The sequence below is a fragment of the Myxococcales bacterium genome (genome assembly GCA_016717005.1).
GTDB lineage: Bacteria > Myxococcota_A > Polyangia > Haliangiales > Haliangiaceae > UBA2376.
Genome location: JADJUF010000037.1, coordinates 920,115 through 1,035,457, shown reverse-complemented (window position 1 = coordinate 1,035,457; position 115,343 = coordinate 920,115). Strand labels below are relative to the sequence as shown.

At 73.5% G+C, this 115,343-nt stretch carries 90 protein-coding genes and 4 pseudogenes (2 of these 94 cut by a window edge); 43 read left to right on the top strand and 51 right to left on the bottom strand.

The features are described from left to right. The 5 genes from hisB to IPL61_28120 all read left to right on the top strand — a co-directional run. On the top strand, positions 1-114 hold the final stretch of the coding sequence (hisB, locus tag IPL61_28140) for an imidazoleglycerol-phosphate dehydratase HisB (protein MBK9035089.1). Its footprint begins 492 nt before the window's first position; only the last 114 of its 606 coding nucleotides appear in the window; the start codon falls outside the window, past its left edge; it ends in the stop codon at positions 112-114. Further along, positions 111-719 (top strand): imidazole glycerol phosphate synthase subunit HisH, encoded by a 609-nt coding sequence (gene hisH / locus IPL61_28135; GenBank protein MBK9035088.1) that lies wholly within the window; start codon positions 111-113, stop codon positions 717-719. The genes hisB and hisH overlap by 4 nt, the downstream gene beginning before the upstream one ends. Before the next feature lie 531 nt (positions 720-1,250). Beyond that, entirely contained in the window at positions 1,251-1,973 is a 723-nt protein-coding gene (gene hisA / locus IPL61_28130) for a 1-(5-phosphoribosyl)-5-[(5-phosphoribosylamino)methylideneamino]imidazole-4-carboxamide isomerase (protein ID MBK9035087.1), read from the top strand. Beyond that, complete coding sequence (hisF, locus tag IPL61_28125) at positions 1,973-2,734, top strand: imidazole glycerol phosphate synthase subunit HisF (protein ID MBK9035086.1); 762 nt, start codon at positions 1,973-1,975, stop codon at positions 2,732-2,734. The genes hisA and hisF overlap by 1 nt, the downstream gene beginning before the upstream one ends. 126 nt (positions 2,735-2,860) lie before the next feature. After that, entirely contained in the window at positions 2,861-3,868 is a 1,008-nt protein-coding gene (locus IPL61_28120) for a pirin family protein (GenBank protein ID MBK9035085.1), read from the top strand. 298 nt (positions 3,869-4,166) lie between these two features. On the opposite strand, the gene IPL61_28115 is transcribed toward IPL61_28120, so the two are convergent. After that, positions 4,167-4,754, bottom strand: coding sequence for a hypothetical protein (locus tag IPL61_28115; GenBank protein MBK9035084.1), 588 nt, complete (start codon positions 4,752-4,754; stop codon positions 4,167-4,169). A 109-nt stretch (positions 4,755-4,863) separates the two neighbouring features. Between IPL61_28115 and IPL61_28110 the strand changes: the two genes are divergently transcribed. From IPL61_28110 to IPL61_28100, 3 genes and pseudogenes are all read left to right on the top strand, one after another. After that, positions 4,864-5,532 (top strand): bifunctional phosphoribosyl-AMP cyclohydrolase/phosphoribosyl-ATP diphosphatase HisIE, encoded by a 669-nt coding sequence (locus IPL61_28110; protein ID MBK9035083.1) that lies wholly within the window; start codon positions 4,864-4,866, stop codon positions 5,530-5,532. Positions 5,533-5,606: 74 nt separating this feature from the next. Beyond that, positions 5,607-5,771, top strand: a pseudogene (locus IPL61_28105) (DEAD/DEAH box helicase). A gap of 1,363 nt (positions 5,772-7,134) precedes the next feature. After that, entirely contained in the window at positions 7,135-7,521 is a 387-nt protein-coding gene (locus IPL61_28100; protein ID MBK9035082.1) for a hypothetical protein, read from the top strand. Between the two features lie 296 nt (positions 7,522-7,817). On the opposite strand, the pseudogene IPL61_28095 reads toward IPL61_28100, so the two are convergent. Further along, positions 7,818-8,479: pseudogene (locus IPL61_28095) on the bottom strand (fumarylacetoacetate hydrolase family protein). Between the two features lie 113 nt (positions 8,480-8,592). On the opposite strand from IPL61_28095, the gene IPL61_28090 reads away from it, so the two are divergent. Beyond that, positions 8,593-10,917: an FHA domain-containing protein gene (locus IPL61_28090; GenBank protein MBK9035081.1), complete on the top strand. Its 2,325-nt coding sequence runs from the start codon at positions 8,593-8,595 to the stop codon at positions 10,915-10,917. 88 nt (positions 10,918-11,005) lie between these two features. Here IPL61_28090 and IPL61_28085 read toward each other — a convergent pair whose 3' ends face one another. Next, positions 11,006-11,377: a response regulator gene (locus tag IPL61_28085; GenBank protein ID MBK9035080.1), complete on the bottom strand. Its 372-nt coding sequence runs from the start codon at positions 11,375-11,377 to the stop codon at positions 11,006-11,008. Positions 11,378-11,474: 97 nt separating this feature from the next. Between IPL61_28085 and IPL61_28080 the strand changes: the two genes are divergently transcribed. From IPL61_28080 to IPL61_28060, 5 genes are read left to right on the top strand one after another with little or no spacing between them, the layout of a single operon-like run. Continuing rightward, positions 11,475-12,422: a flippase-like domain-containing protein gene (locus tag IPL61_28080; GenBank protein ID MBK9035079.1), complete on the top strand. Its 948-nt coding sequence runs from the start codon at positions 11,475-11,477 to the stop codon at positions 12,420-12,422. Between the two features lie 17 nt (positions 12,423-12,439). Further along, positions 12,440-13,312, top strand: coding sequence for a M48 family metallopeptidase (locus tag IPL61_28075; protein ID MBK9035078.1), 873 nt, complete (start codon positions 12,440-12,442; stop codon positions 13,310-13,312). A 23-nt stretch (positions 13,313-13,335) separates the two neighbouring features. Then, positions 13,336-15,102 (top strand): dynamin family protein, encoded by a 1,767-nt coding sequence (locus IPL61_28070; protein MBK9035077.1) that lies wholly within the window; start codon positions 13,336-13,338, stop codon positions 15,100-15,102. Further along, positions 15,102-17,918 (top strand): dynamin family protein, encoded by a 2,817-nt coding sequence (locus IPL61_28065; GenBank protein ID MBK9035076.1) that lies wholly within the window; start codon positions 15,102-15,104, stop codon positions 17,916-17,918. Before IPL61_28070 ends, IPL61_28065 begins: the two co-directional genes overlap by 1 nt. Continuing rightward, a complete protein-coding gene (locus tag IPL61_28060; protein ID MBK9035075.1) occupies positions 17,915-18,619 on the top strand; it encodes a hypothetical protein in 705 nt (234 codons plus the stop codon). Before IPL61_28065 ends, IPL61_28060 begins: the two co-directional genes overlap by 4 nt. A gap of 287 nt (positions 18,620-18,906) precedes the next feature. On the opposite strand, the gene IPL61_28055 is transcribed toward IPL61_28060, so the two are convergent. The 11 genes and pseudogenes from IPL61_28055 to IPL61_28005 all read right to left on the bottom strand — a co-directional run bounded on the left by IPL61_28055 (position 18,907) and on the right by IPL61_28005 (position 28,075). After that, on the bottom strand, positions 18,907-20,208 hold the full coding sequence (locus IPL61_28055; GenBank protein ID MBK9035074.1) for a monooxygenase: 1,302 nt from the start codon (positions 20,206-20,208) through the stop codon (positions 18,907-18,909). A gap of 30 nt (positions 20,209-20,238) precedes the next feature. Continuing rightward, on the bottom strand, positions 20,239-21,348 hold the full coding sequence (locus tag IPL61_28050) for a hypothetical protein (GenBank protein ID MBK9035073.1): 1,110 nt from the start codon (positions 21,346-21,348) through the stop codon (positions 20,239-20,241). Between the two features lie 4 nt (positions 21,349-21,352). Further along, a complete protein-coding gene (locus IPL61_28045) occupies positions 21,353-21,955 on the bottom strand; it encodes an RNA polymerase sigma factor (GenBank protein ID MBK9035072.1) in 603 nt (200 codons plus the stop codon). Positions 21,956-22,095: 140 nt separating this feature from the next. Beyond that, the gene (gene mutM / locus IPL61_28040; GenBank protein ID MBK9035071.1) at positions 22,096-22,932 is read right to left on the bottom strand and encodes a bifunctional DNA-formamidopyrimidine glycosylase/DNA-(apurinic or apyrimidinic site) lyase; all 837 of its coding nucleotides are present in this window, start codon (positions 22,930-22,932) and stop codon (positions 22,096-22,098) included. Between the two features lie 15 nt (positions 22,933-22,947). Then, positions 22,948-23,847, bottom strand: a complete 900-nt coding sequence (gene rsmA, locus IPL61_28035) for a ribosomal RNA small subunit methyltransferase A (GenBank protein MBK9035070.1) — start codon at positions 23,845-23,847, stop codon at positions 22,948-22,950. Then, complete coding sequence (tsaD, locus tag IPL61_28030) at positions 23,834-24,862, bottom strand: tRNA (adenosine(37)-N6)-threonylcarbamoyltransferase complex transferase subunit TsaD (GenBank protein ID MBK9035069.1); 1,029 nt, start codon at positions 24,860-24,862, stop codon at positions 23,834-23,836. Before tsaD ends, rsmA begins: the two co-directional genes overlap by 14 nt. Then, positions 24,859-25,044 (bottom strand): hypothetical protein, encoded by a 186-nt coding sequence (locus tag IPL61_28025; protein ID MBK9035068.1) that lies wholly within the window; start codon positions 25,042-25,044, stop codon positions 24,859-24,861. Before IPL61_28025 ends, tsaD begins: the two co-directional genes overlap by 4 nt. Further along, positions 25,044-25,229 carry a hypothetical protein gene (locus tag IPL61_28020; protein ID MBK9035067.1) on the bottom strand — a complete coding sequence of 62 codons (186 nt, stop codon included), beginning with the start codon at positions 25,227-25,229 and terminating at the stop codon, positions 25,044-25,046. The genes IPL61_28025 and IPL61_28020 overlap by 1 nt, the downstream gene beginning before the upstream one ends. Then, positions 25,229-25,414 carry a hypothetical protein gene (locus tag IPL61_28015; GenBank protein ID MBK9035066.1) on the bottom strand — a complete coding sequence of 62 codons (186 nt, stop codon included), beginning with the start codon at positions 25,412-25,414 and terminating at the stop codon, positions 25,229-25,231. The genes IPL61_28020 and IPL61_28015 overlap by 1 nt, the downstream gene beginning before the upstream one ends. Next, positions 25,414-27,036, bottom strand: coding sequence for a tetratricopeptide repeat protein (locus IPL61_28010; protein MBK9035065.1), 1,623 nt, complete (start codon positions 27,034-27,036; stop codon positions 25,414-25,416). Before IPL61_28010 ends, IPL61_28015 begins: the two co-directional genes overlap by 1 nt. Before the next feature lie 757 nt (positions 27,037-27,793). Continuing rightward, positions 27,794-28,075, bottom strand: a pseudogene (locus IPL61_28005) (DUF4388 domain-containing protein). 499 nt (positions 28,076-28,574) lie between these two features. Here IPL61_28005 and IPL61_28000 point away from each other — a divergent pair. Together IPL61_28000 and rsmG are read left to right on the top strand one after the other, a co-directional pair. Beyond that, complete coding sequence (locus IPL61_28000; GenBank protein ID MBK9035064.1) at positions 28,575-29,723, top strand: DUF2088 domain-containing protein; 1,149 nt, start codon at positions 28,575-28,577, stop codon at positions 29,721-29,723. Continuing rightward, positions 29,710-30,294 carry a 16S rRNA (guanine(527)-N(7))-methyltransferase RsmG gene (gene rsmG, locus IPL61_27995; protein ID MBK9035063.1) on the top strand — a complete coding sequence of 195 codons (585 nt, stop codon included), beginning with the start codon at positions 29,710-29,712 and terminating at the stop codon, positions 30,292-30,294. Before IPL61_28000 ends, rsmG begins: the two co-directional genes overlap by 14 nt. Positions 30,295-30,966: 672 nt before the next feature. Here rsmG and bioD read toward each other — a convergent pair. The 10 genes from bioD to rpmH all read right to left on the bottom strand — a co-directional run bounded on the left by bioD (position 30,967) and on the right by rpmH (position 41,515). Then, positions 30,967-31,623, bottom strand: a complete 657-nt coding sequence (bioD, locus tag IPL61_27990) for a dethiobiotin synthase (GenBank protein ID MBK9035062.1) — start codon at positions 31,621-31,623, stop codon at positions 30,967-30,969. Then, positions 31,620-32,966: an adenosylmethionine--8-amino-7-oxononanoate transaminase gene (bioA, locus tag IPL61_27985; protein ID MBK9035061.1), complete on the bottom strand. Its 1,347-nt coding sequence runs from the start codon at positions 32,964-32,966 to the stop codon at positions 31,620-31,622. Before bioA ends, bioD begins: the two co-directional genes overlap by 4 nt. A gap of 1,157 nt (positions 32,967-34,123) precedes the next feature. Then, the gene (locus IPL61_27980; protein ID MBK9035060.1) at positions 34,124-35,257 is read right to left on the bottom strand and encodes an 8-amino-7-oxononanoate synthase; all 1,134 of its coding nucleotides are present in this window, start codon (positions 35,255-35,257) and stop codon (positions 34,124-34,126) included. A 23-nt stretch (positions 35,258-35,280) separates the two neighbouring features. Further along, the gene (locus tag IPL61_27975) at positions 35,281-36,684 is read right to left on the bottom strand and encodes a cellulase family glycosylhydrolase (protein ID MBK9035059.1); all 1,404 of its coding nucleotides are present in this window, start codon (positions 36,682-36,684) and stop codon (positions 35,281-35,283) included. 210 nt (positions 36,685-36,894) lie between these two features. Continuing rightward, a complete protein-coding gene (locus IPL61_27970) occupies positions 36,895-38,229 on the bottom strand; it encodes a 50S ribosome-binding GTPase (GenBank protein MBK9035058.1) in 1,335 nt (444 codons plus the stop codon). A 1-nt stretch (position 38,230) separates the two neighbouring features. After that, entirely contained in the window at positions 38,231-38,716 is a 486-nt protein-coding gene (locus IPL61_27965) for a KH domain-containing protein (protein MBK9035057.1), read from the bottom strand. A 57-nt stretch (positions 38,717-38,773) separates the two neighbouring features. Then, complete coding sequence (gene yidC / locus IPL61_27960; GenBank protein ID MBK9035056.1) at positions 38,774-40,708, bottom strand: membrane protein insertase YidC; 1,935 nt, start codon at positions 40,706-40,708, stop codon at positions 38,774-38,776. Further along, positions 40,708-40,989 carry a membrane protein insertion efficiency factor YidD gene (gene yidD, locus IPL61_27955; protein ID MBK9035055.1) on the bottom strand — a complete coding sequence of 94 codons (282 nt, stop codon included), beginning with the start codon at positions 40,987-40,989 and terminating at the stop codon, positions 40,708-40,710. Before yidD ends, yidC begins: the two co-directional genes overlap by 1 nt. After that, positions 40,986-41,354 carry a ribonuclease P protein component gene (rnpA, locus tag IPL61_27950; GenBank protein ID MBK9035054.1) on the bottom strand — a complete coding sequence of 123 codons (369 nt, stop codon included), beginning with the start codon at positions 41,352-41,354 and terminating at the stop codon, positions 40,986-40,988. Before rnpA ends, yidD begins: the two co-directional genes overlap by 4 nt. Before the next feature lie 8 nt (positions 41,355-41,362). Next, positions 41,363-41,515 (bottom strand): 50S ribosomal protein L34, encoded by a 153-nt coding sequence (gene rpmH / locus IPL61_27945; GenBank protein ID MBK9035053.1) that lies wholly within the window; start codon positions 41,513-41,515, stop codon positions 41,363-41,365. A gap of 581 nt (positions 41,516-42,096) precedes the next feature. Between rpmH and dnaA the strand changes: the two genes are divergently transcribed. From dnaA to IPL61_27905, 8 genes are all read left to right on the top strand, one after another. After that, a complete protein-coding gene (gene dnaA / locus IPL61_27940) occupies positions 42,097-43,461 on the top strand; it encodes a chromosomal replication initiator protein DnaA (GenBank protein MBK9035052.1) in 1,365 nt (454 codons plus the stop codon). Positions 43,462-43,756: 295 nt separating this feature from the next. Beyond that, positions 43,757-44,875, top strand: a complete 1,119-nt coding sequence (dnaN, locus tag IPL61_27935) for a DNA polymerase III subunit beta (GenBank protein MBK9035051.1) — start codon at positions 43,757-43,759, stop codon at positions 44,873-44,875. Between the two features lie 738 nt (positions 44,876-45,613). Further along, positions 45,614-46,696, top strand: coding sequence for a DNA replication/repair protein RecF (locus IPL61_27930; GenBank protein MBK9035050.1), 1,083 nt, complete (start codon positions 45,614-45,616; stop codon positions 46,694-46,696). Between the two features lie 100 nt (positions 46,697-46,796). Then, a complete protein-coding gene (gyrB, locus tag IPL61_27925) occupies positions 46,797-49,358 on the top strand; it encodes a DNA topoisomerase (ATP-hydrolyzing) subunit B (protein MBK9035049.1) in 2,562 nt (853 codons plus the stop codon). 563 nt (positions 49,359-49,921) lie between these two features. Next, complete coding sequence (locus tag IPL61_27920) at positions 49,922-50,923, top strand: ketoacyl-ACP synthase III (protein MBK9035048.1); 1,002 nt, start codon at positions 49,922-49,924, stop codon at positions 50,921-50,923. Between the two features lie 689 nt (positions 50,924-51,612). Then, entirely contained in the window at positions 51,613-52,821 is a 1,209-nt protein-coding gene (locus IPL61_27915; GenBank protein ID MBK9035047.1) for a sel1 repeat family protein, read from the top strand. 706 nt (positions 52,822-53,527) lie between these two features. After that, positions 53,528-54,391: a hypothetical protein gene (locus IPL61_27910; protein ID MBK9035046.1), complete on the top strand. Its 864-nt coding sequence runs from the start codon at positions 53,528-53,530 to the stop codon at positions 54,389-54,391. A gap of 826 nt (positions 54,392-55,217) precedes the next feature. After that, positions 55,218-55,631 carry an acyl-CoA thioesterase gene (locus IPL61_27905; protein ID MBK9035045.1) on the top strand — a complete coding sequence of 138 codons (414 nt, stop codon included), beginning with the start codon at positions 55,218-55,220 and terminating at the stop codon, positions 55,629-55,631. Positions 55,632-55,757: 126 nt separating this feature from the next. Here IPL61_27905 and IPL61_27900 read toward each other — a convergent pair whose 3' ends face one another. The 3 genes from IPL61_27900 to argH are packed head-to-tail and all read right to left on the bottom strand — an operon-like array spanning position 55,758 to position 59,160. Next, a complete protein-coding gene (locus IPL61_27900; protein ID MBK9035044.1) occupies positions 55,758-56,474 on the bottom strand; it encodes a TlyA family RNA methyltransferase in 717 nt (238 codons plus the stop codon). A gap of 26 nt (positions 56,475-56,500) precedes the next feature. Beyond that, on the bottom strand, positions 56,501-57,772 hold the full coding sequence (lysA, locus tag IPL61_27895) for a diaminopimelate decarboxylase (protein MBK9035043.1): 1,272 nt from the start codon (positions 57,770-57,772) through the stop codon (positions 56,501-56,503). Continuing rightward, positions 57,769-59,160, bottom strand: a complete 1,392-nt coding sequence (argH, locus tag IPL61_27890; GenBank protein MBK9035042.1) for an argininosuccinate lyase — start codon at positions 59,158-59,160, stop codon at positions 57,769-57,771. Before argH ends, lysA begins: the two co-directional genes overlap by 4 nt. A 43-nt stretch (positions 59,161-59,203) precedes the next feature. Here argH and IPL61_27885 point away from each other — a divergent pair, with 43 nt between their 5' ends. Next, entirely contained in the window at positions 59,204-59,875 is a 672-nt protein-coding gene (locus IPL61_27885; GenBank protein ID MBK9035041.1) for a dienelactone hydrolase family protein, read from the top strand. 167 nt (positions 59,876-60,042) lie between these two features. Then, a complete protein-coding gene (locus IPL61_27880; protein ID MBK9035040.1) occupies positions 60,043-61,497 on the top strand; it encodes a DASS family sodium-coupled anion symporter in 1,455 nt (484 codons plus the stop codon). Positions 61,498-62,046: 549 nt separating this feature from the next. Here the strand turns inward: IPL61_27880 and IPL61_27875 are convergent. From IPL61_27875 to IPL61_27865, 3 genes are all read right to left on the bottom strand, one after another. Then, positions 62,047-62,547 carry a CarD family transcriptional regulator gene (locus IPL61_27875; GenBank protein ID MBK9035039.1) on the bottom strand — a complete coding sequence of 167 codons (501 nt, stop codon included), beginning with the start codon at positions 62,545-62,547 and terminating at the stop codon, positions 62,047-62,049. 110 nt (positions 62,548-62,657) lie between these two features. Further along, positions 62,658-64,169: a leucyl aminopeptidase gene (locus tag IPL61_27870; GenBank protein MBK9035038.1), complete on the bottom strand. Its 1,512-nt coding sequence runs from the start codon at positions 64,167-64,169 to the stop codon at positions 62,658-62,660. Between the two features lie 762 nt (positions 64,170-64,931). Continuing rightward, positions 64,932-65,783, bottom strand: a complete 852-nt coding sequence (locus IPL61_27865) for a DUF72 domain-containing protein (protein ID MBK9035037.1) — start codon at positions 65,781-65,783, stop codon at positions 64,932-64,934. Between the two features lie 103 nt (positions 65,784-65,886). Here IPL61_27865 and fsa point away from each other — a divergent pair, with 103 nt between their 5' ends. The 4 genes from fsa to IPL61_27845 are packed head-to-tail and all read left to right on the top strand — an operon-like array spanning position 65,887 to position 68,138. Continuing rightward, a complete protein-coding gene (fsa, locus tag IPL61_27860) occupies positions 65,887-66,531 on the top strand; it encodes a fructose-6-phosphate aldolase (GenBank protein ID MBK9035036.1) in 645 nt (214 codons plus the stop codon). Positions 66,532-66,541: 10 nt separating this feature from the next. Continuing rightward, the gene (locus IPL61_27855; GenBank protein ID MBK9035035.1) at positions 66,542-67,051 is read left to right on the top strand and encodes a hypothetical protein; all 510 of its coding nucleotides are present in this window, start codon (positions 66,542-66,544) and stop codon (positions 67,049-67,051) included. Continuing rightward, positions 67,048-67,494, top strand: a complete 447-nt coding sequence (locus IPL61_27850) for an NUDIX domain-containing protein (GenBank protein ID MBK9035034.1) — start codon at positions 67,048-67,050, stop codon at positions 67,492-67,494. Before IPL61_27855 ends, IPL61_27850 begins: the two co-directional genes overlap by 4 nt. A gap of 20 nt (positions 67,495-67,514) precedes the next feature. Continuing rightward, positions 67,515-68,138, top strand: a complete 624-nt coding sequence (locus tag IPL61_27845) for a hypothetical protein (protein MBK9035033.1) — start codon at positions 67,515-67,517, stop codon at positions 68,136-68,138. 200 nt (positions 68,139-68,338) lie between these two features. On the opposite strand, the gene IPL61_27840 is transcribed toward IPL61_27845, so the two are convergent. Next, the gene (locus IPL61_27840) at positions 68,339-69,214 is read right to left on the bottom strand and encodes an NAD(P)H-binding protein (GenBank protein ID MBK9035032.1); all 876 of its coding nucleotides are present in this window, start codon (positions 69,212-69,214) and stop codon (positions 68,339-68,341) included. A gap of 348 nt (positions 69,215-69,562) precedes the next feature. Here IPL61_27840 and IPL61_27835 point away from each other — a divergent pair, with 348 nt between their 5' ends. The 5 genes from IPL61_27835 (at position 69,563) to IPL61_27815 (ending at position 73,839) form a co-directional block, all read left to right on the top strand. Continuing rightward, the gene (locus tag IPL61_27835) at positions 69,563-70,012 is read left to right on the top strand and encodes a hypothetical protein (protein MBK9035031.1); all 450 of its coding nucleotides are present in this window, start codon (positions 69,563-69,565) and stop codon (positions 70,010-70,012) included. Between the two features lie 137 nt (positions 70,013-70,149). Beyond that, positions 70,150-70,674, top strand: a complete 525-nt coding sequence (locus IPL61_27830; protein ID MBK9035030.1) for a hypothetical protein — start codon at positions 70,150-70,152, stop codon at positions 70,672-70,674. A 42-nt stretch (positions 70,675-70,716) separates the two neighbouring features. Continuing rightward, positions 70,717-71,250: a hypothetical protein gene (locus IPL61_27825; GenBank protein MBK9035029.1), complete on the top strand. Its 534-nt coding sequence runs from the start codon at positions 70,717-70,719 to the stop codon at positions 71,248-71,250. Positions 71,251-71,367: 117 nt separating this feature from the next. Further along, complete coding sequence (locus IPL61_27820; GenBank protein MBK9035028.1) at positions 71,368-71,913, top strand: hypothetical protein; 546 nt, start codon at positions 71,368-71,370, stop codon at positions 71,911-71,913. Positions 71,914-71,979: 66 nt separating this feature from the next. After that, a complete protein-coding gene (locus IPL61_27815; GenBank protein MBK9035027.1) occupies positions 71,980-73,839 on the top strand; it encodes a M2 family metallopeptidase in 1,860 nt (619 codons plus the stop codon). Positions 73,840-74,033: 194 nt separating this feature from the next. On the opposite strand, the gene IPL61_27810 is transcribed toward IPL61_27815, so the two are convergent. The 6 genes from IPL61_27810 to IPL61_27785 all read right to left on the bottom strand — a co-directional run bounded on the left by IPL61_27810 (position 74,034) and on the right by IPL61_27785 (position 82,485). Then, positions 74,034-75,575: a TolC family protein gene (locus IPL61_27810; protein MBK9035026.1), complete on the bottom strand. Its 1,542-nt coding sequence runs from the start codon at positions 75,573-75,575 to the stop codon at positions 74,034-74,036. After that, positions 75,572-76,636 (bottom strand): efflux RND transporter periplasmic adaptor subunit, encoded by a 1,065-nt coding sequence (locus tag IPL61_27805; GenBank protein ID MBK9035025.1) that lies wholly within the window; start codon positions 76,634-76,636, stop codon positions 75,572-75,574. The genes IPL61_27810 and IPL61_27805 overlap by 4 nt, the downstream gene beginning before the upstream one ends. Positions 76,637-76,664: 28 nt before the next feature. Then, a complete protein-coding gene (locus IPL61_27800; GenBank protein MBK9035024.1) occupies positions 76,665-77,393 on the bottom strand; it encodes an ABC transporter ATP-binding protein in 729 nt (242 codons plus the stop codon). Positions 77,394-77,592: 199 nt separating this feature from the next. Continuing rightward, complete coding sequence (locus tag IPL61_27795; GenBank protein ID MBK9035023.1) at positions 77,593-78,732, bottom strand: ABC transporter permease; 1,140 nt, start codon at positions 78,730-78,732, stop codon at positions 77,593-77,595. 562 nt (positions 78,733-79,294) lie between these two features. Next, positions 79,295-81,121, bottom strand: a complete 1,827-nt coding sequence (locus IPL61_27790) for a hypothetical protein (GenBank protein ID MBK9035022.1) — start codon at positions 81,119-81,121, stop codon at positions 79,295-79,297. Then, positions 81,118-82,485 (bottom strand): sigma-54-dependent Fis family transcriptional regulator, encoded by a 1,368-nt coding sequence (locus IPL61_27785; protein MBK9035021.1) that lies wholly within the window; start codon positions 82,483-82,485, stop codon positions 81,118-81,120. Before IPL61_27785 ends, IPL61_27790 begins: the two co-directional genes overlap by 4 nt. 256 nt (positions 82,486-82,741) lie before the next feature. Here IPL61_27785 and IPL61_27780 point away from each other — a divergent pair, with 256 nt between their 5' ends. Then, positions 82,742-84,022 (top strand): hypothetical protein, encoded by a 1,281-nt coding sequence (locus IPL61_27780; GenBank protein ID MBK9035020.1) that lies wholly within the window; start codon positions 82,742-82,744, stop codon positions 84,020-84,022. 104 nt (positions 84,023-84,126) lie between these two features. On the opposite strand, the gene arsH is transcribed toward IPL61_27780, so the two are convergent. From arsH to IPL61_27750, 6 genes are all read right to left on the bottom strand, one after another. Next, positions 84,127-84,846, bottom strand: a complete 720-nt coding sequence (gene arsH / locus IPL61_27775) for an arsenical resistance protein ArsH (GenBank protein ID MBK9035019.1) — start codon at positions 84,844-84,846, stop codon at positions 84,127-84,129. A gap of 184 nt (positions 84,847-85,030) precedes the next feature. Beyond that, positions 85,031-85,378 (bottom strand): hypothetical protein, encoded by a 348-nt coding sequence (locus IPL61_27770; protein MBK9035018.1) that lies wholly within the window; start codon positions 85,376-85,378, stop codon positions 85,031-85,033. A gap of 306 nt (positions 85,379-85,684) precedes the next feature. Beyond that, positions 85,685-86,971, bottom strand: a complete 1,287-nt coding sequence (locus tag IPL61_27765; GenBank protein ID MBK9035017.1) for a tyrosine--tRNA ligase — start codon at positions 86,969-86,971, stop codon at positions 85,685-85,687. A 241-nt stretch (positions 86,972-87,212) separates the two neighbouring features. Beyond that, entirely contained in the window at positions 87,213-89,150 is a 1,938-nt protein-coding gene (locus tag IPL61_27760; protein ID MBK9035016.1) for a hypothetical protein, read from the bottom strand. Further along, entirely contained in the window at positions 89,147-91,267 is a 2,121-nt protein-coding gene (locus IPL61_27755; protein ID MBK9035015.1) for an ATP-binding protein, read from the bottom strand. The genes IPL61_27760 and IPL61_27755 overlap by 4 nt, the downstream gene beginning before the upstream one ends. A gap of 7 nt (positions 91,268-91,274) precedes the next feature. Beyond that, a complete protein-coding gene (locus IPL61_27750) occupies positions 91,275-92,369 on the bottom strand; it encodes a hypothetical protein (protein ID MBK9035014.1) in 1,095 nt (364 codons plus the stop codon). Between IPL61_27750 and IPL61_27745 the strand changes: the two genes are divergently transcribed. Genes IPL61_27745 through IPL61_27730 form a run of 4 tightly spaced genes read left to right on the top strand, consistent with a single transcriptional unit; the run spans position 92,338 to position 100,450 of the window. Continuing rightward, complete coding sequence (locus IPL61_27745; GenBank protein MBK9035013.1) at positions 92,338-93,609, top strand: hypothetical protein; 1,272 nt, start codon at positions 92,338-92,340, stop codon at positions 93,607-93,609. The two genes, IPL61_27750 and IPL61_27745, sit on opposite strands and share 32 nt — an antisense overlap. 11 nt (positions 93,610-93,620) lie before the next feature. Then, entirely contained in the window at positions 93,621-98,357 is a 4,737-nt protein-coding gene (locus tag IPL61_27740) for a hypothetical protein (GenBank protein MBK9035012.1), read from the top strand. 19 nt (positions 98,358-98,376) lie between these two features. Continuing rightward, the gene (locus IPL61_27735) at positions 98,377-98,715 is read left to right on the top strand and encodes a hypothetical protein (protein MBK9035011.1); all 339 of its coding nucleotides are present in this window, start codon (positions 98,377-98,379) and stop codon (positions 98,713-98,715) included. Positions 98,716-98,746: 31 nt separating this feature from the next. Continuing rightward, complete coding sequence (locus IPL61_27730; protein MBK9035010.1) at positions 98,747-100,450, top strand: hypothetical protein; 1,704 nt, start codon at positions 98,747-98,749, stop codon at positions 100,448-100,450. A gap of 27 nt (positions 100,451-100,477) precedes the next feature. On the opposite strand, the gene IPL61_27725 is transcribed toward IPL61_27730, so the two are convergent. Then, a complete protein-coding gene (locus IPL61_27725) occupies positions 100,478-101,833 on the bottom strand; it encodes a hypothetical protein (GenBank protein MBK9035009.1) in 1,356 nt (451 codons plus the stop codon). 213 nt (positions 101,834-102,046) lie between these two features. After that, positions 102,047-103,933 carry an adenylate/guanylate cyclase domain-containing protein gene (locus IPL61_27720; protein MBK9035008.1) on the bottom strand — a complete coding sequence of 629 codons (1,887 nt, stop codon included), beginning with the start codon at positions 103,931-103,933 and terminating at the stop codon, positions 102,047-102,049. Positions 103,934-104,015: 82 nt separating this feature from the next. On the opposite strand from IPL61_27720, the gene IPL61_27715 reads away from it, so the two are divergent. Further along, positions 104,016-104,429, top strand: coding sequence for a hypothetical protein (locus IPL61_27715; protein ID MBK9035007.1), 414 nt, complete (start codon positions 104,016-104,018; stop codon positions 104,427-104,429). A 133-nt stretch (positions 104,430-104,562) separates the two neighbouring features. Here the strand turns inward: IPL61_27715 and IPL61_27710 are convergent, their stop codons facing one another. After that, on the bottom strand, positions 104,563-104,796 hold the full coding sequence (locus tag IPL61_27710; protein ID MBK9035006.1) for a galactosyldiacylglycerol synthase: 234 nt from the start codon (positions 104,794-104,796) through the stop codon (positions 104,563-104,565). A 99-nt stretch (positions 104,797-104,895) separates the two neighbouring features. On the opposite strand from IPL61_27710, the gene IPL61_27705 reads away from it, so the two are divergent. Then, positions 104,896-105,762, top strand: a complete 867-nt coding sequence (locus IPL61_27705; protein ID MBK9035005.1) for an amidohydrolase — start codon at positions 104,896-104,898, stop codon at positions 105,760-105,762. Between the two features lie 478 nt (positions 105,763-106,240). Here the strand turns inward: IPL61_27705 and IPL61_27700 are convergent, their stop codons facing one another. Next, positions 106,241-106,972, bottom strand: coding sequence for a hypothetical protein (locus IPL61_27700; GenBank protein ID MBK9035004.1), 732 nt, complete (start codon positions 106,970-106,972; stop codon positions 106,241-106,243). Next, on the bottom strand, positions 106,969-110,769 hold the full coding sequence (locus tag IPL61_27695; protein ID MBK9035003.1) for a hypothetical protein: 3,801 nt from the start codon (positions 110,767-110,769) through the stop codon (positions 106,969-106,971). The genes IPL61_27700 and IPL61_27695 overlap by 4 nt, the downstream gene beginning before the upstream one ends. Before the next feature lie 6 nt (positions 110,770-110,775). Between IPL61_27695 and IPL61_27690 the strand changes: the two genes are divergently transcribed. Then, entirely contained in the window at positions 110,776-111,276 is a 501-nt protein-coding gene (locus IPL61_27690; GenBank protein MBK9035002.1) for a hypothetical protein, read from the top strand. 24 nt (positions 111,277-111,300) lie between these two features. Here IPL61_27690 and IPL61_27685 read toward each other — a convergent pair. The 3 genes and pseudogenes from IPL61_27685 to IPL61_27675 all read right to left on the bottom strand — a co-directional run. Further along, a pseudogene (locus IPL61_27685) lies at positions 111,301-111,849 on the bottom strand (DUF4157 domain-containing protein). 371 nt (positions 111,850-112,220) lie between these two features. Beyond that, complete coding sequence (locus IPL61_27680) at positions 112,221-114,908, bottom strand: ERAP1-like C-terminal domain-containing protein (GenBank protein MBK9035001.1); 2,688 nt, start codon at positions 114,906-114,908, stop codon at positions 112,221-112,223. 81 nt (positions 114,909-114,989) lie between these two features. Continuing rightward, on the bottom strand, positions 114,990-115,343 hold the 3' end of the coding sequence (locus IPL61_27675) for a hypothetical protein (protein ID MBK9035000.1). The gene runs 759 nt beyond the window's last position; the window shows 354 of its 1,113 coding nt (coding positions 760-1,113); the start codon falls outside the window, past its right edge — the gene reads right to left on this strand; the stop codon is at positions 114,990-114,992.

The following is a 115,343-nucleotide window of genomic DNA, read 5'->3' as shown; positions in this document are numbered from 1 at the left end:
CACGTGATCGAGTGCGTCTGGAAGGCGCTGGCCAAGGCGCTCGATCAGGCGACGCGGATCGATCCGCGCGCGGGCGGCGCGGTGCCGTCGACCAAGGGGACGCTGACCACGTGATCGCGATCGTCGACGTGTGCGGCGGCAACCTGCGCTCGGTCGCCAAGGCGCTGGCCACGGTCGGCGGCGACGTGGTCGTCACCCGCGATCCCGACGTGGTCGCGGCCGCGACCAAGGTGGTCGTGCCCGGTCAGGGCGCGTTCGCGCCGTTCATGCGCGGCCTGGTCGAGCGCGGCCTCGAGGCGCCGATCCGCACGGCGATCGATCAGGGCGTGCCGTACCTGGGCATCTGCCTGGGGCTGCAGGTGCTGTTCGACGAGAGCGAGGAGCACGGCCCGGTGCGCGGGCTGGCGCTGGTGCCGGGCAAGGTCGTGCGGTTCCGGCCGACCGACCACGCGATCAAGGTGCCGCACATGGGCTGGAACCGGATCGTCCAGCACGCGCCCGATCCGCTGCTGCGCGACCTCGACGCCCAGACCCACTACTACTTCGTGCACTCGTTCTACGCGGTGCCCGACGACCCCGCGCTGGTCGTCTTGTCGAGCGATCACGGCGCGCCGTTCTGCGCGGCGATCCGCGCCGGCAACGTGTTCGCGTGCCAGTTCCACCCCGAGAAGAGCCAGCGCGCCGGGCTCGACCTGCTCGCGGCGTTCGTGGCGTCATGAAGATCATCCCCGCGATCGATGCCAGCGCCGTGTTCGCGCGCCAGGTCCACCCCGAGCAGAGCCAGCGCGCCGGGCTCGACCTGCGCGCGGCGTTCGTGGCGTCATGAAGATCATCCCCGCGATCGATGCCAGCGCCGTGTTCGCGCGCCAGGTCCACCCCGAGCAGAGCCAGCGCGCCGGGCTCGACCTGCGCGCGGCGTTCGTGGCGTCATGAAGATCATCCCCGCGTTCGATGCCGGCAACGTGTGCGCGTGCCAGGTCCACCCCGAGCAGAGCCAGCGCGCCGGGCTCGACCTGCGCGCGGCGTTCGTGGCGTCATGAGGATCATCCCCGCGTTCGATGCCGGCAACGTGTTCGCGTGCCGGGTCCACCCCGAGCGGAGCCAGCGCGCCGGGCTCGACCTGCGCGCGGCGTTCGTGGCGTCATGAGGATCATCCCCGCGTTCGATGCCGGCAACGTGTTCGCGTGCCAGGTCCACCCCGAGAAGAGCCAGCGCGCCGGGCTCGACCTGCGCGCGGCGTTCGGGGCGTCATGAAGATCATCCCCGCGATCGACCTCCTCGGCGGCAAGGCCGTGCGCCTGCGCGAGGGCCGGCGCGACGACGTCACCGTCTACCGCGAGCACCCCGAGGAGCTGGTCGGCGAGCTGGTCGCCGGCGGCGCCGAGCGCATCCACGTGGTCGACCTCGACGGCGCCTTCGACGGCGCCCGCCGCCACGCCGACGTGATCGCGCGGGTGTGCGCGGCCAGCCCGGTGCCGGTGCAGGTCGGCGGCGGCATCCGCGACGCCGCGACCGCGCGCGCGGTGCTCGACGCCGGCGCCGCGGCCGTGGTGCTGGGGACCGCGGCGGTCAAGGCCCCGGCGATGGTGCGCGCGCTGTGCGAGGCGCTGCCAGGCCGGGTCGTCGTCGCGGTCGACGCCAAGGACGGCGTGGTCGCGGTCGAGGGCTGGGTCGAGGCCGCCGACGTGACCGCGGTCGAGCTGGGCCGCCAGGCCGCGGCCTGGGGCGCGGCCGCGCTGCTCTACACCGACGTCGCGCGCGACGGCACCGGCGCCGGCCCCAACGTCGCGGCCACGGCCGCGCTCGCCGCCGCGGTGTCGATCGACGTGATCGCCTCGGGCGGCGTGGCCACGCTCGATCACCTGCGGGCGCTGGCCGCCGCGGGGCTGGGCTCGGTCGTCGTCGGCCGCGCGCTCTACGACGCGCGCTTCACCCTGGCCGAGGCGATCGCCGCCGGCCGCGAGGGCACCTGATGCTGGCGCGCCGGGTCATCCCCTGCCTCGACGTCAAGGACGGCCGCGTCGTCAAGGGCACCGCGTTCGTCGACCTGCGCGACGCCGGCGACCCGGTCGAGCAGGCCCAGCGCTACGACGCCGAGGGCGCCGACGAGATCTGCTTCCTCGACATCTCGGCCTCGCCTGACGGCAAGGCCACGATCGTCGACGTCGTCGAGCGCACCGCCGCGTGCGTGTTCGTGCCGCTGACCGTGGGCGGCGGCGTGCGCGCGGTCGCCGACGTCGAGGCGCTCTTGCTGGCCGGCGCCGACAAGGTCTCGATCAACACCGCGGCGCTGCACACGCCCGGGCTGATCGACGAGGCCGCCGCCCGCTTCGGCGATCAGGCGATCGTGGTCGCGGTCGACGCCAAGCGCCGCGGCGACGGCACCTGGGAGGTCTACAGCCACGGCGGCCGCACGCCGGTCGGCCGGGACGCGCTGGCCTGGTGCCGCGAGGTCGCCGCGCGCGGCGCCGGCGAGATCCTGCTGACCAGCATGGACCAGGACGGCTCGCGCGCCGGCTACGACCTCAAGCTGGTGCGCGCCGTCGTCGACGCGGTGTCGGTGCCGGTGATCGCCTCGGGCGGCGTCGGCACGCTCGCGCACCTGGCCGACGGCCTCGCGGTCGGCGGCGCCGACGCGGTCCTGGCGGCGTCGATCTTCCACTACGGCCACCACACGATCGCTGAGGCCAAGGCCTACCTGGCCAGCCGCTACCTGCCCGTCCGGGTGGTGTGATCGCGGACGCGCGCGCCGCACGCGCTCGGCCCCCGCACCACGCCCCCGCACCACGCCCCCGCCGCGCGCCGCGACAACGCTCCGTTCCACCAGCGCGCCTTGCCGCGTCCCCGGGGCCGACCCACGATGGCGGGCATGCCCGAGTTCGACGTCAAGCCGCTGGGGTTCCCGTGGGTGACCGCGGATCCGTTCCTCTTCTGCGTCCACCACCGCGACGCCTACCCGCGCGGTGACGCGCGCATGGCGCCGGCGACGCCGCTGACCGGGCGCGCGCTCGGCTCCGACTTCAGCGGCCAGGACGGCTGGAGCATGTACCACGGCGAGGTCGTGCCCGGCTTCCCGGCCCACCCGCACCGCGGCTTCGAGACCGTGACGATCGCCCGGCGCGGGTTCATCGATCACTCCGACTCGCTGGGCGCGACCGCGCGCTTCGGCGGCGGCGACGTGCAGTGGCTCACCGCCGGCCGCGGCGTCGTCCACTGCGAGATGTTCCCGCTGCTCGAGCGCGAGCAGGACAACCCGGCCGAGCTGTTCCAGATCTGGCTCAACTTGCCGCGCGCCAGCAAGATGGCGGAGCCGCACTTCACGATGCTGTGGCACGACACGATCCCGCGGCGGACGATCACCGACGGTGCCGGGCGCACCAGCGAGCTGGTGCTCGTGGCCGGCGATCCCGAGTCGCCGCCGCCGCCGCCAGCGTCGTGGGCGGCCGATCCCGCCAGCGGCGTGGCGATCTGGACCCTGGCGATGACGCCGGGCGCCGAGGTGACGCTGCCGGCCGGACCGGCCGGCGCCCGCCGCGCGCTCTACTTCTTCGCCGGCGCCGGCGCCACCGTCGACGGCACCGCGGTGCCGAGCGAGCGCGCGCTGTCGTGGGCGCACGCGCCGGCGGTGACGATCGTCAACGGCGACGCGCCGGCCGAGTTGCTCATGCTGCAGGGCCGCCCGATCGGCGAGCCGGTGGTGCAGTACGGCCCGTTCGTCATGAACTCGGCCCAGGAGATCCACCAGGCCTTCGCTGACTATCGGCGCACGCAGTTCGGCGGCTGGCCGTGGCCGACGCCCGACCCGGTGCACGCCCGCGACGCCGGCCGGTTCGCGCGCCGCCCCGACGGCTCGGTCGAGCGACGGTAGGCACTCGGCCTCAGGCTCTGTCGGGCTTCGGGTCGAACCCAGGCCTGCGCGACGGTGACTCGCGGTGTCCGTGGCGCGCCGTCGCGCTTCGGTGCAGACCGGCGACATGGGGTGAGCGCTGAACCGACGTGGGGTGACCGCTGGACCGGCGACGTCGGGTGACCGCTGGACCGGCGACGTCGGGTGACCGCTGGACCGGCGACGTCGGGTGGACCGGCGACGGGGGTCACAGACAGGCCACCGAATAGCCCGAGGGCCGCGGCACCGTCACGGAGCGGGCCGCGCGAGGCGCCTGGAGTCAGGGCTGGGCCACGGCGCGCAGCACCTCGGCCAGGGCCAGCGCCTCGGCGCGGGTCGCGGTCAGGCGCAGCACGCCCGGCACCACCAGCGCGATCCGGTCACCGGCGGGCACCAGCAAGATGGTGGTGTTGCCGAACGCGACCATGCGCGCGGTCGGTGGCTCGGTCGACGCCGCGACCGGCGACGGCGTCGACGCGCGTGGCATCCGGGGCGCGTCGGGCGGCGTGCTCGCGGCGCGCGCGGCGCTCGTCGCGCTCGCCGGCGGTGCGATCGGCACGACCACCATCGTCGACGCCGCCGGCGCCGGCAAGCGCTGCCGCAGCGGCGGCGGATCCGTACCGACCGCGCGCGCGACCGCGATCGCGAGCAACTCGGGCGGCATCGGCTCGGTCGGCGCACGCGTCATCGCGGGATCGTGGGGCGCGTGGGGCTCGAGCTCGGCGGGCGCCGCGACCCGCGGCTGACGCAAGCTCCCCAGCGCGAGCCCCGGCTCGTCGCCGGGGTCGCGGGCGAGCGGATCCTCATGCTCGAGGCCGTTCGCGGTCGGTGCAGGGCGACCGGGTGGCCGGTACTCGCTCGAGCTCACGTTGCGAACACCATAGCGAGGACCCGCGCGCTTGAGAATCACCCGACACCGGCGATCGCTGTACTCACTGCGAAGTTGACTTCGCAGGCGCGTCCCTCGACAACCGGGCATGCCCTTGCCTGAGCCCGCCTGGGACGACCGTGGCCTCGCCCCCGCCATCGTCCAGGACGCCGATCGCGGCACCGTCCTCATGCTCGCGTGGATGAACCGCGACGCGTGGCGACTCACCGTCGACACCGACCTCGTCCACTTCTGGTCGCGCTCGCGCCAGGCCCTGTGGAAGAAGGGCGAGACCTCGGGCCACGTGCTGCGCGTGGTCGAGCTCCGCGTCGACTGCGACCACGACGCCATCCTCGTGCGCGTCCGTCCCGACGGCCCGACCTGTCACACCGGTACGACCGCTTGCTTCTTTCACACCGCCGCGGCTGATGACGACGGCGCGCCACCCGCGCACGTGGTCGATCGGCTGGCCCAGGTGATCGAGGAGCGCAAGGCCGCGACCGCGACACGGAGCTACACGCGCGCGCTGCTCGACGGCGGCGTCCCGAAGATCCTCGGCAAGATCGCCGAGGAGCACGGCGAGCTCGCCGAGGAGCTGGCGGCGCCGACCCGCGACCCGCACAAGATCGTCCACGAGACCGCCGACCTCTTGTTCCACGTGCTGGTCGGGCTGGCCGCGTGCGACGTCCCGGTCGCCGACGTCTGGCACGAGCTCGGGCGCCGGTTCGGCGTCAGCGGTCACGACGAGAAGGCCGCGCGCGCGCCCAAGGCGACGTGAGCACGGTCCTCGCCCCCGGCGGCAGCCTCGCGGCGGCGATCCCACACTTCGAGGATCGGCCCGAGCAGCGGCGCATGGCGGCGGCGATCGCGACCGCGCTGACCGACGCGCGCCCGCTGCTGGTCGAGGCCGGCACCGGCACCGGCAAGACGCTCGCGTACCTGGTGCCCGCGCTCGAGTCGGGCAAGCGCGTGGTCGTGTCGACCGGGACCCGCGCGCTGCAGGATCAGATCGTGCGCCACGACCTGCCGCTGGTGCGGCAGATCCTCGGGCGCAGCTTCGCGGCCGCGACCGTCAAGGGCGTCAGCAACTACCTGTGCCGGCGCAAGCTCGACGAGCTGCGCCACGATCGTCGCCTCGACGGCCGGCGCTCCGCCGACCTCGACCGCGTGCTGGCGTGGGCGACCGAGACCACCACCGGCGATCGCGCCGAGGTCGACGAGATCGCCGAGGGCGCGCCGGTCTGGGCCGAGGTCACGACCACGCCCGAGGCCCGGCTGGGGCCGCGGTGCCCGTACTTCGAGCGCTGCTTCGTCACCGCCGCGCGCCGCGCCGCGGTCGACGCCGATCTGATCCTCGTCAACCACCACCTGTACTTCGCCGATCTGGCGCTGCGCGCGATCCACCCCGGCGCGCGGGTGCTGCCCGATCACGACGCGGTGGTCTTCGACGAGGCCCACCAGCTCGAGGACGTCGCCACCGAGCACTTCGGGCTGCGGGTCTCGACCGCCCGGGTCGGCGCGCTGGTGCGCGAGGCCCACGCGGTGCTGCGCGGCGATCTGTTCACCGGCGGGCACGACGCGATCCTGGCCGAGGTCGAGCGCACCTCGGCGGCGTTCTTCGCCGACGTGCGCCGCGCGCTGGTGGCGCTGGGCAGCGACGGCGGCCGCGTGCCGCTGCCGGCCGAGCTCCTGGCCGGCGGCGCGCTGCGCGAGGGCTGGTTCGCGCTCGACAGCGCCCTCGAGGATCTGGCCCGAACCTGCGACCTCGAGGCGTTGCCGCCGCCGCCCGACCACGACGACGACGAGCGCGCCGCCGCCCGGCGCGAGCAGGTCAACGCGATCGCGCGCCGGGCCCGGATGACCCGCGACGACCTGGCCGAGCTGGCCGAGCAGCGCCACCGCGCCCACGTCTACTGGGGCGAGACCCGGGCCGGCGCCGCGACCTTGTCGGCCGCGCCGGTGTCGGTCGCCGATCTGGTCCGGCGCCACGTGGTCCAGGGCGGCGCGACCGCGATCTTCACCTCGGCCACGCTCGCGACCTCGACCGGCTTCGCCTACACCCGCCACCGCCTCGGGCTCGGCGTCGACGAGGTCGACGAGCTGGCGGTGGCGTCGCCGTTCGACTACACGCGCCAGGCGCTCCTGTACGTGCCCCACGATCTGCCGCCGCCGAGCGGCGACGGCCTGCCGCCCGAGGTCGCGGTCCGCGCCGCCGAGCTGTGCGCGATCACCGGCGGCCGCGCGTTCCTGCTGTTCACCAGCCACCGCGCGCTCGAGGCGGCCGGCCGGCTGCTCGCCAAGCTGCCGTACCCGCTCCTGCGCCAGGGCGACGGCCCGCGCGCGACGCTCGTCGATCGGTTTCCGCGCCACGCCCGGCGCCGTGCTGCTCGGCACCGGCTCGTTCTGGGAGGGCGTCGACGTGCCCGGCGACGCCCTGTCGCTGGTGGTGATCGACAAGCTGCCGTTCGCGCCCCACACCGATCCGCTGATCGCCGCGCGCGCCGCCGCGGTCGCCGCGCGCGGGGGCGATCCGTTCGCCGAGCTGCAGCTGCCGCAGGCCGCGATCGCGCTCAAGCAGGGTTTCGGCCGACTGATCCGGCGCCGCGACGACCGCGGCATCGTCGCGATCCTCGACCCGCGCGTGGTCGGCCGCGCGTACGGGCGCCACCTGCTCGACGCGCTGCCACCCGGGCTGCCGCGGACCGCGTCGATCGAGCAGGTGCGGCGCTGGTGGCGCGGCGACCCGCCCGGGAGCGCGACCACGTAGGCGACGACCTCCCGCGCCGCGATCGCGACCGCGGCGCCGACGTCCGCGCCTTGCCCGAGCACCCGCGCGGCCGGCACCGCGCCGCGAAGCGCGCCGCGATCGCGACCGCGGCGCCGACGTCCGCGCCTTGCCCGAGCACTCGCGCGGCCGGCACCGCGCGGCGCGCCGCGATCGCGACCGCGGCGCCGACGTCCGCGCCTTGCCCGAGCACCCGCGTGGCCGTCACCGCGCGGCGAAGTGCGCCACGAGCGCGCCGGCGCCGACGTCCGCGCCATGCCCGAGCACCGGCGTGGCCGTCACCGCGCGGCGACCACCGGGTTGCGCAGCACGCCGACGCCCTCGATCTCGACCTCGACGACGTCGCCGACCTCGAGGTTGCCGACGCCGGCCGGCGTGCCGGTCGAGATCAGGTCGCCGGGCTCGAGCGTCATGTGCCGCGACACGAACGCGATCAACGTCGCGACGTCGAAGATCAGGTCCGACGTGCGCGAGTCCTGCCTGACCGCGCCGTTGACGCGGGTGGTGATGCGCAGGTCGCGCGGGTCGAGGCCCGCGACCACGCGCGGCCCGACCGGACAGAACGTGTCGAAGCCCTTGGCCCGGGCCCACTGCCCGTCCTTGGCCTGGAGGTCGCGCACCGTCACGTCGTTGACGCACACGTAGCCGGCGACGCACGCGAGCGCGTCGTCGACCCCGACGTGGCGCGCGCGCGCCGGCCGATGACCACGCCCAGCTCGCCCTCGTAGTCGACCCGAGCGTACCCGGCCGGACGCTCGATCGCCTGGTCCGGAGCGAGCAGCGCCGACGGCGGCTTCAGGAACACCAGCGGCTCGGACGGGATGCCCTTGCCCATCTCGACGGCGTGGGCGCGATAGTTCTGGCCGATGCCGATGATCTTCGACGGCGCGAACCGCCGCGCCTCGACGAGCGCGGCGCCATCGATCCAGGGGAGCTCCATGCCCGATGGGGTACCACGATCGCGTGCCGTCGACGGAGACAGGTAGGCCCAGGTAGGCACGGAAATTCCACCATCGTTGAATCTCGGCGCGCGGCCCCGTAGAATTCCAGACGATGGCACGTGGTCCGAGCTCGTCAGGCCGTGCCCCGGCGCACCTGTCTGTGCTCGCGGGCGGCGCGGGTGCGGGCGGGGGCCTCGACGATCTCGAGGAGGATCGCACCACGATCGAGCCGGCGCCGACCGCGGCCGCCGACGAGGCGCCGACGCCGATCGCCGCCTCGAGCTCGATCGAGGAGCAGTGGGAGGACGGCACCACGGTCGCCGAGCAGTCGACCTCGGGCAAGCGCAGCGCGGTGGTCGAGGAGTCGACCATCGAGGATCAGGCGCGGCCGCTGCCGCCGCTGCACCTGGTGAAGTCGCCGCAGGCGCCCGACCCCGCCGCCGCCGCGAAGCTGGTAGTCGTGGCCGGGCCCGATCAGGGCCGCGTGTTCGACCTGCGCTCGGGCACCGAGGTCCGCATCGGCCGCGCCGTCGACAACGACGTGGTCCTCACCGACATCGCGGTGTCGCGCAAGCACCTGGTGCTGTCGTGGGACGGCGCCGCGTGGGTCGTCCACGACAACGGCTCCGGCAACGGCACGCTGATCAACGATCGGCTCGAGGACGGCCGCTGCCAGCTCCACCACGCCGACCGGGTCGAGATCGGCAACACCGTCTTCCGGTTCGATCACCTACCGAGCGCGCACCAGCCGTCGCTCGCCGGATGGGGCCAGCAGGAGGAGGAGGCCGCGACCGTCGCGGGCAAGCCGCCGGTCCGCGCGTCCCACGTCGCCGCCGCCGCCGTGGTCGAGCCGCCCCGCCACCGGCCAGCGTCGGTGACCGCGCCGGTGCGTGATCGCGCACCGGCGCGCGCGCGCCCCGCCACCACGCCGCCGCCGCCGCCGATGCGCGGCCGCCCCGCCACCACGCCACCGCCGCCGCCACGCATGACCACCGCGGCGGCGGTCGCGCCGCCGCCATCCGCCACGCCGCCGCCGCGGGTGTTGAGCGCGCCGATCCCGGCGACGCTCACCGGCGCGCCCTCGGCCCCAGTGGCGATGCCGATGTCGGGGCCGTACACCGCACCGACGATGTCGCCCGGCGGCGTCTCGGGCCCGCTCGCGGTGCCGTTCTCGGCGGGCATCCGCCCCATGACCACGACCGCGCAGGTCGAGCCGCGGGCGTACCCGTCGATGTCGCCGTTCCTGGCGGCGCCGCCCCGCCGCGGCCGCAACCGCATCTGGATCGCGATGGGCGCCGTCGCGTTGATCTCGACGGTGGCTGCCGGTGCCCTCCTCGGCGGAAACGACCAGCGCGCGACCGGCGGCAGCCCCGGGACCGGCACCGATGCCGCGGTCGCGATCAGCGGCGGCCCCGGCGGGGTCACCCCGAGCCCCGTCGATGTGGCGGCGGGGACCATCGACGTCCGGGCGCCGACGCGCGCCGTCACTCCCGATCTGCCGACCCCCGACGTCGCCCCCGACGTCGCCCCAGACGTCGCCCCAGACGTCGCCCCAGACCGGCCGGCCTCCGACGTCGCCCCCGACGTCACACCCGACCGGCCGTCCCCCGAGGGCTCCCCTGCCCCCGCCGTCACGCCGACGCCCGCACCGCCACCTCCGACGCCCACGGCGACGCAGCCGGTGCGGACGCCGCCGCCCACGCGGGTCACGCCACCCAAGCCCGTCCCACCGAAGCCGACGCGGGTCACGCCACCCAAGCCCGACCGCGCGCGGGTCACCTCGCCGGGGAGCAAGCTCGACATCGACACGCCCACCGCGGCCAAGCCAGCGGCCACCACCAAGGCCTTGGCCGCCGCCGCCAAGAAGGCCGAGGGCCAGTACAAGTCCCGCGACTTCAAGACCGCCGCGGCCACGCTCCGCGAGGCGATCGGTACGTCCACCGACTCGACGGTCAAGGCCCTCAAGGCCCGCGCCAACGACTACGACTCGATCGGCTCGAACCTCAACGCCGCGCTGGCGATGAGCACGTCGCGCTCGACCGAGGCGCTGTCGGCGTACAAGAAGGCGCTGGCGGCCGATCGTCGCGTCGGCAGCGAGCACCAGCAGTTCATGCGCAACAAGATCGCCGAGGTCGCCCCCAAGGCCGCGGCGTCGTACATGGCCAAGCAGAACTACGAGCTGGCCAAGAGCGCCGCCGACGACGCCGTCAACGTCGGCGCCGGCGGCAGCGCGATGATCGAGGGCGTGCGGCGCTCGCTCGAGAGCCGCGCCGGGGAGTTCTACGGCACCGCGCTCAAGCTGCAGAAGAGCAAGCCCGAGGACGCCAAGTCCCTGGCGCGCCGGATCGTCAAGATGGTCCCCAGCTCGAGCCCCTGGTACGCCAAGGCGCTCAAGCTGCTCAGCGCCGCGTCGAGCGGCCGCGACGACGACGAATAGGGGACGGTGTCAACTTTGACAATCTTTCGGTGCGCCGCGCGCCGGGGCCGGCGCGGCCAGGAGTTGACAAGGTTGACACCGTCCCCTCTCAGGCCAGCAGCTCGGCGATCTTGGCCTCGAGCTGGGTGAAGTCGAACGGCTTGTCGAAGTAGGCGTCGGCGCCGTACAGGGGCGACGTCAGCTCGTTCACGTTGGCGCCGATCGCGGTCAGCATGATCACCTTGATCGACTCGGTGACCGGGTCCTGCTTGAGCGCGCGCGCGACCTCCCAGCCGTTCTTGCTGGGCATCATCACGTCGAGGATGATCAGGGCCGGGCGCCGGCGCTTGGCCTCGGCCAGCGCCTCCTTGCCGTCGCTGGCGGTCACGACCTTGTAGCCCCGCGACTCGAGCCGCATCGACAGCATCGTCACGATCTCGGGGTCGTCGTCGACCACGAGCAGGGTCTTGGCGTTCGGCATGGCCCCGACCGTATAGGCGCACGCGCGGCACGGTCAAGCCGGGCGATCGGCCGTCCTCGACGTGGCCTCGCCCGGGCCAGTCCGGTACAACCCGCCGGTGGCCAGCGCGCGCCGGATCGTCACGCTCGTGCTCGCGGTGGCCGCCGTCATCGCCGCGCTGACGCTCGTCGGCGACGTCCGGCAGGTCCGCGATCGCCTCGACGGGTTCGCCTGGGGCACCTTCGGCGCGGCCCTGGCCCTGGCCCTGGGCAACTACGTCCTGCGGTTCCTGCGCTGGCACGGCTACTTGCGCACCCGGGCGCTGGTCGTGCCGGTCGGCACCAGCGCGCTGGTGTTCGTGGCCGGCTTCAGCATGGCCGTCACGCCCGGCAAGCTCGGCGAGCTGATCAAGAGCTACCTCTTGCGCCGGCTCGTGGGCACGCCGATCGCCGCGAGCGCCGCGGTGGTCATCGCCGAGCGCGTCAGCGATCTGATCGCGCTCATGTGCCTGGCCGCGATCGGCGTCGCGCTCTACGGCGTCGCGGTCAAGGTGGTGGTCGCGTGCGGCGCGGTGATCGCGCTCGGGCTGGCGTTCATCCTGTGGCGCGCGCTGGGCGTGTGGTTCATCGAGCTGGTGACCACGCCGAAGCGACTGGCCCGGCTGCGCCCGCGGCTGCTCGAGGTCTACGACGGCCTCGCCGCGCTGGCCCAGCCGCGCGTCCTGGCGTGGTCGACGCTGCTGTCGGTGGCGGCGTGGGCCTGCGAGGGCCTGGGCTTCGCGCTGATCGTCGGCGGCTTCCCGGGCGCGTCGGTCGGCATCGGCCTGGCGCTCCTGATCTACGCCGCGACCACGATCGCCGGCGCGCTCAGCTTCCTGCCCGGCGGCCTCGGGGTCACCGAGGGCGCGATGACCCTGCTCCTGGTCGCCAACGCCACCGGCGTCGATCGCGGCACCGCCACCGCCGCGACGATCCTGACCCGCCTCGCGACCTTGTGGTTCGCCGTCGTGCTGGGCTTGGTGGCGCTGGTGATCGCCCGCCGCCGCGCCGGGCCGGACCCGGCCTGATAGGGCATACTGCCGACATGATCGACTTCGACTTCGCCCGCTACGTCAACGAGCGACGTGGCGAGGTCGTCCACCGCGCCTACACCGGCGCGAGCTACGCGTTCGCCGGCGAGCGCAAGCTCCGGCGGTCGTTCATCGGCGCGCGCCCGGTGACCATGGCGATCGAGGCGACCGCGCGGTTGTGGAACGACCGCGCCCGGGCCGAGCTCCTGGCCGAGGCGGCCAAGGCGTCCGAGAGCGCGCCCCGGATCTGGGCCGCGGCCAAGCGCGCGGCCGCCGGCCTGGGCCTCGACACGCCGTCGGTCTACGTCGCCCCGGTCGGCTGGTCGGCGGCGCTGGCCACGCTCGGCACCGACGAGCAGCCCTACGTGGTCGTCCGCACCGATCTGCCCGCGACCCTGACCGACGACGAGCTGGCCGCGGCCATCGGCCACCAGCTCGGGCACATCCAGAACGGCCACGTCCCGTACGTGACCGCGCTGCACTACGTCAGCCACGCCGCCGCGATGTTCGTGCGCTGGATGGTGCAGCCGGCGACGATGGCGCTGCGGGCCTGGGCCCGGCGCGCCGAGATCACCTGCGATCGGGCCGCGCTCCTGGCGACCCGCGATCTCGAGGCCACGCTGCGGATGATGGTCAAGCTGGCGATGGGCGACGCGGCGGTCGACTTCGACGTGGCCGCGTACCTGCGCGAGCCCCCGGCCACCAAGGGCCTCGGCCGCCTGACCGAGATGTTCCGCGCGCACCCGCTCCTGCCCAAGCGGATCGCGGCGCTGCGGGCGTTCGCCGAGGGCGCGCTCTACGCCCAGCACCGCGGCGCGCCGACCGACGACAAGCCCTCGACCGACGCCATCGACAAGCAGGTCTCCGATCTGCTGAGCCTGTTCTAGCCACCGCACGATCGGCAGGGCCCATGCTCCTCGACCAGCACCAGCACACCAAGCTCGCCGTCCTCACCCGCTACCGCGAGCTCGCGGACGTCGCCGACGCGGTCGGGATGACCACGCTGGCCCGGGACATCCGGGTCAACCGCGTGCCCAAGCTCGAGGGCGAGCGCTTCCACATCGTCGTGCTCGGCGAGTTCAACCACGGCAAGTCGACGTTCGTGAACGCGCTGCTCGGCCTCGACGTGCTGCCCACCGGCATCACGCCGACGACCGCGGCGATCAACCAGGTCCTGTACGCGGACCAGCCGCACGCGCGGGTCGTGCTGAACACCGGCGACGACGTCGACCTGACGCCGTCGGAGATCCGCGAGTGGGTCACCGTGACCGGCGGCCACGCCAGCGAGGTGGCGTACGTCGAGCTCGGCTACCCGTGCGACATCCTCAAGGACAACGTCGTCCTGGTCGACACCCCCGGCGTCAACGACCTCAACGACCAGCGGGCCGAGGTCACGTACGGCTACGTGCCGCGCGCCGACGCGGTGCTGTTCCTGCTCGACGCCGGCCAGGCGCTCAAGGACAGCGAGCGCACGTTCCTGGCCTCGCACATGCTCGACGGCACCCGCGAGCGGCTGATCTTCGTGCTCGGCAAGATGGACCTGCTGAGCGACGACGAGCGCGCCGCGGTCACCGCCTACGTCAAGGACGGCGTCGCCAAGCTGGCGCCGGGGGCGCCGGTGTTCCCGCTGTCGGCGCGGTCGTGGCTGATCCGCAAGGACGACGACAGCGGCATGCCGACGCTGATGGCGCACCTGAAGACGTTCCTGGCCGGCGACCGCGCCCGGATCCTGCTCGACAACGCCGCGGTCGACGCCGCCCGCACCGCCGGCTACCTCGAGCAGAACCTGAACGTGCGCCAGAAGGCGTGGTCGCTGACGATCGAGCAGCTCGAGGAGCGGGTCGCGCTGGTGCGGCAGCAGCTCGACGCGTCGAAGAAGACGCTCGACGAGCTCCACATCCGGATCGAGGCCGACGCCAACGCCATCCAGTCCCACGTCGGCGCCGATCTCGACGCGTTCGCCCAGGGCTTCGTCACGGCGCTGGTGCCGCAGCTCGACGCGGTCGACGCCGACGACATCAAGCGCTACCTGCCGGCGTTCATCGAGGACAAGTTCAAGGAGTGGGCCGAGCTCGAGGGCGCCAAGCTGGCGGCGATGCTCGAGCGCCTGGCCGAGGACGTCATCACGATCACCAACCAGAACGTGGCCGCGGCCTCGGCGGCGCTGGCCGAGCGGCTCGGCCCCGACGACGCCCGGATCGACATCGACGTCGACAGCTTCAAGTACGACGTCGGCGTCTACGCGCTCGGCGCGCTCGGCGGCGTGATGATCTTCGTCAACGTCCTCGCCGGCGGCCTGCTGACCCTGGCGGCGCCGATCCTGGCGATCGTCCTCAAGTCGAAGATCGCCGGCGACATCCGGGCCCAGGCCAAGGAGAAGGTGCCCGGCGCGATCTTCCACGCCGCCACGGCGATGCGGCCGCACTTCGACAAGTGCATCGACGACTTCGCGACCCGGCTGCGCGAGTTCGTCACGACCGCCGGCAACTCGCTCTACAAGGGCATCTCCGAGGTGCTGCAGCGGACGATCAGCGATCGGCGCGAGCACGGCGGCGAGGCCGAGGAGCTGCAGGCCGCGACCGCCGAGCAGATCGCCCAGGTCAGCGCGATGCGCATCGGCCTGGGCGAGCTCCGCACCGATCTGTGGAAGCTGCCGCCCGGCGCGAACGACGACTGATGGCGGGGCCGGCCGACACGCTGCGCTCGCTGTGGTCGCGGGTCGCCCGCAAGGCCGGGGATACCGTCGACGAGCTGTTCCTCGACAGCTACCGCGACCAGCTCGACGCCGCCCGGGACCTGGCGCTGGCCGGCGATCACGCCGGCGCCGCCGAGCTGCTCGAGGCGCTCCTGGCCGATCGGCCGGATCACGCCGGCGCGCTGCTGGCGCTGGGCGAGCTCGAGCTGGTGCGCGGCAAGGACGACCGGGCCGCGGCCGCGTTCGCCAAGGCGCTGACGGTCCGGACCGGCGACGCCCAAGCGCTGATCGGCCACGGCCGGGCGCTGGTCGGGCTGGGCCAGCTGGCCGACGCGACCCTGCTGCTCGGGCGCGGCGTCGACGCCGCCGGCGGCGATCGGGCGCTGCTCGCGGCGGCCTACCTCGCGCTGGGCCAGGCCTGGCGCGGGCTCGGCGAGCCCGACAAGGCCGTCCGCGATCTGCGCAAGGCGGTGGCCGAGGCCCCCGACGATCCGCTGGCGCGGGCGCTGCTCGGCGAGGTGCTCTTGGCCGATCCGCGGACCTCGGCCGACGAGGCCCGCGTGCACCTCGAGCGGGCCAGCGCGCACGACCCGGCGCCGGCGCCGGCGCTCCTGGCCCTGGGGCGCCTGGCGCTCGCCGATCACCGCGCCATCGACGCCGCGCGGCTGTTCGAGCGCGCGGTCGACGCGGCGCTGGCCGGCCACGGGGCGGAGGCCCGGCGCCAGCTCGGCGCGGCGCGGCTGGGCCTCGGCGACGCCGCGCTCGCCGCCCGCGACTTCGCGGGCGCGCACCACCGCTACCTCGAGGCGCTCGAGCTCGAGCCGCGCCGACCCGAGATCCACGCGCGCCTGGCCGCGCTGGCCGTGGCCATGGGCGACACCCACGCCGCGCTGACCGCGTACGAGCGCGCGCTGGCGCTGGGCGCCGACGCGACGACCCTCGCGGCCGCCGTGACCGCGGCCCACGTCGGCGGCGATCACGAGCGCGCGGTCCGGTGGGCCAACGATCTGCTGACGCAGCGCCCCGACGCACCGATCGCGCTGGCGGCCCGGGCCGAGGACCTGCGCGCGCGCGGCGACGCCGGGTCCGCCCGGGCGCTCCTGGTCGGCGCCCCGCGCGACGTCGAGCTAGCGCTGGTCGAGTGTCGCGCCGCCGCCGATCAAGGCGATCACGACGGCGCCGTCGCCGCCGCCCGCGCCGCGCTCGAGCTGGCGCCGGCCTCGGGCCGGGCGCGCGCCGCGCTGGCCGAGGTCCTGGCCCGCCGCCTGGCGGTGCCCGACGACGACGACATCGGCCGCCTCGCCGACGCGCTGGCCCGGGCCCTGGCGGTGCGGGCCGACCTGGCCGGGCACGTCGCCGCGGTGGCGCGGGCGATGGCCGAGCTCGAGCAGCCGCTGCTGGTCACGGTGATGGGCGAGTTCTCGAGCGGCAAGTCGTCGTTCGTCAACGCGTTCATCGGCGACGAGGTCGCGGCCACCGGCATCACGCCGACGACCGCGACGATCAACGTCGTCAAGTACGGCCACGAGCGCGGCGGCCGGATCGTCGCCGCCGACGGCAGCGCCCGGTCGCTCGCGTGGGACGAGCTGCACGCGGCCCTGCGCGACCTGTCCGACGACGACGCCCGCACGATCGACCGGGTCGAGATCGCGCTGCCGCTCGACGCGCTGGCCAAGGTCCACATCATCGACACGCCCGGCCTCAACTCGATCTTGCCCGAGCACGAGGCCACCGCCCGCGCGTTCATCGCGCGCGCCGACGCGGTGGTCTGGGTGTTCACCGCCGGTCAGGGCGGCAAGGCCAGCGAGCGCAAGGCGCTCGACGCGATCCGGGCCGAGGGCAAGCGCGTGCTCGGCGTGCTCAACAAGCGCGACCAGCTCGGCGCCGACGACATCCGCGAGGTCGTCACGTACGTCGCCGACCAGCTCGGCGACCGGGTCGAGCACATCGTGCCGTTCTCGGCCCGCGCGGCGCTGGCGTGGAAGCGCGCCGGCGGCGACGACGACGGCGGCTGGGGCGCGCTCGCGACCGCGCTCGAGGAGCGGTTCTTCGCCCAGGCCCGCGCGATCAAGCGCGGCGCGGTGGCCCGGCGCCTGCTCGCCACGATCGCCACCGCCCAGGCCACGCTCGCGGCCACCCGCGCCGAGGCCACCGCCCGGGCCGACGGCGAGCGCGCGGCCCGCGACCGGGTCGCCGCCGCCGCCGCGGGCTGGACCGAGGCGGTCGTCGCGCGCGCCCGCCGGGCCCTCGCCACCGCCGTCAGCGAGCTCTACCGCCGCGCCGCGCACGAGGTCATCGAGCTGGTGCGCCCGCGCCAGCTGCCGTTCGGCAGCCACAGCGCGACGACCGCCGATCGCGACTACCTGGTCGGCCTGCTGGCCGACGGCTACGAGGCCATGCTGCGCGCCGCCGCCGCCGAGGTCGCCGCCGAGCTGCGCGCGACCATCACGGACGCGGCCGAGCTCGACCGCGCGATCGCGACCGCGACCGCGCCGCTGGCCTACGCCCGCGCCTACGTCGCCGGGTTCCTCGCCGGCGGCGCCGTCGACGGCTTCTTCAAGCACGACCTGCCCAAGCTCGCGCTCGAGCCCGACACCGTCCACCACGCGCTGTTCCGGGCCGCGCCCGATCTCGAGATGCTGGTCGGCGAGCCGCTGGCGCGGGCCGGCCAGCGCGCGCTCGCCGACGCCGGTCGCGCGATCGATCGCGCCGCCGCCCGCAACGATCTCGACGCCTACGAGCTCGAGGTCGGGCTCGAGCTGGCGCTCGCGACCCTGGCCGCGCGGCTGGCGCCGTGAGCCGGGCCCCGCGCCGCGCCGCTGGCGCCGCGAGCCGCGACGGTCAGCTCGGCCTGCCCGGCGTCGGCGCCACGATCCGCGGCGCGCTGACGCTCGGCCTCGATGAGGCCGGCCGCGGGCCGATCCTGGGCCCGATGGTGGTCGCCGCGGTCGCCCTCGACGCCAGCGCCGCCCGCGCGCTGACCCGGGCCGGCGTGTGCGACTCGAAGCAGCTCGCCGGCAAGGGCGCGATCGAGCGTCGGGCCGCGCTGGCCGCGCTGGTGCGCGCGCGCGCGCCGTACGTCGCGGTGGCGGTGGTCGAGGCCGATGAGATCGACGCCCGGGTCGAGCGGGGTGAGCTCAACCTGCTCGAGCGCGAGCGCGCGGTGGTGCTGATCGACGGCGCGCCGACCTGCGCGCGCATCATCGCCGATGGCGCCAAGATGTTCACGCCGCTGCGCGACCAGTACCCGCACCTGCGCGCGTTCGATCGCGGCGAGGGCCGTCACGCCGCGGTCGCGGCCGCGTCGATCGTCGCCAAGGACGAGCGCGACCGCCGGTTCGCCGCGATCGCCGCGCGCTACCTCGCCGAGTTCGGCGAGCTCGCCGGCGGCGGCTACCTCAACCCGCCGACCCGCGCCTTCCTCGACGCGCACCAGCGGCGCTACGGCCGGCTCCCGGCCGAGGCCCGGCGCACGTGGACCCGCGGTCAGCCGGCGTGAGCACCCGCCCGATCGATCCGCCGCCACCCACCGCGACCCACGCGGGCGCCGCGACCGCGACCGCGGCGAGCGACCGGCGCTGCGTCGCCCGCCGCGCGCAGCCCGACCCGCTGACCGCGCGCGCCCCGCGCTGACCACGTCCTCCTCGCGCCCGCGCTCCGACGACGAGGCCGCGCCGCCGGCCGGCGCGCGCGGTACGAGCGATGGCGCGCGGCATCGCGCGGCCACCTGGGCGCGCCGACCGACGCGCCTCAGGACGCGCCCGGTCGGGCGCGGTCAGCCCGCGATCACAGCGGCGTGATGTAGAAGACGCCGAGGCACATCTCGTCGGTCGTGCCCTCGCCCCAGTAGACGTCGGTGGGCGTGCGCGGCTGGCCGCCGACCATCGGCTGGTTGGCGACGGTGTTGTCCCAGTGGCACTCGACCCGGAGCTTGTCGCCGCGATTGAACGTGATCGGCGTGCGCAGGCCGTAGCTGCCCTGCCAGTGGAAGTTCCAGTCGTCGATCTGCGCCAGGCACTGCTCGACGCCCGCGCCGGTGATCGCGCTGGCCTTGATGCGCGTGCCGAGCGTGTGCATGTGCAGGCCGGCCGAGTAGATCTGAAACGGGCCGCCGGTCGCGAGCGTCGCGTCGAACTCGAACGCGTGCATCACGTCGGCCTCGTTGGGCGGGATGTGCATGAGCTGGGTGTCGAGCCACTGCGGGTTGGCCCACGGCTGGATCGTCGCGACCTTGGCGACGGCGTCGTCGAGCTTGAACTCGATCTGGGTCTGATCCGGCTCGGGCCCGGCCTGGAGCACGTTGTAGTGCACCTGCAGGATGATCGCCGAGCCCGGCGCGACCGCGAGGCCGGTGCCGGCCGGCACGTCGCTGCCGAGGCTGCCCGGCGCCCACGCGCCGAGCCAGGTCCGCGACGGCCCGCCGGTGCCGCCGAAGCACTGATAGCCGGCGCCGGGATCGGCCGCGTCGAGCGCCTCGTACTCGGCGACCTGGTTCGGCTGGGCGTGGAACGCGATCACGTGGTGCACGACCTTGGGGTTGCCGGGCGTCGCGCGGAAGCCGGTCACGTACGTGGTCGTGGTCTCGGGCCACGGGATGACGAAGCAGCGGTACTCGTCGGGGTTCTCGGTCGTGGTCTGCGGCGTGTAGGGCGCGGCCATGCGCAGCGTCTGATCGACGCGGGTCAGCCGGAGCTCCTCGGTCACGAGCGGCGCGCCGGGGTGCGCGGGATCGCCGGCCTGGTAGCCGCCGGCGGCCCACGCCTGGAAGGTCGCGATCTGCGCGTCGGTCAGCGAGCGATCGCCGAAGTACTGGTTGCAGTCGGGGTTGACCGGCCACGGCGGCATGGTCTTGGCCACGACGTTCTCGAGGACGACGCCGCCCTTCTCGGTGACCTCGTCGATGGTCTCGAGCGTGAACGGCGCGATCCCGCCGGTGGCGTGACAGCCGAGGCACTTGGCGTCGATGATCGGCTTGACGTCCTGGAAGTACGTCGCGCCGGTCGCGGCGTCAGGCGATCCGGGGCGGTCGTCCCCGCCGCAGGCTGCGACCGAGAGCACCGCGAGGGTCAGGGCATGGCGAGCGCGCATCGGCCCATTGTCGCGGCTCTTGAACCAAAGTCAATTAGCTTTGGCGGCGGCGAGACAGCGCGCGATGTCGGGGTCGCGCGCGAACACATCGCGGTGATAGGTCGGATCCAGCGCCCGCACCTTGTCCGACACCGCGCGCGCCGACGTGCAGTCGCCCCGACGGGCAGCCTGCTGCGCGGCACGCAGGAGCTCAGCCCGCGCGGGCCCCGAGGTCTGCGTGTTGACCGCACCGCCGCGCGGCGCGGTGGTCGCATCTGGCCGCGGTGGCGGCGGCGGGGCCGATGGCTTCTGCTCGCTCACCGGCGGCGGCGACGGTGCCTGGACCGGCGGCTTGCTCCCGGTCACCGCTTGCACCGGCGGCTTGCTCCCGGTCACCGGCGGCGACGGTGCCTGGACCGGCGGCTCGCGCCCCGTCACCATCGGTGGCGCGGCCTCGTCGGCCGCGATCTGCATGCGGTCGTCGACGTCGCGATCGGCGTTGAATGACGCGCCGCGCCCGGCGGCGGACGCGGGCCCAGCGGCGGGCGCCCCGGCGGTGGGCGCGGGCCGAGGCCGAGGGCGAGGCGTGGTCGGCGCAGCCGCGGCCTGCTTGTCGGCGGTCGCCACCTCCGCCCCGACGTTCGGGTCGGCCGCCGGCGCGACCGCGGTGACCGCTTCGGGCTCGCCTTCGTCGGTCGGCGGCGGCGCGCCTGACCGCGCGCGCTCGGCGAGCTGCGGCACGGGCGCCGCTGGATGCGTGACCTCGCTGGTGCCGCGGCGGTACATGACGCCGGCGGCGCCGACGACCACGACCAGCGCCGCCGCACCGGCCAGGGCCGGGTGCACCATGACCGGCTGCATCCACGCCGCCAGGCGCTGCCACCAGCGCCGGCGCGGCGCCGGCGCGTGCTGCCGGGCCGCGGCCATCAGGAGCGCGTCGATCCGCGGCGACGGCTCCTCGTCGAAGCCGCTGGCGCGCGCCGCGCCGATCAGGTCGCGCAGCGACGACCACTCGCCCGGCGGCTCGGCGTCGTCGTCGGCCTCGCGGTACAGCGCCGACAGCGCGGCGCCCTCCTCAGGTGACAGCTCAGGTGACAGCTCGGGTGACAGCGCGGCGCCTTCCTCGGGCGACCGCTCGGGTGACCGCTCGTCCGCCATCACGGCCTCACGGCGCGACCTTCGCGAGGTCCTTGTACTCGTCGAGCTCGAGCCGCAGCTTCTCGAGCGCGTACCGCATCCGGCTCTTCACGGTGTTCTCGGGGACGCCGACGACGTCGGCGATCTGCTTGAACGGCATGTCGAGGAACTCGCGCATGAGGAAGACCTCGCGCTGCTCGTCGCCCAGGGTCGCGATGGCGTGCTGCAGCTTGGCGTGCAGCTGCTTGTTGACGGTCTTGCGGTCGGACGGCATCTCGTTTCCGGCGACGACGTCGAGCAGGGTGCCGCTGTCCTCGTCGGCGGCCAGCGGCGCGTCGAGCGAGGCGTGCTTGCGGTGCTTGCGTCGTCTGGTTTGATCAACGCACAGGTTCCGCGCAATGGTGTAAAGCCACGTCGTGAACTTGGCCTGCCGCTTGTAAGCCTCGGCGCCCTTGATGACGCGCATGAAGGTCTCTTGCAGCAGATCCTCGGCGGTCTCCTTGTCGCCGACGTAGCGCAGGATGAAGTTGTAGACCGGCTTGCGGTGGCGACCGAGGAGCACCTCGAACGCGCGCACCTCGCCCGCCTGGTAGCGCACCATCAAGTCTTCGTCGGGCTCGGCCGTCAGCATGGTGCGGTTTGAATGAGCAACGGAATCGCGCGGTTGCCCGGGCAGAGAGAGCCTGACACTACCGCAACGCTCGCCGGGGGGGCAAACCCCCTTGGCAACGAGGCGGTGGGCGCCGGCTTACGCATCTGATCAGTAGACCCCTACCGGGCCTGACACGTTGGACAAGCGTAGGTCGCACGCCCCGCCTGGACCGACTTCCGGATGGGGGTCCGACAGCGCGGGCACGGCTCGCCCGCGCGGCCGTAGACCAGCAAGTACTCGCCGTTGTCGCCGGGCACCCCGTCGGCGCCGATGAAGTCGCGCAGGGTCGTGCCGCCGTTGTCGATCGCGAACTCGAGCACGTCCTTGATCGCGATGCCCAGCGCGTCGGCGTCGGCCGCGGTCAGCGCGCCGGCCGGCCGGGTCGGCGCGATCCGCGCCAGCCACAGCGCTTCGGACGCGTAGATGTTGCCGACGCCCGCCAGCACGCGCTGATCGAGGATGAAGGTCTTGACCGGGGTCGTGCGCCCGAGCGCCGCCTGGGCGAGGTGCTCGAGCGGCAGCCCCTCGGCGATCGGGTCGGGGCCCAGCACCGCCAGCGACGGGTGCTCGCGCTCGCGCCCGCGCTCGACCACCTCGACCAGACCGAACCGCCGCGGGTCGACGAACCGGAGATCGCGGCCGTCGGTCAGCTCGAACACGACGTGGGTGTGCGGCGCCCACGGGGTCGCGCGCTTGGTGGTCGTCAGGTTGCCGCTCATGCCGAGGTGCACCAGCACCGCGTGGCGACCGTCGAGCTCGATCAGCAGGTACTTGCCCAGCCGCCGCACGTCGGTGATGCGCCGGCCGTGGGTCGCGCGCCGCAGCGCCGCCAGCGGCTGCGGCCGCGCCAGCCGCAGCGGCAGCCCGCTCGAGCGCACCCGCGCGATCGCGACCCCGCGCAGGCGCCGCCGCACCAGGCCGCGCCGGACCGACTCGACCTCGGGCAGCTCAGGCATGCGCGGGGGTCGCTCTCACGCGCCGTGCTCCTCGACGACGATGCCGACCTGGGCCGTCGACGGGATCGACCGCGCCAGCGCCGCGAACTCGACCAGGTTGAGCGTCTCGCCGCGGCGGATCCCGTCGATCGTCGTCGCGGCCAGCGCCGCGTCGACCGCGTCGTCGCGGTAGACCGCGCGCAGCGCGTTGCGCAGGGTCTTGCGCCGCTGTCCAAACGCCGCGTGCACGACCGCACGGTAGTGCTCCTCGTCCGGCAGGTCCAGCTTCGGGGCGGCCGTGAAGTCGAGCCGGACCACCGCCGAGTCGACCTTGGGCGCGGGCGTGAACGCGCCGGCCGGCGCCTGCACGACGGCGCGACAGCTCGCGAACGACTGCAGCATCACCGACAGCGCGCCGTAGGTCTTGGTGCCGGGCGGCGCGACGATGCGATCGGCCATCTCCTTCTGCACCATGAACACGCCGCGGGCGACGTGGGCGCGGGCCGCGACGGTGCGGAACATCAGCGGCGCGGCGATGTGGTACGGCAGGTTGCCGCACACGACGATCGGATCGCCGCGCCAGCGCGCGCACGCCGCGAGGTCGTAGCGCAGCGCGTCCCCGGGCTCGATCTGGATGTTGTCGAGGTGCCCCAGCTCGGCCTGCAGCACCGCCACCATGTCGGGGTCGCGCTCGAGCGCGATGACCTTGCCCTCGGGCACGCGCTCGGCCAGGCGCGCGGTCAGGGTGCCGAGGCCGGCGCCGATCTCGACGACCCACTCGTCGTCGGTGCGGACCGTCGCGTCGACGATCGCCCGGAACACGCGCTCGGACGTGAGGAAGTTCTGGCCGAAGTGCTTCTTGGCCCGCAGCCCGTACTTGTCGAGCAGCGCGCCGGCGGTCGGGAAGGCGGGGCCGCCGCGATCAGGGAGCGACATGGACGGCTCGCCGCGGCAGCGGCAGGTTGGCGGTGGCCCCGAGCGTCAGATCGGCGCGCTCGCCGCGGGCCAGGCGGTAGTACCCGGCCGCCGCGATCATCGCGGCGTTGTCGGTGCAGCGCGCCGGCGCCGGCACGTACAGGCGGAAGCCGTCCTCGGCCGCCGCCGCGGCCAGCCCCGCGCGCAACCCGCGGTTGGCCGCCACGCCGCCGCACACCTGCACGTGGGCGAGGCCCTCGCGGCGGGCCAGGCGCCGGGTCTTGCGCACCAGCACCTCGACGATCGCGCCCTGGTAGCTCGCGCACAGGTCGGCGAGCCCCTGGCCCTCGGGCACGCCGTGGGCGCGCACGTGGTGGAGCAGCGCGGTCTTCAGGCCGCTGAACGAGAAGTCGTCGTTGGCGCGGCTGGTCATCGCGCGCGGCATCACGACCGCCCGCGGATCACCGGTCGCCGCCAGGCGATCGACCGCGGCGCCGCCGGGGTAGCCGAGGCCGAGCAGCTTGGCGCCCTTGTCGAAGGCCTCGCCGGCCGCGTCGTCGCGGGTGCGGCCCAGCTCGACGACGACGCCGTGATCGTCGACGCGCACCAGCGAGGTGTGGCCGCCCGAGACGATCAGCGCCAGGTGCGGCAGCGGCGGCGGATCGGGCTCGAGGTAGACCGCCGACAGGTGGCCCTCGAGGTGGTGGACCCCGACCAGCGGCAGCCCGCGCGCCCAGGCCAGCGCCTTGGCGGTCTGGACCGCGACCAGGAGCGCGCCGACCAGGCCCGGGCCGAAGGTGACGGCGACGCCGTCGAGCTGCGCCAGCCCGACCCCGGCGCGCGCGAGCGCCTGGTCGAGCACCGGCACCACGTTGACGACGTGCGCGCGCGACGCCAGCTCGGGCACGACGCCGCCGTAGGGTCCGTGGACGTCGTGCTGCGACGCGACCACGTCCGACAGCGCGCGCGTGCCGTCGGCCACGACCGCCGCCGCGGTCTCGTCGCACGAGCTCTCGAGCCCGAGCACCAGCATCACGCCGTCCTCAGCAGCGCGCGCACCGGCGCGGCGACACGGTCGGCCGCCGCGCGAGTATCGACGTTGCCATCGGGCCCGTGGCCGTCGTGCGGCGACGCGCCCACGTCCGACAGCGCGCGCGGGCCGGCGGCCACGACCGCCGCGGCCTCGTCGCACGAGGGCTCGAGCCCGAGCGCCCGCATCACGCCGTCCTCAGCAGCGCGCGCACCGGCGCGGCGACACGGTCGGCCGCCGCGCGAGTATCGACGTTGCCATCGGGCCCGTGGCCGTCGTGCGGCGACGCGCCCACGTCCGACAGCGCGCGCGGGCCGGCGGCCACGACCGCCGCGGCCTCGTCGCACGAGGGCTCGAGCCCGAGCGCCCGCATCACTTGGTCCCCAGCAGCGCGCGCACCGGAGCGGCGACACGGTCGGCCGCCGCGCGAGTATCGACGTTGCCATCGGGCCCGTGGCCGTCGTGCGGCGACGCGCCCACGTCCGACAGCGCGCGCGGACCGGCGGCCACGACCGCCGCGGCCTCGTCGCACGAGGGCTCGAGCCCGAGCGCCCGCATCACTTGGTCCCCAGCAGCGCACGCGCGGTGTCGGCGGCCTCGCCGGTCGGCTGCAGCTCGAGGAACCGCTCGAACACTGGCCGGGCCTCCGCGTAGCGCCGCGCGCTCCACAAGATCTTGCCCTTGAGCTCCCACGCCGGGGCGTAGGAGTTGTTGGCCTTGATCGCCGCGTCGATCGCCTGCACGGCCAGATCGATGCGGCCGAGGCGGCGCAACGCGTCGGCCCGCACGATGTACGCGCGCGACGTGCGCCGACCGGCGAGCGACGTGTCGGCCAGCTCGAGCGCGCGCGCGTAGTCGCCGTCGTCGAGCGCGGCGCGAGCCCCGGCGAGCGCGGCCTTGTGGTCGATGCCGGCGTCCGGGCCGGGCCCCTCGGCGACCGGCGCGTCCGCGGGTGGGGCCGCGTCGATCGCCCGCGCGTCCGCGGGTGGGGCCGCGTCGGTCGGCACCGGCGGCGCCGCGTCGACGATCTCCGGCGCGCTCACCCGCGCGTCCGACGTGCGGGCGACCGGACCGGCGTCGATCGCCTTCGACCGCGCGCCGCCGCGACCCGCTGTCGTGACCACGAAGGCCAGGATCGCCAGCGCGCCGAGGCCCGTGACGATCGCAGGCCATCGGGGCCCGCGCTGGTTGGGCGGGATCGAGGCGGCCGCGGCGCGTGGGACCGGATCGTCGTCGCCGCGCGGCCGCGCGGCCGCGGGCGGCCCGGCGTCGGACGCCCCGGCGTCGGGCGGCCCAGCGGCGGGCGCCCCGGTGACCGCGGGCGCCCCGGTGACCGCGGGCGGCCCAGCGGCGGGCGGCCCGCCGTCGGGCGACCCGGTGATCGCGGGCGGCCCAGCGGCGGGCGACCCGCCGTCGGGCGACCCGGTGATCGCGGGCTGCTCCCGGGTCTGGCGCTTCGGGCGGATCGTGACGAGCTCGCGCGCCGGATCGGCGTCGACCGTCGCCGGCGGCGCCTCGACCTCGCCGGCGACCTGGGCGACGTCGGCGCCTTGCGACGTGGTCCTGCGAGGCAGATCGTCGTCGGCGTCGATCACCATCGGCGGCGGCAGCGGCGTCGGATCGTCGGCGTAGATCGCCACCGGGATCGGTCCAGAGTCGATCGTCGGCGGGGCCAGGGGCACCGCGAGGGCGGGGCTCGAAGGGGTCTTGAGGCCGAGGATCTCGTCGACGTCGCCGATCCCCATCCCGACCAGGTCCGACTCGTCGATAGCCTTCTCGATCAGGCTCTTGCGGCGCGGCGGCGTGGCCGGCACCGCCGGGTTCTCCTCGACCGTCGCCAGCTGCGCGGCCAGCGTCGGCACCTCCGCGACCGGCGCCACCGGCGCGGCCAGCGACGGCACCTCCGGGCTCTCCGCGACCGGCGCCACGTGCGCGGCCAGCGACGCCACCTCCGCGACCGGCGCCACCGGCGCGGCCAGCGCCGGCGACGGCGACACCTCCGCGACCGGCGCCACCGGCGCGGCCAGCGCCGGCGACGGCGCCACCTCCGCGACCGGCGCCACCGGTGCGGCCAGCGACGGCACCTCCGCGACGGTCGCCAGCTGCGCGGCCAGCGCCGGCGACGGCGCCACCTCCGCGACCGGCGCCACCGGCGCGGCCAGCGACGGCGACGGCGCCACCTCCGCGGCCAGCGGCCAGCGACGGCGCCTCCGCGACGGTCGCCAGCTGCGCGGCCAGCGACGCCGTCGCCGCGGACGCGCCGGTGGGCGCCGCCAGCTCGACGTCGACCGGCGGCGGCGTGAGCGTGACATCGGCGAACGACGCCTCGTCGTCGTCCGGCGGACCCGCGGGCGCGGCGGACACGGGTGCTGGCGACGCCGGGGACGTCAACGCCCGCGCCGGCGTCGACCCGAGCGTCGCCGGTGACGTCGCGGTCCGTGCGGGCGCCGATCCGGGCCGGGCCGGCGACGCTGGCGCCGAACCGCGCGCGCCTGGTGACATCGGGGCCGGCGCGGGTGACGCCACCGGCGCGGGCGGTGACGTCGGCGCGCGCGCCCCCGGAGCAGCCGCGCCCGGTAGCTCGCCGTGGCTGCCCAGCTCGGTCACCGGATCGTTGGCGATGATCAGGTCGCGGTCGGGGCCGGGCGTCTCGTCGAGCACCGACGATGGCACCGTCCACTCGCCGGTGGCGCGCCGCTCCTTGCCCGGCCCGAGCTCGACCAGCAGGCCCTCGAAGAACAGCTTGGCGATGACCTCGAGGCACTCGAGATCGCCGTAGTCGCTCGAGTCGATCACCTCCATCACCGTCCGCCGGCCGTCGAACAGGCGCAGGATCGCGTTGTGCTCGTCGGGGATATCGCCGAGCCGATTGGTCAGCTCGCGCGCGTCGACCTCGAACCGGATGTCGAGGCCCGGGAGCTGCTCGCTGAGGCGCCCCCACTCGTCGAGGCGCCGCATGCCCTCCATCAGCAGCGCCTGCGACGACACGGTGATGACGTCGCGCCGCCGGACGGTGCGAAACACGACCTCGAACTCGCCCTCGTTCCACGTCAGGAGCCGGTAGACCGCGTCCTCGCCTTGCAGGGGCCCGGCCTCGGCGTCGATGACCTTGCCGTCGCGGAAGTAGATCGCCGCCTGCTTGCCGACCTCGCCGGTGAAGTAGATGAGCCCAGCCTTGCGGCTGATCTCGATCGTCTGGATCAGGTCGACGACCGGCATGTCGATGATGCGGCCCGAGAACCTGGTGCGGCCGTCGCGGCGCTCCTCGATGCGCGTGCGCTGGCGCTTCTGGATCAGGATGCGCGCGCGCGCGACGATCTCCTTGATGTAGATCGGCTTGGTCAGGTAGTCGTCGACCCCGAGCTCGAGCCCTTTGATCTTCGACTCGATCTCGGTCTGGGCCGTCAGGAACACGAACGGGATGTCGGCCCACTCCGGATTGGCCTTGAGCCGCTGGCAGAACGCGTAGCCGTCGATCTCGTCGAGCAGGGTCTCCGAGATGACCAGGTCGGGCGGCGACAGCTCGACCTTCTCGAGCGCGTCCTTGCCGTTGACCGCGGTCGTGACGACGAAGCCCGCCTTCTTGAGCGACACCTCGAGCACGCGCAGGCTGCGCGGATCACCGTCGACGAGGAGAAGGGTCTGCTTCGACACGATCGACCGGCGGCATGGTAACCGACCCGACGACGCGTCGCTACCGACCTGGTACCGTCTGGCCATGGCGCGGGTCGTGGTCCCGTTCGGACGCGGCGAGCTGACCGCTGACACCAGCGCGGTGATCACCACGCTAGCGGTGCCTCCGGCGACGCCGCCACCGCCGATCGACGACCTGTGCGCGACCGCGCTGGCCGCCCCGATCGGCGGCCCGACGCTCGAGGCCCGGGCCCGCCGCGGCGATCGGGTGCTCGTCATCGTCAGCGACGCCACCCGGGCCGAGCCGCGCGCCGCGTTCGTCGACGCCCTCCGCGCGCGCCTGCCCGAGGTGCGGCTGACCATCGCGGTCGCGACCGGCACGCACGGGCGCAGCGGCGGCCTCGCGGCGCTCGGGCTCGCGCACCTGCGCGACGTCGACGTCCTCGACCACGACGGCCACGATGACACCGACCTGGTCGTCGTCGGCGCGACCGCGCGCGGCACGCCGGTGGAGGTCCATCGCGCCTGCGTCGAGGCCGACCTGGTGATCGCGACCGGCGTGATCCGCGCGCACTACTTCGCTGGCTTTGGCGCCGGCGCCAAGGCGATCTTCCCGGGCCTGGCCTCGAGCCGGGCCGCGCGCACCAACCATCTGTGGAAGGCCGACGCGCGGGCGCGGGCCGGCGCCGTCGACGACAACCCGTGTCGGCTCGATCTCGAGGAGGCGGCCCGGCTCGCCGTGCCGCGCGCGTTCCTGCTCGACGGCGTCGCCGATCGCCACGATCAGGTGCAGGCCGTGGTCGCCGGGGATCTGGACGCGGCGTTCCGGGTCGGCGCCGCGCTGGCGCGGCCGTGGCTGACCGCGCGCGCCGCGCCGGCCGCGTGCGTGGTGGTGGCCGATCGCGCGCCGGTCACGCGCTCGCTGTATCAGGCCAGCAAGTGCGTCGCCGCGGTCGCGCGCTGGGTCCGGCCGGGCGGCCGCGTGGTCATCGTGGCGCCGTGCGAGGACGGCATCGGTCCCGTCGATGTGGTCAACCGCGGCATCTACGAGCTCGGCCTGCGGCCGCGCCTCCCGCCGGAGCACGAGGTGGTGCTGGTGTCGAGCCTCGACGCTGCGACGGTCGGCCCGAGCTACGCGCGCTGGGCCCCGGACCTGGCGACCGCGGTCGAGGGTGTCGAGGAGTTGCTCGTCGTGCCGCTCGCGAGCAAAGTGATCGCCGATGACCTGGCATGACGACGTCGCGCGGGCGGCCAGTGCGCTCGACGTCGCGGCGGCGGCGCCGCGGCTGGTGCGCTTCGTCGAGCTGTTCGAGCGCTGGAACAGACGCATCAACCTGTCGGCGGCGCGGACCCCGGCCGAGATCACCCAGCACGTGATCGACTCGCTCGCCGTGATCCCGCACGTTCGTGAATGTGATTCAATCGTCGACGTCGGCAGCGGCGGCGGGTTCCCGGGTCTGGTGATTGCGATCGTCCTGGACCGCGCCTCGATCCGGTGCGTCGAGCCACTCCACAAGAAGACCGCGTTCTTGTCATCGGTCGCGCGCGAGCTGGAGCTGTCTCGACTGGAGGTGATGACGCGGCGCGTTGATCCTGCGATCGACCACGACTTCGACGCGGCCACCTCACGCGCAACGTTCGAGATCTCCGAGTGGCTGACACTCGGCGCGACGCTCGTCCGCCAGGGCGGAATCGTCCTCGGGATGGAGGGTCGTGAGCGGGTCGATCTGGGCCCGACCGACAGCCGCCACGCCTACGAGCTGGCCGACCGGCAGCGAGCCGTGATCGTCCGCCGCGTCGGCTGACCAGTTCAGCAGAGGGATCACCTCTCCAACTCAACCCGCCGCTGCCTCGATCAGGCGGCGCCGCGGCGGCTGACCAGGTCAGCAGAGGGATCACCCCGGCGCATCACCCAGCCTTCGAGATCTCCGAGTGGCTGACAGTCGGCGCGACGATCGTTCGCCAGGGCGGGATTGTCCTCGGGATGGAGGGTGGGCCCGACCAACAGCCGCCACGCCTACGAGCTGGCCGACCGGCAGCGAGCCGTGATCGTCCGCCGCGTCGGCTGACCAGTTCAGCAGAGGGATCACCCGGCGCATCACCCAGCCTTCGAGATCTCCGAGTGGCGGACTCTCGGCGCGACGGCCCCCCCCCCGCGCCCCCCGGGGGGCCCGCCCCCGCACTGCGCCTCGGCGCGACGCTCGTCCGCCAGGGCGGGATTGTCCTCGGGATGGAGGGTGGGCCCGACGGACAGCCGCCACGCCTGCGAGCTGGCCGACTGGCAGCGAGCCGTGATCGTCCGCCGCGTCGGCTGACCAGTTCAGCAGAGGGATCACCGGCTCATCCACCAGCCTCGCCCCTCGTGCAGGCTGCGCGGGGCCGGCGAGTCACACCTCCGAGGATGGGGCGATGTAATTGTCGTCGGTGGGGAGGTTCATGAACAGCTGGAACGCCTCCGACGTTCGCCAGCCAGTTGATCAGCGGAGCGAGATCCGATGGGTTGGGTGGTCGTCAAATGCGCCCGTGAACCAGTCGAAGATCGCGCCGAGATCGTCGGGGAAGATGCCGACGCGGGCGCCGGTCTGGACCGCGATCTCGTCCGCGTTCTCGCGTGCGAACTCCAGCGACTCGTCGGGGTGGCGCGAGAGGATGAGCCCCATCATCGCCATACGCTGCTGCACCGCGGCGATCGTCAGGAGCGAGTGGTTCACGGTCCCGAGGCCAGCGCGCCCGACGACGATGACCGCATCGGCGGCCTCGACGGCAACATCGCGCATGCTCACGGCCTCGGAGATCGGGACCATCCAGCCCCCGGCTCCCTCGATGAACAGCGGATCCCCAGCCTGGGTGGCACACCAGTGGACCAGTGCCGGAGCGTCGATCGGTCGTCCCTCGAGCGCGGCCGCGGCCTTGGGGGACCGCGGCGCCTGAAGTGCGCGCCAGATGGTGAGTTCGATCGGGACATCGGACGCGAGTGCCAACCGGGCGGCGTCGCTGGTTTCGGCGTCCCAGCCGGTCTCGATCGGCTTGACCGCCCGGGCGCGCCGCCCAGCGGCTCGAAGGCCGGTGACCAGCGCGGCGGTCACGTGGGTCTTGCCGACGCCGGTGTCGGTGCCGGTCACGAAGTACTTCATCCAAGCACCTCGATGATCGCCGCGCGGGTCGCGCGAGCCATGTGGTCGAGATCGGCGGTCCCGATGCTCAGCGGTGGCATCCAGACGATGACGTCCGAGAGTGGGCGCAAGATCACCCCGTGGGCCCGGGCCCGGTCACACACGGCCGTACCTACGAACTGTTCGAAGGGTAGGGGCTCCCCGTTGGGCCGACGGAGCTCGATGCCTGCCATCAGGCCCACCTGGCGGACCTGGTGCACGACGGGGATCTCGGCGAGGTTCGCGAGGAGCGCGGCCATGTGGGCGGTCGCGGTTTGGACGCTGGCCAAGACAGTGGGATCCGCGAGCAGGTCGAGGTTCGCGAGGGCCGCCGCACACGCGATCGGATTGCCGGTGTAGGTGTGGCCGTGGAAGAAGGTCGTCAAGTCCTGCCGGGGGGCGACGAAGGCCTGGTAGATCCGCTCGGTGCTCAGGGTCGCGGCGAGCGGCAGGGTCCCGCCGGTCAGGCCCTTGGCGACGCACATCAGGTCGGGTCGAACCCGCTCCTGCTCGCAGGCGAACACGGTCCCGGTGCGGCCGAAGCCGGTCGCGACCTCGTCGACGATCAGGAGGACATCGTGGGCGTGGCACAGGTCCGCGACCGCCGCCAGGTAGCCGGGCGGGTGGACAAGCATGCCCGCCGCGCCCTGGATCAGGGGCTCGATCACCAGCGCCGCGATCTCGTCGGCCCGCCGGTCTAGCAGTTCGCGGAGCGCCGGCAGGGCGATGGCGGGCTCGAGTGCGGGGGTCGGCACCTTGATCCCGGCGACGACCAGCGGCCCGAAGATCCGGTGGAATAGGCCCATGCCTCCAACCCCGACCGCTCCGAGGGTGTCGCCGTGATAGGACTCGGCCAGGTGGATGAAGCGCTGCTTGCTCGGCCGCCCCATCAACGCCCAGTACTGGAACGCTTGCTTGAGCGCGATCTCGACCGCGGTTGAGCCCGAGTCGGAGTAGAAGACCCGGGTCAGACCCTCGGGAGCAAGTGCCACCAGCCGCTCGGCCAGCTGGATGGCCGGCGGGTGGGTCAGGCCGAGCAACGTGGAGTGATCGAGCCGCGCTGCTTGCTCAGCGATCGCACGCGCGATCGACGGTACGCCGTGGCCGTGGGTCGTCACCCAGAGGGAGCTCACGCCGTCGAGGTACCGCCGACCATCCGTGTCGATCAGGTAGTTCCCTTCCGCTCGATCGATCACCAGGGGCGTACCCGCGCACCACTCGGCCGCCTGCGTGAAGGGGTGCCAGAGGACCTGCTTGTCTCGCTCGGACCAGCTCACGCGCACCTTATATATAGGAGAGGCTCCGCGCGCCACCTTCGGCCCCATCGTCCCCGCCACGCTCGCCGGCCCCGGCGTTCCACGTGGAACATCGACCACTTCGTCCCAATGTTCCACGTGCAACATCGCCAGCGCCGCCCGCCGGATGTTCCACGTGGAACATCGACAACCCCATCGCCGCATTCGCCAACCCCGACACCCCATGTTCCACGTGGAACATCGCCAACCCCGACGCCCTCATGTTCCACGTGGAACACCGCCGGCGACCCGAACCGGAGCCCGAACCGGAACCGGATCCGGAACCGGAGCCGGATCCGGAACCGGAGCCAGAACCCGGAGCCAGGAGCCGGAGCCAGAACCCGAACCCGGAGCCCGAGCCCGAGCCCGAGCCCGAACCGGAGCCCGAGCCCGAGCCCGAGCCAGAACCAGAACCGGAGCCCGAGCCCGAGCCAGAGCCAGAACCCGAGCCCGAGCCCGAGCCAGAACCAGAACCGGGGCGAGCCCGAGCCAGAACCAGAACCGCAGCCCGAGCCCGAGCCAGAACCAGAACCGGGGCCCGAGCCAGAGCCAGAACCAGAACCAGAACCGGAGCCCGAGCCCGAGCCAGAGCCAGAACCGGGGCCCGAGCCCGAGCCGGAACCGGAGCCGGAGCCCGAGCCGGAGCCCGAGCCGGAGCCCGAGCCGCCGCCGGTTCGGAACCCACCGAAGCCGGGGCCGGAACCGGAACCGAAGCCAGGTCCGGAACCGGAACCGAAGCCAGGTCCGAAACCGAAGCCAGGTCCGAACCGCCAGATCTGGAACCGGAACCGAAGCCAGGTCCGAAACCGAAGCCAGGTCCGAACCGCCAGATCTGGAACCGGAACCGAAGCCAGGTCCGGAACCGGCCCGGAGTCATCCGGGCTCGGTCAACCGGCTGGTCATCGCTTCCCCGAGGCGCCAGGTGGCGCACCCATGGGCCGCGCGCAGTTCCGCAGCGCGCTCGCGCACGCCACGGATAACACCACGGCTCGCTCGAGCACACCGCACGCGATCTCGCCAGCGCGAGGCATGTTTGAGCACGGCCCATGGGGTGCGCCACCGCCTGCGCCTCGGCGACCACTATGTCCGGGCTTCGCGTCCGAGGCTGGCAGTCCGCCGGGGCAGGCAGTCGGTAACTGTGGCCCCGAACCGGACCCGGGATCCGGCCCCGGAGGACCGGAACAGCCTCAGACCCCGAGATCGTCAAGCGCGCGGCTGAGCGCCGCGACCTGCTCGGCCGAATGTGCGGCCGACAGGGTGATCCGCAGCCGGGCGGTGCCCTCGGCCACTGTCGGCGGTCGGATGGCCGGCACCCAGAAGCCGAGCTCCTCAAGTCGCGCGGAGGCTGCGGTGGCTGCGCGGTCCGAGCCGAGAATCACCGGCACGATGGCGGCCGCGCTGCCCGACTCCATCCGCCGTCCGAGCCCGACCCGCAGCGTCTGAAGACGGGCGCGGCGCTCGTCCCCATCCCCCCCTGCAGCGATCGCAACCCCGGCCAGCGCGGCCGCCTGCGTCCCGATCGTCATCCCAGTCGAGAACACCAGCGTGCGGGCGCGGTTCCAGAGCAAGTCGGCGAGCGCCGCGGGTCCGGCGACGAACGCGCCCGCGGCGCCGACGGACTTGCCGAGCGTCCCCACCACGATGTCGGCGCCCGCGGCGGCGCCGAGCCCCGCGCCACCTGGACCGACGACCCCGAGCGCGTGGGCGTCGTCCACGATCACCACGGCGCCGGCGGCGTGCGCCAGGGTCACCAGCGGCTCGAGCGGCGCGAGGTCGCCATCCATCGAGAAGATGCTCTCGGTCACGACGAAGCGGCGCCGCCCCGGCGTCGTCCGCAGGCGCCGCGCGAGATCGTCGAGGTCCGCGTGGCGGTAGATCTCGATCGTCGCCCGCGCCAGCCGGCAGCCATCGATCAGGCTCGCGTGGTTGCGCTCATCCGAGAATATCACATCTCCCGAATTAGCTACACAAGGAAGTAATCCCGTGTTGGCCGAGTATCCCGAGTTAAACAATCGAGCCGAGGGCCGGCCGACCCAGGCCGCGAGCGCGCGCTCGAGCTCCGCCGTGACCACGGTGTGCCCGGAGATCAAGCGCGACGCGCCGGCGCCGGTCCCGAGCTCGCGCTCCGCCGCCGCGGCCGCCGTCGCCAGCCGCGGATCGAGCGCGAGGCCCAGGTAGTCGTTGGCGGCGAAGTTGACCAGCGTCCGCCCGTCGACGACCACCTCGGCGCCGCGCCGCGCCTCCACCGTGCGCGCGATCCGAAGCCGGCCGTGCGCGGCCAGCGCCGCGAGTTCGTCCTCGATGAAACCCAGGCTCGACACCGCGGCACTATAGCGGCGATCGCTCACGGCGCCGGCGTCATGACCAGCTCGCGGCCCCGGCACCCGACCTCGACGCGACCCGCGGCCTGGGTGACGACCACCGCCGCGCCGTCGCACGTGACCGCGACCGCGCCCGGGAACGTCCGCCGTGGCGCGGCCAGCACGTGCACGCCGGCGCCGGCGCGATCGAGGCGCACGGTCAGCCGCCGCGGCGCCGGGTCGTAGCTGACCTCGACGAGATCACCGTCGACCGCCACCGGGTACGCGCGCGCCAGCAGGTCGGCGCGATCGGCCCGGAGCGCGCCGCGGGCCGCGCCGCTCGCGTCGTACAGGCCCCAGCCGCCCTGCGACCACTCCTCGTAGAGCCAGTACGCCCACGACGCCCGCTGGGCGTCGAACGCCACCATCGCCGCGGCGACGTAGCGCCCGCCGCGCGCCGAGGCGTCGTGGCCGAACTCGCCCACGTACAGCGCCGCCCCGTGGGCCGTCGCCTCGGCCCGGGTCGCGGCGACGCTGGCGTCGAGCTTGGGCACGTCCTCGGCCGCCCACCCGTCCTCGAACACGTCGACGTAGACGTGCGGGCCGTAGATCGCGTTGTCGACCTCGATCGCCGGGCTGGCCTGATCGCTGTCGGTCAGGTTGCGCAGCGCCGCCGGCTCGAACACCACGGCCAGCCCGGGCGCGACCGCGCGCGCCGCCGCCGCGACGTGCCGGTGGAAGTCGATCAGCCGCTGATCGTCGAAGAAGATGTACGGCTCGTTGAACAGCTCGAGCCCGACGATGCCGGGCTGCTGGTCGATGCGCGCGGCGACGTACGCCACCGCCTGCGCGAACCGATCCCAGCCGCCGCTGGTGTCGTGGAAGAAGTCCGTGAACGCCATCGTCACCTGCGCGCTCATCCGGCGCGCGTCGAGATCGGTCAGCGGCCCCTCGAGCAGCTGGGTCGGCGGCGGCGTGATCGCCCACAGCGGCGCGCCGTCCTCGCCGATCTCCTTCGAGAACCCGTCCTGGTGGAAGTCGACGATCGTCTTGACGCCGTGGCGATCACACGCCGCCGCGAGCGCCAGGATCCGGTCGACGTACGCCGGCTGGAACTGATCGTCGGCGGGCTCGAGCGCGCTCCAGTTGATCGGCAGCCGCAGGTGATCGAAGCCCAGGTCCTCGCCCAGGAACCGGCAGTCGTCCTCGCCGAACGGCGGGATGTCCTCGAGCGCGACCCGCCCGTCATCGAACGTCACGTCGAACACGCCCTCGACCCGCGCGTTGACCCCGCGCAGGAGCACCTCGCGCCCGTCGCGGTCGCGGAGCCGACCGTCGACCGCGCGCAACGCCGACGGCGGCGCCGACGGATCGCCACAGCCCAGGCTCGCGCCGAGCGTCGCCGCGATCAGCCCCACGCGCATCCACGAACCGAGGGAGCACCGCATCGGTAGATCCTTCCTTGCGCCCGCAGGTTCGGGGACCAGGACCCCGCGCACGCCGTGCCCGCGGAGCTCCCGGGCACGGGCAAGCGGCGGGGCCTGCACCCGCTGGAGCACCGCCGCGCGCCGACGCTCGTCTTCGGGCCGGTCGGAGTCGTAACGGCGCACCATGCCCCGAACCTACCCAACTCGCGGCCGCCGCGAATCCCCCACGCCTTACTTGCCGATACAGAAGCGCGCGAACAGCCGATCGAGCACGTCCTCGCCGATGCCCTCGCCGCCCAGCGCCGCCAGGGCCGCCAGGCCGGTCCGCGCCTCGACCGCCACCAGCTCGAGCGGCCGCAGCCCGGCGAGCAAGCCCGCCGCCGCCGTCAGCGCGCGCTCGGCCTCAGCCGCCGCGGCGCGCTGTCGCTCGGTCAGGAGCACGGCGCTGCCGGCCTCGACGTCGTCGGCCAGGCCGGCCCGCGCGACGATCTCCGCGCGCAGCTCGGCCAGCCCCGCGCCGGTCACGGCCGAGGTCACCAGCCAGCCCGGCTCGGCCGCGCCGCCCAGGTCGGCCTTGGTGGCCACGCCCAGCGCCCGCGGCCCCAGCGCCCGCGGCGCCTCGCCCGGTCCGCAGAGCTCGAGCACGACGTCACACTCGTCGGCCCGGGCCCGCCCCAGCGCGATGCCGCGCTCCTCCAGGCCGGCGGCGTCCGCGCGCCAGCCCGCCGTGTCGATCAGCGTGATCGCGACGCCGTCCCACACGACCGCGACCTCGACGTAGTCGCGCGTGGTCCCGGCCTCGGGCGACACCAGCGCGCGCTCGCGGCCGACCAGCGCGTTGAGCAGCGCGGACTTGCCGACGTTGACCGCGCCGACGATCGCCACCCGGAGCCCGTCGATCGCCACGCGCCCGACGCCGAAGCTCGCGACCAGGCGCGCCGCCGCCGCCGCGCTCGCCGCCAGCCCCGCGCCCAGGCGGTCCCGCGCCAGCGCCGGCAGGTCCTCTTCCGGAAAGTCGATGTGGGCCTCGAGCTCGGCCACGAGGTCGGCGACCGCCGCGCGGGCCTGCGCCACCGCGGCGCCCAGCTGCCCGCCCAGGTGCGCCTGCGCCAGCGCCCAGGCGCGCTCGGTCCGGGCCTCGACCACCGCCAGCATCGCCTCGGCCTCGACCACGGTCAGCTTGCCGGCCGCGAGCGCCCGCCGGGTCAGCTCGCCCGGCTCGGCGATCCGCGCGCCCGCCGCCACCGCCGCCGCCAGCACCCGCCCGAGGTTGACCGGCCCGCCGTGCACCTGCAGCTCGACGACGTCGTCGCCGGTGAAGGTCCGCGGTCCGCGCATCGCGACGACCAGGCCGTCGTCGAGCCGGCGCCCGCGCGCGTCCCGCACCACCGCCCGCACCAGCAGGCGATCCGGCAGCCCCGACGCCGCGCGCCCGGTCAGCGCGGTCGCGATCGCGATCGCCGCGGGCCCGCTGACCCGCACGATCCCGACGCCGGCCGGGCCGGTGGCGGTCGCGATCCCGGCGATCGTGTCGACCGCGATCGCCGCGGCGCCGCCCGCGCCCACGCTACTGCGCGTCGACGCTGTCGAGGCCGTCGGGCACGACCAGGATGTGCCGGTCGTCGCCCTCGCCCTCGGACCGGCTGCTGACGCCGTCGATCCCGGCGAGCGCCATGTGGACGATGCGGCGATCGTGCGCCGACATCGGCGAGAGGTCGACGATGGCCTTGCTCGCGAGGGCCTTCTCGGCCATCCGCGCCGCCAGCGCCTCGAGCCGCTGCACGTGCTTGTCCCGGTAGCCGCCGGCGTCGACGATGATCGGCTTGCCCTTCTCGCCCGAGCGCTCGCGGTAGACGACCTTGCTGACCAGGTGCTGGAGCGCGTCCACCACCTGGCCCTTGCGGCCGATCACGACCTCGGGATCCGAGGTCTGGATGTCGAGGACGATCTTCTCGTCGGACTCGTTGACGTCGATGTCGGCGGTGATGCCCATGCGATCGAGCACGCCCATGAGGAAGTCACAGGCGCGTTCGGCGACATCGGTGGAGTTCATGGTTTCGGTCACGGCTGCCTCACTGGAAGTGCCGGCGATCGATCGCCAGCGAGAACGTTAGCGGCGCTTGCCCCGCCGCTTGCCCCGCCGCTCACCCTGCCCGGCGCGCGCGGCCGGCCTGTCCGCGGCCTTGGACTTGGCGGGCGCCTCGGCGCTGTCGTCGCCGCCGTCGTCGCCGTCGCCATCGTCACCGTCGTCGTCACCGTCGTCGCCGTCGACCAGCTCGGCCTTGACCGACGCCTCGCGCTTGGGCTCGCCCTTCGCGGCGCCCTTGCCGTCGTCGCCGGCGTCGTCCTTGGCGACCGCGGCCTTCGGCGGCGGCGGCGTGGTCCGCTTCATGTAGAGCGTGTGCAGGACGCCGAGGATGGTGTTGGTCGTGATGTAGACCGTCAGGCCGGCCGGGAACCACAGGCCCATGACGCCGAACATCAGCGGCATGCCGTACATCAGCATCTTCTGCTGGGCCGAGTCGCCGGTCATCGGCTGCAGCTTCGACTGCAGGAACATCAGGCCCATCAGCGACACCGGCAGGATGTAGTACGGGTCGCGGAGCGTCAGATCCTCGAGCCAGCCGGGGATGAACACCGCCTGGTGCAGCTCGCCGGCGTGCGACAGCATCCGGTAGAGCCCCATCCAGATCGGCATCTGCAAGAGCATCGGCAGGCATCCCGACAGCGGGTTGACGCCGTGGCGCTTGAACAGCTCCATCTGCGCCTGCTGCTGCTTCTGGCGATCGTCGCCGTACTTCTTCTGCAGCGCCTCCATCTCGGGCTTGAGCGCCGCCATCGCCTTCATCGACCGCATGGACTTGGTGGTCCAGTACAGCGTCGCGAGCTTGACCAGCACCGTCAGCAGGATGATCGCGATGCCCCAGTTGCCGACCATCGCGAAGATGTGCCGCAGGAGCCACAGCATCGGCCGGGCGATGAAGCCGAACCAGCCGTAGCTGACCGTGTCCTTGAACCCGGTCTTGTACCCGGCGACCGAGTCGGCGTGCTCGAACAGGTCGAGGTACGTCGGGCCGAAGTACGCGAACAGCTCCTTGCGGACGGTCTCGCCGGCCGGGATCTTGGCCTCGGCGTAGACCAGATCGATCTGGACGCCGTCCTTCACGCCGGCCAGCGGGTAGACGTTGCAGTCGAACACGTCGGCGTTGGTCGAGCGCGGCGACACGCCGAACAGGAAGTACGGGGTCGCGGCGCCGAAGAACCGGACCTGGCCCGAGCGCGTGAACGGCGCGGTCGCGACCTTGGCCGGGCTGACCGACTTGACGCTGCCGCCGATGTCGCACTTGCCCCACGGGCGCTTGTGCCACTTGCGCTGCCCCTCGACCTCGGGCGTCACGCCGAACATCGAGACCGCGAGCCGCTGGGTCGCGGCGTTCGCGACCTTGACGTCGATCGTGGTCTTGACCATCCAGTCGTCGGGCAGGAGCTCGAACTCCTTGCTCATCGTCAGCCCGTCGCGCGCGAAGCTGTAGCGGATCTTGGTGTCAGACAGCCGCTCGCCGGTCCAGACCGCGCGCGGCGACAGCTGGTAGGTCGAGCTCACGAACGAGGTCGACAGGAACCCGACGCCCGGCATGTTGGGCGGCGCGACGAACAGATCGTCGTCGATCCGGCCGCCCTTCATCGGGTCGTCGATCCGGTGGACCCGCGTGATCGTGCCGCCCAGGTTCGAGAACGTGAGCCGCATCCGCGGGCTCGAGAGCTCGATGGTCTCCTCGGGCGCGGTCGGCTCGGTCGGCGCCTCGATCGCGGGCGGGGCCGTGGGCGCCGCGCTGCCGCTGCCGCTGCCAGCCGTCGGCGCCGTGGGCGCCGCGCTGCCGCTGCCGCCCGACCAGGTCGGGCTCTGCACCGTCGCCGGTGTCTCGACCGCCGTCGCGACCGGCTTCTTGGCCGGCTTGGCGGGCGGGAACAGGAACTGCCAGCCGAGGAAGATCGCGCCGGCGATCACCACGAACAGGACGATGCGCTTGCCTTGGTCTTCCATCAGTGTTGTCCCTGCTGCGGTTCCGCAGCCGCCAGTGCCGGGCCGTGCGCGCCGTGGGCGCAGCCGGCACCGTCGACCGGGTCGTATCCACCCCGACACAGCGGGTTGCAGCGGGCGATCCGCCACAGCGCCTTGCCGAGCCCGACGATCGGGCCGCGCCGGACGATGGCCTCGGCCGCGTACTCCGAGCACGTCGGCAGGAACCGACACGTCGGCGCCCGCTTGAGCCCGGACAGGTACCGCCGGTAAAACCGGATCGGCGCGAGCAACAGCCAGGTCAGCACGTCGAGATCTTCTCGACCAACCGACGCAGATCGGCGGCCATCGCCGCCGATGTCATCGTCGCTGCCGGTCCCTTGGCGATCAGCACCACGTCGACGCCGGCCGGCGCCCACTCGTGACGCCGCAACCAGTCGCGCGCGCGGCGCCTGATCTTGTTGCGTGTCACCGCGTTGCCGATTCGCTTGGTCACTGTGAAGCCGATGCGCCCGGTAGGTTGACTCGCGGACGTGCGCGCCACCAGGGCCAGAAACGCGGTGCTGTGGATCTTGCGCCCACGCGCCTGCACCGCCAGGAACTCCGGGCGGCGGCGGAGCCGCATCGCCTTGGAGATCGCGTGCGGCCGGCTGCTGGTGCGCTCGGCCATGCGGCCAGCTACTTCTTGGCGGCGGTCACCGAGATGCGCTTGCGGCCCTTGGCGCGACGACGACGGAGGACCTCGCGGCCGCCGCGGGTCTTCTTGCGAGCGCGGAACCCGTGGGTGCGCTTGCGGCTCTTGTTGTGTGGCTGGTACGTGTGCTTCGACATCTCGTGGCTCCGGTCAGTGCGGAACGCGGATCGATACCCAAGGAGTTCCAGGGTGTCAAGCCGCCATCGGTAGGATCCGAGTCAGATGCCGCGCCCCTGACCTGGTGGCACGGCGGCGCGGCACCATGCCACAGGTGGGAGCGCGGCGCTCATCTTTCGCAGGATCGGCGGCCAATTCCACGGTTATCCACAAGTCCAGCCGCGATCGTGCGGGAGTGGTCGTCCGGAGTGGATGTGAGATCGAAGGGTTCCAATTCCTTCACCTTTCGGCCTTGCACGGCCGATTGACGGTTTGCTACAGAATCTCGGCGAACGCGTCACCGGACCGTCGCCGTTGCGCCCGGCTCACTGCTCACCGAAGCAGGAACTGAGCGAGAGAGCCGGGAGGGGCCTGCCTTGCCTTCCGGCTGTGGATAACTCGTGTCTTGCATGCGGATTCACCGGGAGCCGATTTTACACATGCGTCTGTTTTCGTTCGGTAAAGCTACGTGTTCCCTCTCCGCGCCGTCCGCCCTGTGGATAACTTCCTCGGCGCCGATCTGGGCCCGGCCAGGAGCGTGCGCGTGACCCAACCTCGCGCCATCCAGCCGCTCCACGAGCTGTGGGAGTCCGCCCTGGGCCGACTCTCGTCCAAGGTCTCGCCCCAGAACTTCGACATGTGGCTGCGGCCGATCGAGTTCGTGAGCGACGACGCCGGCACGCTGCAGCTGCGCGCCCCGAACTCCTACGTCCGGCTGTGGTTCGAGTCCAACTACCTCGAGTCGATCGTCGACGAGATCCGCACGGTCTCCGGCGTGCCGATCCGGGTCGAGTTCACCTCCGACCAGTCGGCCCCGAAGCCGCCGGTCGTGGCGGCGCCGCCCGAGGACGCGCCGGTCCCCGCCCCGGCCCCACCCCGGCCGGTCGAGGTCGACTCCCTGCGCTCGGCGACGCTGAACCCGCGCTACAGCTTCGACACCTTCGTCGCCGGCCCGTCGAACCAGCTCGCGTTCGCCGCGTCCCAGGCGGCCGCGAGCGCGTACCCGCCCAAGTACAACCCGGTGTTCATCTGCGGCGGCGTCGGGCTCGGCAAGACCCACCTGCTCCACGCCATCGGCCACACCCAGCTCCAGCTGCGCCCCGACGCGCGCATCGCGTACATCTCGAGCGAGCGGTTCATGAACGAGTACGTCAACGCGATCCGCGGCGGCAAGATGCAGGAGTTCCGCACGCGCTACCGCGAGGGCGTCGACGTGCTGCTGGTCGACGACGTCCAGTTCCTCGCCGGCAAGGACGGCACCCAGGACGAGTTCTTCCACACGTTCAACGCGCTGCACGACAACCACAAGCAGATCGTCCTCACCGCCGACCGCAAGCCGCACGAGATCGCCGACATCGCCGATCGCCTGCGCACCCGGTTCGCCTGGGGCCTGCTCGCCGACATCGAGCCGCCCGAGCTCGAGGTCCGCATCGCGATCCTGCGCAAGAAGGCCGCGGTCGAGGCCATCCCGCTGCCCGACGACGTCGCCATGTTCATCGCCACCTCGATCAAGTCCAACGTGCGCGAGCTCGAGGGCGCGCTGATCCGCCTGGCGGCGTACGCGTCGCTGTCGCGGCGCGAGATCGACCTGCCCTTCGCCCACGAGACGCTCGGAGGCGCGCTAGCCCGGCCGCGCGAGCACATCACGGTCGAGACCGTCATCAAGGCCGTGGCGGGCTACTACGGCGTCAAGGGCAGCGATCTGAAGAGCCCCCGCCGCCACCGCTCGATCGCCGGCCCCCGCGCCGTGGCGATGTACCTGGCGCGCCAGCACACCAAGGACAGCTACCCCGACCTCGGGCGCGCGTTCGGCGGCAAGCACCACACCACGATCATCTCGGCCGTCGAGAAGATCAGCGCGCGCCTACCCGATGATCCGGGGCTCCGCGGCGAGGTCCACGCGATCGAGGCCACCCTCCTGCGCTAGCGCGGACCACCACCGTCGGACCGCCGTGGTACACGGAGGGCCCTGTGGAGAACCCTGAGGATCGCACACCATCGTAGCTGTGTAGAAACGTGTGACTAGATCTTACCCACAGCCAGACCGACCGGACCCCGGCGCCTAGATCGCCCCTCGCTCCACACTGCACGCGCCGCCATCTCTCAACGATCCCGCTACGCTTCGGCGCAATCCACACCGTCCACAGCCCCTACTGATCCTACTTCTGCCTTTCTGATCTTGATCTTCTGATCCAAGAACCAGAGCGCTCGATCGACGCACGTTGCCTGAGGAGACCTTCATGGAGTTCCGGATCAACCAAGCCGAGTTCGTCCGCGGGCTGCGCCTGGCGCAGAGCATCGCGGACCGCAAGAGCACGATGCCGATGCTGGCCAACGTCCTCCTGCGCGTGCATGGCAAGAACAAGCTCCTGTGCGCGGCGACCGACCTCAACGTGTCGCTGTCGGCCGAGCTCAAGATCTCCGGTGGCGTCGAGGGCGGCCTGACGGTCGGCGCCAAGGCGCTCCACGACATCGTCGTCAACCTGCCCAAGGTCGACGAGATCTCGATCCGCAAGGTCGAGAACAACTGGGCCGAGATCAAGGCGGGCAAGGTCAGCTACCGCATCGTCGGCGTGCCCGACCGCGACTTCCCGAAGGTGCCCGATCACCGCGAGGCGCCGTTCGGCGAGGTCGACGCGTCGATGCTGCGCGAGATGATCGACCGGACGCTGTTCTCGGTCTGCAACGACGAGACCCGCTTCCACCTCAACGGCGTGCTGTTCGAGTCGAGCGGCACCTCGGCGCGGATGGTCTCGACCGACGGCCACCGCCTGTCGAAGGTCGACCGCAACCTGGTCGGCGCGCCCAAGCTGTCGGCCGGCGTGATCATCCCCAAGAAGGGCCTGCTCGAGATCAAGAAGGTCCTCGACGGCGCCACCACCTGCAAGCTCGCGGTCAAGACGCCGCACGTGTTCTTCGCCGTCGACGACCTCGTGCTGGCGGTCAAGCTGATCGACGCCCAGTTCCCGCCCTACGAGCAGGTCATCCCCAAGGACCACAAGCGCACCGCGGTGATCGATCGCGGCCTCCTGGCCGACGCGGTCAAGCGCGCGCAGCTCATGTCCAGCGAGGCGCGCGGCGTCAAGCTGGCGTTCTCGACCGACCACATCACGATCGCCAGCGACAACCCCGACGTCGGCGAGGTCCGCGAGGACGTCGACGCCCAGTACAACGGCGAGCCGCTGACGATCGGGTTCAACCCGAAGTACATGATCGAGCTGCTCGGCCAGATGCACTCCGACCAGGTCGCGATCGACCTCGGCGGCGAGCTCGACCCCGGCCTCCTGCGCCCGTTCACCGGCGACGACTACCTCGGCGTGATCATGCCGATGCGCATCTGAGCGCTCGAGGTTTGAGCACCGGCAGGACCCAGGCACCCGGGCCCGCGCCGAGGTTCGCGGACCACCGCCCGGCGCATCTCGGGGGCAGGCCCGACGAGGCCCGCCCGCCGTCGACCGGCTCGCGCGGCACGCTCCGCAGCGGGCTGCGCCCCGCGCCCCCCCCCCCCCCGCCCGCCCGGCCCTCCTGAGCCTCGCCGCGGCGAGCGCCAGACGCCCCCACGCATGGCCGAGTGCCGCGCGCCGCCCCCCCCGGCCGACGGCCCCGCCAGGGCCCCGGGGTGGCGCTGTGCGGGCCCGCCGACGGCCTGGGCCTCGGCGCGGCCGGCCTGAGCCCGGCGTATGTGCAAGATGAGCTTCCCGGCGTTCCGGCTGGGCCTTCGCGAGCGGGGCGCTGGCGCCGCCGAGGCGGCGCCTGGCCGGGCCTCGCGCGGTGCGCTGCTCGGGGCGGCTGGCTGCCCGGCGCAGGGCCCGCCCGGAGATCGTGAACGACCGCCTGCGCATCGCCGGCCTCGAACTCGCCCGCGACGCGATCCAGGACGCCGCGATCGGCAGGGTCGCCCGAGCCCGCGCCGGGGACCGCCCCACTGCTCTACATCCCGAAGCTCCCCGGAGTACCTCGGCGGTGGCTCACGCCCGGTGCGGCGCCCGGCCCGCGGCCGCCGCCGGGGCTGGTCCGCGCGTGGCGCGCGCGATCCGCGGCGCGTGCGCGATCGGCGCGATCGAGTACGATGACCGCTCGTGCTGGTCACCGCGCTGCACCTCCACGGCGTCCGCAACCTGGCGCCGATGCAGCTCACGCCGGGGCCGCGCTTCAACGTGTTCGCCGGCGACAACGGCCAGGGCAAGACCAACCTGCTCGAGGCGGTCTACGTGCTGGCGACCTTGCGCTCGTTCCGCACCAGCGCGCTGGCCGAGGTCATCGGCCACGGGCACGAGCGGGCGCAGCTGCGGGCCCGGGTCGTGCGGGCCGAGCTCGAGCGCCAGTACCAGGTCGTGCTCGAGCCCGCGCGCAAGACCGCGATCGTCGACGACAAGCCGGTGCGGCCGATCGCGCGCTACTTCGGGGCGTTCAACGTGGTGCTGTTCGCGCCCGAGGACCTCGCCGTGGTGCGCGGCCCGCCGGCCGACCGGCGCCGGTTCCTGGACCGCACGGTGTTCGGACGACGCGCCAGCTTCCTCGCCACCGCTCAGACCTTCGAGAAGGTGCTGCGCAGCCGCAACGCCGTGCTGCGCGGCCTGGCCGACGGCGAGCGCGGTGGCCGCGACCTCCTCGACGTCTACGACCAGCAGCTCGCGCCGCTGGCGGTCGCGATGGTCCGCGCGCGCCGCGAGCTCCTGGCCGAGCTGGCGCCGCGGTTGACCGCGGTCTACGCGGCGATCACTGGCGGGGAGCTGCCGCTCGCGGTCGTGTACCAGACCGCCGTCGCCGACGATCCCGCCGCCGTGGTCGCGCAGCTCGCGGCCGATCGACCGCGCGATCTGGCGCGCCGCTCGACGTCGACCGGGCCGCACCGCGACGACCTGGTGTTCCGGCTCGCCGATCACCTCGCGGCTGGCTTCGCGTCGCAGGGCCAGACCCGCGCGCTGGTGCTGGCGTGGAAGATCGCCGAGCTCGAGCTGCTCGCCGAGACCCACGGCGACGCGCCGCTCCTGCTCCTCGACGACGTGTCGAGCGAGCTCGACGACACGCGCAACGAGTTCCTGTTCTCGTACCTGAGCAAGCGTCCAGGTCAGTGCTTCATCACGACCACCGACGCGAGGCACGTGCGGATCACCGGTGAGCGCATCGATCGACGGGTCCAGGGCGGCGTCGTTTCCTGAGCGATCCAGCGGAGTTGGAGCACGATCGAAACAGCCCCAAGCCGCTCGTCCCAGGGGGGCTTTCGTGGTACAAATTCGGGCTCGCGGTGAGTCGACCCTGATGGCAGAACCCACAATTAATTCAGACACTTCGAATGTAGCGGCGGTGGCGGCGGCGGCGACCATTCCTCCCCCGGGGAACGGCAGCAACGGCAACTACACCGAAGCCGACATCAGCGTCCTCAAGGGCCTCGAGGCCGTGCGCAAGCGGCCCGGCATGTACATCGGCGACACCGACGATGGCACCGGCCTGCACCACCTCGTCTACGAGGTCGTCGACAACTCGGTCGACGAGGCGCTCGCCGGTCACTGCACGCACATCGAGGTGACGATCCACGTCGACAACTCGGTGACGGTGCACGACAACGGCCGCGGCATCCCGGTCGGCATGCACCCGACGGAGAACAAGCCGGCCGCCGAGCTGGTGATGACGATCCTGCACGCGGGCGGCAAGTTCAACCAGGACAACTACAAGGTCTCGGGCGGCCTCCACGGCGTCGGCGTGTCGGCGGTCAACGCGCTGTCCGACTGGCTGCGCCTCGAGATCTGGCGCGACGGCTACAGCTGGGAGCAGGAGTACGCCTGCGGCATCCCGGTGACGCCGCTGACCCGGATGGCGCCGACCACCGATCGCGGCACGGCGGTGACGTTCCACCCCGACCCGACGATCTTCAAGAACGTCATCCAGTTCAGCTACGAGCAGCTGGGCCAGAAGCTGCGCGAGCTCGCGTACCTCAACAGCGGGCTCGGCATCTCGATCCGCGACGAGCGCCACGACAAGGGCCAGGAGTTCCGGTACGAGGGCGGCATCGCCAGCTTCGTCACCGACATGAACGCCACCAACACGGTGATCCACCCCGAGGTGATCGCGTTCTGCGCCGAGCACGAGGGCGTCACCGTCGACATCGCCCTGCAGTGGAACGAGAGCTACAACGAGCAGCTCGTCTGCTTCACCAACACGATCAAGAACCGCGACGGCGGCACGCACCTGACCGGGTTCCGCCAGGCGCTGACGCGCACGATCAACAACTACGCCGGCGAGTACAAGCTGCTCGGCAAGGACGCCAAGGGCGCGACCCTGTCGGGCGAGGACCTGCGCGAGGGCCTGACGGCGGTGATCTCGGTCAAGGCGGCCGATCCGAAGTACTCGAACCAGGCCAAGGACAAGCTGGTCTCGAGCGAGGTCGCGACCGCGGTCAACGCCGTCGTCAGCGAGAAGCTGGCCGAGTACCTCGAGCGCCATCCCAAGGAAGCGCGGATGGTGATCGGCAAGGCGTCGCTGGCGGCCAAGGCCCGCGAGGCGGCGCGCAAGGCCCGCGAGATGGTCCAGCGCAAGGGCGCGCTCGAGATGACGTCGTTGCCGGGCAAGCTGGCCGACTGCCAGGAGCGCGACCCGCGCAAGTGCGAGCTGTTCATCGTCGAGGGTGAGAGCGCCGGCGGCTCGGCCAAGCAGGGGCGCGATCGCGCGTTCCAGGCGATCCTGCCGCTCAAGGGCAAGATCCTGAACGTCGAGAAGGTGCGGTTCGATCGCATGCTCGCGTCGCAGGAGATCGCGACCCTGATCACCGCGCTCGGCACCAGCGTCGGCCCGGAGAAGGACCTCTCCAAGCTCCGCTACCACCGCATCATCATCATGACGGACGCCGACGTCGACGGATCGCACATCCGGACGCTCCTGCTGACGTTCTTCTTCCGGCACTTCCACGAGCTGTTCGAGAACCCGGACCTGTTCGAGGAGCCGGACGCCGACGACCCGTCGGGCACGCGCAAGAAGCGGCACATCTACATCGCGCAGCCGCCGCTCTACAAAGTGAAGAAGGGCAAGACCGAGCGCTACCTCAAGAACGAGGACGCGATGGAGGACTTCGTCCTCGACAGCGTCTGCGGCGACACCACCGTCGCGGGGCTGCGCGCCGGCGTGGCCGAGGTGCTGACCGGCGACGCGCTCAAGCGCGCGATCAAGCGGGTCAACGAGGGCCGCCGGATGCGCGCGCTGATCGAGAAGCGCGGCGACGGCCGGATCCTGGGCGCCTTCGCCGAGGGCGGCGTGCGCGCCGACGATCTGCGCGATCAGGAGCGGGTCCAGCTCCTGGCCGCGCGCATCTCCGACGACCTGGCGCAGCGCTACCCCGAGCTGGTCGGGCTGCAGCTCGAGCCGCGGCTCGACGAGGCCCACGGCACCTGGGAGATCCGGGCGGCCGCGGGCGTCGGCGGCGTGCGGCGCGAGACGGTGATCGGGCTCGAGCTCGTGCGCTCGGCCGAGTTCACCGAGCTGCGCAAGGTCGACGAGGAGCTGCGCGGCATCCTGGCCGGGCCGTTCGCCGTGAGCTACGACGGCGGCGACCCCGCGACCATCCCGACCTTCGACGGCGTGGCCACCCACGTCGAGGAGCTCGGCCGCAAGGGCCTCCAGATCCAGCGCTACAAGGGCCTGGGCGAGATGAACGCCGAGCAGCTCTGGGAGACCACGATGGATCCGGCGCGCCGGAACCTGCTCGAGGTCTCGATCGGCGACGTGAACAACGCCAACGACATCTTCTCGACGCTGATGGGCGACATGGTCGAGCCCCGCCGCCAGTTCATCGAAGAGAACGCCCTCAACGTCCGCAACCTCGACGTCTGACCGCCGCCGGGGACAGGCTCCGGGGTCCCAACAGGTCGAGATCGCTGGGGAATTTCGGCCTACCGCGGCCGAAAAAGGGACAGGCTCCGGGGTCCCAACAGGTCGAGATCGCTGGGGAATTTCGGCCTACCGCGGCCGAAAAAGGGACAGGCTCCGGGGTCCCAACAGGTCGAGATCGCTGGTGAATTTCGGCCTACCGCGGCCGAAAGGGACAGGCCGGGGTCCCAACAGGTCGAGATCGCTGGGGAATTTCGGCCTACCGCGGCAGGATCGTGGCTGGCGAGGACAGGTTCGGCGCGCGATCCTTCTGATCGGGGACACGATCTACCCCCTCAGGGTCTCGAGATCGTTAGGCTTTTTAGGGCTACCGCGTCAGAAAGGGGGGGCAGGATCTAGGGTCCCAACCGTACGAGATCGCTGGGAAATTTAGGCCTACCGCGTCAAGATCGCGGTGCGCCGACGACAGGGGATGTCCGCGTCGGGCCGCTGTCGACCGCCGCGATCCGGTGTAGACACGTCGGCTGAGGAATCACAGCCGCGCGGTGACGCGCGAGGAGCACGAGATGAGTGAGCACCGCAGTCGCATCCTGGGGATCGGGTCCTACCTGCCGCCGCGCGTCGTCACCAACGCCGAGCTAGCGACGATGATGGAGACGACCAACGAGTGGATCGTCGAGCGCACCGGCATCGAGGAGCGCCGCTGGGTCGAGCCGGGCGAGGGCGGCAGCGACATGGCGGCGAAGGCGGCGACCGCGGCGATGGAGCGCGCGGGCGTCGGGCCCAAGGACATCGACATGCTGGTCTACGCGACGCTGTCGCCGGACTACAACTTCCCCGGCGCGGGCGTGTTCACGCAGCGCTTGCTCGGGCTGCGCGAGATCCCCTGCTACGACATCCGGCAGCAGTGCACGGGCTTCATCTACGGCCTGGCGATGGCCGACGCGTTCATCCGCTCGGGGCTGTACAAGAACATCCTGGTCATCGGCTCGGAGGTCCACTCGACGGGCCTCGACCTGACGACCCGCGGGCGCGACGTCTCGGTGCTGTTCGGCGACGGCGCCGGCGCGGTGGTGATGGGGCGCGCGACCGACGACAGGAGCCTGCTGATGTCGACCCACCTCCACGCGGACGGCACCGAGGCCGAGATCCTGTGGACCGAGGCGCCGGCGAGCCGCCACCACCCGCGCATCACCGAGGCCGACATGGCGGCGGGCAAGCACTACCCGGCGATGCAGGGCAAGAAGGTCTTCAAGCACGCGGTGACGCGCATGCCCCAGGCGATCATGGAGGGCATGGTCGCCAACGGGCTCAAGCTCGACGACATCGACATGGTGATCCCGCACCAGGCCAACCTGCGGATCAACCAGTACGTCGCGAAGATGATCGGGCTGCCCGAGCACAAGATGCACAACAACATCCAGAAGACCGGCAACACGACGGCGGCGACGATCCCGATCTGCATGAACGAGGCGATCGGGCTGGGGAAGATCAAGCCGGGTGATCTGGTGTGTCTGGTCGCATTCGGCGCGGGGTTGACCTGGGCGAGCGCGTTCTTGCGGTACTGAATCGCCGCGGCGGTGGCGGCGGCGTCGTCGATGCCGCTGGAGGCGGGCGGCGCGCGGTGGCTGGAGGCTGGAGGCGCTGGGGGTGGAGCGGGCGCCCCTCGGGCCGCGGTTCGGGGTGCCCGGCGCGACGTGAGCTGGGTGCCGCACCACGCCCGGCCGTGCGCGCCCTGCCGGGCGGTGGAACTTACGCGGCCTTCGGGACCCCGCCCACCCCTGCGCTCGCGTGGCAGGTGCGGCGGCGCGCGTGCTGCCGATCGTCAGCGGCGGAGCGGCGGGGCGCGGCGGAGCGCGTGGCGTCGGCGGTGGCGGGCCGGCGATCGGCGGTGGCGCGCGGCGAGCGTGGCGTCGGCGGCGTGGCTCGCAGGTTGTGGAGGAGGCGCGACGTGGAGGTGATGGACGCGGGATTGTTGGGGTGGGGGCGGCGCGTGGCGTCGGCGTGGCGTCGGCGCGTGGCGTCGGCTCGCAAGGTGTGGAGGAGGCGCGACGTGGAGGCGATGGACGCGGGATTGTTGGGGTGGGGGCGGCGCGTGGCGTCGGCGTGGCGTCGGCGCGTGGCGTCGGCGCGTGGCGTCGGCTCGCAAGGTGTGGAGGAGGCGCGACGCGGAGGGCGGAGGCGGGCGGTATGGCGCGGGGCGCGGCGGCTGCGATGCGCTGATCGAGGTGTCGAGTGGATCGGATAGGATGCGAGGATGTGGCGCTGGATCGCGATCGCGGCGGTGGGGTGTGGAGGCAGTCAGCGCGAGCTGGTGCCGCTGCGGCTGAGCGACGAGGCGCCGGCGGATGGCGCAGCGCAAGAGACGGCCTGCGACGCGGGCAACGGCCGCGCGTGCGTCGCGGTGGCGCAGCGATTCTATCGAGCGGAGGGCGTGGATCGCGACGACGCGGCCGCGCGTCGGTGGTTCGCGCGCGCGTGTCAGGTCGGCGCCAGCGAGGGCTGCGCGTGGCAGGGCGTGATGATGATGAACGGCGAGGGCGGGCCGCGCGACGCGGTGGCGGCGGTGCACCTGCTGCGCCCGACCTGCAGCGGCGGCATGGCGCGCGCGTGCGTGGCGGTCGAGCTCCTGAGCTACCAGGGCGCGGGCGGGCTCGATCGCGACGTCGCCGGCGCGCTGCACCAGCTCGACGGCCGCTGTATCGCCAACGACGGGCTGGCGTGTGGGTTTCTGGCAGGGCTGTGGCTCACCGACGCCGCGCTCGGCGACGACACGCAAGCGGCGGCGTACGCGCGCCGCGGCTGCGATCTCGACGACGCGATGGCCTGTCACCTGCTCGGGCTGATCACCTACGACGGCGTCGGCGTGACCGCGGATCACGCCGAGGGGTTCGAGCACTTCGCGCGCGCGTGCGAGCTGGGCTGGGGCGAGGCGTGCGCGACGTACGGCACGAGCCTGTACGAGGGCCACAACATCACCGCCGATCCGGCGCGGGGCCTGGCGACGCTGCGGCGCGGCTGCGCGCTGGCGAGCTTCCCGGCCTGTCGCGTGCTGGCCGCGGCGCTCCAGACCACCGCGCCCGCCGAGGCGATCGCGCCCGCGACCCGCGCGTGCGCCGGCGGCGACGCCGGTGGCTGCGCGGTGCTTGGTGTGAGCTACGCCGAAGCCCTCGGCGTGCCGCGCGACCTGGCGCGCGCAAACGACCTGTTCCGGTCCGCGTGCGATCGCGCCGAGGGTGAGTCGGCGGCGGGCGGCTGCTACCACCTCGGCGTGAGCTACGCCGACGGGCGCGGCGTCGCGGTCGATCCGGCCGCGGCGCAGCCGCTGCTGCAGACCGCGTGCGACCACGACTGGGGCGAGGCCTGCGCTCGCCTGGCCGACCTCGTCGCCGATCCCGCGCGGGCCGCGTCGCTGCGTGCCCGCGCCTGTGCGCTCGGCGTGGCGTGTCCCGGCTCGGTGCCATGACGCGCGGCGCGCGGCGCTTGATCGCGCGCGCGCTGGGCGTGGCGTGTGCCGGCTGGTGCCATGACGCGCGGCGCGCGGCGCTTGATCGCGCGCGCGCTGGGCGTGGCGTGTGCGTGCGCGGTGCGCTGACGGTCGGCGCGCGGCGCTTGATCGCGCGCGCGCGTGCGCTCGGCGTGGCGTGTCCGGTGCCATGACGCGCGGCGTGCGGGGCTTGATCGCGCGCGCGTGTGCGCTCGGCGCGGCGTGTCCCGGCGCGGTGCCATGATGCGCGGCGTGCGGGGCTTGATCGCGCGCGCGTGTGCGCTCGGCGTGGCGAGATCGCGCGCGTGTACGCGCGGCGCGGCGTGTCCCGGCTCGGCGCCATGAGGCGCGGCGTGCGGGGCTTGATCGCGCGTGTGTGCGCGCGGCGTGGCGAGGTCGCGCGCGTGTACGCGCGGCGTCGCGAGGGCCGGCTCGGCGCCATGAGGCGCGGCGTGCGGGGCTTGATCGCGCGTGTGTGCGCGCGGCGTGGCGAGGTCGCGCGCGTGTACGCGCGGCGTCGCGAGGGCCGGCTCGGCGCCATGACGCGCGGCGTGGCGAGATCGCGCGCGTGTACGCGCGGCGTCGCGAGGGCCGGCTCGGCGCCATGAGGCGCGGCGTACAAGTCTTGATCGCGCCTGCGTGCGCGCGGCGTCGCGAGGGCCGGATCGGTGCGATGATGCGCGGCGTGCGGATCCTCCTCGCGCTCGCGCTCCTCCTCGCGCTCGTCCCTGTGATCGGGTGTGGCAACCCGGGCTCGACCATCGTGACCCAGGTCGGCGAGGACTCGTGGCGCACCCTCAAGCCGACCGACGTGCAGGTCCGGCTCGGTGAGCTCGACAGCGGCGAGCTGGCGCTGGCCCGCAAGGACCAGGTCATCGCCCACGGCCCCGTCACGGTCGGCACGACGCTGCCCGTGACCATCGACGACCTCGCCTGCGCGGTGCTGGTGCGCAACACCTTCGAGGGCACCGCCAGCGGCTACCGGCCCAGCATGAACCGCGAGCCCGGCCAGCCCGCCCCCCACAACCGCGATCGTGTGAACACGACGCTGCGCGGGCTCACGCTCGAGCTGCGCTGCGCCGACGCGCCGGTGCCTGGCACCGACGCCAGCCTGCGCGGGGCCCGCTCGCTGCCGAGCCTGCCGTGGGGCCTGCCCGGGCTGATCCTCGGCCTCATCTGCGGGCTCCTCGCGCGCCCGCAGAACCGCGACGGGCGCCGCATGGAGAAGGCGGGCACCTTCGGCATCCTCAGCCTGATCGCCGCCGGCGTGTGCGCCAAGGCGATGCTCGACGACGCGTACATCGTGACCTACGGCGTCCTGTTCGCCGCCTGGGCCATCGCCGGCATCGTCGGCGGCCGCCTCGCCGAGCCCCGCGGGCGCCACACCGCCGCGGCGTTCACGATCACCGCCCTGCTCGTGCCCTTCGCCTTCACGCTCCTCTGGCCGCTCTGGACCATCGGCGCGCCGATCGTCGCACTGCTCGCCGGCGCCGCCCTCGCGCTCACCGCCCTCGTCATCGCTGTCTCGATCAAGCCCACCTACGGCTGATCGCCAGCACCCCACCGCGCCCACCGCCGCGCATCGCGTTCCGCCGCCGGCGCACCGTCGGTCAACGTGCCGCGGCCGGCGCACCGCCGGGGGGCACCGAGCGCAGGGGTGGACGGGGTCCCGAAGGCCGCGTAATTTCCACTGCCCGGTGGGGGCACCACGAGGGGGCGTGGTGCGGCAGTCCGCCCGCGTCGAGCCGGGTCCCCCGAACCGCGGCCCGAGGGACGCCCGCTCCACCCCTGCGGCCCCCCGCCACTCTCGCCACTACCCACGCGCCCCACGCGCCCACGCACCCACGCGCCCACGCGCCCCACGCGCCCCACCGCCGCGCATCGCGTTCCGCCGCCGGCGCACCGTCGGTCAACGTGCCGCGGCCGGCGCACCGCCGGGGGGCACCGAGCGCAGGGGTGGACGGGGTCCCGAAGGCCGCGTAATTTCCACTGCCCGGTGGGGGCACCACGAGGGGGCGTGGTGCGGCAGTCCACCCGCGTTGAGCCGGGTCCCCCGAACCGCGGCCCGAGGGACGCCCGCTCCCACCCCCAGCGGCCCCCCGCCACTCTCGCCACGCGCCCTACGCGCCCCACGCGCCCCACGCGCCCCACGCGCCCCACGCGCCCCACGCGCCCCACGCGCCCCACGCGCCCCACGCGCCCCACGCGCCCCACGCCAATCCACGCGCCCCACGCCAATCGCCACGCGCCCCACGCGCCTCACGCGCCAATCGCCACGCGCCCCACGCACCCGCCGCCGCTTGACCCCGGCCCTATCCCTCGTCGTAGCCTGCGCGGATGCCACGCCCCCCTCGTCCCCACTCGCCGGCCCGCCCGTGAGACACGCCCTCACCGTCGTCGCGCAGCCCGAGGACATCGACGACCTCGGCCACGTCTCGAACCAGGTGTACCTGCGCTGGGTCCTCGACATCGCGGTCGCGCACTCGACCGTGCTCGGCTGGGACGCCGCTGCGTACCAGCGCCTCGGCGCCGGCTGGGTCGTCCGGCGCCACGAGCTCGACTACCTCGCCCAGGTCCGGGTCGGCGACGAGGTCACGATCGAGACCTGGGTCGACACCTGGAAGGGCGTGTCGTGTGTCCGCCGCACCGCGATGCGGCGCGCGCGCGACGGCGCCGAGGTGCTGCGCGCGGCGACCACGTGGGCGTTCATCGACTTCACCAGCGGGCGGCCGCGCAAGATCCCCGACGAGATCCGCGCGCTGTTCGCCGACGCCATCGTCGCCGGCTGATCAACCTCGCGACCTGCGGCAGCCGGCGCGCCGCGAGGTGGCCGGCCGACCCCGGCCTCCAGAAGCCGGCGCGCCACGAGGTGGCCGGCCGACCCCGGCCTCCGGATGCCGCCGCGCCGCGCGCCCTTACGGGGTCCGCAGCAGCAGCAGGTACTCGACGTTGCCGGCCGGGCCGGTGATCGGCGACTCGACCGCCTCGCCGACGTCGAACCCGCGGGCCCGGGCCCAGTCGGCCACCTTGGCGATCGCGCCCGCGCGCGCCTCGGGGTCGCGCACCACGCCGCCCTTGCCGACCAGCTCGCGCCCGACCTCGAACTGCGGCTTGACCAGCGCGACGATCGGCTTGCCCGGCGGCGGTCGCAGGAGCTCGACCACCCGCGGCAGCACCAGCGTCAGCGAGATGAACGACACGTCGATCACCGCCAGGTCGCCCGGCTCGGGCACGCGCTCGACCTCGAGCTCGCGCACGTTGACGCGCTCGAGCACGACCACCCGCGGATCGTTGCGCAGCGACCATGCGAGCTGGCCGTAGCCGACGTCGATCGCGTAGACCCGCGCCGCGCCGCGCCGCAAGAGCACGTCCGTGAAGCCGCCGGTCGACGCGCCGATGTCGAGCGCGACCCGGTCGCGCGGATCGATCCCGAACGCGTCGAGGCCCTTGACCAGCTTGAGCGCGCCCCGCGACACGTACGGGTGATCGTCCTCGCGCAGCACGATCGCCGCGTCGACCGGGTAGCGATCGCCGGACTTGCGCGCGGCGACGCCGCCGACCTCGACCTTGCCGGCCAGGATGATCGCCTGGGCCCGGGCCCGGCTCGGCGCCAGGCCGCGCGCGACCAGCAGGTTGTCGAGGCGGTCCTTGGCGACGCTCACGAGAACGGGCGTTCGCCGACCAGCAGGTGCGCCACGGTCTCGCGCTCGCGGATGATGCGCCAGCGCGGGCCGTCGACCATGACCTCGGCCGCGCGCGGCCGGGTGTTGTAGTTCGACGACATCGTGAAGCCGTAGGCGCCGGCCGCGCCGATCGCCAGCAGGTCGCCCTGCTGCATCGCCGGCAGGGCGCGATCGCGCGCCAGGAAGTCGCCGGTCTCGCAGATCGGCCCGACGACGTCGGTGATCTGGACCGCGGCGCCGCGCTTGAGCACCGGCCGCATCGGGTGGTGGCTGCCGTAGAACGACGGCCGCAGCAGATCGTTCATCGCCGCGTCGACGATCGTGAAGTGCTTGCCCTCGCCCGGCTTGCGGTAGAGCACGCGGGTCAGGAGCGAGCCGGCCGGGCCCACGATCGAGCGCCCGGGCTCGATCAGCAGCTTGAACGGCATCGTGCCCAGCCCGGCCAGCGCGGCCTTGACCGCGGCGCCGTACTCGCCGTGGCTCGGCGGCTGCACGTCGCCGTCCTGGCCGTAGTCGATGCCGAGCCCGCCGCCGATGTCGATCAGCTCGAGCTCGATGCCGTCCTTGGCCAGGCCGAGCACCAGCGCGCACAGCCGATCGATCGCGTCGGCGAACGGCGCGGTCTTGGTCAGCTGGCTGCCGATGTGGCAGTCGATGCCGCGCAGGAGCAGGTTGGGCATACCGGCCGCGCGCCGGAAGACGTCGCGGGCCTGCTCGGCGGCGACGCCGAACTTGTTCTGCTTCAGGCCGGTCGAGATGTACGGGTGGGTCTGGGCGTCGACGTCGGGGTTGACGCGGATCGACACCGGCGCGACCACGCCGGCGGCGCGGGCGATCCGATCGATCGCGACCAGCTCCTCGACCGACTCGACGTTGAACGCCAGGATGCCGGCGCCGAGCGCGGCCTTGATCTCGGCGTCGGTCTTGCCGACGCCCGAGAACACCACCTTGCCGGGATCGCCGCCGGCGCGCTGCCAGCGGTACAGCTCGCCGGCCGAGACGATGTCGGCGCCGGCGCCCTGCTCGATGAGCACGCTCAGCACGCCCAGGGACGAGTTGGCCTTGACGCTGTAGCAGATCAGGTGGTCGACGCCGGCCAGCGCGTCGTCGTACGCGGCGTACGCGCTGGTGATCGCGCGCTTGCTGTAGACGTAGGTCGGCGTGCCGACCTCGGTGGCGATCGCGGTCAGCGGCACGTCCTCGCAGTGGAGGGCGTCGTCCTGGTAGTGAAACGGTGCTCGGGTCACGGTTGGGCTCCCAGCGCGGCTCGGAGCCGTGCGATCTCGGATGCGATGCGGGTCCGGGCCGGGCCGCCCACGACGTCGCGGCGATCGATCGCGCGCGCCGGGTCGAGCCAGTCGGAGACGTCGGCGTCGAAGCGCGGGTCGGCCGCGCGCAGCTCGGCCAGCGACAGCTCGGCCAGCTCGCGGCCGGCCGCGACCGCGGTGCGCACCAGGCCGCCGGCGATGTCATGGGCGTCGCGGAACGCGGCGCCCTTCCAGACCAGGTAGTCGGCCAGCTCGGTCGCCACCAGGTAGCCGCGATCGACCGCGGCCCGCAGCACCGCGACGTCGAGCTCGAGCGACTCGATCATGCCGGCGGCGACCTCGAGCACGGCGGTCGTGGTCTCGACCGCGTCGTAGAGCGGCTCCTGGGTCTCTTGCAGGTCCTTGTTGTAGGCCAGCGGCAGGCCCTTGACCACCGTCATCAGCGTGACCCACGCGCCGATCACGCGGCCGACCTTGGCGCGCAGCAGCTCGGCGAGGTCGGGGTTCTTCTTCTGCGGCATCAGCGAGCTGCCCGAGCACCACGCGTCCGACAGGCGCGCGAACCCGAACTCCTGCGAGGTCCACAGGACCAGCTCCTCGCCCAGCCGCGACAGGTGCACGCCGATCAGCGCGCACGCCGCGACCAGCTCGATCGCGAAGTCGCGATCGCCGACGGCGTCGAGGCTGTTGCGGGTGATCGCCGGCAGCCCGAGCGCCCGCGCCACCGCCTCGCGATCGATCGGGAACGTGGTCGCGGCCAGCGCGCCCGAGCCCAGCGGCGACACCGCGGCCCGGCCCCCGGCGTCGGCCAGGCGCGCGCGATCGCGGGCCATCATCTCGACGTACGCGAGGAAGTGGTGGGCCGCGCGGATCGGCTGGGCCCGCTGGAGGTGGGTGTAGCCGGGCATGAGCGTGTCGAGGTGGCGCTCGGCCTGGGCCACCAGCGCGCGCTGCAGCCGAAGGCAGCGCGCGTCGAGGTCGGCGACCGCGGCCCGGGCGTACAGCCGCAGATCGAGCGCGACCTGATCGTTGCGGCTGCGGCCGGTGTGGAGGCGCCGGCCGGCGTCGCCGATCGCGTCGATCAGCCGGGCCTCGACGTTCATGTGCACGTCCTCGAGGGCCGGGTCCCACGGGACCGCGCCCGACGCGAGCTGGTCGCGCACCGTGGCCAGGCCGGTGGCGATCGCGTCGGCGTCGGCCTCGGTCAGGACGCCGACCGCGGCCAGCATGCGCGCGTGGGCGGTCGAGCCGGCGACGTCGTGGGGCAGGAGCCGCTGGTCGAAGTCGACCGAGGCGTTCATCGCCTGGGCCGCGTCGGCCAGGCCGCCCTCGAACCGACGGCTGCGCGCGCCCTTGGTACCGCTCATGGCGCGCAGTATAAACACGGCCCCACCGATCGAGGAGCCACAGATGATCGAGAGAGTCACCTTCCCGTCCGCCACTGGCGAGACCGCCTCAGGCGCCCTGGCCGTCCCCGCCGACGCCGCGCGCGCGCCCGCGGTGATCGTGGTCCACGAGTGGTGGGGCCTCACCGATCAGATCGAGCGCACCGCCGAGCGCCTGGCCGAGGCCGGGTTCGTCGCGCTCGCGGTCGATCTGTACCGGGGCACCGTCAGCCGCGATCCAGCCGAGGCCCAGCGCCTGATGACCGAGCTGCCGCGGGAGCGCAGCCTCGCGGATCTCCGCGGCGCGGTCGCGTACCTGCACGACCACCCGCGCTCGACCGGCAAGGTCGCGATCACGGGCTTCTGCATGGGTGGCGCCTACGCGTTCGCGGCCGCGTGCTTCGTGCGCGGGCTGTCGGCCGCGGTGCCGTTCTACGGCATCCCGCCGGCCCCCGACTGGAGCCAGGTCGACGTGCCGATCCTCGCGCACGTCGCCTCCCGCGACGGCTGGGTCACGCCGGCCGCGGCCGAGAAGATCCAGGAGACCCTCGCGGCGCTCGGCAAGCGCATGGACCTGAACGTCTACGACGCCGACCACGCGTTCATGAACGAGCAGCGGCCCGAGGTCTACAGCGCCGAGGACGCCCGGGTCGCCTGGGATCGCACGATCGACTTCCTGCGCGCGCACACCGCCTAGGAACCCGTTCGACCGCGCGGCCGCCGTCGCCGCGCGGTCGCCGGTCCACGGCGTGCGCGCCGCCCGAATCCCCGATGCGGACGCCGCCGTCCCCTGGACGCGCGGCACGGCATTGCCACACGGCTCCGATCTGGCCGCCCCGCGGATCGATGCGGTAGCGTCGCGCGGTGACCGACGAGCTGACCGAGCCCCTCGCTGATGACGTCCCGGGGGCCCGGTTCGAGCGCCGCAAGCGCCAGGTCGGCCTGGTGGTCGGCCCGCTCGCGGCCGGCCTCGTCGCGCTGCTCGATCGCCACGGCCCCGCGCCCGGGCTGACCGGGTTGATGACCCTGGCGGTGGCGTGGTGGTTGACCGAGGCGCTGCCGGCGGCGGCGGTGGCGCTGGTGGTGGCGGCGCTGGCGGTGGTGTTCGACCTGGCGCCGCCCAAGGTCGCGTTCGCGGCGTTCGGCTCGCCGCTGCTGTTCCTGTTCGTCGGCGCGTTCTTCGTGGCCGAGGCGATGAAGGTCAACGGGCTCGGCGACCGCGCGGCCGCGACGGCGAGCCGCCTGGCGCGCGGGCCGCGGTCGCTGCTGGTGGCGCTGTCGGCGGCGGCGTTCGGGCTCTCGGCGATCATGTCGAACTCGGCGGCGACCGCGATCCTCTTGCCAGTCGCGCTGGCCGCCAGCGCCAAGGCCTCGCGGCGCTACCAGGCCGCGATGGTGCTGGCGATCGCCTGGGCCGCGTCGATGGGCGGGCTGGCGACGCCGGTCGGCACGCCGCCGAACCTGATCGGCATCGGCCAGCTCCGCACCGCCGGGGTCGAGATCGGCTTCGGCCAGTGGCTGGCGATCGGCCTGCCGATCGGCGCCGCGATGCTGGTGGCGATGTGGCTCGTGCTGTTCGGGCTGTTCCGCCTGCGTGACGAGACGATGGAGCTGACCCACGCGGCGCAGCCCCGGTGGCGCCGGGGCGAGATCTCGATCGCGGTGGCGCTGGCGCTGGCGCTGGCGGGCTGGCTCGCGCCGAGCACGCTCGCCTTGGTCGCGCCGGGCAGCGCCGCCGCGCACTGGATCAAGGGCCACCTCACCGAGGAGGTGGTCGCGCTGCTCGCGGGCGTGTCGCTGTTCGTGCTGCCCGGCGGCGCCGGACCGGTCCGGCGGCCGGCGTTGACCTGGGCCGAGGCCACCCGGATCGACTGGGGCGTCATTCTGCTGTTCGGCGGAGGCATCCTGCTCGGCGAGCTGGCCCGCACCACCGGCCTGACGAACGCCTGGGGCCGCACGCTGGTGGCGTGGACCGGGGCCGAGTCGACCTGGGTGGTCGTGGCGATGTGCATCGCCGTGTCGATCGCGCTGTCGGAGGCCACCAGCAACACCGCGACCGCGACCTTGATGGCGCCGCTGGCGATCGGGCTCGCGGACGCCACCGGTACTTCGCCTGTGCCCGCGGTGCTGGGCGCGACCATCGGCGCGTCGTTCGGCTTCATGATGCCGATCTCGACCGCGCCCAACGCCCTGGCCTACGGCAGCGGTCGGGTGACGATCGGCCAGATGATGCGGACCGGGATCGTCTTCGACCTCGTCGGCTTCGGCGTCGTCTGGCTCGGGCTCCGCTTGCGCCTGCCGCTGCTCGGCTGGGCGTGACGCGGCGCCCAGCGACCTCGTCGGCTTCGGCGTCGTCTGGCTCGGGTACCGCCTGCGCCTGCCGCTGCTCGGCTGGGCGTGACGCGGCGCCCAGCGACCTCGTCGGCTTCGGCGTCGTCTGGCTCGGGCACCGCCTGCGCCTGCCGCTGCTCGGCTGGGCGTGACGCGGCGCCCAGCGACCTCGTCGGCTTCGGCGTCGTCTGGCTCGGCTCCGCTTGCGCCTGCCGCTGCTCGGCTGGGCGTGACGCGGCGCCCAGCGACCTCGTCGGCTTCGGCGTCGTCTGGCTCGGGCTCCGCTTGCGCCTGCCGCTGCTCGGCTGGGCGTGACGCGGCGCCCAGCGACCTCGTCGGCTTCGGCGTCGTCTGGCTCGGGCTCCGCCTGCGCCTGCCGCTGCTCGGCAGGCGTCGCCCAGCTTCTTGAAGATCGGCCGATCGTCATGGTGACGCGCGGCGGCGCCGCACGCGTCCGTCGGGCGTGACGCGCTGGCCGCCGACACGCTGATGCGCGGCGGCAGGACTCGGTGACAGGTCGTCGCAGGCGACCGCGGGCTACGCGGCGGCCTTCGAGAACAACGCGTCGACCTCTGCCGCGACCTTGTCCTCGGGCGAGCCCTTGGCGATCGCGATCTCCTTCACCAGGAGCGAACGGGCGGTCTCGAGCATCCGGCGCTCGCCGAACGACAGGTCCTTGGTCGCCCGGAGCACGCACAGATCGCGCAGCACCTCGGCGATCTCGAACACGCTGCCGGTCTTGATCTTTTCCATGTACTCGCGGTACCGGCGGTTCCACGTCTGGGTGTCGCGCGGCACGTCCCGTGACTTCAAGATCGCGTAGACCTCTTTGACCTGCTTGGACGCGATGAGCTCGCGGAGGCCCACGGCGCCGGCGTTGGCCTCTGGCACCATGATCTTGAGGCCTGTCTCAAGGATCTTGAGGATGTAGACGCTCGTCTGGGCACCGCCGATGTCGCGCTTTTCAAACGCCACGACCTCGGCCACACCGTGGACCGGGTAGACCGCCTTGTCTCCAACCTGAAACTGTTGCTTCAAAGTAGACCTCGGGTCACCGATCCGTACGCGAGTGATTCTAGCAGGGCAGACCCTTCGAGTCAATCTTCCGGGCGCCGAGTCAACGCAGAAACAAACCTAATTTCAATAGGTTAGGACTTCGCCGCGTACGCGACGATCGTGGCGACCGCGAAGCCCGTGCCGCCGCGCGGCTGGTGGGGCTTGCCGCTCGAGACCGACGCCGGTCCTGCGAGGTCGACGTGGACCCACGGGGTGTCCTTGGCGAACACCTTGAGGAAGAGCCCGGCGGTGATGGCGCCGCCGAAGCGATCGCCGGTGTTGCGCATGTCCGCGACCGAGCTCTTGAGCTGCTCGCGCAGGCGGCCGTTGAGCGGGAGGCGCCACATGTCCTCGCCGGTCGATTCCGCCGCGGCCAGCCAGCCCTTCAGCAACCGCTCGTGATCCGACATCACGCCGGCGGTGTACGGCCCGAGCGCCACCATGCACGCGCCAGTCAGCGTCGCGAAGTCGAACATCTCGTCGGGCTCGACCTTGGTGCGGGCGTAGGTGATCGCGTCACCCAGCGTCAGCCGGCCCTCGGCGTCGGTGTTGTTGATCTCGACGGTCGTGCCGTCCATCGAGGTCAGGACATCGCCGAGCTTGTAGGCCCGGCCCGACACCAGGTTCTCGCAGCAGGCGGCGATGGCGTGGATCTCGTGCTCCGAGCCCAGGGTCGCGATCGCGTCCATGGCCGAGATGACCGCCGCGGCTCCGGACATGTCGATCTTCATGTCCTCCATCGCGTTCGACGGCTTGAGTGAGTAGCCGCCCGAGTCGAACGTGACGCCCTTGCCGATCAGCGCGATCTTCTTCTTGGCCTTCTTCGCGGGCTTGTAGACCAGGTGGATGAGCTTGGACTCCTGCTCGGAGCCCCGCCCGACCGCGAGGAACATGCCCATCCCCAGCTCGTCGCACTTCTTGGCGCTGAGCACGGTGACCGACAGCTGCGGGTGACGATTGGCGATCTCGGTGGCCTCGGCGGCGAGCTGCGTGGGCGTCATGTAGCCGGCCGGCTCGTTGACCAGATCGCGCGCCTTGCAAACCGCCCGGGCGATGGTGTGCCCACGCTCGAGCGCGGTGCGGACCTGCTTGGCCTCGGCCGCGGTGGGCTTCTTGCCTCGTCCATCGATGATAAACCCAAATGATGCCAATGGGTTGGGTCGCTTCGCCTCCTCGGACGTGAGGTAGCGAGCGAACTTGTAGGAGCCCTCGACCGCACCCTCGACCATCATCTGGATGCCGGCGCCGAGCCGGGCACCGAGCGCCGGTACCAAGAACGCCAGGGACTTGGCGCCCACGCGCGCGCCTGCCTGGGCCGCGATCGCCCCGATGTCGCGGTACGCGGGCAGCTTCTCTCCGGACTTGGGGCCCGCGCCGATCGCCAGGAGCCGCTGCGCCTTGATCCCGCTCGCTGACCATATGGTCAATGATTGAGAATGTTTGCCTTCGAACCCTTCGGACTTCGCGGCCGCCGACAGCGCGCCGTGCAGGGCGGCGTCGAACGCCTTCCACTGCGCGTCCTTGGTCGGGTCGCCGTGCACGACGAAGGCGATCAGATCGACGGGAGCCGTGAGAGCCGGCTCGATGAGGTGTGCGAAATCCATGGGTTACCGTCCCCAAGCAGCAGGGTTGAACATTTCTAGGGCTCGGCCGCTTCGAAGTAAAGGAAAGGAATCGGTCGATTGACTCGGGAGTAGCGCCTTCGTAACCTCGGGTCTGTTCAAGACCCAGGGGGAATTATGGCGCGTAATCAGGCATCTGCGCGACCCGCACAGCGCAAGGGCTCCGAGAAGCCCACCAGCAAGAAGACCGCTCAGTCGTCCGCACCGCGGGCGACCGAACCGCTGCGTCCCGAGCCAGTGAAGATGGCCGGCGAGCTGCCCGTGCCGCGCGCGACGTATTTCTTGTAGCGCAGACGGCACAACGGGGCGCAACTCGCGGGTGGTGGGACCGCAGACCCTGCGTCGGATTTCGGGCGCAGCGTCTACGTCAGCGTTCGAGTCGAACGCGGGCGCGGCGCGATCACCGAGGCTGCGTCGGAGCTCGGTCCGAACGCGGGGCGCGGCGCGAGCACCCAGGCTGCGTCGGAGCTCGGTCCGAACGCGGGGCGCGGCGCGAGCACCCAGGCTGCTGGCCGGTCGAAGGGTGTGCGGCTCGGGCCGGCTCGTGCTCGGTCACGCGGGCCGCGAGCACCCAGGCTGCTCGGGCTCGGTCCCGAACGCGGGGCGCGGCGCGTTCGCAGGCGCTGCGTCGGTGATCCGGTGCACCGCGGTGCGCGGATCGGCGCTCGGGCCGAGCTCGGGCCGAGCTGCGCGCACAGGCGCTGCGTCGGAGCTCGGGCGAGTTGCCCGCCGCCGCCCTCAGCGTCACTCGCCTTCTTCTTCCAGGCCGTCGTCGTCGGGCGAGGACGACGCGTCGTCCTCCTCGGCGGGGATGTCGTCGCCGTGGTCGAGCGCGCTGATCGCGCGGCCGAGCCGGATGGCGTCTGCGAACGGCTCGTTGGTCGCGAGGACGATCCACGCGCGCTGATAACGCTGCGCGACCAGCGCCAGGTCCTCGAGCTGATCGCTGGCCATGTGGCGTCGGCCGCGGCCGAGACCGCTGACCACGAAGTAGGCATCCTCACCTTCGAGCGACGCGAAGAACGGCGCGAACTCGCCGGTCGGGTCCGACGTCAGCGGGTCGAGCGCGCACACGATCCCAAGCTCCTGGGCGAAGGCGTGGGCGACCGGCGGATCCCACAACCCGCTCGGGTGCCACACCCGCAGGCAGTCGCCGAGGCGCGCGGCCGGCAGGATCGCGTCGAAGAAGTGGCGCATCCGATCGCGGTTGGTCGCCGACGGCGTGAACTCGGGCCCGGTGCGGAACACCGCGACCGCCGCGTCGAGGGTCGTGCAGGCCTCGACCAGCGCCGTGACCCCGTGCTCGAGCAGCTCGCCCGGGCGAAACCCGCCGACCTCGAGCCGGCGCTCGGCGGGCACCGGCCAGCCGCGGGGCCCGAACCCGCGTGGACCGGGCTCGTGGGTGATGAGGGCCGGGGCGACCACGCCGAACGCGCGGTCGCGGGGCACGCTCTGGCGCCAGCGCTTCTGCACCGCGGCCCGCACCGGCCCGATGTGGAGGGAGTTGACCTCCAGGAAAGGGAGCCGCTGGAAGTAGCGTGACCAGCTGACGCCGGTGGGGAGTCCTGCGCAACCGACGATGACGTGCTTGGCCATTGGTGGTGCCGCCGTTGACCGACGGATCTCGCCGCGCGTAGAGTGCGCGCGGAAGCCACGCTACGTCCCCGCGCCCGCTGGCGCAAGCAACTGGAGGCCGCTCGTGCAGTTCTTCATCGACACCGCCGACGTCCGCGAGATCAAGGAAGCCGCCTCGATGGGGCTGGTCGACGGCGTGACCACCAACCCGTCCCTGGTCGCGCGCACCGGGCGCAAGTTCCGCGACGTCCTGCTCGAGATCTGCGACGTCGTCGCGGGTCCGGTCTCGGCCGAGGTGGTCTCGACCACCTGCGACGAGATGATGCGCGAGGCCCGGGAGCTGGCCGCGCTGCGCAGCAACATCGTCGTCAAGATCCCGCTCATCGCCGAGGGCCTGAAGGCCACCAAGATCTGCGCCGACGAGGGCATCAAGACCAACGTGACCCTGTGCTTCAGCGCGACCCAGGCGCTGCTGGCCGCCAAGGCCGGCGCGACCTACGTGTCGCCGTTCGTCGGGCGCCTCGACGACGTCGCCACCGACGGCATGCAGCTCATCAGCGAGATCCTCGAGATCTACGAGAACTACGGCTTCGAGACCCAGGTGCTGGTGGCCTCGGTCCGGCACCCGATGCACGTGCAGCAGGCGGCGCGGATGGGCGCGCACGTCGCGACCTGCCCGCTGTCGGTGCTGCTGCAGCTCGCGAAGCACCCGTTGACCGACCTCGGCCTCGCGAAGTTCCTGGAAGACTGGAAGAAGGTCCCGCAGTAGGCTCGGCGGGGTGCCGGCGTCGTCGCTCTGTCTTCACCGCGCCGCGGGGCGCGCGCAGATCGGCGCGGCGACGTCCTCGGTCGGTCGTGCGGTCCGGACCGCCGCACCGTCGCTCGGTCTTCACCGCGCCGCGGGGCGCGCGCAGATCGGGTCGCACCTGAGGCCGCCCGGGCTCCTCGTCGCGGTCGGCCTGGCGCTGACCGCGTGCGCGCCGGTCGATGGGCCGACGCTGGCCGAGGTCGTGCCGGCCGCGGCCCGGGCCGGCGCCACGATCACGCTGACGGGCGCTGACCTGTGCGGCCCCACGGTCGACGTGGTCGCGGGCGCGTGTGAGCCCTTGCCGTCGGGCGCGGTCGACTTCGGCCTGACGCCGCCGATCGTGCGGGCCGAGGTGGTGGCGTGGCGGGCCGGCTCGATCGCGGTCGTGGTGCCGTCGCAGGTTGCGATCGGGCCGACGACCGTGTACGTCACCGTCGACGGCCGCTCGTCGAACGGGCTGTCCTTCGAGGTCCTGCCATGAACCCAGATCGCCGCGCCTTCTCGGTCGCCATCTACGCTCGCCGCAAGGGCACCGAGGTGCTGGCGATCTTCCACCGCCGCCTGGCGACCTGGCTGCCGGTCGGCGGCGAGCTCGAGCCGGGGGAGACGCCGCTCGAGGCCGCCAGCCGGGAGCTGCGCGAGGAGACCGGGCTGACCGGTCGGTTCGGACCGCTGGCCGGCGCGTTCGACGGCGTGCCCTGGGGCTTCCTCGGCTACGAGGAGCACCAGGCCGGCAGCAAGGGCGTGCACCTGAACTTCGTGTTCGTCGCCGACGTGCCCGACGACGCCGTGGTCGTGCCCAACGAGGAGCTGGCCGACTGGAAGTGGGTCGATCGGGATGAGCTGGCGCGGCTCGAGTCGCCCGAGAACGTGCGGCAGTTCGGGTTCGCGGCGCTCGACGCCGTCGTGGTGCCGCGGTCGTAAGACCGCGCGGCGAGGCGCGCATGCGCATCCGGCAGCACGTCAACCCGACGCTGGCGTTCTTCGAGCAGTTCCACGGCGAGCGCCCCAGCTTCGAGCCGGGCCGCGAGGTCGAGGTCGAGATCGGGTGCGCCGACGCGCAGTTCCTGTTCGAGCGCGCCGCCGCTGATCCGTCGCGGCACTACGTCGGCATCGAGATCCGCCATGACCTGGTCGACTGGGTCAACCGCAAGGCGGCGCTCGAGGGCGCGCCGGTGACCGCGGTGTTCTGCCACGCGCAGAAGCACCTGGCCGAGGTGTTCGCGCCCGGCGCGATCGATCGGGTCTACGTGAACTTCCCCGACCCGTGGTTCAAGCGGCGGCACGCCGAGCGCCGCATGGTCGACGACGAGCTGGTGACGAACCTGGCGCCGCTGGTGCGCGCGGGCGGCGACGTGTTCATGCAGACCGACGTCTGGGACCTGGCGCTGGCCGGGCTCGAGGCGTTCGAGCGCCGCGACGGCTGGTACGAGAACCAGGCCGGGCCGTGGACCTTCTGGCGCGCCGGCAACCCCTACGGCGTGCGGTCGTGGCGCGAGCAGAACGCCGAGGCCACCAGCCTGCCGATCTGGCGCATGCGGTTCACGCGCACCGCCACCCTGGCGTAGCGCGGGTCAGGTGATGCCGTCCGCGTCGCTGGTGGCGGGGGCTCGTGCCGTGGGCCGCTGGCGGCGGCCTCCTCCGTGGAGCGCCGACCTGCGCCGCGCGCAGCCCTGGGCGGCGCACGACTCAGCCATCGAGCGCGGCGTCGCCCGCCGGGCCTGACGACCGGCGCCGCAGCGCCCGGAGACGCGTCACGGAACACCCGTCAGGCCTCGGCGGCCTCGGCGGCCTCGATCGCGGCCTCGCCGGCCTCGAACGTCGGGTAGCGCAGCGTCACCTCGAGCTCCTGGCGGACGCGCTCGGCGCGGACGCGTCGGTTGCGGTGCGAGCCGCGCGGCTTGCCGGGCTCGAGCAGCGCCCGCGACGGCGGCAGCGGCAACCCCATGCGATCGCACAGCCAGGTCGCGTACTCGCGCTGGGTCGTGGGGCGCTCGTCGGCGCACAGGTAGGTCGAGCCGTGGGCGGCGCGGGCCTCCGCGGCCTCGATGATCTGGACGACGTCGTCGACGTGGATGCGCGAGATCGCGTGGTCGCCGCCGTCGAGCAGGCGGTAGTCGCCCTTGCGCAGGCGCGCGCGCACGCCGCGCCCGGGCCCGTAGACCGGCGCGAGCCGCAGGATGACCGAGCGCATGTCGTAGGTCGCCGCGCGCACCGCGTCCTCGTCGGTGCGGACCCCGGCCATCGCCGGATCGTCGAGGGCGACCTCGGTGGTGTCGTCGATCCAGGCCTCGTCGTCGGGGTCGCAGCCGTAGAGGCCGGCGGAGCTCAGGTGGATGAAGCAGGTGATGCCGGCGCCGGCCGCGGCCTGCATCGCCTTGCGCGGGCCGTCGCCGGGCGGGACCGAGCCGATCGGCGGGATCGAGTACAGGCAGGTGCCGCCGCGCATGCTGGCCATCGCCGCGGGCAGCTGCTTGGGCAGGGCCGCGTCGAGGTACTTGATCTGCGCGCCGAGCTCGCCGAGCGCGGCCAGGCGGCCAGTCGAGCGCGCGCACACGCGGACGGTGCGGCCGGCGGCCAGGGCCGAGCGGGCGACCGCGGCTCCGACGTAGCCGCACCCGATGATCACCAGTGGCGTCGTCACGCCGGGAGCTTCGCACGATCGGGCGGGCGCGTCAGCGCGGTTGCGCCGCGCGGTTGCGCCGCGCGGTTGCGCCGCGGTGGGCGCGCGCGCGTGGCGGCCCGGTGAGTGCATGGTCTCGCCGCCGATGACCGACACACCTGCGACCGCGGTGTGCGCCTGGCTGCGCCGGCCGGCGTAGGGCGCGCGCATCGCGTGCTCGTCGCGGGGCGCGATCGCGGGCGACGACGGCGGCGGGGCCGGCATCCCAGCGGTGTGAGGTCGCCGCTCCCGCTCCGGTCGACGCGGGACATGCCGCTGGCCCGGCGGCGGTCGCTGTCGTCGATCCGGCCCGCTCCGGTGGTCCGCTGGATGAGCGTCATCGGGCGCCTGGGCGTGACGCTCCTGGCCGCGATGCAGGTGGTGATCGTCGTGGGGGCGCACCACAAGGACCCGCAGCAGGTCCCGTGCACGCTCCACCATGACCTCGGGTGGCCACCGCTGGTGGCGCTCGGGACCATCGGCGTGCTGGCGTGGGCGACCCTCGGGCGCCGCCTCGGCGTGGCGCTGGGCGCCGCGCTGGTGATAGCCGCGCTGGCGTGGTGGCTCGACGACGTGATCACGTCGCAGCGGCACCTCTACAATCATCTCTTTCCAGAGATCGACGGCGTCCGCGTGTGGACGAGGGGGCTGATGATGGCCGTCGCGGCCCAGGCGTGGCTCGATCTTTGGGCCGCGATGAGCACGCGCCGCGGGCTCGAGCGGATCGAGCCCGCGCTGGCCTGCGCGACGATGCGCACCGACGAGCGGACCGTCAGGTGACGCCTGCGCCAGCCTCGGCCAGCTCGCCCGTGCCCAGGCTGGCGTGGCGCGCGTGCAGGGCGCGCGCCGGTCGGTGCGCGACGCGGCCGCACGCGATCGCGGCGGCGCGGCCGAGGGTGAGCTGATATCCTGGCGGCGTGGACCAACGGTTGGGGCCGCGGCGGCGGCTGCGCGACGTGACGCTGACCGGCGGCCGGCGGGTCGCGCGGACGGGGGTGCGGGCGATGATCGTCGCGCTCGCGGCGCTGACCACGATCGCGATCGCCGCGGTGCACCACCGGGTCTGTCACTCCTTCGGCCCGTGCGCCGACTCGGGGTTCGGGCGGCCGCACGCGCTCTACGACGACACTGGACCGTGGCCCGCTGCCGTGTTGGCGCTGATCGTGGCCCTGCAGGTGATCGCGCATCGTCGACGCCATCCCGGCGCTGTCCTGATCGCGGTGATCGAGATGCTCGCCTCGGTCGCGGTGCTGTGGCTGGTGGTGTCCGCGCACTTCCTCTCGCAGGTCGACGGCGACGAGCGCGTGCGGCTGGCGGCCTTCGGCCTGGTGCTGCTGGCCGTGGCGCAGGTGATCGCCGAGCCGCTCCTCGCCGGGGCCGAGCGGACCCGCCTCGAGCGCGGCGATCCGGTGATCCCGCATGCGATCGCGAGGGCGCCGTGAATCCGCCGTGAGTCGCCGGGGGTGAGCTGATATCCTGATGGCGTGGATCAACGCTTGGGGCCTCGGCGGCGGCTGCGCGACCTGACGTTGACCGGCGGGCGGCGGGTCGCGCGCACGGGGCTGCGGATGACGATCATCGCGCTCGCGGGCGTGACCGCTGTGGCCATCGGGATCGAGCAACACGCGGCGTGCCCCTCGTTGGGTGACTGCGACCCCTCGGACTACGGGCCGCCCCACGCGGTCTACAGCGACACCGGCCCTGCGCCGATCGTGATCCTGGGGATCCTCGGGATCCTGCAGGCGGTCGCGCATCGGCGTCGGATGATGGCCGGGATCCTCGCTGGCCTCGGGAGCCTGGTCGCCGCGGTGGTCGCGCTGGGGATCGTCGCGGTCGCCCACCTGCTGTCCTTCGTCGAGGGCGGCGATGGCAGCGCGTTCGGCGGCCTCGCGCTGGTGCTGCTGTCGCTGGCGCAGGTGATCGTCGAGCCGCTCCTGGCCCGGGCCGAGCGCGCGCGGCTCGAGCGTCGCGACCCGGGGCTCCCGCGCGCGGCGGTGGTCGTGGGCGGTGGCCGATGACCGCGCACGTGCGGCTCGAGCGTCGCGATCCGGGGCTCCCGCGCGCGGCGGTGATCGTGGACGGTGGCCGATGACCGAGCGCGCGCGGGCCGCGTCCGTGATCGCGGGCGGTGGCCGATGACCGCGGACACGCCGCTGGTGCCGCGGCGCCCGCTGCGGCTGATCGACACGACGGGCATCCGCAAGCGCGTGCGCGACGGCGTCCGGATCGCGCTGGGCGTGGCGATCCTGCTGGCGGCGCTCGGGTTCGCGACCGAGACCCATCGCGTGTGCACGCGCTGGCACCAGACGTCGCCGCACGAGTGGTCGTCGGCGCACCACGTCCTGGCCGATCTGGGGCCGTGGCCGTTCGTCGTGCTGGTGGGCGTCGTCGGGCTGCAGTGGTGGGCGCACCGGCGGCGGCTGATCGTCGGCGTCGTGGCGGCGGTGGGCAGCGCGGCGCTGGCGTTCGGGCTGCTGCTCGCGTACGCGCTGGCGCACTTCCTCGATCACGTCGACGGGGCCGGGCCGCTGGTGCCGATCGGGCTCGTCGGGGCGTTCCTGCTCGCCGCGGCCCAGCTCGTCGTCGAGCCGGTGGTCGCGGTGCTCGAGCGGCGCGCGCTCGCGCGGACCGATCCGGTGATGCCGCGCGCGGTCGTGGTCGAGCCCGGCCCGCGCCCGTGACTGCGACACCTGCGACGCCGGGCCTGCGCAGGTGATCGGCGCGCGCGCCGGTGATACATCGTCGGCATGCGCACTCGTACCCTTGCTGTCATCGCGCTGGCCCTCGCGCCCAGCCTGCTCGCGTGCAAGTCGAAGTCGAAGCCGCCGGCGCCGACCAACGGCACCGGCACCCGCACCGCCACCCCGGTGGGGCCGACCGTCGAGGAGGCCCAGGCCTTCATCGCCGACGTCGACAAGGGCCTGCGCGAGGTCTGGACCGTGCGCGACACCGCGGACTGGGAGCGGTCGACCAACATCACGCCCGAGACCGAGGCCCGCGCCGCGCTCACCGCCGAGGCGGCGACGGCGTACCTCACCCGGAAGATCGGCGAGGCCAAGAAGTTCGAGGGCGTCGTCGGCAAGCTCGACCCCGCCACCCAGCGCCAGTTCCACCTGCTGCGCATCGCCGGGCAGACCGCGCCCGCCGACGAGCAGAAGGCCAAGGCGCTGGCCGAGGCCACGACCGCGATGGACAGCACCTACGGCAAGAGCAAGGTGTGCGGCGCGAAGGGCGCGTGCCAGGATCTCGGCCAGCTCACCACCATCATGGCCAAGAGCCGCAAGCCCGCCGAGCTGCTCGCCGCGTGGCAGGGCTGGCACGACACCACCGGGCGCGCGGTGCGCCCGATCTACGAGCGGTTCGTCCCGCTGGCCAACGAGGGCGTCGCGGCCAACGGCTTCGCCGACGTCAGCGAGCTGTGGCTGTCGTCGTACGACATGAAGCCCGACGACGTGGTCGCGATGGCCGACACGCTGTGGGGCCAGGTCGAGCCGCTGTACAAGGACCTGCACTGCTACACCCGGCGCCGGCTGTCGAAGTTCTACGGCCCCAAGGTCGTGCCTCCGACCGGCCCGATGCCGGCGCACATGCTCGGCAACATGTGGGCGCAGGACTGGAGCAACGTCTACGACCTGCTCGAGCCCAACAAGGGCCAGGCCTCGCCCGACGTCTCGGCTGCGCTGGTCAAGCAGAAGTACGACGCGACCCGGATGGCCAAGCTGGCCGAGTCGTTCTTCGTGTCGCTGGGCCTGCCGTCGCTGCCGGCGACGTTCTGGGAGCGGTCGCAGCTGGTGCAGCCCAAGGGCAAGGAGGTCGTGTGCCACGCCAGCGCCTGGGACCCGACCTACTCCGGCGACGCGCGCATCAAGATGTGCATCAAGGTCAACCAGGAGGACCTGATCACGCTGCACCACGAGCTCGGGCACGACTACTACTACCTGAGCTACTACAAGCTGCCGGTGCTGTTCCAGAGCGGCGCCAACGACGGCTTCCACGAGGCGATCGGCGACACGATCGCGCTGTCGATCACCCCGAGCTACTTGAAGCAGATCGGCCTGCTCGACAAGGTCTCGGTGGCGCCCGAGGCGGTGATCAACCAGCAGATGTTCGTCGCGCTCAGCAAGGTCGCGTTCCTGCCCTTCGGCCTGGTCGTCGACAAGTGGCGGTGGGAGGCGTTCTCGGGGAAGATCACCCCCGAGCAGTGGAACCAGCGCTGGTGGGAGCTGCGCCAGCAGTACCAGGGCGTCGCGCCGGCGGTGGCGCGGGCCGCGACCGACTTCGACCCCGGCGCCAAGTACCACGTGCCGTCGAACACGCCGTACCTGCGCTACTTCCTGTCGACGATCTTGCAGTTCCAGTTCCACCGCGCGCTGTGCAAGGCCGCGGGCTGGGACGGGCCGCTGCACGAGTGCTCGATCTACGGCAGCCCCGGCGCCGGCACCAAGCTGGCGGCGATGCTCGCGCTGGGCGCGAGCAAGCCCTGGCCCGACGCGCTCGAGGCCATGACCGGCCAGCGCGAGATCGACGCGACCGCGATGCTCGACTACTTCGCGCCGCTGCACGCGTGGCTGAAGGCGCAGAACGCGGGCCAGGAGTGCGGCTGGTAGCGCGGCTCAGCGCGGCGGCGCGCCCGCGCGCTCGACGACGTCGCTGCACGCGTGGCTGAAGGCGCAGAACGCGGGCCAGGAGTGCGGCTGGTAGCGCGGCTCAGCGCGGCGGCGCGCCCGCGCGCTCGACGACGACGCTGCACGCGTGGCGGAAGGCGCAGAACGCGGGCCAGGAGTGCGGCTGGTAGCGCGGCTCAGCGCGGCGCGCCGGTGAGCGCGGCGACGGCGGCGGCGGCGATGCGGCGATCGGCGTGGGCCCGCGCCAGGGCGGCGGCGGCGGCGACGGCCTGATCCTGGCGGGTCAGCACGTCGAAGTTGGTGCCGAGGCCGGTGCGCCAGCGATCGCGCTCGAGCGCGACGGTGCGCTCGGCCAGGTCCGCGGCCAGGGCGGCGGCGGCGATGCGCTGATCCGAGAGCACCAGGGCGTCGACGGCGCGGCGGACCGCGGCGCCCAGGTGCGCGCGGCGGTCGGCGCGCTCGAGCTCGAGCCGGCTGCGCTCGTGGCGGGCGGCGGCGACCCGGCCGCGGGCCGCGCGATCGCCGACCGGCAGCGCGAACGCCAGGCCGGCGCTGACCTCGTAGCCGTCGAGCTGCGCGACCTGGCTCCAGGCGGCGCCGGCGCGGTCCGAGCTGCCGGCCGGGCCGCCGCGCACGGTCAGATCGATCGCGGGGCCGCGGTCTCCATCAGCGGCGGCGAGCTCGGTCGCGGCCAGCTCGGTCTGGTGCTCGACCGCGCGCAGCTCGGGCGCGAACGACAGGGCCGCGGCCAGGGTCGCGTCGAGCGCCGGGGGCGGCGCGGGCGCGGGATCGACCAGCGGATCGGCGGCGACCAGCGGCGTCGCTGGGTCGACCGCGAGCAGGACCGCGAGGTCGACCGCGCGGGCGGTGCGGGCCTGGACCGCGGCCAGGCGCGCGACCTCGCGGGCCGCCAGGGCCTGCTCGACCGCGAGCACCTCGAGGTCCGAGCCGCGGCCGACGTCGGTGCGCGCGCGCGTGACCGCGAGCTGATCCCGGGCCACGACCAGGGCGTGCTCGCGCAGCGCGACCTCGTGCGCGGCGTACGCCAGCTCCCAGTACGCGGTCGCGACGTCGAGCCCGAGCTGGGCGCCGCGCGCGGTGACGCCGGCGCGCTCGACCGCCGCGGTCAGCTCGGCCTGGTGGCGCGGGCGATCGTGGACCGCGCGGCCGCGCCCGCGGGCCAGCGGCTGCAGCCAGATCAGCTCGACCCGCGGGCGGTGCGCGGTCGTGGTGATGTCGACGGCGGGCCCGCCGATCGCGACCCGCGAGGTCACGCGGGCGACGTCGTCGGCGACCTGCACGCCGACCCGTCCGCCCCACGGCAGCGGCTGCCACACGCTGGCGCGGGCAGCGACGGCGCGGGTCGCGGTGTCCTGGAACGCGGCGCCGGCGATCGCCGGGCTGGTGCGGGCGGTGCCCTCGACGCCGCCCTCGACGATCAGATCGTCGACGCCGCGGGCGGCGCGGGCGGTGGCCTCGGCGCGCGCGACCGCGACCTGCTGACCGCGGAGCGCCGGGTTGTCGGTGCGCGCCACCGCCAGCGCGTCGGCCAGGGTCAGCCGGCGCGCGGCGCCCGCGGTCGTCGGATCGCCGGCGGCGCCCGCGGCGGTCGGATCGCCGTCGTGGGCCGCGGTCGTCGGATCGTCGGCGCGGGCGCTCGGCGCGATCGCCAGCGCGACCACCGCACCCAGCGCGACCATCGTGCGCGCCCGGGTCACGGCGCGGTCCCGAGCGGCGCGAGGTGCACGTCCATGCGCAGCCCCAGCGGCAGCGCCGCGGGCTCGGTCAGCGCCACGACGACCTCGAGCACGCGGGTGTCGATGCGCGCGCGGGGGTCGTCGAGCCGCTGGGTCTTGCGGCCGAGCTCGCCGACGATCCGCGTGACCTGGCCGACGAAGCGGCGGTCGCCGTACGCCAGCGCGCTCGCCCACGCCGGCTGCCCGACCGCGACCCGGCCGACGTCGGCCTCGTCGACCTCGACCCGCAGCTCGAGGTGGCGGGTGTCGGCGATGATCAGCAGCGTCGTCGGCGGCATCGTCGTCATCTGCTCGCCGACCTCGTGCAGCCGGCGCAGGATCACGCCGTCGCGCGGCGCGCGCAGCTCGTGGTGCGCCAGCACCGCCTCGGCCTCGTCGACCTCCGCGCGGGCGGCGGCGATCGCGGCGGCGGCCTCGGTCAGCTCCTCGCGGCGGGCGCCCTGCCACAGCACCGCGGCCCGTGCGGTGGCGGCCCGTGCGGTGGCGGCGCTGGTGTCGGCCTGGCCCTGCGCCACGTCGACCTCGGCCGGCGCGATCGCGCTGGCGTTGGCCGTGGCGAGCGCGACCGCGCGGTCGCGCGCCAGGCCGCGCTCGTGGGCGACGGCCTCGGCGGCGGCGGCCTCGGCGGCGGCGGCGCGCAGCTCACCCGGGCGTGCGCCCCGGGCCAGGAGCGCGCGGCGCGCGGTGGCGGCGGCCAGCCCGGCCTCGGCCCGGGCCACGCGGGCGCGGGCGACGCGATCGTCGAGCCGGCCGAGCAGCTGCCCGGCGGTGACCGCGTCACCCTCGTCGACCAGGAGCTCGATCAGCCGGCCGCTGGTCTCGACGCCGAGCTCGACGCGGTCGCCCGCGGCCTCGACCAGGCCGGGCGCGATCAGCGCGGTGGTGGCGGGCGCGCTCGGCGGCGGCGCGGCCGGGGCGGGCCGCTGGGACCAGGCGATGCCGACGACGGCGACGGCGCCGATGCCGAGAGCGGCGGCGAGGCGCGGCAGCCGCCGCGGGCGGGGAGCGGGTGCGTTGGTCATGAGATCCTCCAGGCGGTGGCGGGCGCGGTCACGCGGCCCGGCTGTGATCGATGGTGACGACGGCGGTGACGCGGCCGTCCTCGACGTGCGCGACCCGGTCGGCGAAGCGCTCGAGCCGCGGGTCGTGGGTCACGACGACGACCGCGCGGCCCTCGCGGGTCGCGAGCTCGCGCAGGAGCGCCATCACGCCCAGCGCGGTCTTGGTGTCGAGCGCGGCGGTGGGCTCGTCGCCGATGATCAGCGGCGGGTCGCCGCCCAGCGCCCGGGCGATCGCGACCCGCTGCTTCTGCCCGCCCGAGAGATCGGCGGGCTTGTGGTGCATCCGGTCGGCGAGGCCGACCGCGTGCAGCAGGCGCGCGGCCTCGACCTGGGGGCGCCGCACCTTCGGGTCCTTGACGCGGATCGCGATCGCGACGTTCTCGAGCGCGGTCAGCGCCGGGAACAGGTTGAAGCCCTGGAACACGAACCCGAACGCGCTCGCCCGGATCGCCGGCAGCGCGCGCTCGGGCAGGTCGGTGACCCGCTCGCCGCGGATGAACACGTCGCCGCGGGTCGGGCGCAGGAGCAGCCCGAGGATCGAGATCAGCGTGGTCTTGCCCGAGCCCGACGGGCCCTCGATCAGCAAGATCTCGCCGGGGTAGACCGACAGGTCCGCGCCCTCGAGCGCGGTCACCTGGGTCTCGCCGGCGCCGTAGACCTTCGTGATGCCGGCGAGCGCGGCGATGGGCGAAGCGGTGGTGGTGGTGGTGGTGGACATGGTGGGCTCGGGTGGGTGGGAGAGGAGTGCGCCTTGAAGACTGACGGCGCGGGTGGAGGCGGCGGTGTCGGGCGTTGGAGAGCGACGTGGGCGCGGGTGGAGGCGGCGGTGTCAGGCGTTGGAGAGCGACGTGGGCGCGGGTGGAGGCGGCGGTGTCAGGCGTTGGAGAGCGACGTGGGCGCGGGTGGAGGCGGCGGTGTCAGCCCTTGAAGACCGACGCGGGATCGAGGCGCAGCACCTTCACGACCGACAGCAGCGCCGCGACGCAGCACATGACGATCGTCAGGACCGCGGTGCCGATCACCAGCTCGCGGGTGATCAGCACGGTCAGGTTGGCCTTGGCCAGGAGCACGCGCGCGCCCAGGGTCATGGCGCCGCCGAGCACGAACCCGACCAGCGCCGAGATCAGCGCCTGGTAGACGATCACGCGGACGATCGCGCTGTTGCGCGCGCCCATGGCCTTGAGCGTGCCGTACTCGCGCAGGTGCTCGAGCGTGCCGTTGTAGAGGATCTGCCCGACGACGACGAGGCCAACGATCACGCCCAGCACCGCGGTCGTGAAGAACCCAGCGCCCACGCCGGTGCGGGACGACCAGTAGGTGCGGGCCCGGGTCGACATCACCGGCGTGGTGTACGCGTCGAGGTTGGGCAGCGCGTCGAGCCGCGCCGCCAGCGCGCGCGCCGACTCGCCGGGCGCGGCCTGCACCATCACGAAGTTGTAGCGATCGGCCGGGTACAGCGTGTACGCGCGGGCGCTATCGAGATCGGTCCACACGAACGGCGAGGTCGTGAAGCTGCGGATGCCGCGGGTCAGCGCGACCACCTGGGTCCGGGCGCCGAAGATCTCGTTGCGGGCACCGACCTGATCGACCTTGAGCTTCGCGGCCTCGCTGACGTCGACGACGATCGCGCCGGGCTCGTGCAGCCGACCGGCGTCGCCGGCGACCAGGTTCCATGGGCGCAGCAGCCGGCCGCCGGGCTCGACCCCGACCACCTGCACGCCCTGGGTGCCGCCGTCGGACAGGCGGAACTGCCCGAACGCCAGCAGCAGGCGCTCGGCCCGGGCCACGCCCAGCGTCGACGCCACCTGGTAGTAGGCGCGGTCGTCGATCGGCGCCGAGAAGTCGAAGTTCTCGCTGCCGGCGCCGGTCACCCAGACGTCAGCGGTGCTGTGATCGATCAGGTTCGACGCGTTCTGCATGAACCCGAGGTAGAGGCCGATCTGCGCCAGCACCAGGTTCACGCTGATCGCCACGCCGGCCGCGGCGACCGCGAACTTGATGCGATCGTGGAGGAGGATCTTCCGGGCCAGGGTCCACACGGTGATCGGTAAGAGCACCCGCCGTGCCGGATCGCTTCACCGCCGCAAGTGCGCGCGGCGGCAGGCGCGCCGACGACCGGGTCGCCGCGACGGCGCGATCACGGTAACGAACCGTTACCGCCGGGCCACGAAACGTTACGCGGCGGGCAGGGCGTGGCGCCGGCCCGAGCGGCGATCTGGATGACCGTCGCCAAGTCGACGCGGGACGGGAGGGTCACGGCTACGAGCAGCGGCTTGATGACCCGCTCACCGGTCGTTGCTTCGCTCATGTGTGCGACGTTGGACGGAGCCGTCTCCAAGCCGCCGCTCGGCCTCTGCTGAACGCCACCGCACGGGCAGCGCGGGTGCAACAGGTGGGGTTCCGTTCCCGGGCATCCCCTCAGGTCTGCCGACCCAGCGAGAACACCACGAGCCCAAGGCCGGTCACAAGCAACACAAGGACGAGCGGGAGTCGGTAGCGAAACGCACCTGCGGCCAGGAAGTCGATAAGCAACGCTGCGAAGAACAGCACGACACCAACTCCGAGAGTAATACTAGTCATCGGCCATGTCTCCGAGCGTTACGGCGCGGCCACGAGACGTTACGCGGCCGGCAGGACGACCGAGAACGTCGAGCCCGCGGCCGGGGTCGAGCGCACGACCAGCTCGCCGCCGTGGCCGCGCACGAGCTTCTGGCAGATCGCCAGGCCCAGGCCGGTGCCGTCGGGCCGGGTCGTGAAGAACGGCTCGAACACGTGCGGCAGATCGGCGGCGGCGATGCCGGCGCCGTGGTCGATCACGTCGATCACGACCCGGTCGCCGGCGCGGCGGGTCACCAGCTCGATCGTGGCGCCGGCCGGCGACGCCTTGGCGGCGTTGTCGAGCAGGTTCCACAGCACCTGGCGCAGCCGGGTCGCGTCGATCGCGAGCGGCGGTAGATCGGCGTCGTGGGCCCGGGCCAGGTGCAGGCCGCGCTCGTCGAGCTGGGCCTCGATCGCCCGCGCGGCGTCGTCGGCGACGTCGCGCAGCGCGACGACCTCGCGGTGGAGCGCCACCGGCTTGGCGTAGTCGAGCAGCTCGCGCACGTGCTGGTCGAGCCGGCGCAGCTCGTCGAGCGCGATGTCGAAGTGCTCCATGTCGTCGGGCGGCAGCGCGACCTTGCCGCGCAGGATCTGGACGTTCAGCTGCACGCTGGTCAGCGGCGTGCGGATGTCGTGGGCGATGGCCGCGGCGAAGGCGCCGAGCGTGGCCAGGCGGCTGGCGGCCTCGAGCTCGCCGGCCAGGCGCCGCAGCTCGCACGCCGCGGCGATCCGCTCGGCCAGGAGGCCGGCCGCGCGCACGGTCTCGCGATCGCGCACGCCGCCGGTGACCTCGAGCGCGCCGAAGCGGTGCCCGCCGGCCGCGACCGGCACCGCGAGCGCGTCCTCGGGCAGCGCGGCGTCGCCCGCGGTCGCCGGACGGAACCGGGCGGTGCCGCCCGCGCTGATCGCGGTCAGCGTGGCCTCGGCGCTGGCGATCACCGCGGCGGCGTCCCCGGTCGCGGTCGCGTCGGCCGCTTCGAGCAGCTCGCGGCACTGGGCCCGCCGCGGATCGACCCCGGCCTCGAGGCGCGGCCGCAGCCGCTCGGTGACGACGAACACGCCCAGCGGGATCAGCGCGGCCAGGAGGACCAGCGTCGTGCCGACGACCGGGTAGCGGTCGCGCACCGACAGCGCGTTGAGCACCGCCGCCACGGTCAGCACCAGGCCGGTGACGAAGAACGCGACCTCGAGCGCCAGCTCGCCCATCGCGCTGCGCATCGTGAACAGGTTCGAGCGGATGATCGCCAGGCCGATCATCACGAACGACGCCAGGGCCATCACGGTCGAGTCGATCCACACCAGCTGCGCCCACAAGGTCGCGTCGATGTGGCCCCACGAGACGTAGACCACGTTCGCCGCGATCCAGCGCAGCGCCAGGGCCGCCACCACCAGCCGCGGGCCGAGCCGGTCGCCGGTGAACCGCCGCAGGTTGCGGTACTGCCACACGATCATCAGCACGGTCGTCGGGATGAAGAAGCCGAGGTTGCTCGCGAGGCTGGCCCACGCCAGGTCGGCGCCGGCCAGGAGCCCCGCGGTGGTCAGCGCCGCGGCGGCGATCGGCAGGCGCCAGCGCCACGCCAGCGGCCGGTTGAGCGGGAACGACCACGCGAACTCGAGCGTGGCCCAGGCCAGGAACGGCGACACGATCACGCACGGCGTCAGCACCGACACCTCGACCAAGGACGCGCCGAGCAGGCCCGCGACGCCGCGGAACAGCGCCATCAGCGCGTCGAGCAAGCCCAGCGCCGCGAACGCGCGGTTGTCGTGGCGGCGTGGATCAGCCCGCAGGATCAGCAGCGAGAACGCCGCACCCAGCGAGCCGATCGCGATGTGCAGGAGGCCGATCACCCGTCGTCCTCCGCGCCGGCCGGGCGCACCAGACCGTACTCGTCGATCTTGCGGTCGAGCGTGGGCCGGCTGATCTCGAGCACCGCGCACGCGCGCCGCTTGTTCCACCCGACCGCGGCCAGCACGTGCTCGACGTGGCGACGCTCGACCTCGCGCAGCGACACCAGCCCCGGCGGCGGCGCGGCGGGGAGCGCTGTCGGCGCCGCGGCCCCGAGCATCGGCAGGTGTCGGGCCTCGAGCACCTCGCCGGCCGACAGCACGACCGCGCGGGTCAGCGCGTTCTCGAGCTCGCGCACGTTGCCGGGCCACGGGTAGCGCACCAGCGCCGCCATGGTCTCGGGCGCGACCGCGCGCACCTGCTTGTGCAGCTCGCGGTTGATCCGCGCCAGCAGGCCCTCGACCAGGAGCGGGATGTCGTCGACGCGCGCGCGCAGCGGCGGCAGGTGCAGCTCGACCACGCGCAGCCGGTAGTACAGGTCCTCGCGGAACTCGCCGCGCGCGACCATCGCCGGCAGGTCGCGGTGGGTCGCGGCGATCACCCGCGCGCGCAGCGGCACCGGCCGCCCGTCGCCGACCCGCTCGAACGTGCGCTCCTGCAGCACCCGCAGGAGCTTGGCCTGCAGCTCGAGCGGCAGCTCGCCGATCTCGTCGAGGAACAGCGTGCCGGCGCCGGCCAGCTCGAACCGCCCGAGCTTGTCGCCGACCGCGCCGGTGAACGCGCCCCGGACGTGGCCGAACAGCTCGCTCTCGAGCACGCCCGGCGCGAACGCGGTGCAGTTGATCGCGACGAACGGCTTGTCGCGATCGACCGCGGCGTAGTGGATGGCCTTGGCCACCAGCTCCTTGCCGGTGCCGCTCTCGCCCAGGATCAGCACGCTGGCCTTGCTGGTCGAGACGGCGCCGATCTGCTTGTAGACCTCGCGGATCGCCGTGCTCTTGCCCAGGATGTTGCCGGCGGCGAACTGCTCGCTGTCGCGCGCCACCAGGTGCCCGAGCGTGCGCTCGGCCTCGCGCGACTCGGCGGCGCGCCGCACCACCAGCCGCAGCCGATCGACGTCGAGCGGCTTGACCAGGTACTCGTAGGCGCCGCGCTGGATCGCGGTCACCGTCGACGCCATGTCGTCGCGGGCGGTGATGACCACGACCGTCGGCGGGTGCGGCCGCGCGCGCAGCGCCGCCAGCACGTCGAGCCCGTCGGCCCCCGGCAGCCCGAGGTCGAGCAGCACGACGTCGGCGGCGCCGGCCGCCGCCAGGGCCTCGGTCCCGTCGCCCGCGGTCGCGACCCCGTAGCCCTCGCCGCCGAGGAACTTCTCGAGGCTGCGCCGGATCGAGCGATCGTCGTCGACCACCAGCACGCGGGTCACGATCGGGCCTCCACGGCGCCCAGCTCAGCAACCCGCGTGCCCACCAGCAAGTGCGCGACAACGCGGAGGCTGCTCACCCCACGAGCGTAACGAATCGTTACCGCGGGCGCGACCCCGCAGGGGCCACTCCACACCGGCCCGTCCGCCGCGGCTGTCCCCGCACGGCCGCGCCAACGCGGCCTGCTGGCGACAGATCGTCGCCCATGCCGGCCGCGCGCGCTGGTGCGCGCGACCGACCGCGGCGACACTGGGCGGAATGGACCAGCTGCGCCTGTTCGTGATCGTGTTCGCAACCATGGCCGCGGTCGCGTGCGGGGAGTCGGGCGCGCCGATCTCCGACGCCGGCAGCGACGGCGGGGGCATCGATGGCGTGGCCACGCCGATCGACGCGACCTCGCCCGACGCATCGCCGGACGCGGCCCCGTGCGGCGATGGCACCGTCGGTTCCGGCGAGCAGTGCGACCTGGGCAGCGGCAACGGCCAGCCCGGGGGCTGCTGCACCATCGACTGCCAGTTCGCGGCGGCTACCGTGACCTGCCGCGCCGCCGCCTCGAGCTGCGACGTCGCCGAGACCTGCGCCGGCGACAGCGCCGACTGTCCCGCCGACCTGTTCGCGCCCGATGACTCCCCGTGCGTCGGCAACGGCGCCAGCACGTGCAGCGCCGCGGACACCTGCCAGGCCGGCCAGTGCGGCGACAACGACGCCCCGGTCGACACCGCGTGCAGCGACGAGCCGACCTGCAACCCCGACGTCTGCACCGCCACCGGGACCTGCACCGACGTGGCCGCGGCCAGCGACGGGCTGGCGTGCGCCGAGCGCGGGGGCTCGACCTGCTGCAGCGCGCGCTGCTCGGTGATCCCGGTCGGCGGCGACTGCTCGACCTGCGTGCTGCGCGCGCGCGGGCCCCAGCGCATCACGATCATCGAGAGCCAGTCGCTCAACGTCGGCCACAACATGGACCAGCGCTGGGCCGACGTCGCGACCCCGCTCGGGCACACGGTCACGATCGCCCCGCAGACCACGCTCGATGATCTGGCCAACCTGGCCACGACCGACATCCTGATCGTGTCGTCGGGCCTCATCGATCTGCCGACCAATCGGCGGGCCACCATCGACCAGTTCGTCTCGTCTGGTCGCGGCGCGTACCTGCAGGGCGAGTACCAATCGAGCTACGCGACCAACCAGACCCTGGCCGAGATCGTCAACGCCCACGGCGGCTCGTTCACCTGGACCGGCACGGTCACGGGCTTCCAGGATCCGGTCACGGTCGTCGGCTGTCTGGCCACGACCGGCGAGGCGGCGCCGTCGTTGACCGAGTACTGGTACGCGTGCGGGGCCACCGCTAGCGGGCCCGGCGTTCGTACGATCCAGACCAACCCGGCCGGCCAGGCGATCGCGTGGTCGTTCTGCATGCCCGGCGGCGGCCTGCTCATCTCGAACACCGATCAGGACTTCATCCGCGTTCCGGCGGTGGAGGCCCCGGCGCACATGCGCAACATGCTGCTGGCGCTGGCCGACGCCCCGAGCTGCCAGTGAGCCGGAGGGCGGCGGCGGGCTGACCGCGGTCGTGCGGTCGGCGGCGGTGCGGGTGCCGCTGCGGATCGCGCCGGCCCCGAGGCGTGCCGTCGGCGCGCGCGGGGTCACTCTTTCGGGGCGACGCCGAGGGCGGGCTTGAGGGCGCCGTGGGCGCGGCGCTCCTTGTCCTCGCTGTAGCGGGTGGCGAGGAGGTCGGCGTGGTCGCGGGTCAGGAGCGTGAAGCGGAACAGCTCCTCCATCACGTCGACGACGCGGTCGCGGTAGCTCGACGGCTTCATCCGGCCGTCGGGGTCGAACTCGTCGAAGGCCTTGGGCACCGACGACTGGTTGGGGATCGTGAGCATGCGCATCCAGCGGCCGAGCACGCGCAGCTGGTTGACGGCGTTGAACGACTGGCTGCCGCCGCTGACCTGCAGCACCGCGAGGGTGCGGCCCTGGGTCGGGCGGACCGCGCCGTCGGCCAGCGGGATCCAGTCGATCTGGTTCTTGAACGCGGCGGTCATCGCGCCGTGCTGCTCGGGGCTGACCCACACCTGGGCCTCGGACCACAGGCTCAGCGCGCGCAGCTCGGCGACCTTGGGCAGGTCGAACGACTGGCGATCGAACACCGGCAGGCCGCTGGGATCATACGTGCGGACCTCGGCGCCGAACGCGGTCAGCACCCGGCCGCACTCCTCGGCCAGGAGCCGGCTGAAGCTGCGCGTGCGCAGCGAGCCGTACAGGATCAGCACCCGGGGCGGGTGGGTGCTGGCCGGCCGCGCCAGGCTGGCCAGGGTCGAGGCCACGGTGTGCGGCGGCAGGTCGTCGTCGATCCGATCGGACATCGCGGCGCAGGATGCCACGAGCCGTCGGCGCGGTCGTCACCGCCAGCGGTGCGCGTGGACGTGGGCATGGGTCTGGACCCTGGTCGTCGGCACGGTCGTCATCGCCCGCGCGTGGACACGGTCGGGAGCGGGTGGCTGCCGCGGCGCGATGATGACCGGGCGCAGGCGTGCCCCCAGGCGGTCGTCACCGCCAGCGGTGCGCGTGGACGTGGGGCACCCGGTGGCTGTGGGGCGCGGCGATGTGCGGATCGACCGGGTAGCGGCAGCCCATGCGCTGCGGTGGCGGCTGGGCGAAGTGCGGATCGACGAAGCGGGTCTCGATCTCCATCACGTAGATGGCCGGGCGGCAGTGGCCGTGCATGGAGGCGCCGCGCTGGGTCGGCCCGCAGTACGTGGGCGCCTGCCGCGGCGTCGCGTGCTTGTGGGGGGCAGGGATCAGCAGGGCGACCGCGATCGCGACCGCGGCGACCGCGGCGACGAGCGCGGCGGCGCGAGCGCTGGGACGCGGCAGGACGCTTGCGAACGGGGTCATGATGAAGGGACTCCGGCTGGTCGGGGAACGTTGGGTGCGAGCACGACGGCTCGCTGACGCGCCGCAGCGGACCTCGGCACGATCGAGGGCGCACAGGCACAACCACGCCGCCGCGCCCGCCATTCCCGCGTCGCCGTGGTCAACGCCGTCGATCGTCGCGGCGCCCGGCGCCTGCCCGCGGCCACTGGCGCTGAATCAGTCGACGAGGCGCCTGCCCGCGGCCACCGGCGCTGATCAGTCGACGCGGCGCCGGCGCGCGGCCCCCGGCGCTGATCAGTCGACGCGGCGCCCGGCCACCGCCGCTGATCAGCCGACGTGGACCAGCCGGTAGTTCTTCTTGCCGCTGCGCAGGAAGATGTACGACTCGGTGCCGAGGGCGCCGAGGTCGAGCTTGCGATCGCCGGCGCTCTCGCGCTGGTTGTTGACGTAGACGCCGCCGCCGGCGATCAGCCGCTTGGCCTCGCCCTTGGACGCGCACAGCTCGGCGCGCACCAGCAGGTCGATGAGCGGCAGGCCGGCCTCGACCTCGGCCCGGGTGACCGCGGTGGTGCCGACGACGCCGGCGAGCGCGGCCAGGTCGGCGTCCTTGGCGTCGGCGAGGCTGCCGCCGAACATCACCGCGGTGGCGCGCTCGGCGGTGGCGAGGCCGGCGTCGCCGTGGACCCAGCGCGTGATGTCCCGGGCCAGCTCGCGCTGGCAGTGGCGCTTGCTGTGATCGCCGTCGTGGACGGCGATGACCTCGTCGAGCTCGGGCAGCGGGCGGAACGAGAACTTCTTGAGCATCGACGGCGCCAGCGCGTCGTCGACGTTCACGAAGTACTGGAAGAACGCGTACGAGGTGGTCTGCGCCGGATCGAGCCAGACCCGCTCGCCGGTCGAGGTCTTGCCCATCTTCTGGCCGCTGGCGTCGAGCAGCAACGGCGCGGTCAGGCCCCACAGCTGCGCCGTGCCCAGGCGCCGGCCCAGCTCGCAGCCGGCGGTGATGTTGCCCCACTGATCGGAGCCGCCGACCTGCAGCCGGCACCCGTGCTGGCGCGCGAGCACGACGAAGTCCCAGGCCTGGAGCAGCATGTAGCTGAACTCGGTGTACGACAGGCCGCTGTCGCGCTCCTCGAGCCGGGACTTCACCGAGTCCTTCGCGAGCATGTAGTTGATCGTGACGTGCTTGCCGACCTCGCGCAGGAAGTCGAGGAACGACACGCCCTCGAACCAGTCGTGGTTGTTGGTGAGCACCGCGCCGGCGGGGCCGTCGTCGAAGTCGAGCAGGCGGCCGAGCTGCGCGCGCAGCCCGGCGACGTTGGCCGCGAGCGTGTCGCGGTCGAGCAGGTTGCGCTCGGCCGAGCGCCCCGACGGATCGCCGATCATCCCGGTGGCGCCGCCGACGACCGCGATCGGGCGGTGGCCGGCGAGCTGCAGGCGCCGCTGGATCACGACCGGGATCAGGTGGCCGACGTGGAGGCTGGTGGCGGTGGGATCGTGGCCGGCGTAGTGCGGCACGTTGCCGGCGGCGAACGCGGCGCCGAGCTCGTCACGGTTGGTCACGTCAGCGACGAGGCCGCGGGCCTCGAGCTCAGGCAGGATGTTGGCCGTCATGGCGGCGGCAGGGTACGTGCGCGGGTCGGGCCGCGCAATCACGCGCGGCGGCCGCGGTCGCGGCGCGCCGCCCGGCCGGCGGTTCGGCGCCAGCCGCGCGCTCACTCGCGGCGGACGCGATCGCGGCGCCGCCCGGCCGGCGGCCCCGGCCGCCCGCCGCGCGATCACTCGAGGCGGACTCGCGGCGGCCGCGATCGCGGCGCGCCGCGCTGCCGGCGGTCTCGGCCCCCGGGCCGCGCGCTCACTCGAGGCGGACGCGATCGCGCAGCGACGCCCAGGCCCCGGCCCGCGCCGAGGTGCCGAGCTCGAGCAGCGACCGGACCTCGGCCCAGGCGGGGTGCTCGACCGGCAGGATCCGCCCGGCGGCGGCGCCGGCGTAGATGCGCCCGAGCAGCGGCGCGGCGGCGGCGAGCAGCGGCGCGATCGCGGCGGCGCCGGCGTCGGTGCGGGCCCGGACCTCGGCCAGCGCGACCAGGAGCTGGCCGGCGTAGCCGTCGGTGGCCTCGAGCGCGGCGGCGATCCGCGCGGCGAGCGCCTCGTCGCCGCACGCCATCCCGGCCAGGAGCCCGAGCGCGATCGCCGCGCCCTCGTCGTCGCTGGTGAGCGCGTCGGCCAGCGCCGCCTCGAGCGCGGCCCGCGGGGCCGGCGGCGCGAGCACGCCCGGCTGCTGATCGACGTCGCGCGGCAGCGCCAGCGCCAGCAGCGGCAGGGTCTCGGGGATGCCGGTGACCAGCGCCGCGGCGCGCTCGAGCCCGAGCGGGGTCGTGAACACCGCCGCCGCCAGCGCGTCGAGCAGCGGCGAGCCCGACAGCTCGTCGTGATCCTCGACGTCGTCGAGCAGGTGCAAGAGCGCCACCGCCAGCTCGCCCAGCGTCTGGGTGTCGGAGGCGCCGGTCGCCGCGGCCACCGCGGCCCGGCGCGCCAGGTTGGGATCGTCGGGCCGGCGGGTGCGCACGCGATCGCGCTGGCCCAGATCGACCAGCGCCAGCGCCGCCGCGGCCGCGACCTCGGGCGCGGGATCGTCGAGCCGCGCCATGATCGGCTCGATCGCGCCCAGGAGCGCCAGCGCGCGGATCGACGACACCCGCACCTCGGCCCGCGAGTCCTCGATCAGCGCCGCCAGCGCCACCGCGGCGTCGTCGACCGGGAGCTGGCAGGCCAGCTCGGCCGCGAGCGCGCGATCGTCCTCGTCGCCGGCGGCCATCGCGATCACCAGCTCGGCGATCGGCACGGTGTTGGCGGACTGCACCAGGCCGTCGATGAACGCCGGCATCAGCGGCAGCTCGCCCCACAGCCGCTGCGCCATCGCGTGCCACGCGGTGAAGCCCTCGACCACCGACGGCGCGGCCGCGCCCAGCACGTGGGCCGCGTACTCGGCGTGCTCCCAGTCGGGCCGCAGCTTCATGCGCTCGATGTCCTCGCGCCCGGCGCTCTGATCGATCGCCGCCAGCTCGGCCGCGAAGCCGGCCGGCTGGCTCGCCGCCTGGATGCGCGTCACCGCGGCGCCGAGCTGGGCCTGGGCGTGCATGCGCACGCGCTCACCCTGGGCCGTGCCGCAGCGGGCGATCGGTCCGAGCGCGCCGACCAGCTGCGCCAGCAGCGGCCGCGGCGAGCCGCGATCGAGCAGGCGCACCAGCTGACCGATCACCGCCTCGCCGTCGGGCGTGTCGTGCAGGTGCGGCGCCCACGCGAGCGCGCGGCCGGCCTGCAGCAGCGCCTGGTGCACGACCTCCTCGTCGGGGCCGGGCTCCCGCAGCGCGGCCAGCGCCCGGGCGCCGGCGTCGGGCTCGAGCGACGCGACCGTCGCCGCGATCAGCGCGTCGGCGCGCGGCGACCACCGCCAGCGCGCCAGCACCGGCGGCAGCCCGTCGGCCTTGGCCAGCACCGGCGCGACGATCACCGCGGCCAGATCGTCGTGGATCGGCACGCCCACGCCGGGGCCGCACGGGCGCAGCAGCGGCGAGCCGGCGAGCCACGCCGCCAGGTCGTCGTCGGCGCCGAGGATCGCCCGGCCCTTGGGATCGAGCAGGTACGCCATCAGCCGCTCGATCGCCGCCGCCGGCGCCAGCGGCGCCAGCAGGTGCGCCTGCGCCAGCGCGGGCTGGAGCGCCAGGCGCTCGCCGTCGGGAGTCAGGAGCGCGGCGCGGCGGACCGCGGTGCGCGAGGTCAGCTCGCTCATGCCAGGAATCCCATCTCCGCGTACTCGTACTCGGCGGCGCGGGTGAGGTGGTGGTTGCGGATCGGGCTGCCCTCGGCGGCGGCGGCGGTCGCCGCGCGCACGAGCGCGTTCATGATGTTGCCGCCGGCCAGCGGGAAGCGCTTGGCCAGCGCGGCGAAGTCGACGTCGTCCGCGAGCTGCGCCTCTTTCGGCATCATCCCCAGCCACAGCTGCGTGCGCTGGTGCTCGTCGGGCGCGGGGAAGCGGACCCGGAAGCGGATGCGGCGCCGGAACGCCGGATCGATCGCGGTCTCGCTGTTGGTGGTCATGACCACGACGCCGTCGTGCGACTCGAGCCGCTGGAGCAGGTAGTTGACCTCGAGGTTGGCGTAGCGATCGTGGCTCGACTTCACCTCGGTGCGCTTCGAGAACAGCGAGTCGGCCTCGTCGAACAGCAGCATGACCTGGCCGCGCGCGGCCTCGTCGAACACCCGGCCGAGGTTCTTCTCGGTCTCGCCGATGTACTTGTTGACGACCTGCGACAGATCGATCCGGTACAGCTCGAGCCCGAGCTCCTTGGCCAGGATCGAGCAGATCATGGTCTTGCCGGTGCCGGGCGGGCCCGCGAACAGCGCCGACAGCCCGCGCCCGTACGGCAGCTTGCGATCGAAGCCCCAGTCCTTGAACACCTGGATGCTGTGCGCGGCGTAGTTCAGGAACTCGAACACCGGCGCGAGCACCTCGTCGGGCAGGATCACGTCGGGCCACTCGAGCGTCGTGCGGACGACCGTCGCCAGCGCGCCGAGGCGGTGGGCCAGGCGGCTGCGGATGACCTCGACGACGTGCTCCTCGGCGATCACGCCGCCGCGCTGGTGGACGTAGTCGAGCCGGCCCAGCTCGACCGCGGCGTCGCCGATCGCCGCGCACGACGCCGAGTAGCGCTTGACGATCGTCTCGAGGTCGGTGCCCGGCGCCAGCCGCAGCTGCGCGGGCAGGTGCCGGACCCACAGCTTGCGCTGGGTCTCGGCGCTGGGGAACGGCACCAGGAACTTCAGGATCACCCGGCCGCACCGCCCCAGCCACTCGACCGAGCGCTCGCACACGACCGCCAGCGGCACCGCGGTCGCGCGCAGGAGCGCGATCACGTGCGGCAGGATGAAGCCCTGGCCCTCGCCGTCGCCGTAGTGATCGACGCCCTCGAGGATCAGCACGCCGCGCTGCAGCCGGGCCTCGCGGATCATCGGCGCGAGCGCGTCGGTGAGCGCCTTCACCTCGACCGGCACCTCGCGCATGTCGACGATCAGCACCGGGCTGCCCAGCGCGCGCGCGGCCGCGCCGATCACCGCCTTGCGGCCGACCCCGGGCGCGCCGATGACCTCGAGCAGGTGATCGGGCCGCACCAGCGCGCGGGCGACCTCGTCGATGATCGTGCGATCGGGGATGATCAGCTCGGCCGCGGACAGCGGCGTCGCGACGAACCGCGCCAGCGTCCCCAGCACCGCGTCGCCGGGGGCGCGCAGCCCGTCGACGAAGTCGAGCACGCGCTCGGCGACGCGCAGGCGCTTGTACGCCAGCGGCGCCTCGGGCACCCAGCCCGGGCCCGACGCCAGCTCGATCAACCCCCCGGCGACCAGCGGCGCGTCGCCGGTGAACCGCAGGCGCACCTCCTCGGGCGTGTACTCGACGCCGTCGGCCACGAGCGCCACCAGGAACGCCACGTCGCTCTGGACCGCGTCGCTCTTGTCGGCGCCCGACAGGTACGGGTTGAGCGCCGCGCCGCGCTCGATCGTGGTGAGCATCGCGAACAGCTGCAGGTCGAGCGGCGTCAGGCCGAACCGCTCGCGCACCAGCTCGAGCGGCAGCTCGACCCCGAGCCGCCGGGCGTAGGTCGTGCGCGCCGCCAGCGCCGCGCGCGCGTCGGCCATCCGCTGGTCGTAGCTGGCGAGCTCGGGCGAGGCGCGCACGAGCGCGCGCCGATCGGCCGCGGTGACCTGCGCGCGGTGCGGCATCGCCCGCCGGAGCGCCGCGAGCCGCTCGACGGCGAGCCCGGTCAGCGACGCCCAGTCGGCGAGGTGCTCGCTGCTCGAGCTGTAGCCGAGGCCGTGATCGCGTTCGGCGGGGTCGACGGGGCGGATCACGGCGCGGTCATCGTAGCTCGGCCAGCGCAGCGTCGGCCATGTCGGCGAGGCGGAGAAGCCCGGCGGCGCGGCACGCGCGCGCCAGCTCCGCGACCTGGGCCCACGCCGCCGGCGGCAGCGTCGCCATCATCGCGCCCGCGACCAGCGCGTCGAGCGCCGTCGCCAGGATCGCCGCGTCGCCGCTCGCGACCGCGCCGTCGACCGCGGCCTCGAGGTGCAGCGCCTGGGTGCCCGGATCGTCGATCAGCGTCGCCTGCCGCAGGCGCGCGCGCACGGCGAGCGCCCGGCCGCGCTCCCCGGTGAGCCGCCGCGTCCGCTGCGCGGCGTCGTCGGCGGCGATCAGCGCCTGCGGTCGCTCGCCCGCGGCCGCCAGCGCGTCGGCCAGGACGCCGGCCGCGCGCGCGGCCAGCTCGTCGTCGCCGCGGGCGTCGGCGTCGGCCAGCGTGGCGGTCGCGATCGCGCGGGCCTCGTCGAGCCGGCCGCTGGCGACGAACGCGTCGAGCGCCAAGAGCTCGACCCCGCGCGCGACCGTGTCCTGGCCCGCGAGCCCAAACGCGTCCCGCGCGAACGTGAAGCAGACCGCGGCGGCGGCCGGATCGCCGTCCGCGAGCTCGACCAGGCCCAGCTCGGCCAGCGCCAGCGCCGACAGGTCCGCGCGCCCCAGCATCACCGCGCGCTGCCGGCACTGGTCGAGCGCCACCCGCGCCGGGACCAGGGATCCCGCCCGGCGGCTCGCCATCCCGCGCACAAGGTAGGCGGATGTAACGAGAGGGCGCCTGATGTGGTCTTCAAGCGCACCGGATCGCAGGAGCACCGTGTCCGCGGCCTGCTCTGCACCGGTGAACGACCCCGCCTGGACCTCGGCCAGCGCGAGCAGCAGCTCGGCCTGCAGCTCCTCCGCGAGCTGCCCGCCACTTCTAGCAAGTTCAGCAGCTTGCCGCGTCCGCAGGAGCGCGTCGGCCCGCAGCCCCACCCGGAGGTCGAGGGTGGCCAGCTCCAGCAACCGGGCCTGGGCAAGGTCGTACTCGCCGCCGCGCGCGAGGATGGCGATTTCGCTCCGGAGCCGGGCGATGGCCACCAGGTCTGCGCCGCTGGCAGTCATCGGAAACATTATAGAAACCCAGGAAGGATCGGCGCAATCCCGCCGTACTACGATGCGCCCGATGATCGCGCATCTCGACTCCCTGCGCGCCCAGCTCGCCGCGGCCGATCCGGCCGCGCGCGCGACGGCCGCGGTGCGCCTCGCGGAGGACGATCCGCTGCTCGGTCACCGCGCAGCGGTGGTGCGCGCCAACATCCACGCTGCCGGCCCCCTCGTCGAGCCGGTCGAAGATCCGGCGCTCGAGGCACGGCTGCTGCTGCGCCTGGCGTCGATCAAGATGATCGAGCTCGACTGGACCGCGGCCGACTCGGTGCTGTCGTCGGCCGGCGAGCGCATCGAGCGCACCGGCCCGCTGATGTTCGCGATCGCGGCGCGCTCGTGCCGCGTCGGGATCCGGCGGGGCGACCGCGCCGTCGCCGGCCCGACCCTGCGCGGGGCCGCGGGCGTCGTCGCCGCGCAGGCCGACGCGCGCGATCCGCTGTGGCAGCAGGCGCTGGCCGAGATCACGCTGGGCATCGCCGAGGACGTGCTCCACGACGAGCCCGGCGATCCCGCGCCGTTCGACGAGCTGCGCGCGCTCGTCGACGAGCTGCGCCATGAGCCGCGCTGGGTCGACACGGTGTTCACCGCGCGCCAGGTGCTGGCCACCGACGCGCTGGCCCGCGGCGACGCGGCCACCGCCGCCAACCAGCTGCGCGAGATCGTGCGCATCGCGACCGAGCACGCGAGCCCGGCCGACGAGATCGAGGCCCGGATCGCCCGCGCCGCGGCGCTGGCGGCGCGCGGCGACCTGGCGGGCGCCGAGGAGGCCGACCGGGTGATCCAGATCGCCCGCGATCGCGCGCTCGAGCACGGCCTCACCGACCTGCACGTCGCGGCGCTGATCGGCCAGGCCGGCCTGATGAGCCAGCGCAACAAGACCGCCGGCGCGCTCGATCGCTGCATCGAGGTCGCGCGCATCGGCGCCGCCGGCGGCGACCTCGGCCGCTACGTCGCCGCGGTCGGGCTGATGTCGCAGATCTACCAGAACCACGGCGACTACCCGTCGGCGTACCGGACGATCGCCGAGAGCTACCACGCGCTGCGCCAGGTCCAGGGCGACGGCGTCCGGCCGATGTTCGAGCGGCTCATCGAGTCGCTGCGCGACCACATGGGGCGCGCCCGCTTCACCAAGATGATCGACGACGTGAGCCGGGCGCGCCGCCTGGCCGACGAGCTCACCAGCAGCCCGAGCGCCTGAAGGAGACCACCATGGCCACCCCTGCCCCCGCCGCCGCCGGTGGAGACGCGCAAGCACTGATCGCCAAGCACGCCGCGAAGACCCAGACGGGGGCCGAGGCCGACGCCGCGATCGTGGCCAAGGTCGAGGGGCAGATCGCGAACTCGCCGATGGGCTGGCTGCAGGGCGTGCTCGGCGAGGCCGGCTCCAAGGCCGACAGCGAGAAGGGCGCGGCGCAAGAGCACGTCGACGAGATGAAGGAGGAGGTGTCCAAGAACGAGAAGGACGCCCCCGCCGACGCCGGCGCGCCGCCCAAGCCCGGGACCGCGACCAAGCCGTCGGTGCAGACCCCTGCGTCGGCCAAGGGCGGCGACAAGGGCGGGCCGGCGAAGAAGGGCGGCGGCGACGGCGGCGGCGGCAAGCAGCCTGGCAAGGCCGGCGGCAAGCCCGCGACCAAGGGCGGCGGGCCCGCGGCGGCGGGCGGCGGCGGCGGCGACATGATCGCGGCCCTGGCCGGCGGCGACGGCGACATCAGCGCCGCGCTCGACGCGTACGAGCCCAAGGCGCCCGGCACCAAGGACACGATCGCCAAGATCAAGCAGATGGGCGACGTCGCCCAGGGCTTCCAGGGCCAGATCGACACGTACATCGGCAGCGCCGGCGACGGGCTCAACGGCGCGCTGGCCCGGGCCGGCAACTGGATCGGCGAGGGCAAGAACATCGCCGCGGTCTGGAGCAACAACCCGTACAAGAAGGCCGAGGGCTTCCTCGGCTCGATCATGAAGGTGCTGTCGGCGATCAAGAGCATCGCCGGCGTGGTCGGGAGCATCTGCGGCAAGATCGGCCTGATCCTGACCGTGGTCGGTCTGCTCGGGATGATCTTCCCGCCGATCGGCGCCGCGGTGTCGGCGGTGGCGCGCATCCTCAACATCGTCGGCCTGATCTGCGACGTGATCTCGTTCGCGCTGTCGGGCGTGCTGACCGGGCTCAACGGCGTGCGCCTGGCCCAGCTGGTCGCCGCGGGCGCGTCGCCCGAGGAGAAGGCCGCCTGCGCCGATCAGATGATGAGCGAGGCCAACGACGCCGCCAGCGGCGTCATCAGCCTGGCGATGCAGTTCGGCCCGAAGTTCATGAAGGGCATGCTCGGCAAGAGCAAGGGCATCATGAACGGCCTGTTCAAGCGCGCGAAGGCGCTGATCGGCCGCGTGACCAAGGGCATCAGCGGCAACGTCAAGAACTTCGTCGACAAGGTCTTCCGCAAGCTCGGCTTCGGCGGCGTCAAGGGCCGCATCGTCAACGGCGTGTGGCAGGCCGAGAAGGGCGCGGTCGCCAAGGCCGGCGACTTCATCAAGGACAAGGCCAGCAAGGCCGCGACCTGGGCCGGCAAGACCAAGCCGGCGCAGTTCGTCAAGAACACCGCGAGCAAGGTCGCCGAGACGGTCGGCAACTCGAAGCCGGTCAAGATCGTCAAGGACGCCACGACCAAGGCCGCCGACTGGGCCAAGGACAAGGGCGCGCGGCTCAGCACCGCCGTCAAGACCAAGATCAACCAGATCAACGACGGCAAGTTCATGAGGGCGCTCGACGAGCGGGCCGCCAAGATGAACAAGTTCGCCGACAAGATCGACATCGAGCAGGGGGTCGAGAACCTCGGCAAGAAGGCCGGCTCGGTCGGCGAGAACTGGGACGCGACCAAGTCCCTGGCCAAGGGCACGCAGTCGATCGAGGACCAGACCAAGGCCTACCAGAAGAAGCTGGCCGAGGAGAACGTCGCCAACCTCGCCGAGGCGCGCGAGAAGTGGATGCGCGAGCAGGCCGCCAAGAAGCAGGCCCAGAACCTCGAGATGAAGTCCCAGGGCATCTCGAACTCGAAGGGCCGCGGCGCGGTCAAGCTCGAGGCGCGGCAGCTCGAGAAGGAGGCCAGCCAGGTCGGCGCGCTCACCAAGACCGAGGCCAAGACCGCGACCGACGCGGCCGAGAAGAGCACCAAGGACGCGACCAAGCTCGCCGACGCCAACGAGCGCATCGACGAGGAGTTCAAGGCCAAGCGCGACAAGGATCCGGCGGCGTTCGCCGACGACGCCCAGAAGGCGCGCATGCGCCGGCGCGAGCTCGAGGGCTCGCTCGCGGGCGACGAGGCCCAGCGCGACAGCCTCAAGAAGATCGCCGAGAAGGATCTCACCGCGGCCCAGACCGCCGAGCTGGCGGCGCTCGACAAGAAGCTCAAGCCGCTCGAGGAGCTCCGCAAGCAGGACGACCGCTACTACAAGGCGCTGTCGGGCGGCGCCGAGCGGCCGACCGGCCCCAGCGGCGGCGTGATCGATCAGGCCAAGTGGTACAAGGAGACCGGCGGCAAGGTCGTGTCGGGCGCGCGCGCGGCCAGCGATCTCTACAACGCCGGCGGCGCCGCGATCGACGCGATGCAGGGCGAGGACGTGTCGTTCAACGGCGCGCCCAGCAAGTGGAACATGCCGGGCGTCGGGCAGCTGGTGAAGCCCGACAAGAAGAACTGGGAGGACGCCGAGGCGTTCGACTTCAAGAACCCGCTGGCGTGGGACAAGGACGGCGCCAAGAGCAACGCCGACGAGCGCAGCAGCGCCGCCGCCAAGAAGCTGGGCGGCGCGCCGGCGCTGTCGGTGCCGGACGAGTCGAAGTCCGAGTTCCACGACTTCGTGGTCAAGAAGGCCGCGACGACGTCGATCGCCGGCACGGTGCGGTCGATGCTGGCGGGGATCAAGAAGAAGGATCCGGCCGCGACCCCGTCGACGCCGACCCCGACCCCGGTGGCGCCCGCGACCCAGAACGCCCCGGTCAGCGCCGCGCGGCAGAACGCCAACCCTGACGCGGCGCCCAGCGTGACCGCGACGCCGACGGCGACGCCGACGGCCGAGCCGGCCGCGGCGACGCCGGCCGCGGCGACGCCTGCTGGCGCGACGCCGGCCGCGGCGACGCCTGCTGGCGCGACGCCGGCCGCCGAGCCGGCCGCGGCGACGCCGGCCGAGCCCGCGGCTGACACCGGCGGCGCCGGCGGTGGTACGCCCGACGCGGGCGGCGACGGCGGCGGCGGCGAGCCGCTGCCGTACTGGCCGCACCTGCTCGCGCCCGGCGGCGAGTTCACGATGGCGATGAAGGACTTCTCCTTCATGCGCAAGATCACGATCGAGTTCAAGAAGGGGCAGGTGTCGGCCAAGCAGAAGGCCGTCGACACGCTCGCCACCTACGGCAAGTACGAGGAGTACGCCGCCAAGCGCAAGGCCGAGGCGGCGACCCACAAGGCCGACACCCAGGCCGCCGGCCAGGTGACCCAGCAGAACCAGCAGGCCGCCGGCGACGGCGCCACGCAGGCCGGGCAGGCCGACGCCAAGCAGAACGAGGGCAAGAGCGCCGCCGGCCAGAAGGCCGCGGTCGATCTACCCGAGCCCGAGAGCAAGGGCTTCTGGGGCCGGATCATCGGGCGCATCAAGCGCTGGGCCAAGAACAAGGCCGCCGAGATCTTCGGGTGGATCCAGGGCAAGATCGCCGACGTCATCCTCCGCGGCCTGTGCGGCGTGTCGATGGCGGACATGAAGGCGTACTCGGGCGCGCTGAAGAACCAGCAGGCCCGCGCCAAGGGCGTGGCCGACACCGGCGCCGAGACCTCGGACAAGGCCGGCGGCGAAGGCCGACGAGGTCAAGACGACCTCGCAGAAGGAGACCGGGGAGGCCGAGAAGTCGATCGCCGAGGCCGACACCAACCTCACCGAGGCCGACACGTTCCTGCAGGACATCAACAGCTTCGAGCAGCAGCTCAAGGCCGAGGCCGCGACCGCGAACCAGTTCATCTCGCAGATCACCGCCGAGGTGAAGCAGGCCCGCGCCGACGCCAAGGCGGCCGAGGAGAAGGCCAAGTCCGAGGCGGCGGCGGCCAAGGCGGCGCAAGAGGCCGCGGCCCAGGGCGGCGGGACCGCCGACACCGACGGCGACGGCCAGCCCGACCAGAGCGTGCAGCCCGAGCCGTCGTCGAGCGAGCCGTCGTCGAGCGAGCCGTCATCGAGCGAGCCGGCCGGCGACGAGGTCGCGGCCAGCGGCGACGAGCCGGCGCCGCCGACGAGGAGGCCGACGAGGCCCACAACGCGGCCCTGGTGCGCGACGCGGCCAGCTACGTCGCCGGCGCCGCCGACACCGGCGTCGCCCAGGTCGAGTCGAAGGTCGAGGACTACAAGAACCAGATCAAGGCCTCGACCACCAACCGCGACAAGAAGCAGACCGCGCAGCTCGAGGCCGGCAACGCCGACATCGGCGACGGCGCGACCGACATCGTCGCCGAGCTCAAGACCGAGATCAGCGGCGCCAAGACCCAGCTGCTCGAGATCGAGGGCGGCAGCGACGCCGCGGTGAGCGCGGTGACCGCGATCGCCGAGACCGTCGACAAGCAGCTCCAGCAGGCCAACGAGGCGCTCGACAAGGCGTTCCTGTCGGTCTACGAGAAGATCAAGAGCTCGGCGCGGACCACCAAGTCGGCGGCGCTCGAGGGCGTCAACGGCGTCGCGGCCCCCGTCACCAACGCGGTCCAGGGCCAGCTCGACAAGCGCGAGGGCACGGCCGACGCGGTCTGGAACACCGGCGCCGACGTGGTCGGGGCGGTCGCGAACCCGGTCGGCAACGCCGCGACCGACGCCGCCGCGTGGACGGTCAACAAGGCCGCGTGGGCCGGCGCCGGCACGATCTACGGCATGGAGCAGTACGGCGAGGCCCAGGCCCAGGGCGGCGTGCCGATGATGCCGTACTGACGCGCGGTAGAGTCGGCGCATGGGCCGCTGGACCAAGGTGAAGGAGCGCGCCGGGACCGCCGTGGTCGGGGCCGTCATCCTCGCGATCGCGGTGCTGGTGTGGTGGAACATGTTCGGGCAGGGGCCCTACCGCGACACCTGCAGCTACAGCATCGGCTGCCGCTCGTACCTGTGCCTCGAGCACGGGCTCCGCGGCGAGGACCAGGTGGCGGCCGACGGGCGCTGCACCAAGAAGTGCTCGACCGACGAGCAGTGCGGCGACGGCTACCGCTGCGTCAAGCTGGGGGCGGGCGCGCGCGCCGATCTGCCGCCGTTCGGCAAGCCGACCAAGGCGTGCATGCGCGTCCTGACCGAGTGACCGCCCCGGGCCGGCGGAGTACGATGGCGCGATGTCCGTCGACCCCGCCGGCGCGCCGACCGCGCGCCTGCTGATCTCGCCCGACGGCAGCGTCCTCGCGCGGGTCGCGGGCGATCACATCGATCTGATCAACGCCACCACGCTCGTCGCCGACAGCGAGGTCGGTATCGACCCCGGCGCCAGCGAGTGCGACGTCGCGCTGCTCGCCGCGCCGGTGCGCCTGGTCGTGGTCGCGCGCCACGACGGCACCACCCGCGTGCACACGGTCGATCCCCACGGCCCGACCGCGGTCGGCGAGCTGACCGTGCGCGCGGTGATGTACCTGGCCGCCGGCTCGGGCGACCACCTGTGGCTGACCGGGCCGACCGGCTCGGCGGTGGTCAACGTCGCGCGCAAGGACCTGGCGATGTGGCCGCTGCCGCTGCGCACGCCGATCCACTGCGCCGGCGCCTTCAGCGGCGGTCGGTTCGTGGCGTCCACCGCCGGACTGATCGAGGAGTGGGATCCGATCAGCCGCGCGCCGGTGCGCCGGTTCCGCCTCAACAAGCCGGCGCCGCTGCGCTTCGTCGGCGGCGGCACGCGCCAGGTGTGGATGGTGCCGGCCACCGAGGGGCCGCGGGTCGAAGTGATCCCGCTGGTCAACCACGGGCAGCCGGCGCGGGTCGAGCTGCCGGAGCCCGCGGCGCGGGTGGTCGCCGACGGCGCCAGCGAGACCCTGCTGATCATCGGCGCGAGCGGCGCCGCCTGGACGCTCGACCTGTCGGGGCGCTCGCCGCTGACGCCGCTCGACCTCGTGCTCGACGACGGCTGCTGGTTGCCGAGCGGCAAGGGCGTCGTCGTCGCGGTGCGCGGCGGCGGCCTCGAGGTGGTGCCGCTGGCCGGCCGCGCCGACGTCGTCGACGCGCCGCCGGTCGCGACGAGCCGCGCGGTCCGCCTCGACGCCGCCGTGCCGGTGCCGGTCGTCGACGCGGTCACCGCGTCGGGCAACGTGGCCGATCGCCTGACCGCCTGGCGCGAGCGCGTGCGCGCCGCCGCGCCTCGGGCCGAGGCCAGCGGCGCGACCTGGGTGGCGCCGATCGCACCGCCGAGCTGGCGCGATCACGTCGCGGCGTGGACGCGCTCGGTGATGTCGGGCACCGGCGGTGAGCCGCCGACGCTCGCCGACTGCCCGCTGGCCGAGGTCGGTCGGAGGTTCGCGCTCCCGGATGACCTCGCGGTCGCCCTGACGTTGCTCTACGGCGCGCACCTGTGCGGCCACGACGGCGTCGCCGCGGTCGAGCTGGCCGGCGTCGTCCGGAGCCGCTGGGACGAGGCGCTCGGGCGCGGCACGCTCGCGGCGCTGGGCGTGGCGCGCTGGCGGCGCGGCCGGGTCCGGCTGCGCCGCGCGCTCGCGGACGCGCTCGACGAGCTGCCGCCGCGCCTCGGCACGGTCGTGGACAGCGAGGCCACCCCGCCGACCAGCGCGCTGGCGATCGTCGCGGACGACGACGTCGATCTGCTCGAGCTCGGCACCTGGCTCGCGCCGCAGCTCGGGCCGCTGCTGGTGCCCAACGACCGCGGCCGCGCGCGCCCCGCCCGCTACCTCGTCGAGGCCCGCGCCCGCGGCGCGTGGCCGTTCATCATCGCCGCCGACCCCGCCGACCCAATCCCCCCTGCCGCGATCGTCCTTGTGCCCGATGACGACACCGCGCGGCTCCTCGGCGTCCCGATCATCGCCCGCTGGTCCCGCCCATAGCCGACAGGGGACCGGACGGCCGTCCGGTCAGTTGAGCTTGATGGTCTCGCTCGACAGGCGGTCCAGGACCGTGTCGAGGTCGTTGATCTCGAAGTCGCGGGGGTCGAAGTCGGCGCCGGCGTCGAAGGCGCTGACCTTGTAGGCCAGGCCGCCGCTGGGCAGCGGCGCGAAGTCGACGGGCAGCGTCACGGTGCTGCTGCCGTCGAGGACGACGAGGCTCATCAGGCGGTTGCCGGTGCCGCTGCCCGCGTTGGTGTCGAACTCGAGCACGTGAGCGCTGGCGCCGGCCACCGCCGCGAACGACGCGCTGGCGCGATCGGACGACAGCCCGGACGGCGGCGGCAGCCAGTCGCCGGCCGACAGGCTCGACGCGCTGGTCAGCCCGCGCCGCAGCACGATCGACTGCGCCGCGGTGCCGTCGGTGACGTCCTCCTGGGCCAGCGCGATGAACTCGTAGGTCGAGCCCGGGATCGCCGACAGGCTCGGCACCACCGTCGTCGTCATCGACGGCGCGATCGGCGGCATCCGCATGACGCCGGCGTCGCCGATGTCCACGCCGACGATGCCGATCGACGCGGTGAGGCCCGCCGGCGGCGCGCCGAAGCTGCCCGACGCGGTGGTCGTGCTGCCCGCCGCCAGCTGCGTCAGGCTCACGTTGGCCTGGGCCGCGCCGGCGACGATCGTCAGGTTGGGCGCGGTCGCGAAGCCGGTGATCGTGAAGACGTCGTCGTCGGACGCCGGCGTGCCGCGGGTGTCGATGTCGGCCATGTACGCGAACACCGCCACGGTGCCGACCCGCGCGTTGATGCGCCACGCGCACGGCGGTGACGCCAACGCTGACTTGACGCACACGTTCGACGGGACCTGGCCGCCGCTCGGCGGGGGCGGTAGATCGCTGTCGGCGGCGCCGAGCGCGCGGTCCTGCGAGTACGTCACCAGCGCCGCGGTCAGGTGGTCAGCCGCAGGCGTTGGCACCGCGTCCCAGCCGACGATCGTGCCGGAGATCTCGGCCTGGGGCGGCGGGGTCGTCGGCGTCGGGGTCTTGTCGAGGTTGGCGGTCACGTTGGCGCCGTCGGCGCCGACCCAGACGCCGCTCGCATAGCCGGCGGCCTTGGCGACGATCATCTGCGGGCCCGTCAGGTCGCCCTTGGCAGTGAACAGCCCGGTCGCGTCGGTCGTGCCCTCGAGCGTCCCGACGCGCACGCCGGCGCCGGCGATCGGCGCGTCGGTGGCGCTGTCGATGACGTAGACGTGGACCACGCCGTCGATGCCGGGGTCGTGGATGCCGCCGCCGGGGATGATCGTGGGCGACGGGTTGTTGCCGTCATCGCCGCCACAGGCGGCCGCGAGCACGAACAAGGACAAGATAGGGGTGAGACGCATCGTTCCTCCACACCGGGTGACCCGGGCATCGAGGGTTGTGCATGGCGCGTGCCTGGGGATCGCCCTCACGATCCCCGACAGTTGCGCAGCATCCCGGCTGCGACCGTCGGATCATCCCACAGCTGGTGGCGCGACCCAACAATCGCCGGGGCGCGCGCCGCGCCCTCGCCCCCATGCGCCACGGGTGTGGTGCTCGGCAGGGGGAGCGCGGTGCTACTCGACGCGCCAGCGCCGCACGGTCACCTCGCCAGCGATGCCGCGGACCGTGGTCGTCAGGGTCTCGGCGCGGCGCGCGCTCAGCAGCTCGGCCACGCCTGGTGCCGCCGCGGTCGCCGCCGCGATGACGATCTGCCCGGCCTCGACCAGGCCTTGCAGCCGCGCCGCCAGGTTGACCGCGTTGCCGAAGTAGTCGAGGTTGGCGTTGAGCCGGACCGCGATGCACGCGCCGGTGTTGGCCGCGACCCGCAGCCGCACTGGTGCGTCGGCGCCGAAGCGCCGCTGGATCGCCTCGGCGCATCGGACCGCGTCGGCGGGGTCGGTGAACGCGCCCATCGCCGCGTCGCCGATCGTCTTCACGACCGCGCCGCGGTGCTGGCCGATCAGCTCGAACAGCACGCGGAAGTGATCGCGCACGGTCACGAACGCGGCCGGATCCCCGCGCTGCGCGTACATCGCGGTCGAGCCGACGATGTCGGTGAACAGGATCGTCTGCTCGCCGACCGCGAGCTGCACGTCGGCGCCCAGGAACGCCTCGCTGAACAGATCGCGGAACTCCTGCATCGAGAACAGCTTGCCCGGCCGCAGCGCCAGCTCGGCGGGGCCGGCGCCCTCGACGATGAACGTCCGCGGGGTCGTGGCGTCGTTGACCAGCGCCAGCTCGGCGGTGGCGGCCGCGGTCGCCTCGCCGACCGCGGTCGTCGCGCGCCAGGTGACGCCGTCGCGCCCGCCCGCGCCGGACTCCGCGTCGGGCCGCACGTCGAGGAACCCGGCCAGGCCGCGCTCGCCCAGGGTCCGCAGGCGGTAGCGTCCCGGCGGCAGCTCGACCGCGATCGCCGCGTCGGCGCCGGGCGCCAGCGCGCGCTGGACGCGGATGTGGGTCTTGGTCGCGGGCTCCGCGCTGCAGTACGTCCGCGGCGTCACCGAGCGCAGCGCCGGGTGCGCGCGGAACGACACCTCGACCGCCTCGCTGGTCCCGAACGCGACGTCGCACACCTGGCAGGTGCCGTCGGTCGGGATCCGATCGAGCTCGACCGCCGACGCGCGCACGCCGCGGCAGTGCGGGCACACCACGTCCCACACCAGCTCGAGCAGCCCGACGCGCGTGGCGTGCAGGCACGTGCGCAAGAGCTCGTCCTCGTCGACCGTCCACCGCCGGGCCAGCGCGCGCACCTGCACGCGACACACGTCGAGATCATCGCCGTGCGCGACCAGCTCGGCCAGGTGATCGACCAGCGGTCCCGGCACCGGGCGGGCGCGCAGCTCCGCCACCAGCGCGTCGAGCCGCGCGGCAGCCTCGGGCCGGACCGCGCCCCTGGCGACCAGCGGCTCGGGCAGCGCCAGCCCCGCGGGGCCGTGCGCCAGCCGCGGGATCACCCGCCGGTACTTGCGGCCCATGCTCGCCATCGACCAGCGCACCACCGGCGACAGCCACCGCGACCGCGGCACCACGCCGAAGTACACGTACAGGCGCGTGCGGTCGGGGCCGAGGCGCTCGAAGCGGTGGATCGCGTGCAGCGCGCGCATGCCGCCGCGGCTGAAGAGGCGCGTGAACGTGAACCAGCGCCCCGCGACCCACTCCCACGGGACCTCGTGCCACTCGTGGGGCACACCGTTGTAGCGGGCGCGCCCGTGGCGCACGCCGTCGCGCTCGAAGAACTCCATCTCCGGGTTCCCGAGCGCGCGGTTGAGGCGCGACACGTCCGACACCAGCGGCCACAGCGCCGCAGGTGCGAGATCGACGTCGATCGCCCACAGCCATTCGAGCCGACCCCGCCCGTGCTCGCCCGGCCATGGGTGATCGCGCAACAGCTCCGCGATCGTCAGGCGGGGTTCGACCTGGCCCAGCGCGATCGGGTTGGCCACGACAGCAGTATGGCCCATCTTCGGTGAACGATACGAAGCACACCGGCGTGCGGATCGATCGCCGGGCAACGTCGGCGGCGGGTCCCGCGACCAAGCGCGCATGCCTACTCGAACCCTGCGCGCGCCGGCCCTGGCGCTCCTCCTCTCCGTCCTCCTCTCCCTGCTCGGCTGCGCCCACGACGTCCACGCCCGCTATCCGTCGACGCCGGCCGAGGCCACCGGCCAGGTGGAGCTCATGTTCACCGCGGTCGCGTCGTCGGTGACCGTCGTCGTCAACGGCCAGCTGGTCGTCCACGGCGCGCGCACCGAGCGCATCGTCATCACCGGCGTGCCCACCGGCTACGCCGAGGTGTCGGTCGCCGCCGGCACCGGCGAGAAGCAGGTCCGGGTCTGGGTCGAGGCTGAGCGCGCGACCACGGTGCCGCTGGGCGCCGCCGACGAGGCGCCGCTGTCGGCCGTGCGCGCGTTCGCGATGTCGCTGGCGACGGTCGCGCTCTACGCGCTCTTGCGCTGACCGAACCTGAGACGTCCCCGGGCCCGCGCGTTCGCGATGTCGCTGGCGCCGGCCCTACGCGCGCGCTGACCGGGCCGTCGACGACGCTCCTGGCGGGTTCAGCCGAGGCGCCGCGGGCCCCGCCGCCGCGTCGTCACTCCCAGGCGACGTCGATCCCGTCCTCGCCGTCCTCGAGCGCGCCTTCGAGCAGCGCCAGGAGCTCCGGGTCGCAGTTGTTGTCGGAGAACAGCTCGAGCGTGTCCTGGTTGATGTAGTAGTCCTGATCGTCCTGGTCTTCCTCCTCGAGCATGTCGACGAGGAACTGGAGCTGCTTGTCGGTGATCTGGCCGATCGTCTCGTTGTTGTCGACCCGGTACAGACGCGGCATGTCCCGAGTCTGTACCGGGTCGGCGACCACGGTCAACGCATGGACACCGCGGGTTGCGGGGGCCTATCGTCGGCCCCGCTGGCCCGGCATACTCCCCGGGTGACGGTCGTCGACGTCCACGCCCACTACGAGCCCCGCATGCTGGCGGTGCCGGAGCTGCTGGCCCAGATGGACGAGCGCGGGATCGACCAGGTCGCCCTGATCCCGTGCATGAACGATCCCCTGCCGGAGACCCCGGCGCGGCTGCTCTCGGTCGTGCGCCGGCTGATGCGCTCGCCCTGCCACCCGCTCGCGCGGGTGGTCGCAGAGGCGACCATCACCGACGGCGGCGACCTGCGCCTGGGCGGGCAGGTCTACGAGATCTACCCACGCCCCGACAACGCCAGCGTGGCCGAGGTCGTGCGCGCGCACCCGACCCGGTTCCTCGGCTGGATCTTCCTCAACCCCCGCGCCGGGGTCGGGCTCGACGAGCTCGAGCGCTGGCGCACGGTGCCCGGCATGATCGGCGTCAAGCTGCACCCGCACTGGCACGGGTGGCCGATGATCGACGCCGTGCCGATCGCCCGGCGCTGCGAGGAGCTCGGCCTGCCGATCCTGATCCACCTCGGCTTCGGCGCGCGCGGCGCCTGGCGGGTGCTAGCCGACGCCGCACCCCGGCTGCGCCTCGTGTTCGCCCACGCTGGCATCCCGCACTACGATCGCATCTGGGGCGCGATCCGCGACGATCGCCGCCTGGCCCTCGACGTCTCGAGCCCGTACCTCGACGAGGCGCTGGTGCGCGACGCGGTCGCCGCGGTCGGCCCCGAGCGCGTCCTCTACGGCACCGACGCCCCCTACGGCTTCCACGATCCCGACGGCGCCTACGATTACGGCGCCATCCGCGGCTGGGTCCAGCGCCTGCGCCTGCCCGCCCGCGACATCGACCGCGTCCTCGGCGGCAACGCCCTCGCCTTCCTCGATCGCTGAGCGTCGCGGGGGGATGGCCCAGCCGGGGACGGCTCGTGGCCGGGCGACCCTACGGCTCCCGCGGGGAGCGGTAGGCGGCGTCGGTCATCCGCGGCTAGGTAGCCGACGATCAGTCCGGCGAGGTCGTCGAATCGTTCGCTGGCCAAGACGCAGTATCGAGCGCTCTCGAACGACGGCGGACTGATGCAGCGTCCCCCGATCGCGTCCAGCATTTTCACCCTGCGAATCCTGGCCTTCCGGTTTCGGGTCCCCCGTCGAGGTCGGTCTTGGGGGCCTCGTGCAGGCCGGCCCTCGGACCAACGCTGGGCAAGCGGCCTTCGGCCGTCGCTGGCGCGACCCTTGACCGTGGTCCTCGTCGCTGGCGGGCCGCGGCTGCAGGCCGCTGCGAGGGCAGCGCCCGCTGCCCGACAACGCCCAACCTCTTGTTTTCATGCCATTGTTGAGCCACCCGAAACCCGGGATCCCCCGAATCCTTCGGTCAACGCGCTAGATCCCGATACCAGTCGTCGGGGCCGCGGAATCCCGGTGCTCTTCCGGTTGCTGGCAACGCCACCTCTTGCAGGAGGCCTCGCAGCGCGATGCGCCCATCGTCGCTGATGGGACTAGACGCAAGCGCTTGCACCTTGGCGGCATCGAAGGTGCTCGCACCGGACGCGCGGTCTTTGCATTGCCACGCCACCCGCCCGGCGAGCCATCGCCGCCATCCGATAGCGGGTTCCGAAACAGTCTCAATCACCTCATCGGACAGCCAGCACGCCTCTAGCCCATCAGGCGGCGTCCACGTGTAGTTGACGTTGCGGACGAGCGGTCCGGGTGCGCCGCAGGTGTCGTGCATCCATTCGCCCAAGCCGGGCTCGATGCGGACCCAGGCGGCTGACGAACATGCGCTGACGATCGCGCCCAGGTATCCAGCGGCACCCCCGACGAGGGCGGCATCAGCCGGTGGCGTGGCCACCAGGAGGACGTCGCGGATGCCCCATGTTGCGACGTCCGCTCCACCAAGGAGGACTTCGTCGATGAACTGCGCGGAAGCGTCCAGATCGGAGTGCTGCACATGGAACTGCAAATAGTCCACCGCCATGAGCTTCGAGCGCCGCGCCAACGCCGCAGCTTCGCCAAGCTGCACCCTCGCAAGTGAGGTCAAGAGGGCGACCGACGAACGTTGCGCAGGATCTAGCGGCCGTCCAAGGGCCTTCTCGAGTTCGCTCATGACACTTCCTTGGTTCTGTACGCCATCACTTCGATCTTCTTTGGAACCCGCTGCCGCCCATAAGGTTCGCCGAGATCTACACGCTCGGTCCCAGTGCACTTCACGTAGAAATCGCCGTAGCCAGCGTCGACCCGTGCTGCGCCAAAGGAGATCGCTTTGATCGCCGCGATGCCTGCATCATCATTGGAGAGCCCCGCGCTCTTGAACTTGAAGTACTCGCGCTGGAAGTTCAGCTTGTTGTACCAGGCCAGATGGCCTTGCAGCGCCTCCGGAGGGTGGCCCCAGCGCGCGTCGTACTCCTTCACCATCGTATCGATCGCCAAGCGGGTGAGGGACGAGGGTTCGCCGACGCCGCGCGCCCCGACGGGCTCGCCTTCCGGTGCACTTCGAGCCAGCTCCACTGCGACATCATCGTAGATACGAACGACGATCCGTTCGCCGTTCACTCCATCGGCGTCCGAATGTAGCCCGAACTCTGGGTACTCCATCGGAGCACCGACGTCATCGACGCGGACCTTCCCATGGCCCAGGGCATACTCGTTCCCACGGACATCCCTCCCTTTGTAGTCGATTCGAAAGTACGCGCCGTCGGGCTTCGCGGTGTACGCGAAGTCCTGCTTCCTGATCGGTACCTCCGGGAGCTTGCGCCCGCGTGTGGCAGGCTCGACAGGGGCAGGCGACCCCGGCGTGTTCGCCCTGACGCCCTCAGCTCCGTCAACGGCCGGTGCTGGTCGTTCATCTGCGATTGGCTCGATAGGCGTTGGCGTCGCCGGTGACCGTGCCTTCTGCACCTCGAGGCGCACGAACGCGCCGTCTTCAACGACGGCGCGGAGGCGTGGCGTTCCGGCGGGGGCCTCTGGCCGCACTGCGAGTTCATACTCGCCGGGCGTGCTGCGCTTGTCGCGGTAGTAGTACCACTCGGGATCGACACCGTGCTCCTTGCCCGGGAGCTGGTACCCCCCGGCGAGCGCCTCGGCGGTGACCGAGCCGTAGTCGGGCGCACGGGCGTGGCGGCCGGCTTCGCCGACAGCGTGCATCTTTGCCGTCGTGGGCTCATGAGTCGGGCGGCCGGCCTCGTCGACGGCGTGCATCTTCGTCGTGGTGCGCTCGTGGGCTGGGCGGCCGGTCTCGTCGACGGCGGGCATCGGCGTCGTCGTGCGGTCGTGGGCTGGGCCGCCGGATTCGTCGACGGCGGGGAAGCGGTCGGTCGGGCGCTCGTGGGCGGCGGGGGCGGCGGCGCCGGTGGCGACCAGCTCGATGCGGGTGGCGCCGTCGGGGCTGACGGCGGTGACGGTGCGGTCGCCGGCGGCGGTGGTGCCGGGCTCGAGGGTATAGCCGCGGTGCTGGTACTGGGCGGCGGCGGCGTCGACCTGGGCGGCGGAGCCGCGGTAGGCGTGCCCCTCGATGAGGGGCTGGAGGCCGGCGAGCTCGGCGGCGGCGGTGTCGAGGTCGGCGATGCGGGCGCGGTTCTCGTCGATGATGGCGGCGGCGCGGCGCTCGGTGAGGTGCGCGGCGTCGAGGTCGCCGTGGGCGAGCAGGTGCTCGTGCAGGGCCAGGTCGGCGGCGTAGGCGGCGCGCTCGGCCTCGATGGCGCGGAGGGTGGCGGCGGGGTCGTCGTGGGCGGCGGCGCGCTTGGCGAGCCGGCGCGCGCGGAGGTAGCTGGCGGCGACCTCGCGGCCGCGGGCGCCGAGCCGGCGCAGGGACTCGATCTGGCGGTGGGCGAGGCGCTGGACGATGCCCTGGCCGATGAGCATGGCCAGGCCATGGCTGGCCTGGGTCGGCAGGGTCGAGATGCCGATGCCGCCCTGGCCACGGGCAACGGAGTCGGCCTCCATGCCGGCGACGACGGCGCCGGTCAGGGTGACCCCGTAGAGGGCGAACTGGGCCAGCGCGGCCGCGGCACCGTCGGGGCCACCGGCGGCGCGGACGGCGGCGAGGGTCTTGACCAGGCGGGTGGAGGCGAGCGCCTTCTGCGCCACCGACAGCGTGCCCAGGGTGACCGCGGTCGCGGCGGCGTTGGCGACCAGCTCGGTGCTGAAGTCGCCGCCGGTGACCGCGGCGGAGAGGCCGGCGTTGACGAGGGTCTCGGTGGCGATGGCGGCCACCTGGCCGGCGACGGTGCTTGCGCCCACGGCGCCGCCGATGACGGCGCCGGCGCCCGCGGAGATCACGGCGACGCCGATCATCGCGCCGATCTTGAAGAGCGCGTCGCGGGTGTACCCGTCGTCGACCGCGGCGTAGGCGGTCCGCAGGTACGTGGCGACGCGGGCGTCGCCGCCGAGGTCCGCCAGCTCCTCGCGAAGCTCGGCGAGGCTCCGCGTGGCCAGCTCGCGCCGGAGGTTCACGTCGGTCCACTTGTTCACCTTGCCCAGCGCGCGGTGGGCGTTGAGCCAGTGATCGTGGATGCGCGTCAACCGCTCGCGCAGGTCGCGCCCCTCGCCGGCGAGGTCGACCTGGTCGCCGGCGTCGCCGAGCACGATCTGGGAGACCTTGTCTGACAGCGTGGTCAGCGCGGCGATGACCTGAGGCAGGTCGCCGCTCAGCGCGAGGATGTTCGACTCGACCTCGAGCGTCTCGACGTCCGTGGTGAGGTCGCCGATCTCGATGGCGGAGACCTGCTCGCCGGCGGTGAACCGGGCGCGCAGCTCGGCGACGCGCGTCCGCAGAGCCTGGTGGCGCGCGCCCAGGCTGGCGCCGAACTCGGCCGCGCTGTCCCGGCGCGCGCCCCGCGTCGCATCTGGGTTGAGCGCGAGCGATCCCACGCTCTGGGTGGCGCGCGCCAGGAGCGCCTCGAGGCTATCGACCGAGGCGAGCTGCTGGCGCGCGAGGGCCTCGGTCAGCGCCGCCTCGGCGACGGCGGGGTGCTCGGACAGCGCGACCACCCGCAGGAGGTCCCGGGTCGCGTCGAGGAGCGCGGGCGCGGCGCCGGCGCGGCCCTGGCGGGCGAGCTGCGCGATGGGCACCGCCACCTGGGCCAGCAGCCGCTCCTGGGCGATGACGAGGGGCAAGGACGCGGCGGCGATCGCCGGGTCGCCGTCGCCGCGCTGCAGGCTCAAGAACGCGCGCAGGCGGATCGGCGCCAGCTCGGTGCCGAGGCCCATCGGGGCCACCTGCCGCGCGATGGCGTCGAGGATCTGGACGACGCGGCCGTAGGCATCGGCGGTGCTGGCCGGCGCGGCGGCGGCGGCGGCCGGGGTCGCGGGCTCAGCGTCCGGAGCGACGGCGCGCGCTTGCCCGCGGGCCGCCTCGGTGCCGGCCTTGCTGTGGGTGAGCTGCCCGCGGCGATCCGTCGTGGCCTGGTCGCCGGTGATGTGGGCCAGGCGGCGCGAGGCCCGGGCCGCGTCGGTGCCCGCCGCCACGATCCCTTGCTGCTGTCGCGCCTCCGGGAACTCGGCGGCGTCCTCGGCCGTGAGGCCGAACAGCGGTGGCGACACCTCGAGCCGGTGCGCCGCCGAGTAGTCCTTCCACAGGTGCCAGGCGACCTCCTCGGCGGTGGCGTCGGCGGGGTCGAGGACCTTGACCCAGTTCCACATGCCCGGCTCGGCCAGCCAGACCAGGGACTTGATGCGGCGGGTCTTGTGATGCTCAGCAGCGCGGCTCTGGCCGGGGCCTGCCGGCGTGACGGTCACCATGGCGTCGCGGGCCAGCACCCGCGCCACCAGCCGATCCATCGGCGCCGACGGGACCAGGTCGGCCGAGGTCACGGGCTGCGCGTGCGCCGCCGACCCGGCGGCCGCCGCGTGGGCGTCGAACGCGGCGACGTAGCGCTGGGCCACGCGGGCCAGCGACGCCGTCATCGCCTCGTGGAAGCGCGAGGCGATGGCGACGCCGACCTGCGGGCGCCAGGCGATGGGCCCCTTGGCGCCGGTCTTGAGGTCCTTCGACGTGGTGACCCGCTGCGTGGCCCCCTCGAACACCTCGCCGAAGGTCCGCTCCGCGGCGGCGGTGATGAGCCGGTTCTGGTCGACCAGCGTCCAGAGGTCCGGCGCGGCGCCCGCGAGCAGGTCGGGCAGGCCGTGGAAGTTGTCGCCGCCGAACACGTCGTCGATCCGCTCGAGCACCTCGAGGCCCAGCGCGCGGTCGGTGTCGCCCCAGGTCAGGCGCGGTGGCAGCGTGAAGTGCTCGCCGGCCAGATGCTGCCGCAGCGCCGGACCGATGTGCGGCAGCAGGTGGGCGCGCACGTACTCACGGGCGGTGACGTCGGCGCGCTTGCGGGTCGCCTCCTCGAGGAACCGGGCGGCGCTGACGTCGGCGAGGTTGTCCTCCGCAGGGGCGGCCTGCCGCTGGACGGCGCCGTCGCCTGATGTCCGGGATCCGGACGTCGAGGGCAAGAGGTCGGCGGCGGACCGGCCGGCGACGACGCGGTCGGCGACGGCGTCGGCGTGGCGCTCGTACGTGTCGCCGGCCGCGCCGACGCCACCGTACAGCTGGACCCCGTGCTGTTGCTGGACGACGTGCGCGGCCTCGTGGGCGGCGGTGTGGAGGTCGGGCGAGGCGGCGAAGGCGACGTCGCGGCCGGTGGCGAACGCGGTGGCGCCCATGGCCTGTGCGCCCTCGGCGGCCGCGCCGCCGACGTGGGCACGGACGCCGGAGAGGTCGTGGCCCGGCCCGAAGGCCTGCTGGAGCTGGTCGAGGTGGGGCAGCGGTCGGGCGGCGCCGGAGATGCCGTGGGCCGCGGCGCCATGGACGTCGGGCCCCGACGCGGTCGCGGACCCCGTGTCGGCCCGGCGCTGGATGGGCGCGGTGCTGTCGGCCAGCGGCGCAGGCTCGGCCTTGGCCTGCACGTCGACGGCCTCGCGGTCCCAGTCGAGTCCGGACACCAGCGAGAAGGTGTCGGCTCGTGCGGCGGGCAGAGCTGCTCGACCCGTGTCCGCGATCGACTCCTTGCGCTGGACCGCCAGCGGGAGCTGGCTCGCCGGGCGCGCGGGGATGCTCCGCGTCGTGGCACCGGCGCCGCCGCGCGCCGCCTTCGGCCCCGATGAGGGGCCAGTGCGGCGGCTGTGTTCTGGGCGCCGAAGCCGGTCGCGATCGTTCACGCCCGCCTATCGGCCATGGCTCGCGTCGGTTGCGCGTCGGGGCGAAGGAAACCGGTTGCCCCCGCGGAGCGACTGCAAGCAGCTGAAACTGCTCGTATCCATGCCGGCGTGCCCGGCGAGCCAGGCCGCCGTCCCCCCGCCGTCCCACGCCGTCCCGCCGCGCCCGACTCCTTGCCGCGCCTCCTCCTCGCGGCCCGCCCGATCGTCCGCGCCTACAGCCGGTGGGCCCAGGCGGCGACGCCGGGCTCGATGAAGCCGCGCACGGCGGCGCACTGCGCCAGGCGCTCGAGGGCCTGGTCGATCCGGCGGCGGGCGCCGGGGCGACCGAGCAGCTTGGCCTCGGCCAGGGCGCGGGCGGGCTCGATCGCTGCGGCGTCGCAGCTCGCGGTCAGCCAGGTGACCAGCCGCGCGCCGGCCTGGCGCGGCATCCGCGCGAGCAGCTCGTCGACGTGGGCGCGCACGAACGCCTCGACCACGGGGCGCGTGGCCTCGTGGCCGGTCGCGGCACCGAGGATGTCGAGCGTGACGCGGATGTCGAGCGCCGGATCGAGCGTGAGCGCGAGGGCGGCCTCGAGCCGCGGCGGATCGAGCACGGCGCCGAGCGCGCCGGCGAGGTCGCGGAGGATCACCCGGTCGGTCTCGCGCGGGAACTCGGCCAGGAGCGCGTCGTGCACGGTCGGATCGGCGCGGACCGCGAGCCGCAGGATCAGCCCGCGGGTCGCCGCCGGCTGGGTCCGCCACGTCCGCGCCCGGGTCACGGCGTCGCGCCGCAGGGTCGGCTCGGCGCCAGTGTCCGCGAGCAGCGCGACCACCGCGCCGCGCAGGCGCTCGCGATCGGCGTCGTCACCCGCGGCCGGGACGAGCCCCAGGCGCTTGCCGAGCGCGAACGTCGAGCGGATCCAGCGCTCGTACCGCGGCCGATCGGCGGCCGGCACCCACGGGCGCACGCCGCCGGCCAGGTCGACCGCCATCGCCAGCTCGGCCCGGGTGCCGCGCTTGACCAGCGCCGGGACCGCGGCCAAGGCCAGGCCGATGTCGGCGCGGCCGGCGTCGATCTCGGCCAGCAGATCGCTGGTGATCGCCACCCGCGTCGACGGATCGAGCGCGCCGGCGGCGGCCAGCACCTTGGGCCACTGCGCGGCGGCGACGCTCGAGCGGTAGTAGCCGAGGCCGTCGGCGTTGGGCCACACCCACGTCGGGCACCGCGCCAGCGCGATCGTCGCGGTCGCGTCGGCCAGCAGCGTGCAGTGGCGCGTGCGCTTGCCCGCGACCTCGGCCAGCACGCACACCGGCAGGCGCCAGCGCGGCGTCGTCGCGGTCGTGGTCGCGCCCAGCGGCAGGTACCGATCCTGCGCCAGCACCACCTCGGCCCGGTCGGCGCTGCACGCGATCGTCGCGGTCACGCGCGGCGCGCCGGCCTGATCGAGCAAGGTCGACATCGACGCGGTCACGTCGGCGTCGGGCGCCGCGGCGGCGATCGCACCGAGGAAGTCGGCGGCGGTCGCGTTGCCGTGGGCGTGCGCCGCCAGGTACGCGCGCACGCCCTCTTGGAAGCGCGCGGCGCCGACGTGGGCCTCGAACATGCGCAGCACCGCCGCGCCCTTGCCGTAGGTGATGCCGTCGAACGCGCCGACGATGTCGTCCTCGGACTCGATCGGCTGGCGGATCCGGCGCGCGGTCGCCAGGCTGTCGGCCTCGAGCGCGCCGTCGCGCGCCTCGATCGCCTCGATCGGCTTGCGCCACGACGGGAACACCTCGCCGACGATCTTGTCGGGCAACCAGCTCGCGAACGACTCGTTGAGCCAGATGTCGTCCCACCACACCGGCGTCACCAGATCGCCGAACCACTGGTGGGCCAGCTCGTGGGCGCCGACCGAGGCGTAGCGACGCTGGCGCAGCGGCGACGCGTCGGCCGGCATCAGCAGCAGGTCCTCGACGTAGGTCACCAGGCCGGGGTTCTCCATGGCGCCGAAGCCGACCGTCGCCGGGATCGCGACGCTGTCGAGCTTGGCGTAGGGGTACGGCGTCCCGAACCAGCGCTCGAGCGCGGCCACCAGCTTCGGCGTCGCGGCGGCCGCGAACCCGGCCTCGGCGCCGCGGCCCGCGGGGGCCAGGATCCGGATCGGCGCGCCGCCGCTGGTGGCGCCGGCCTCGACCACGTCGAACGGCCCGATCGCGAACGCGACCAGGTACGACGGCAGCGGCGGGGTCGGCGCGAACCGCAGCGTCTTGCCGGCGAGCGTGAGCTCCTCGGTGGCGATCGGCGCGTTGGCGGCCGCGGTCAGCGTCATCGGCACCTGCAGGGTCAGCGTCCACGGCACCTTGACGTCGGGCTCGTCGACGCACGGGAACGTGCGGCGCGCGTGCAGCGCCTCGTGCTGCGTGAACGCGTACCAGGCGCCGTCGACCTGCTGGCGGAACGTGCCGGTGGTGTCGACCAGGTCGAGCAGCCCGCGGTAGCGGATCGTCAGGACCAGCCGGCCGGCCGGCAGCGGCTGCGGCGCGGTCAGCGCCAACCGGCCCGGCGCGACGTCGGTGCGCGCGGTCAGCGCGACCTCGCCCGCGTCGGTGGTCGCGACCGCGCCGTCGATCGTCAGGCCGATCGCGTGCAGCCAGATCGTCGCCTGGGGCGCGCGCAGCGTGCCGGCGATCTCGATCGTCCCCGAGAAGGTCGGCTGGGCCGGGTCGATCACCAGGCTCGGCGCGTAGCGCTCGACCTGGAACTCGCGCGGCAGCCGCACGCCCGGGGGCGCGGTCAGCGGCGTCAGCGTGGGGGCGGCGGGCGGGGGCGTGGTCGGCGCGGGCCGTGACGTCGGCGGTCGCGCCGTTGGCGTCGACCCGCCACACCCGCCGCCCGAGGCCCCACACGCGATCGCGACGACGATCCAGACAGCTCGCATGGCGCCGACCCTACCGCACATCCCCGAAAACGACCGACCCCGCCTCGCGGGCGGGGTCGTGGTCACCCGAGCGGTGATGCGTCAGGGCGCGATGCAGCCCAGGCGCGTGCCGGCACCCGGATCGACGTCGCGGCACACCAGGCCAGCGCGGCATCCACCCTGGGTGTTGATCGGTCCACCGCAGCGGTCGACGCAGATGTTCGGGTCGGCCGCCATCGCGCCGTCCCAGCAGATGCTGCCCAGGAACGGACAGTTCATCGAGCTGCCCGGGGTCGGGCAGGCCGCGAGCAGCGTGCAGGCGCCGCCCGGCAGGGCGGTCGAGCAGGTCCACACCGAGGTGTCGCCGCAGTCCGCCGCCGCCGCGCAGGTGTCGCCGACCTGCGGATGGCGGCAGTACTTGCCGACCCCCACGCCACCGTCGAAGCACTTGTAGCC

Bases quoted from the DNA above. Each gene is read 5' to 3' on its own strand.
- hisA (MBK9035087.1), top strand. From the start codon at position 1,251: ATGAAGATCATCCCCGCGATCGACCTCCTCGGCGGCAAGGCCGTGCGC.
- hisF (MBK9035086.1), top strand. From the start codon at position 1,973: ATGCTGGCGCGCCGGGTCATCCCCTGCCTCGACGTCAAGGACGGCCGC.
- IPL61_28120 (MBK9035085.1), top strand. From the start codon at position 2,861: ATGGCGGGCATGCCCGAGTTCGACGTCAAGCCGCTGGGGTTCCCGTGG.
- IPL61_28110 (MBK9035083.1), top strand. From the start codon at position 4,864: ATGCCCTTGCCTGAGCCCGCCTGGGACGACCGTGGCCTCGCCCCCGCC.
- IPL61_28090 (MBK9035081.1), top strand. From the start codon at position 8,593: ATGGCACGTGGTCCGAGCTCGTCAGGCCGTGCCCCGGCGCACCTGTCT.
- IPL61_28085 (MBK9035080.1), bottom strand. From the start codon at position 11,377: ATGCCGAACGCCAAGACCCTGCTCGTGGTCGACGACGACCCCGAGATC.
- IPL61_28075 (MBK9035078.1), top strand. From the start codon at position 12,440: ATGATCGACTTCGACTTCGCCCGCTACGTCAACGAGCGACGTGGCGAG.
- IPL61_28070 (MBK9035077.1), top strand. From the start codon at position 13,336: ATGCTCCTCGACCAGCACCAGCACACCAAGCTCGCCGTCCTCACCCGC.
- IPL61_28065 (MBK9035076.1), top strand. From the start codon at position 15,102: ATGGCGGGGCCGGCCGACACGCTGCGCTCGCTGTGGTCGCGGGTCGCC.
- IPL61_28055 (MBK9035074.1), bottom strand. From the start codon at position 20,208: ATGCGCGCTCGCCATGCCCTGACCCTCGCGGTGCTCTCGGTCGCAGCC.
- IPL61_28045 (MBK9035072.1), bottom strand. From the start codon at position 21,955: ATGCTGACGGCCGAGCCCGACGAAGACTTGATGGTGCGCTACCAGGCG.
- mutM (MBK9035071.1), bottom strand. From the start codon at position 22,932: ATGCCTGAGCTGCCCGAGGTCGAGTCGGTCCGGCGCGGCCTGGTGCGG.
- rsmA (MBK9035070.1), bottom strand. From the start codon at position 23,847: ATGTCGCTCCCTGATCGCGGCGGCCCCGCCTTCCCGACCGCCGGCGCG.
- IPL61_28025 (MBK9035068.1), bottom strand. From the start codon at position 25,044: ATGCGGGCGCTCGGGCTCGAGCCCTCGTGCGACGAGGCCGCGGCGGTC.
- IPL61_28020 (MBK9035067.1), bottom strand. From the start codon at position 25,229: ATGCGGGCGCTCGGGCTCGAGCCCTCGTGCGACGAGGCCGCGGCGGTC.
- IPL61_28015 (MBK9035066.1), bottom strand. From the start codon at position 25,414: ATGCGGGCGCTCGGGCTCGAGCCCTCGTGCGACGAGGCCGCGGCGGTC.
- IPL61_28000 (MBK9035064.1), top strand. From the start codon at position 28,575: ATGGCGCGGGTCGTGGTCCCGTTCGGACGCGGCGAGCTGACCGCTGAC.
- rsmG (MBK9035063.1), top strand. From the start codon at position 29,710: ATGACCTGGCATGACGACGTCGCGCGGGCGGCCAGTGCGCTCGACGTC.
- bioD (MBK9035062.1), bottom strand. From the start codon at position 31,623: ATGAAGTACTTCGTGACCGGCACCGACACCGGCGTCGGCAAGACCCAC.
- bioA (MBK9035061.1), bottom strand. From the start codon at position 32,966: ATGGGGCCGAAGGTGGCGCGCGGAGCCTCTCCTATATATAAGGTGCGC.
- IPL61_27975 (MBK9035059.1), bottom strand. From the start codon at position 36,684: ATGCGGTGCTCCCTCGGTTCGTGGATGCGCGTGGGGCTGATCGCGGCG.
- IPL61_27965 (MBK9035057.1), bottom strand. From the start codon at position 38,716: ATGAACTCCACCGATGTCGCCGAACGCGCCTGTGACTTCCTCATGGGC.
- yidC (MBK9035056.1), bottom strand. From the start codon at position 40,708: ATGGAAGACCAAGGCAAGCGCATCGTCCTGTTCGTGGTGATCGCCGGC.
- rnpA (MBK9035054.1), bottom strand. From the start codon at position 41,354: ATGGCCGAGCGCACCAGCAGCCGGCCGCACGCGATCTCCAAGGCGATG.
- rpmH (MBK9035053.1), bottom strand. From the start codon at position 41,515: ATGTCGAAGCACACGTACCAGCCACACAACAAGAGCCGCAAGCGCACC.
- gyrB (MBK9035049.1), top strand. From the start codon at position 46,797: ATGGCAGAACCCACAATTAATTCAGACACTTCGAATGTAGCGGCGGTG.
- IPL61_27920 (MBK9035048.1), top strand. From the start codon at position 49,922: ATGAGTGAGCACCGCAGTCGCATCCTGGGGATCGGGTCCTACCTGCCG.
- IPL61_27915 (MBK9035047.1), top strand. From the start codon at position 51,613: ATGTGGCGCTGGATCGCGATCGCGGCGGTGGGGTGTGGAGGCAGTCAG.
- argH (MBK9035042.1), bottom strand. From the start codon at position 59,160: ATGAGCGGTACCAAGGGCGCGCGCAGCCGTCGGTTCGAGGGCGGCCTG.
- IPL61_27885 (MBK9035041.1), top strand. From the start codon at position 59,204: ATGATCGAGAGAGTCACCTTCCCGTCCGCCACTGGCGAGACCGCCTCA.
- IPL61_27870 (MBK9035038.1), bottom strand. From the start codon at position 64,169: ATGGATTTCGCACACCTCATCGAGCCGGCTCTCACGGCTCCCGTCGAT.
- IPL61_27865 (MBK9035037.1), bottom strand. From the start codon at position 65,783: ATGGCCAAGCACGTCATCGTCGGTTGCGCAGGACTCCCCACCGGCGTC.
- IPL61_27850 (MBK9035034.1), top strand. From the start codon at position 67,048: ATGAACCCAGATCGCCGCGCCTTCTCGGTCGCCATCTACGCTCGCCGC.
- IPL61_27845 (MBK9035033.1), top strand. From the start codon at position 67,515: ATGCGCATCCGGCAGCACGTCAACCCGACGCTGGCGTTCTTCGAGCAG.
- IPL61_27835 (MBK9035031.1), top strand. From the start codon at position 69,563: ATGAGCGTCATCGGGCGCCTGGGCGTGACGCTCCTGGCCGCGATGCAG.
- IPL61_27820 (MBK9035028.1), top strand. From the start codon at position 71,368: ATGACCGCGGACACGCCGCTGGTGCCGCGGCGCCCGCTGCGGCTGATC.
- IPL61_27815 (MBK9035027.1), top strand. From the start codon at position 71,980: ATGCGCACTCGTACCCTTGCTGTCATCGCGCTGGCCCTCGCGCCCAGC.
- IPL61_27805 (MBK9035025.1), bottom strand. From the start codon at position 76,636: ATGACCAACGCACCCGCTCCCCGCCCGCGGCGGCTGCCGCGCCTCGCC.
- IPL61_27800 (MBK9035024.1), bottom strand. From the start codon at position 77,393: ATGTCCACCACCACCACCACCACCGCTTCGCCCATCGCCGCGCTCGCC.
- IPL61_27780 (MBK9035020.1), top strand. From the start codon at position 82,742: ATGGACCAGCTGCGCCTGTTCGTGATCGTGTTCGCAACCATGGCCGCG.
- arsH (MBK9035019.1), bottom strand. From the start codon at position 84,846: ATGTCCGATCGGATCGACGACGACCTGCCGCCGCACACCGTGGCCTCG.
- IPL61_27770 (MBK9035018.1), bottom strand. From the start codon at position 85,378: ATGACCCCGTTCGCAAGCGTCCTGCCGCGTCCCAGCGCTCGCGCCGCC.
- IPL61_27765 (MBK9035017.1), bottom strand. From the start codon at position 86,971: ATGACGGCCAACATCCTGCCTGAGCTCGAGGCCCGCGGCCTCGTCGCT.
- IPL61_27760 (MBK9035016.1), bottom strand. From the start codon at position 89,150: ATGAGCGAGCTGACCTCGCGCACCGCGGTCCGCCGCGCCGCGCTCCTG.
- IPL61_27745 (MBK9035013.1), top strand. From the start codon at position 92,338: ATGGCCACCAGGTCTGCGCCGCTGGCAGTCATCGGAAACATTATAGAA.
- IPL61_27750 (MBK9035014.1), bottom strand. From the start codon at position 92,369: ATGACTGCCAGCGGCGCAGACCTGGTGGCCATCGCCCGGCTCCGGAGC.
- IPL61_27740 (MBK9035012.1), top strand. From the start codon at position 93,621: ATGGCCACCCCTGCCCCCGCCGCCGCCGGTGGAGACGCGCAAGCACTG.
- IPL61_27735 (MBK9035011.1), top strand. From the start codon at position 98,377: ATGGGCCGCTGGACCAAGGTGAAGGAGCGCGCCGGGACCGCCGTGGTC.
- IPL61_27730 (MBK9035010.1), top strand. From the start codon at position 98,747: ATGTCCGTCGACCCCGCCGGCGCGCCGACCGCGCGCCTGCTGATCTCG.
- IPL61_27725 (MBK9035009.1), bottom strand. From the start codon at position 101,833: ATGCGTCTCACCCCTATCTTGTCCTTGTTCGTGCTCGCGGCCGCCTGT.
- IPL61_27720 (MBK9035008.1), bottom strand. From the start codon at position 103,933: ATGGGCCATACTGCTGTCGTGGCCAACCCGATCGCGCTGGGCCAGGTC.
- IPL61_27715 (MBK9035007.1), top strand. From the start codon at position 104,016: ATGCCTACTCGAACCCTGCGCGCGCCGGCCCTGGCGCTCCTCCTCTCC.
- IPL61_27710 (MBK9035006.1), bottom strand. From the start codon at position 104,796: ATGCCGCGTCTGTACCGGGTCGACAACAACGAGACGATCGGCCAGATC.
- IPL61_27700 (MBK9035004.1), bottom strand. From the start codon at position 106,972: ATGAGCGAACTCGAGAAGGCCCTTGGACGGCCGCTAGATCCTGCGCAA.
- IPL61_27695 (MBK9035003.1), bottom strand. From the start codon at position 110,769: ATGACGGCGTCGCTGGCCCGCGTGGCCCAGCGCTACGTCGCCGCGTTC.
- IPL61_27680 (MBK9035001.1), bottom strand. From the start codon at position 114,908: ATGCGAGCTGTCTGGATCGTCGTCGCGATCGCGTGTGGGGCCTCGGGC.